This is a genomic window from Wolbachia endosymbiont of Muscidifurax uniraptor, assembly GCF_054149795.1.
The window spans coordinates 288357-403699 of sequence record NZ_CP083727.1 but is presented as its reverse complement, the minus strand read 5'-3'; the positions used below and the strand labels follow the sequence as shown (position 1 = coordinate 403699).

Sequence of the window (115343 nt, the reverse complement as noted above, 5' to 3'; positions counted from 1 at the left end):
GCAATGAGCATTATGCTAAGCGATGGGCTAATCTTAAAGATTAAAGCAAGTGCAACACCAAGCAACGAAGAATGGGACAAACTATCACCAAGATAAGATAACCTTTGCCATATCATAAACGATCCTAAAGCGCCTGTTACTAGGCTAATTACAACTACTGCAACTAGACTGTTGATGAAAAAATCCTGGGTAAACATTTCAAACATGCTATATGGCTATTAGATAACTGACAACAAATCTATCTTCGGATATCAGAATATTATGGGTTCTGCATGCAGAACCTGTTGTCATAAATTCAAAATTTAAACCTTTTTGTTCCATAAGATAGGACTTCACTGAAGAACTTAGTATATTGCGTGTTTTACCAGTACCTATTATCAAAATTTCTATTTCCTCTGTTAAAAAAGATTTAAAATGTTCCTTGCTATTTATATCACTTTCTTTCAATTTAATCACCTTTTCAGGAAAAATTATAATTGAGCCGCAATATTCTCTATTATTCACCAAAAATTTTCCTTCCCTGTAACCATTTATAAGATTTTTATTCTCGGAAATTAAGGGCATAAGTCAAACTATTAATTGAGTGTCACATACCCACCATTCTGGTTGCTTTTTTCCGATATTAACTGCAGCAGCTTTTGCATTTTCCTCACTATCGAATATTCCAAAGCATGATACACCACTGCCTGACATGCGAGAAAGTATAGAACCTTCTTGTGACTCAAGTGTTGATATCACATCCTTAATTTCAGGTACAAAGCTTATTGCTATTTCTTGAAGATCGTTTCTCGTCTCTTTAAGAAGCTTCAACAAATCCTTTTCAGCGTCATCGCTCCATTTAATTGGCTCAGAAAATTTTCCTTCATGTTTGGAAAATACCTCTGGTGTACTCAAAAACCTTTTTTTCGGTTTCACAAGCACCACATTTGTAGATAAAGAGAATTTTTTAATGTGGCATAATTCTTCGCCAATACCTCTAACAAAAACTGGCTTGCTATCTACGCTTGCGGGAACATCAGCACCAACGTTTAAGGCTATTTCATTTAAAATCGTCCTATCAATCTCCCACAGCTTCCCTAGCGTACGTACCACAGCTCCAGCATCTGAGGATCCGCTACCAAGTCCTGCAGCAATTGGTATGTTTTTTACAACCTTTACAGTGACTTTAGTGCGTACAGGAGCATGCCTAAGCAGCAGATTAACCGCTTTCATTACAGTGTTATACTGGTTATTTATTCTAGACTCGGAGTTTATAAATTCAACTGTAGAGTTATCGTATCTAGAATCCTTCTCACCTACTTTTATTTCCAAAAAATTAGAGAGATTAGCAAAGACAAACAAACCCTCAATCAAGTGATATCCTGTTTCCTTCTTATTTACAACATGCAAAAAAAGATTGATTTTTGCAGGCGCCTTTACACAAAAACTTTTCATTATATATCTTCACTAACACTATTTTTACATTATATGTATAATGCTATTTTAGTCAACTTCTATAAGGTTCTCGCACTTCTGATGAGATCAAATGCCATAAATCCTAATTTCTCTGTGTGGGTAAATGCGTCCGCTGGTACAGGCAAAACAAAAATCTTAATAGACAGAGTATTGAGACTTTTATTAGAAAACAAAAGAAATATTCTTTGCTTAACATTCACCAATGCTGCAGCAAACGAAATGGAGAATCGCATTCACAGCATACTCAGTAAGTGGGCAATATGCTCAGAGAGTGAATTAATAATGGATCTGGAACAACTAGACCTCTTGCATTTAAGTGAGGAATCGGTGTCATTCCAGTGCTTGACGCTGGAATCCAGAAAAAATGAAGCACTTGATCGTCACTTAACAAGAGCAAGAAGGCTTTTCTCTGAACTGGAAAATCTTGGTCTAACTATACAAACCATACACGCTTTCTGTTACAAATTAATCTCCAGCTTTCCTATAGAAGCTGGCATTGCTCCAAATTGCACGCTGAGTGAATGTAAAGAATTACATTCCATCATATTCAATAAAGTGCTTCATAACGAAACCGTGCAGGATGATATCAACCTTATTGCAACTGAAATTGATGAAGATAAACTACGCGATTTGCTTTATACTTTATGTGTAAAAAGATCGATGTCAGCAAATGATTCAGAATACATCAAAGAAAAACTCAATGCTCCAGATGGAATTCATGATTTACAGAGTGAAACGACTGAGCACGTGGGAAGACTAGCCGAGATATTAAGTGAAGGCAGTAAAAGAGATCAGAGTTATAGTGAAATACTTTATTCTACTGTCATCCCAGCTGGGATCCAGAAAAAAAGAACCAGTGTCAGCTACTCGGATGACACCGGAATAAAGTGGAATGACACCAAAATAGAAAACCTAGCCAAGGTATTTCTCAAATCAGAATCGCACGAAAAAAAGAGCATATCATCCATTGCAACAAAAAGTATTTTGGAGAAATTCAAAGATGCAGAGCAAATAATAGAGAGCGTTCAGAATGTAGTATTTACCCATATAAGAGACATGAACTCTTATCAAATATTCAAGAGAACCAGTAGCTTACTTGGTGTATTTAAAGTATATGTTGATTTGTATAATAGTGAAAAATCAAAAAATGCACTGCTTGACTACAATGATATAATCAACTTAGCAACAAATCTTCTTAGCAATCCAAACTATAAAGATTGGATATTGTTTAACTTGGATCAAAAAATAGATCACATCCTTGTTGACGAGGCACAAGACAATAGCATCAGCCAGTGGAAAATTATAACAAATCTCTGCGATGAATTTTTTGCCGGTAATGATGAAAAGCGAACCTTATTTGTAGTTGGTGACGTAAAACAATCCATATACAGATTTCAAGGAGCAAATCCCCATCTATTCAACTATATGCAACAATACTTTCATACGAAAACTGGTGGTAGAGATTGGATATCATGCCAACTTGAAAAGTCATTTCGTTCAACTCCAGAAGTTTTGATGCTTGTAGATAGAATATTTAACAACTTCCGCGCAGAAATATCTTTTGTTGATAATGAAATAAAACATGTTCCACATAGAGAAAATGATCAAGGATATATTGAAATTTGGCCAGCGTTACCAAAGTGTAAAGAGGAAGAACAGCAAGCTTTACAAATTCCTCTGATATGTAAGGAAGGTTATACAATAGCAGATCGATTACTTGCTCAGGCAATAGCCCACAAAATTCACAATTGGTTAAACGAAGGGCGGATTTTAGTTGCTAAAGATCGCCATATAGAACCAAGAGACATTATGGTTCTGGTACGACAACGAAACGTATTGGTTGATTACATAATAAGCGAACTTAAAAAAGCAAACGTGCCAGTTGTAGGCCGAGATTATTTTAGAATTATGGACTATATAGCCGTGCAGGACTTAATAGCTTTGGCCGAATTTTTACTCCTCCAGGCAAATGATCTAGCTCTTGCAAATGCTTTAAAATCACCGTTATTCAATTTTACCGAGGATGATTTATTTAACATTGCATATGATCGTAAAGAGCATTCACTATGGGAAAGAATTCAGGATTATTCTGTGGTTATCTACAGTGAATTAAACTATCTCATTAACTTATCTCGCACAGAGTCTCCTCTTGCACTATTTACACATATATTGCGTACAGGTAAGAAGAAATTTGCTGCAAGGCTAGGTCTTGAGTGCTTTGAGGTTCTAGACGAATTTATGAACCTCGTGTTGCAATTTGAAAACCCATCTCTTCAAGCGTTTGTTCAGTGGATCAAGGAGAATAACCCGGAGATTAAGAATGATATGCAATCAGAACGCAATGCTGTGCGAATAATGACAATTCATAAATCAAAAGGTCTGCAAGCTCCCATAGTATTTTTGGTTGATACAAACACAGTGCCAAGAAACAGTGAAAGCATTATCTTTGATGGAACAGAAGTGCCATTTTGGTGTGGAAAAAACAACAACGCTTATTGCGATCAAGTAAAAAGAGAGAAAAAACTAGAGGATTATAATGAATATTTGCGTTTATTATACGTAGCACTCACACGTGCTGAAGATGAGTTATACATCTTAAGTAAAGAGCCAGTGCAAAAGGGCTCTTGGTATGATCTAATCACTAAGTACGGAGAACCATATGAAAAGAAACAAAGGGATTTACGGCCAATATTTAAAGAAAAAGTTGAAGTATTATGCGTGAATGCAAACTACCCTTACATTTATAAAAAACGTGATTACTTTGACGTTCCGGTCATTTCCCTTCCACCAAACCTATCAATGTCATTCCAGTGCTTGACACTGGAATCCAGTAAAAAAGAAGGAGAACCAGCATCAGCTACTCGCTCTCCCCTGTCATCCCAGTGCTTGACACTGGGATCCAGTAAAAAAGAAGGAGAACAAGTGTCAGCTCACTCTTCGGTATCATTTCAGCACTCTCTTTCGTCATTCCAGCGCGTGACGCTGGAACCTGGAGAAAAAAAGGCCTGGATCCCAGTGTCAAGCACTGGGATGACAAATAGGGGTATTAGAATGACAGACAGGGGTATTGGAATGACAGATGAGAGTGCTGGAATGACAACAAGGAGCATTGGGATGACAGATGGTTATGCAAGAGGCCTGATTATTCACAGCATATTGCAGTATATGCCCAAGATAGAAAAAGAAAGGAGAAAAAATTGGGTCAGAAAATACCTTGATAACATCAGCGAAGATAAGGATGAAATTTACAGTAAAATATTAGCCTTTAATGAAAAATATGGCTATTTGTTTGACTTGGAAGGCAAATCAGAGATTACACTGAGTGGAACAATTGATGGCAAGTCAGTATTAGTACGACTAGATAGGCTATGCATAACGCAAGATAAAGCAATCATAATTGACTACAAGTCACACCGTAACGTTTCTGTTTCCTCATTAAATGAAATAAAAAAGCAAATGTTGACCTATAAAACCTTAGTACAAGAAATATATCCAAACAAGCAAGTAGAGTGCGTGGTTATTTGGGTGGAAGATTTAACCATTCAATCTGACTTTTAACGAAACTTGATTGCAAGAAATAGCTACTACGTCATACCACCGCGAACCGTCATCCCGCGATTCATTCCACAACTGTACGAACATTGCGATTTGGGCCTACCAGAAGGGTGTCATGAAAGTAGCTGACACTGGTTCCTTTATGACGGTGTCATCCCAGTGCCCAGACACTGGGATCCAGGAAACTTAATTGCAAGTAATGCATTGGGTTTGGTGATACCAATTCCCATTACAGGGCAAACAGATGGACAATGATGGAAGAAAAGCCATACTGAAGTAAGTAAAATAGCGAGGTTTAAATGGCATTAAGATCAAAATTATTGGATGAAAAAGTAGTAGAATCAGCAAAAGAAATGCTGAAGAAAGTAAGGAATAATGCATATGTTTCAAAAAAACTAAATGCTGTAATTGCAGCAAAAAAGTACAGTATAACGGCTGTAGCAAAAATATATTGCATTTCAAGAAGCGCACTAACTTCGTGGGTAAAACTCTTGAAAATTGGCAGAGAAGAAAAACTGTTTGCTCCTTCACAACGTCGTAGAAAAACTAAATTAAATCAGGCTCAACTACAGCAAATTGAAGAGTGGATAGAAGAAAATCCTAATATCACCATTAAAGAAATGAGAATAAGAATCCAGGAAAAGTTCGGATTAAATATCAGCAAATCTACAGTACACCGCCATATGCAAAAGATGAAATTCTCATATATTACACCAAGACCAGTTCATAATGGACAAGATAAAAGCAAACAAGAGGAATTCAAAAAAAAATCTCAATTGAGCTATTAGCAAGTATCCAGAAAAAGAGCTATTTTTCTTTGATGAATCACGGTTTGGCACACATTCAAAAGTTGGACATGGGTGGTTTAAAAAGGGGATTAGAACACAGGTTAAAACAAAATTAGGTAGGCAAAATTTCTATCTCTATAGTGCAGTTAATCCTAGAAATGGAGAGAGTTCTAGCTTATTTGCACCAAATGTCAACACTGATTGCATGAACATATTTCTTGAGCAAATTTCGCAATATCTAGAAACACGAGAGGCTTTTCTCGTTATGGACTGTGCTAGTTGGCATAGGTCAAAAAATTTAAAGGTACCTAAAAATATCGACATTATATACCTACCTCCATACTCACCTGAGCTAAATCCTGTTGAGAGGCTTTGGTTATATATAAAACAGAACATTTTGCGCAATAAAATATACGATACAATTGCTCTACTTGAGGGTGCTTTGTGCAAATTTATTACTTCTCTTGCCAGCTCCACAATTAAACAACTCTGCAATGTTTCCTATTTGACTGGACAACAATGAGAATTGGTATTAGATTTCAAGTTATTTGGGTGACAGATGTTCTTGACTTACGTGCTTTGTACTGCTAAGATTTTTATTTTCAGCCCTATCTATAATGTCAGTAGCGGTATTAAGTATATTTCAAATAATATTGGTTGTTGTGTTAGTAATTTTAGTGCTCTTGCAGCCACCTGGGAGTAGTTCATTAAGTGGTTTTAGTAATACACAACAGGGGGTCAATTCGATGATTCCGGTGAAATCTTCTGAAAACCCGCTCAGCAGAATAACGGCTATTGTTGCTGGATTGTTTATTATAAACACATTGCTATTGTCAGGATTATATTCAAAAGACGTACATAAAAAATCGATTGCAGAGAAAATTATATTAGAAAAAAAGCAAGAAAGTGAACCTACTTCTGTTCCATTTGAAAATTAATGAAGGAAGCTAAATTTATCTTTGTTACAGGTGGAGTTGTATCGTCGCTTGGTAAAGGCTTAGTTGCTTCAAGCGTTGGTGCGCTTCTTCAAGCTCACGGTTTTAAGATCCGTATCAGAAAACTTGACCCGTATCTCAACATTGATCCTGGGACAATGAACCCAACTCAGCACGGAGAGGTATTTGTTACCGAAGATGGTGCTGAAACTGATTTGGATCTTGGGCATTATGAGCGTTTTACTAAAATTAAAGCAACAAAAGATGACAATATAACAACTGGTAAGATATATCATGAGTTATTGAAGAAAGAGAGGCGTGGTGATTATCTGGGCAAAACTGTGCAAGTCATTCCTCATGTGACAGATTTGATCAAATCGTTCATTTTTAATGGTACGGAAGGTTTAGATTTTGTAATATGTGAAATAGGCGGAACTGTAGGTGACATTGAAAGCCAACCATTTTTGGAGGCTATACGCCAAGTTAACTACACATTAGGAAAACAAAGAGTTATCCTGATTCACTTAACTTTAATACCATATCTTACCGCAGCGCAAGAATTAAAGACAAAACCAACGCAGCATTCAGTTCGAGAGTTAAATTCCGCGGGGTTACAACCAGATATTATATTATGCCGCAGTGAGAAAGAAATTTTCGATAATCAAAGAGAGAAAATAGCTAAGCTTTGCAATGTTTCTTTATCCAATGTAATACCTGCCCCTGATGTGAGTCATATATATGAGTTACCGGTGTTGTATAGCCAATGTGGGCTTGATACGCAAATTTTGGAGCACTTTCATTTAAGTAAGCCAAAACCAAGCTTGACTGAATGGGATCAAATAGTGCATTCCATAAGGCACCCAACACAGGAAGTTACTGTATCTATAGTGGGAAAATACACCGAATTCCCTGATGCATACAAATCACTGATTGAAGCATTAAATCATGGTGCGATTAGTAATAAAGTCAAAGTAAAGATAAATTGGGTTAACTCAAGAGAGAAGGAAGAAAAACCTATAAATGAAAAACTTATAGGAGAGAAATTACAGAATTCTCATGCAATCCTTGTTCCAGGGGGGTTTGGTGATGACGGAGTAGAGGGTAAAATATTAGCAATAAATTATGCCCGTACAAATAATATCCCATTTTTCGGAATTTGCCTTGGTATGCAGCTTGCAATTATTGAATTTGCTCGTAATGTTGTTAAGCTTGAAGATGCACACTCTGAAGAATTTCGTAACTGTAAACATCCAATCGTTAAGTTAGCTGGCGATCAAGATGACGATCTTGGTGGAACCATGAGACTTGGGGCATACAAATGTAATATAAATGCAAACTCTAAAATGATGGATGCATATAGTAACACTACTATTTCAGAAAGACACAGGCATAGATACATAATCAATTCAGATTATAAAGATGATTTGGAAAAAAATGGGCTGCTATGCAGTGGCATATCAGAAGATGGAACGTGCATAGAGGCAGTGGAGTTAGAGAGTCATCCGTGGTTTATTGGTGTGCAGTTTCATCCAGAATTTCAATCAAAGCCGTTTTCTCCTCATTCTCTTTTCGTGTCGTTCGTTAAAGCAGCAATTGATAAGAAATAAGTGCCTAGTGTTTAAGTATCAATATATGGAGCTTGCCATAGAGCAAGCCAAACTCGCTCAAAAAAATGATGAGGTGCCCATAGGTGCTGTAATAGTGAGTGGAGACAATATCATTTCTTCTGCACACAATATATCTAACGATCCAACTGCACATGCAGAGATGTTAGCGATCAGACAAGCATTTTCAACTTCCACGCTTTGTGATGCTGATATGTACGTAACATTAGAACCATGTCCGATGTGTGCTCAAGCTATTTCCTTTGCCAGAATTAAACGATTGTACTTTGGAGCTTATAATCCAAAAGGTGGAGGAATTGAAAATGGTGCTAAGATATTTCAATTTTGCAGCCATATACCTGAAGTTTATGGTGGAATATTAGAAACAGAATGCTCTTTTTTGTTAAAGGATTTTTTTGAGAAACTAAGGAACATTTGATAAATCGTCATGCTACTTGTTTTCCGATACAAAATCGTCATCCCGCTACGTGTTAGCGGGATCTATGCTAGGAGATACCGTGACGGTATGGCGGTTAAGTAATTCGTCATTCCAGCGCGTGACGCACAACTATACAAACATTGTCCACCAGCAGGGTGTCATCCGAGTAGCTGACACTGCCCTCCTTTGTCATCCCAGTGCCTAGACACTTGTATCTTTATGATGTGAGGCATTAGAGCTAAAATACCTCACAGGGAGGGTGAAGCTGATGCGACACTAATGCCATTAAGGCCGAGTCCCAGATTTTGCTTCCCTCCCATAGAGTTAAAGACTGAACAGTATCTTTTGGAATTATATCCCGTATTACAAGGTTAGTCTAAACTCTCAGTTTATTTATAGTCTTGGAGGCAATTTTATGCAAGTAAATGCTATTTTGGGTGTGGATATTTCAAAAAAGAAATTTGATGTTTGTTTGTTAGTGGACAGTAAAAAACGACACAAAGTCTTTCAAAATAATCAAGATGGTTTTGCAAAACTTGTAGTTTGGTGCAATGGCCATGGAGCAAATCTTACTCATTTATGTCTTGAAGCAACTAGTTGGTATGGAGAAGATTTGGCTACTTTTATGCACGATTTAGGACATAATGTCAGTATAGTAAACCCAGCCCAAATCAAAGCTTTTGGCAAAAGTGAGCTGCTCAGAAATAAGACAGATAAATCAGATGCAGCTATGATAGCTAGATTTTGTATCGCCAACAAACCTGCTCTTTGGAAGCCCATTACACCTGAAATGAGGCATTTGAGGGAGCTTTACCGTTGCATGCAATCGCTAAAAGATGATAAGGTGCAACAGACAAATCGCTTGGAAAACAAAAATATGCATTCCAGTTGCAAAGAAGCTATATCTAAAGTAATTTTGGCAATAGAGGAGCAAATTATTGTTCTCGAAAAAGAAATTAATGAGCATATAAATAACTATCCACATCTAAAAAATATGGTGGAAAACCTTAAGACTATAAAAGGTATAGGATATCTTACTGCTGTTGCTGTTGTCGCAGAAATGCCATCAGTTGATAACTTTGACAATGCTAAACAATTTACAGCTTTTGCTGGTCTAAATCCAGGACATTATCAATCGGGATCGTCAGTAAGTAAGAGAAGTTGCATATGCAAAATAGGATCTGAGCGTATTCGAAAAGCTCTTTATATGCCAGCTATAGTAGTCAAAAACCATAATAATCATTTTCAAAAGTTTTGTCAGCGTCTAGCAAGTAAAGGCAAATGTCCAAAAGTCATAGTTCTTGCGTTAATGCGAAAATTAATGCATGTCTTTTTTGGTATTCTTAAAAATAATCAACCATTTAATTGTAATTTTGTTGGATAATTTGTTTGACAGCAGAGACAGTATCTGGGATCTCAACGATTTTCACTCAGACACAGTATCACTCCTTTGCTTAGAGGTTGTCCGGAAACAAGTAAAAGGCTATAATATCTGAAATTTTAGTACGGGGTAAAGATGAGAAAAAAGTATCCAACAGATCTAAGCGAAAGGGAATAGGCAAGAATAGAAAAACACTTCAGAGTATCATACAAGAAAGGAGGAAGGCCGCCAAAGTATAGCAAAAGAGAAATATTAGAAGCAATTTTCTATGTATTGCGTACAGGGTGTCAATGGCGGTATTTACCAAATGATTTTCCGCTATGGAAGACTGTGTATGAGCAGTTCAGGCAATGGAAGAAGCAGGGAATTTTTGAGAAAATGAATTATGAAATTACAAAATATAGTAGAAGAAAAATAGGAAGGAATGAGCAGCCAAGTGCCTGTATAGTAGATACTCAACCACTATCGGCTGAGAGCCGAAAGGTTGGATATAGCGCTGGAAGCGCGATGAGAAGCTAAAGCTACTCCAATCTTATACTAGATATAGAATGAGGCTGATGTGCATCTGTATGTTTATTGATGTACTCATTAATGACTTCATCTGTGATATGTCCGCTGGTAGCACTAAAGTATCCTCTTCCCCAAAAACGCTTTCCCCAGTACATTTTATTTAGCTCTGGAAATTCTTGTTGAACTTTGCGTGAAGACCTGCCTTTGGCTCTTTGAACAAAATCACTCACAGCTATATGAGGAGGTATTACTACGAATAAATGTAAATGATCTGATGATATTACTCCGTTTTCTATCTTAATCCCCATTTCTTCAGATACTTCTGCTATGATTGTTCGTACTCTCTCCTTCATAGCCTTAGTTAATACTCTGTACCGATATTTTGTAATCCAGACTATATGGTACCTATGATAAAATACAGTGTGTTTTCCTTTGTCATATTCCGTCATAACTATACTTTATAAAGTACAGTTATGACATTGACAAACTAAAGTTTCTCCACCTAGAAGGTGGAGGCTTGTACCATCTTATGGAAAGTCAATCTGTAAAGACTACAGAAAAGGGGGGATCAAAGGCTATGATGGAAGTAAAAAAGTAAAGGGTAGAAAAAGGCATATAATTACAGACACTCAGGGTTTTATACTAGGTTGTTACGTAGGCGCTGCTAAGGAAAATGATAGAGATGGTATTAAAATAGCATTAAACAATATGAGAACAAAATATACTAAAGTTAAAAAAATGTGGGCTGACATGGGATACCAAGGAAGAAATTTAAAGAATCACATAAAGGAAGAATATGACATAGATATTGAAATTGTTACAAGGCCTCCATGTAGATTTTGGGTGCACAAAGATACGCCACCTGAGCTACTACCAACAAGAGAACAAGGGTTTAAAGTACAGCCAAGAAGATGGGTTGTAGAAAGGACTTTTGCTTGGGTTAATAGGAATAGAAGGCTATCGAAGGAGTATGATTTACTCACAACATCCACTGAGAATTTCATATACCTAGCTATGAGTAGGGTTATGTTAAAGAGGGAATATGCTTGAATTTACTTGTTTCCGGACAACCTCTCAGATTTGTTCCTAAAACTAAATCCAAATGTCTTTTTTAATCGCGAGAAAAAACCTTCTATATAAGATCTTTTTCCATAACTCATCTCTTTTTTCCACTTCTTTATACCATCTTCATCATATGACTTTATGAGCTTGACTGCAGAATTTCTCTCAGCCATATAGTCTAACTTTGGATGCTCTGCTGCGTTGTTTTTCGGAGGAATTTTCGTTTTTATACCATATTGATTACACAGCTTATAGAGCTTTTCTCTGTCATATGCCCTATCTGCATATAGTACTTTTATGACATACTGAAAATCGACTTCTTTTAGCAAATCACAAGCTCCATAGTGATCAGAGTAGACACCGTTACTGTATTTTACAGCTACGGCTTTTTTGCTGTTTGTATTCAACATTACATGCAATTTTCTTGTCTGTTCATAGCTGCGATACTTTCTATCTTCGCTATTTTCTTTGCTATGACCAGGAGTGTTGTTGTATATACTAATTCCTGTACTGTCTATAGCAATTTCGATATCTTCCATATTATTTTCTGCAATCATTGATCTTAATATTGAGTTTCTTAAACCTTCTTGATGATTGTGAATAGCTGATAACTTGCAAATTTTTCCCAATTTGCTCAAGGTATCCTGCTATAAACCCAACTGTTTGCCTCAGGCCTATTCTAAATAAACAAGTTATTATGTGCACCAAAATTACAACTTTATCGCTATAAATATTGTTGCCACCTGGTATTTTTGGACCATTCTCGTACCACTTTTCTATGGCTTCGTTGATATAATGAAAAATATTTCCTCTTTTTTCTAGAAATTTGTTATATTCGCTATGGTTACTGACCCTCATTTTTTGTGGCATATTTTTTCTTCAACAGTTAAATCGCTATTTATAATGAATTTTGTCAGTAACTGCCAGTTCTTTTCACTTGAGCGATGCAACAAAGCCATTCCAGTGTCAAGCACTGGAATGACATTACAGGGACACTGGGATGACATCATCCTTTTCTCTGGATTTCAGACTGGAATGACAGCAGTCCTACGTCATACCGTCACGGTATCTCTAGATCCCGCTAACAAGCAGCGGGATGACGGTTGTCAGGGTGTCAGCTACTTAGATGAAACCCTTTCCCGGTCTATCAAATCACATAGGAGAAAACTAAGACCAATCAAATTTCTTATCTTGCGGTTTTATTTGCAATATTGCTACCACACTGATCAACAAGCAGAAGACTATATAAAGCCCAGCAGCAAGGTTTGTTTGAGGAAATGTTACAGTCAACCAAATACAAACCATAGGAGTAAATCCTCCATGTAACGCATAAGAGATATTGCGTGATAAGCTCACACCACTAAATCTAACATTGGTAGGAAAGAGTTCAGATGCAACTATTCCTATGGGAACTATACCCCTTTCTATTATAGAGAGAACCATTACGCTCAACGCAATCACAAGATAATTTTTATGGTAATATGCAATAGATAACGCAGGACAACACAGTGCCATTGTAATTGCTATAAATAAGATTGCAGTGCGCTCTTTTCCAACTTTATCAGCCAACATTCCAAACGCTATTGAAGATATCGGCATTAATACACTGGTTATAATCAATACAATTTCGTTGATATATGTTGTTACATAAACATCCACTGATGCTATTTCCTTTGCGAGAGTTCGAAGAAATATGGTAAATCCAACAGCAACATTAACAGGTACAGATATTAAAATAGCAAGTATAAGAGCTCTCTTGTGGCGTTTTATAAGCTCTATTATTGGCAAATCAGATAAATTTCTTTGTTTTCGATTTTTTTCATATGCTGGAGTTTCTCCCAATGTGTATATGCTATACGCGCTAATTAATCCTAAAATAGCTGAGAAAATAAATGGCAATCTCCAACCCCAGGTACAAAAATCAGTAGTTTTTTTGCAGATAATCACTATCACCGCAGAAAGCAAGACGCCAATGGAGCGACCAAAACCCATCATTCCAAAATACATCCCTAAGTTCTCTTTCCTACTGGATAAATGCTCTATAAGATAAACAGAACTTCCTTGTTCACCACCAAGTGCAATTCCTTGTGTTATATGGATTGCAAGAAGCAATATAGTAGAAATTATACCTACTTGATTGTGACTTGGAATAAATGCAATGAGACTTGATGGTATCGATATTAGCAAGATAGTAATTATTAATGCTATCCTCCTTCCATACCTGTCACCAACGTGACCAAATATGAATGCACCAAGTGGCCTTACAATTGCACCTAGCCCTACAATTCCAAATAATTGCAGTATGTTACTGTAGACATCTTTTGCAAAACAAAACTCTCTGCTGATTATGTTAATCAAATCAATAAAAAGCATGTAGTCATACCATATTGCGATTCTGCAGAGTATGGTTGATATCAACACCCTTGTTTGCACTAAATTCAATTCGTAAATGTTTGCTTATTCTATTCTGGCTGCTTTTTGGGATTTTACAACCTAAACATATGGAGTTGACTTTTTTATTATGGTGTGTGATAATTGCAGTGTTATTAAGTTTAGTGGTAAAGTTATAATGAATATAGCTTATTTAGCAGCACTTATAGCAGCAGCTATAATAAAAATAGCAGCAGTAATACTTTGTGCTATAATGTGTATAAGCATTTTCTTTATATTATTTAAGGGAAAAAGAACACTTAGATTCAAAAGGATTTCTATCTCTTCTGAAAACAGTAGGTGTAATTTCTATAATACTATCAATTATATCTCTCCCACTTATTATATTAAGCCTTACTACTCCGTCACCTCTGGTAGTAGGTATAGTAGGTGGTATCGTTGGTGCTATTTCCATAATACCATTAATAGTAGCTTACATTTTGCTTGTGGCTATATCGGATATCTTTATTACCAAGTCTTTATAAATTTGAGCTAATGTTACTGTCTTCATTTCTTCTTGGTTGTAATATTGCTGAAAGTTATCTATTTCCATAGGTATAACATATAATCTGATTTTATAAGATATTCTACCGGGATTAAAATATCGTAAATCTTAGGCGTTATAAACAAAATTTACAGGAAAAATAAGATGATACTACTCAAAAAGGCAAACAAGACGGTATTTTTCTGGCATAAGTTAGCGTTCAGCTTTACCTTTCCTTGCAAGACATTTTAGAGCTATTATGTCTTACTTCTTGAAGATACAAGTTAGCGTTTTTAACCCGAATTCTGGATTGGAGATTAAAAAAAACAAGAATATCAATAGCTTATTGTTTTAGCATTTACGATAAAGCAGTAAGCATTTTAAGACTAGTTACTAATTTAGTAAAATTCAAGACTTTCAATAATTTACCTAAAATCTAATCCAGAATTCGGGTTAATAATAAAATCTTGTTTTTTGAAAATGAATTTGGTAAACTTTAAGGATGTATGTGACAATATGGGGATATATTGTTTTTAGTATTTAATAAGTTAAAGTACGTACTTGATAATTTTTCGGAACGCTCTAATCAAGCTAAAATAGGTAGGCTAGATAAAATTATTCTTAGTTTAAAATTGGTATAAGATATTAAGATGAAAAAAATTGAAATTTCAGAATTACTAAAAAGAATTTCAATCTGTTTACTATGCGTGGCAACTATTATCTCTATCGCTTTTTTGTTTGCCTATATGCATACAACGTTGCTCAGTAAAGGGTATGAGTTAGCTGCACATTATGTTAGTGAAGCTATGCCTTTTGTGTTACTTGTCGTTTTCTTTTTTATTGCTTGGTTTATATATGATCAAATATTCAGCAAACTAAAGGAAGTAGAGCTGCCTATATCGATAGAATTAGCTGATTCAGATGATAAAAGAATAACATTTGCTGATGCTATAATTGATGACTCCTTAAAACAACGGTTGCAGATGATTTGCTGTGACCAAATGACAGAAGAAATGCGCAAGCTGTTTGGAAATAAAAGTATTAATTCACTAAGAGGTTACATATTACATGGCCCTCCTGGAAATGGTAAAACACTTATCGCTCGTGCAATTGCAGGTGAATCAAATATGAATTTCATAAGCATCTCAGGTCCTGAACTTATTGGAGTATATATTGGTCATGGTGCACATGCTGTACGCGAGCTTTTTAAAATAGCAAAAAAATATTCTCCTTGTATAGTCTTTATAGATGAAATAGATGCAGTTGCTCAAAAAAGAAGTACCGCTAATAACTCAGCTTACCATTGTCGAGAGAGTTTAACACAGTTGTTAACTGAAATAGATGGATTTAAGAGCAGAAAAGATATAATAGTAATTGGTGCAACTAACCTTATCGGTGGTATAGATCCAGCACTTATTAGACCTGGACGTTTAGGTCAGAAGGTTTATGTCCCTAATCCAAACATAGAGGTGAGACAAAGGATATTGGAACTTTATATGCGAGGTACAAAAACTGATGAAAAGCTAAACCTCCAAGACATTGCAGACAAGACTGAAGGCTATTCTGGGGCTGAATTAGAGCAATTAGTGAATGAAGCAAACATTAGCGCTGGTGCGCAAAGACGGCTTGTAGTGAGTGAGGAAGATTTCAGTTACGCGCTTCACAGGTTAAGTCCAGAACAAGAAAGAGATAGAATAAGGTTAGTTTCAAACGTGGAGACACAGACAGAAGTATCTTATTCTATTTAGAGTATAAAACTATCATAAATTTTTCTGTTATTTCCAAATAAATTGCTATTAATTTAACAACATACATTACTAAAAGCTTAAATAATCCAGCCATTTCCAGCAACAAAAAACAGCAAGCGTGAGAAGATTTTTTTTTGGAATGAGTTGGTCATGATGTTTGTAAAACTTAATTTGTACACTTTACTTACCCCCAGTAATTCTGATATAGTTACTTTAGTTAAAGTCTATAAAAGTTTATAAATGGCAACCTTAAGTGTAAGAGAAGCTTTATGCACAGCAATTAGAGAAGAAATGCAAAACGACTCTGATGTGCTTATCATGGGTGAAGAAGTTGCAGAGTATGATGGTGCTTATAAAGTAACGAAAGGATTACTGAAAGAGTTTGGAGAAAACAGAGTAGTTGATACGCCTATTACCGAACACGGATTTGCTGGCCTTGCTGTTGGAGCGGCATTTGCTGGATTAAAGCCAATAGTCGAGTTTATGACTTTTAATTTTTCTATGCAAGCTATTGACCAAATTGTGAATTCCGCAGCAAAAACAAATTATATGTCAGGCGGACAACTTGGATGCCCTATAGTATTTCGTGGACCAAATGGCGCTGCAGCAAGAGTTGCTGCACAACATTCTCAATGCTTTGCAGCTTGGTATTCGCATATACCGGGGTTAAAAGTAATAGCACCCTATTTTGCCTCCGATTGCAGAGGTCTGCTTAAAGCTGCAATTCGTGACCCTAATCCGGTAATATTTCTAGAAAACGAAATAGCTTATGGACATGAGCATGAAGTTTCTGACTCTGAGCTATCAAACAAAGATTATCTACTTGAAATAGGCAAAGCTGCTGTTATACGGGAAGGAAAGGATGTAACTATCACTGCTTTTTCATTAAAATTAATGGATGCCTTAAATGCAGCAGATTTACTTTCGAGTGAAGGTATAGAAGCTGAAGTTATTGACCTCAGAACCTTAAGACCACTTGACACTCAAACTGTTATTAACTCTATTCAGAAGACTAATAGGTTAGTTAGTGTAGAAGAAGGATGGCCATTTGCAGGAATAGGAGCAGAGCTGTCAGCCGTTGTTATGGAACAAGGATTTGACTACCTTGATGCTCCAGTTGTACGCGTAACTGGCAAGGACATCCCCTTACCTTACGCTGCAAATCTAGAAAAAAAAGCATTACCACAAGTGGAAGATATAGTTAAAGCCGTACATCAGGTCTGTTTTAGAAAAAAATAGTTCTTTTTTGTGTCTCCTGTTCCACATTGGTCCATCAAAGAAGTATTTCCAGTGCCGCCTATACCACCCATTACTTTTATGACGATAGTTTTAGCACCGAAAAATACAGCACAAAATATACCGAGTGCAAAAAGCGCTGGCCATGGCATTCTACCAAATATCGCAAGCAAAGCTGCACCTATTATCACTACGGTCATAAGCGGTCCGCCTATTCCCCAAACGTAGCCAATAATGTTACATATTACTTGAGCAGTTGTATCAGTATTAGTGTCAGCGGCAGCACTCCCAACATGAGAAAAAGAAATAAATAATACTATAAAAAGAATATTAAAAACTTTCCTAGGGTTCATCTCTATACCTTAAATTTAGATATTGCAATTATACCTAAAATACTATAATTTTTAGTAAAACTAGCATAAAGATTGAATAACAAACAGTGCCACAAAAGTAGTTGATACACAACTGCACAAATATTGTAATATAGACATAGTAAACGATATTATTCCAGTGCTTGACGCTGGAATCCAGACTTTAATTGTTATATTTGTAAATAAGTCTGGAACGTTCATCTCAAATGCAGTATTTTTGTTGAAATAGCTCAACTGGATCCCAGTGGGCTTTGTTGCATCGCTCTTCGGATAGTAGGTAACGTACAATAAATTCATGAAGCTATCTCAAACTTAGCCATGCCTATTTCAGTAAATTTGTTAAGCAAATAACACTTGAGTAGCAGTTCCTTCTCACGATTAATTTCAGATTTGCTCCTAAAACTAAACCCAAATATTCGCTTCAACCTTGAGAAAAATCCTTCAATATACGATCTTTTTCCGTAATTTACTTCTTCTTTCCATCTTTTTATACCATTCTCACCATGTAATTTCATTAACTGAATAGCGGCATTTCTATCAAGCATATAATCCAATTTTGGATGCTCTGCTGCGTTGTTTTTCGGAGAAATTTTCGTTTTTATACCATATTGATTACACAGCTTATAGAGCTTTTCTCTGTCATATGCCCTATCTGCATATAGTACTTTTATGACATACTGAAAATCGACTTCTTTTAGCAAATCACAAGCTCCATAGTGATCAGAGTAGACACCGTTACTGTATTTTACAGCTATGGCTTTTTTGCTGTTTGTATTCAACATTACATGCAATTTTCTTGTCTGTTCATAGCTGCGATACTTTCTATCTTCGCTATTTTCTTTGCTATGACCAGGAGTGTTGTTGTATATACTAATTCCTGTACTGTCTATAGCAATTTCGATATCTTCCATATTATTTTCTGCAATCATTGATCTTAATATTGAGTTTCTTAAACCTTCTTGATGATTGTGAATAGCTGATAACTTGCAGATTTTTCCCAATTTGCTCAAGGTATCCTGCTATAAACCCAACTGTTTGCCTCAGGCCTATTCTAAATAAACAAGTTATTATGTGCACCAAAATTACAACTTTATCGCTATAAATATTGTTGCCACCTGGTATTTTTGGACCATTCTCGTACCACTTTTCTATGGCTTCGTTGATATAATGAAAAATATTTCCTCTTTTTTCTAGAAATTTGTTATATTCGCTATGGTTACTGACCCTCATTTTTTGTGGCATATTTTTTCTTCAACAGTTAAATCGCTATTTATAATGAATTTTGTCAGTAGCCACCAGATTTTTCAGTTGCTATGCAACAAAGCCATCCCAGTGTCAAGCACTGGAATGACAGCAGTCCTACGTCATACCGCCGCGGTATCTCAGCCGCTAACAAGTAGCGGGATGACGGTTGTCGTTTAGCCATAAACATTAAGAAATTTACCAAATGGAAAAAAAAGGCAAAAGAAGCCCCGTGGTTGGCTAATTACTTACATTATACTTTCAAGTATGGCGTTTTTTTATTCTAAATGCTTAATAACCGCGATTCAGTTGCTTTTAAACCGCAACTAATCTAAATTAGAAACATTAAGAAATTTACTAAACAGAAAAAAAGGCAAAAGAAACCCTAGGGTAGCTAGTTATTCACTATCCATTTTTTAAGTTGGCGTTTTTTTATGTTTTAAACGCTTTATAAGCGCGTTTCAGCTTATGTAGGTAGAAGTTTGATAAAGACATAAGGTGCACATAGTGCAAAAAATTAAACATGAGACGCCAGATACGTGAGTTTTTTTGTCATTTAATCTGTACAGAGAAGATAAATAAATAGCTTCAGTTTCATGATAAGGGGGCTGGCGGAGTTTGTCAAGTAAGTTTTTTCGTTTCTAACGGTTGTTGCCAAAAACTATACAAGAAGTCTTTTAAGATCAATCACTTATCTTCAAGGCTTGAATAAAAGCATTCTGTGGAATATTTACGTTCCCTATAGAATGTAACCTTTTTTTACCCTTCTTTTGCTTTTCAAGTAGTTTCATTCTTCGCGTTACATCTCCACCATAGAGTTTAGCTGTTACATCTTTTCTGTATGGGTTAATCGTTTCTCTGGCAATAATTTTTCCGCCCACTGCCGCTTGAATCGCGATTTTGTATTGCTGACGTGGTATTAAATCCTTCAAGCGTGCACATATTTCACGCCCCCTTTTTTCTGCCCTACTTTTGTGAACGATACAAGCCAGTGCATCTACGGGCTCTCCATTAATTAAAAAGCTTAATTTATCTATTTGGCTTACCAGATAGCTGGAAATTTCCCAATCTAAGCTTGCATATCCTTTGGAAATTGATTTTAATCGATCATAAAAGTCAAAAACAACTTCAGACAGTGGTAATTTATATCTTAACAATGCTGTTGTTGTGTTACCAATGTAAGATAAATCCTCCTGTTCTCCCCTCCTTTCTTCACATAGAGATAGAATCTCTCCCAAGTATTGATCAGGAACCATTATGGTTGCGGTAATCCATGGTTCTTCCACAATTTCAATTTTCGTTGGATCTGGCATATCACTTGGGTTATGAATATTCAAAATTTCACCACTTTGTGTTGTAACCCTATATATAACACTTGGCGCAGTTGCTGTTAGGTCTAAATCAAATTCTCTCTCGAGCCTTTCTTGAATAACTTCAAGATGCAACATTCCCAAAAAACCACAACGAAATCCATAGCCTAGTGCATTTGAAGTTTCAGCTTCGAAGGTAAAACTTGCATCATTTAAATGTAACTTCTCTAGAGCTTCCCTTAGATATTTAAAATCATCCGTTTTGTGAGGGAAAATGCTACAAAATACCACAGGATGCACTTCTTTAAATCCAGGAAGTGCTTCACTACAAGGTCTCTTTTCCTCAGTGATAGTGTCCCCTACCTTGCAGTCTGCTACTTCCTTCATTGAAGCAGTTATAAAACCAACTTCACCCGCTGAAAGTTCACCCGTCATCACTTTTTTAGGGGTGAAAATACCGATATTATCTATCTGGTATGTAGCATTATTAGACATCATAACAATTCTCATGCCTTTTTTTAGCACTCCATTTTTAACTCGCACTAAAATTACCACTCCTAAGTAAGTGTCATACCAACTATCAACTAAAATTGCTTGCAGTGGAGCATTTACATCACCTTGAGGAGCTGGAAGTTTTGCCACTATTGCTTCAAGTACATCTTTTATTCCAAGTCCAGTTTTTGCTGATATTAAAACTGACTCACTTGCGTCAATACCGATTATTTCCTCAACCTGGAGTTTTACCCCTTCTGGATCTGCAGCAGGAAGATCAACTTTATTGAGCACAACTATTATTTCATGATTGTTGTCAATAGCTTTATATACATTTGCAAGGGTTTGTGCTTCAACGCCCTGGCTACTATCCACCACTAAAAGTGAACCTTCGCACGCTGCTAAGCTTCGACTTACCTCGTAAGAAAAGTCAACGTGACCTGGGGTGTCCATGAGATTTAGGCAATATTGATTACCGTCGTTTGCCGTATAATTGAGTTTTACCGTCTGTGCCTTAATTGTAATCCCACGTTCGCGTTCTATATCCATTGAATCGAGTATTTGATTGGTCATTTCTCTTGCTTCAAGGCCGTTACATTCCTCTATTAAACGGTCAGCAAGCGTTGACTTACCGTGGTCTATATGCGCTATTATTGCAAAATTTCTTATGTTGTTCATTTATGGCTATTTTACTTAAGTAGAACCATTTTACATTTTAAGTGTTGTGAGGGCAATCCTTTATTAAGAGACTATTTACTCCTTCAACATAGACGACACTTTTTTCGAGCAGGAAATCACTTTATTAACCATATAGTTTTCATGATTATTATCTATTTTAGGCAACTCATATAGATAATTTACCATCATCCCGGCTGACTGACTAATACCCTTTTCAGAAGTATCCGCCATCCAGTTTAATTGTTTTATCGATGCACCATTGCTTAAATGAAAATGCGCCACCGGGTCATAAGCATCGCCACTATTGTTCTTAACTTTTAGTAAATAATATGCACATAGTTTAAGCATGCATTGTTTAGTTTCATTTGTACATTCAACATTAGTTTTTAATTGCTCTGCACTTTCTAAAATTTCTGCACTAGATTGTTTTATATTTAGTTTGCCCAATAAAGTGACATCTTGGTTTAGATTGTTTTTTAGCCATTTCGTAAAGCCAGGTATTGGAGAAAGAGTTGCATATGTTTTTATACTTTTAAACTCCTGTGATAGCTTTTCTACAACCCTTTTGATCAAAAAATTACCAAGGCTGATTCCAGATAACCCTGCTTGAGTGTTTGATATTGAATAGAATATAGCAGTGCTTGCATTACTCGGATCATTTGAAGGTACTGACTCATCTAAAAGGTGTTGAATGCTATCTGCAATCTTATCCACCAATGCAACCTCTACAAAAATTAGAGGTTCGTTTGGTATCTTGTAATGAAAAAAAGCAAAACAGAGACGATCAGAATCTAGTCTGTTTTTTAGGTCGCCCCAAGAGGAAATTTTATGCACAGCTTCATATTTTATAAGTTTTTCTAGCAATGATGCAGGTGAATCCCAAGTGATTTGACGAAGATCGAGTAGATCAACATCAACCCAAGTATAGAGTATATTTTTTAATTCCCTCTCTAGTGGATTCAAGCCTCTATATTGGTTCTTTAGCTTAAGCACATCAGAACGCATATCAACAATAAACTTAAGGCCTTCTGGTAAAGAAATAAATTGCTTCAATATTTTAGAACGTGGTGATTCAAGAATTTTTATTAAATCCTGTTCAAATTTATAGTTTAACTCGGGATCTTGGTTTTTCTTATACTCTCTAATTTTCTCATCTATTTCCGCTTTATTCGGATTAAATTTTTCTGCCAGGGTTTGTAGAAATTTTATTTTACCTTTCTCTGATAAGCTTAAGTACAAGTTACCAAGAGATACAGCGTTTTTACGTGCTGAAACCTCCCCTCCCTTTGGATTTAAGCACTCGTTCATCTTCAAGACTAAACTATCGATATCGCGACTGTTGCTTAAATCAGGACTGATGTTACCAATCCACGATCTTACAGCATCTGCCACTCCACCTAGTATTTTAAAAAAGCTTCTTACCGCTTTTTTGTCTTCAACTTTCACTATATCAGTTTTTACCAATGATTCTTTTGTCATAGATTCCCTTTATTATACATGGCTAATGCAAGTCAGGGTCATACTGCCGCGGTATCCCGCTAACAAGCAGCGGGATGACGAATTTATCGTTTGTCAAATCGTCGGTAAACCCAAGTTATTTTAGCTACATATAGCTTAAGTTAAAGGAAAATTTTAGCTACATAGCAGGCACTATTACTAGATTATTAATAATTCAGTAATACAATAGACTTCTTGCACTACCTCCCAAGCCACAACTGTCATTCAGTAGAAACAAAAAAACTTGCTTGACAAACTCCGCCAGCCCTCTTATCATGGAAGTGAAGCTATTTTATTTAACTTCGCAATCTCTGCAGCAGATTAAAATGACAAGAAAACTTGTATTTGGCGTACTATTGTTTAATTTTTTGCACTATGTGCACCTTATGTCTTTATCAAATTTCTAGGTTTTTACCTACATAAGCTGAAACGCGCTTGTAAAGCGTTCAAGACATCACCCAACGTCAAATTTTAAAATAGAGAGTGTAATAACTAGCTACCACGGGTTTTCTTTGCCTTTTTTTTCTGCCTAGTAAATTCCTTAAACATTTAAACTAAGGTTAGTTGCTTTTAAAAGCAGCTAAATTGCAGTGTTTAAGACTTAAAAAACGCCAATACTGAAAATAGACAATGACTAGGGCTTCTTTTGCCTTTTTTTTATTTGGTAAATTTCTTAAACATTTATGGCTAAACGACAACCGTCATCCCGCTACTTGTTAGCGGCTGAGATACCGCGGCGGTATGACGTAGGACTGCTGTCATTCCAGTGTTTAACACTGGAATGACACGTCATAAAGGAACCAGTGTTAGCTACTTGGATGATACCTTTTTTCTACTTAGTTTGGGTTATGCAAGAAGTCTATTTACTTCTTAACTTGACGCACATGATGTCTTGCAGCATCATCTACTGCTTCTAAATAAACCATCACCAAACATATACCACTGTGTACTTCTATATATGCCTCATTGCTCAGGCTTCGATTAAAGCAAGAATTCTTTCCTGGAAAGGCAAGGTTGCTAAGATGCAGTTCCCATTTTAATCCTTTGGTTGATATTTGAGCTCTCGGTATACCAAGTAAAGATATTTTAGTATTTTTTGGCAAAGAAAAAAAATGGGTAATACCTTTTCGTAAAGTGTAACCTACCATGGGAGGTGAAGGTGTGTAAAAGATACTGCCCGTACTTAGAAAAATGTTAATATTCTGTAGTATGTGATCAATTGCTCCTCCAGTAATACCCGTTACTATTGATGGCAATAACTTTACTGTTTTTAAGTGAGCCATTGCTTTAGAAAAGTCGCAATAATCTTGATCAGGTAGATATATCGTATTCAAATTAGCACGTAAATCCAGATTTACGCTATCCAAATCTCCTACTACAAGATCAGGTTTTACGCCAATTGATAGAAGCTTGTTTGCTCCTCCATCTACAGCAATAATAGGTATATCTCGTTTAAAAAACGATGAGCTCGGTATTTTTCCATTTAGCACTACAATAGAACGATATTGTTGTTGTGTACTGCAGTGCAGCACATGATCATGGTGCAGGTTTTGCATCGTAGTAACATTTTTGAATAATTGATATTATGCTAATCACTAATCCAGCAATATTGCTAAGCACCACAAAAATTGAGCTCTGGTAAAGACCATAGCCAATCCAAGACAATGAACAAATAAGATAGTTTACTAACATTAACATCGATACATCACGAGTAACTTTAGTGATATATGCTTTATATACTTGAGGTGATAATCCAATTAGAGATGCAATTAACGCAATGAAGCCGAAGCATTCTTCAATATTTATATACATACATTTTCCTACGCTTGCTTTAACAATATCAGGTTCAAAGGGTTGTACTTTATGTACTCTCAGCTTTTCTAGAGCACCCCTAATGCGTGTAATTTATAACATCATTTAGTCTATTAATCAAGAAATTAATAGTGACTTGCATTTATGAAACCCAATCGGCTTCTATGCTAATTATTATCTAAACTAATCGTCGGTTGTGCATCTTGCTCAGAGATTAGGGCAACCAACAAATTATTTATCAATTGAACCTTTTGCTTGCCATCTAATTGTAAGCTTTTGTTTTTTTCAAAATGAGCTATTACTTCCTCGACAATTCCTATTGCATTTTGCACTATATGCCTTCTTGCCGAAGTGATAGCATGTGCTTGTTGGCGCCTTAACATTGCTTGTGCAATCTCGGACGAATACGCCAAATGCGATATTCTTGCTTCTGTAATCTCAATTCCTGCAATATCTAATCTTTGTTGTAACATTGACCGCAATTCATCTGAAATTTTATCAGAATTTTTACGTAAAGATTCCTCATCGCTTTCGCTATCATACGGATAATTGCTCGCCAATTCTCTAATTACCGAGTCACTTTGTACAAAAACAAATTCGTGATAGTTGTTAACATTATAATACGCCTTTGCAGGACTGCTCACTCTCCAAACAATTACTGCAGAAATCTCTATTGGACTTCCATTTGCATCATTAACTTTTATTTTTTCTGTGTTAATATTCTGAAATTTTAGGGAAACTACGTATTTGCTTGAAAAGGGAAGCGTTACACATATTCCAGACTTAAAATAAGTTCCAATATAATGACCAAAAAATTCTATCACTCTTGCTTCATTAGGGTCATTAATAAAAAATCCTTGAAGAAAAGTCAAAATTGAAACGGCAGCAACTCCAAGTGCAATTGTGCTGTCATATGCCAAAAAAAGCAGCGATAAAATTAATCCTAGCGCTATTAGTACAGGAAAAAACCGGAGTTGACTTAAATTTCTATCGTTTATCGTATTCTTATCCATATTGTCTTTAAACTTCTTTTTCACTTGAACCCTCTCTGTTGATCGTTTTATTTATCTTATTTACAAATAGTTTAAACTCTCTTAATTCATGATCAGGCAATTTTACTTCAGTTTTATGCGCTATCGTAAGCGGATCGATGTGTTTGCCGTTATATATAACTTCGTAATGTAAATGAGGTCCTGTTGCAACACCAGTGCTACCAACATAAGCGATGATCTGCCCCTGCTTTACTTTAGAGCCTAACTTTATATCGCCACTAAATCTACTTATATGCGCGTAACAGGTTGAATATTCATTTTTGTGTTTTATTTTGATGTAATTTCCATAGCCACCATTCTTTCCTATATATTCTATCACACCCTCTGCAGCAGCGTATATGGGAGTGCCAAGTTTAGCTGCATAATCCACTCCTTTGTGAAAAGCAATTTTACCGCGAACAGGATGCTTTCTATTTCCAAATTTTGAGGATATGCGATAATCTCCATTTAAAGGATTTGCAAAAATTTCGCCATTTTTTAAGCTTATTCCTTCTTTATTAAAATACCTTTCTTTGCCGTCTTGCGATTTATAATGATATAAACTAATAGCTTTCTTGTTTATTGTCAGTGAAGCATATAAAATTTTTTCTTCAGTCTTCTGATTATTAGGCAATCTCTCAAAAAGAACTTCCAATTTACTCTTCGGCACAATGTCTTTTTTAAAATCAACACCGAAATCTTTATATATGTTGATCAATTTCACCACTGTATTTGGCGCCAACCCTTGCTCAATTCCCGTGGCAAAAAAGGAAGATTTTATGGTACTGGATATTAAAAAAGTCTCTTTACTGTTATCTGGAGTCTTAAGGGCGTGTATATTAAATATTGGTAAAATATAAAACAGTATAAATATAAACAGCTTCATCATTTAAACAGCATCAACAAAAGTAAAATTACCTTCCACATACTGTACATCGTCGTTATCTTCTAGTTCTTCAACCAATGCAGATAATTTATCAATTAACTCTTTATCGCTAATTTCAATCAGATCTTTTGGCTGCCGTGAAAGACGAGCAAGTTCTGGTTCTCCGAATTTTGCATAAAAGGCATCGCGTACTTTACCAAAATCTTTTATTTCACAAGTTATAACGTGTAATCCTTCTTTGTCATTTTCCTCAACATTCAATACTTCTAATTCGATTCCATGACTGAATAAATCATCAAAATTCACACCCTCTGCTTTATAGACAATTAAACCTACATGATCAAAAAGGTAACTAACACTTCCTGTTTCTCCCAAGTTTCCACCCTTGCGAGAAAATATATAACGTACCTCAGAAGCAGTACGGTTGCGGTTATTAGTCAAGGCATGGACAATGAGTGCAGTGCCAGAAGGCCCATGACCTTCATATTGTATTTCCTCGTAATTTTCTCCAGCAACGTTACCAGTTGCATTTTTTATTGCTGTTTCTATTTTATCTTTTGGTAGATTTTCCTTGCGTGCAGCAAATATAGCAGAGCGAAGGCGCGGGTTGAGTTCGGGTAGCCCTTGCTTTGCAGCAACTGCTATTTCTCTGATCAGCTTCGTAAATTTTTGAGAGCGCTTTGCATCCTGAGCGCCTTTCCGATGTTTTATATTTGAAAATTGTGAATGACCAGCCATATTCAAATAGTTAAAAACCTAATTATATATCAAAGCATAGAAAAAGCTAAAGCAAATTTTCAAGCCTCTGGCTTGTCATCTTGCAGGTTTTCTGCTAATAACATACTTTCATACTGCTCAACTTCTAAGTCAAGGCCAAGAGCTGAATGGGCTGCTATTAAATAGTTAATAGACTTAGAAAAATATTTAGAATCTTTATAGCTTTCTATATTCTGGAAACGCTTAATTGCTGCTAAATATTCACCACGCTTCAAGTAAAATTTACCGATAGAATACTCTTTTGTTGATATATGTTCTGTGATTAGCTTTGCTTTTTCCTTTATCTCGCCTACATATTCGCTGCCTGGAAAGAGATTAATGTATTCTGTAGCCAGCTCTAAAGTTTTATATGCAGTTTGCTGTCCAAGTTGCACTTTATTAATTTGCATGTAATAAGATAATACTCTTAAGTAGTATACATATGGTAAATCTTCACCATTTGAATAAACATATATATAATCAGCCATATCACTTGCAGCACTGCTATAGTTACCCATATTATAGTGAGAGACCCCAGATAATAATTTTGCTTTCATTGCCCAATAAGAAAAAGGATACAAATCCTCTATCTTATGAAATGCCCTAACAGCTTGTTTATATTTTTTCTGGTCAAAAAGTTCAACTGCTTCTTCATATAGTTCAGTCTCAGTTTTTTCAAGATCATCCGCATACGATTGTGTAAAGGAGCAAATTAGGAAAATAAAGCACGTGATTAAAGTCTTATACATAAGATTTTTTTCGATCAAAATAAAGTATAGACCTAAATATTACTTAAATAAATAAATTTCTTAGGCAATAGCCGGCCCTTCTTCTTTATAACTACGGTCAGAACTACCTGCATTTCTTGATTCACCTCGTCCTTCCACTTTTGGATCTTTCAGCGTCTTACTGTAGGAATGTATAGTTAAGACCTGTACAGCCATAAAAATTGCAATACCTATCAAGCCTAAAGTAGTTCCAACAGCAGGATTTAAGGACGATGCTAATGCTATTAACATTATCCTTCTTATTAAAAATACAGAAGAACCAGCAAGCGCCAATCCGGCTACAGATATATTGCTAGTTTTCTTGCTAGATTTCTCATCAAGATCAGACTTTTCTGTTTCCTTTTTCTTATTTTTTTCATGCTTATCAATATAAGAAACAAGAGTTGCAAGAAAAGCAATTGCATTGGCAAGAAATAAAATTGCATCCTCTGCTGCTTCAAGTGAAGATGTTTCACCCATTATCATACCTACAATAACCAGTGCAGTTGTTATAGCCTCAATATAGATCAAACACTGACCTATATCAGAAATATTGTGCTCTTTTTCCTTTACTTCCTCTCCATTTTCAATAATCTCCAACTCTCGTTCTTTTTGTGCTATCTTCCTATTATTGTAAATTAAATATAGCGTACAAATAAGAGATAAGACTGTAAAAGGTAATATAGTGTGGCTTAGCGCGCCACTTATCACGCCAAGTAATACCTGATCGCTATATGTTTTTTCCAGTTCAATCGCCATCAGCAATGTAAATGGGACCATTGTTGCCAATGATGCACATTTTCTATATAGCTCTCTTTTTTTTAGTGCTAATAGTTCTTGTTCTAGCCTTTCTCTTTTGACTTCTTTATCAACTGTTGGCCAAAAATCCCAAAAAAACTCTTCTAATGGTTCAAAATCTCTTTTTTTCTTATTCTTTCCTGGAACCTTTTTAGTAGAAGAAAATTTGCCACTAGGTATTTTCATAATATTAACCTAATTAGTTGTAAGTTAATACAATTATACACCTTTTTGCTTTCTGAGTCAATATCACTAAGATATTAACTACTCTTGTCTATTAACTATTTCCTAGGAGATTTAACCAATCTGTTTGATGCCGGCTAGGATATAATTATAGCCTGACCACATAGTTATAATAGCTGCAACCCATAAACAAATCGCACCTGTATATTGAATCATATAATAATCGTTCATTATTAGCGCTACTACAGCAACCATCTGCAAAAATGTTTTAATTTTTCCAGCTTTGCTTACAGGTAGACTAACATTTGTAGCTATCAGAAACTCCCGTAAACCCGAGACTAATATCTCCCGACAGATGATGATAATCGATGGTACTATTGTAAAATCATTTATCTTATGCTTATAAACTAGCATAATTATCGTTGAAACCACTATTAATTTGTCAGCAATTGGATCAAATAGCTTGCCAAACTTTGATTGGACTTTCCACGCACGCGCCAGGTAACCATCAAAAAAATCCGTAATGCACGCAAACACAAAGATTGATACTGTTATCAGGCCTGCATATTTATTTTCTATATAAAAACTTAATATTATTGCTGGTATTGCAAGTGCACGAGAAATTGTAAGCAAATTAGGCACGTTTTTTTTAAGCATGTAATATCATCTTACGTAATAGGTAAACTTATACAGAAGTACAACAGAGTTCACAAGTTAATAGTTTACAATTGAACATTTATAAAAACTCCATATACTTAAAAAATACAAGCTTAAAATATAAGGATGTAATGATGAACGATGATTTAGATAGTACCACAAAACAAGAAGCGCTTAAGTATCACAGCAGAGGTGGTAACCCTGGTAAAATTTCAATCATGCCAACAAAACCTTTATCTACCCAGTATGATTTGTCACTTGCTTATTCCCCTGGTGTTGCAGCTCCGTGCCTTGAAATAGCTAAAAATCCTGAGGTTGTTTATGATTATACAGCAAAAAGCAACTGTGTTGCTGTCATTTCAAATGGCACTGCAGTGCTTGGACTTGGTAATATCGGTCCTCTTGCTGCAAAACCTGTCATGGAAGGCAAAGCTGTTTTATTTAAGCGTTTTGCTGATATTGATGCAGTTGATATAGAAGTTGGTACAGAAAATATAGAAGATTTCATCAATGCAGTAAGGTATCTTGGGCCAAGTTGGGGGGGGATAAATTTAGAAGATATAAGATCTCCCGATTGTTTTATAATAGAGAAACGCCTGAATGAACTGATGGATATTCCAGTGTTCCATGATGACCAGCATGGAACTGCGGTGGTTGTTGCAGCTGGCATAGAAAATGCTCTTGATATTGTTGAAAAGAAATTAGAGGACGTTAAGATCATTATGAATGGTGCTGGAGCAGCCGGTATTGCATGTTTAGAAATACTAAAGTCCATGGGCGCTAAAAATATAGTGCTGTGTGATAAGCAAGGAGTAATATACAAAGGTAGAAACGAGGATATGAATGAGTGGAAGGAAAAGTATGCAATTGATACTTCCGAACGTTCTCTACTTGATACAATAAAAGGCGCTGATGTATTCATCGGACTATCTGCAAAAGATGTGTTAAATGAAGAGATGTTAAAGAGTATGGGCAAAGACCCGATTATTTTTGCTCTTGCCAATCCCGATCCAGAAGTAAGGCCTGAGTTTGCAAAATCTGTGAGGCCAGATGCAATAATTGCAACTGGTAGGTCAGATTACAACAACCAAGTCAACAACGTAATGGGTTTTCCTTATATATTTAGAGGGGCACTTGATGTACATGCAACAACAATAAATGATGAAATGAAAATTGCAGCTGCAGATGCAATAGCAAAGCTTGCCCGTGAGCCAGTACCAGGTGAGATATCTGCAGTCTATGGCGGTCGTAAAATGGGCTATGGACGTGAATATATAATACCTACTCCATTTGACCCAAGATTAATTTCTATAGTAGCTCCTGCTGTTGCAAAAGCCGCAGTTGATTCAGGTGTTGCAAGAAAGGCAATACAAGATTGGAGTAAATATGAAAATCAATTAAAATCTCGTCTTTCTAATGTTCTCAGCACGCTGAATTTACTATCTTCACATATGTAATTTATTGGATAAAGTTAAAAGTGATAAACCAACCCAAACTCTAAGCCATATATGCCAAACCTATTGGTAATGGTTGCAGTTGTTGATTCAACACGTGCAGTTTCATCGACTTTACTTCCTCCACCGGCAGGAATATATCCTTCACCAGCTAGTATCTTTATTCCTGGTACAATATCTTTAAATTGGTTATCAAGGATACCAAAATAGCGTAAACCAGCAAATGCTTGAGTTTGTGCTGTAAGTTGGTGATTGATACCAAGTTTTGCTTGGTAAGCCAAGGCATATCTGGTTTTTCCTAGAAATTTAACCCTAGTTACACCTGCACCAATACCAACATATGGGGTGAATGGCATTTTTGCTATATTAAAATCACGATATACATTGACCATTCCAGCTAAGTTATTAAAACCTTCATTTTTCATCTTAAATGCAGCTCTGAACTCTGCTTCAACACTACAATTTTCTTGAATGTGAATATCAACCTTTCCACTTCTCCAAGGTGAATTGCATTCCGCTCCAGTAGACGCATCATTGTGACGAAGAAGTTCAATATATCTTGCTTTTTTCTTATCTGAATAATCTTCATCATATAAGTTAGTCTGAGAATATAAGCCTTCAAACTCAACTCTCATATTTTTGAATAAATACCCTATTGCAGCACTACCGGCAAACCCTGGAACATATTTAGGACTGTATCCAGCTTCAATTCGCTCCTTACTTATTAAAACTAAAAACCCCCTCTGTTATATTGTCACCTGCATCTTCTTTTCCTTCTAGAGAACCTATTGCATTGAAGAATGCTCCAAAATAGTTAGCTTTGATGTAAACATTCTCTAAGTTATTTATTCTATCATCGTAAGATAAGCACCTAAATGAAAAAGTTAGCAAAACCAATAGATATGTGAATTTAAATCTTTCGCCCACCACAAAGCCTCCCTGCATAACTTGTCATTCCATTATTATAGTATGCTTCTATTTTTTATGATAGCAACTTTTTATTGCGCTCAATCGTTTTAGATTTATAATGAAAGTATTGTAATTTAAAGCAAATCAATGACTATTGCAATTCACGAATTAGAGAGAATCATCAAACAATCGTTCCCCGACGCTGATATAAAGATTCATGATCTTGCTGGAGATGATGACCATTATCATTTAAAAATAAACTCCAAGTGTTTTCTTGGAAAGACAAAAATAGAACAGCATAAAATGGTATATAAAGCTCTGGAAGGTCAGTCTATACACGCCTTGCAACTGGAAACTAATACTTAAAAATAAGGTGAATTTATGAGCAATTTTGAACAAATAAAAAAAGATATAACAGAAAATGATGTGGTATTGTATATGAAAGGCACTTCTGATTTTCCTCAATGCGGATTCTCTGGACTCGTCGTGTCAATCCTAAAAAAATTGAACGTGAAGTTTAAGTATATTAACGTGTTGGAGAATGATGAAATACGTGAATCTATAAAAAAGTTTTCTGATTGGCCAACAATTCCACAATTATATATAAAGGAAGAGTTTATTGGTGGTTGCGACATCACTCGCGAGATGTACGAAAAAGGCGAACTGCAAAGTTTATTGAAGGAAAAAAAAATTATTGCGGAATAAGTACCAAGAAACCAGTGCCCAGACGCTGGATAACGTAGTAGTATCCGTTAAGCGGAGTGGCAGAATAAGGTAGACAAGGTGATCTAAAAAGATAATCATAGAGCAAAAGTGAAATAATATGGTAAACCTTTTAGAACTTTGCAAAAATTTACAGCAAAAAATAGAAAGGTTAGAAGCAAAAATAGAAAGATTGGAAAAAGAGAATGAAAGTTTAAAAGCAGAAAATAAGGCTTTAAAGATAGAAAATGCTGAGTTAAGAGAAAGACTCGGTTTAAGCTCAAAAAATTCATCAATACCAAGTTCCAAAGAGTTGTATAAAATAAAAAAGAATAAGCCGAAAAGCGAAAGGAATATTGGCGGTCAGGTTGGTCATAAAGGAAGTTTTCGCGCCAACATGGATGCAGATAAAGTAGTAAAGATAGAGTTGCCTAATACTTGCGAATGCGGAGGAGAAATTGCAATATGTGAAAAACCATATATTCATCAGAAAGTTGATCTTCCAGAAATCAAGCCTTATGTAGTGGAATATCAGTTAGAACATGGCCGTTGTCGGAGATGCGGAAAGAGAAGAAGTAGCAAGTTACCGGAAGGTGTTACGCCAAATACATTTGGTCCAAGGGTTAAGTCAATAATTGCAGCGTTCAGCGGATTCTACAAAAATTCAAAACGCGAAATAGCGAGTGTCGTAAATGATATCTTCAATTTGAACATAAGCGTCGGTAGCATATCAAGTAGTGAACATAGAGTTGCTTCAAAATGCAAAAAAATGTATGAGCAGATCGAACAAGAGATAAGTAGGAGTAAAGTTCTACATATTGATGAAACGAGCCATTATAACAAAGGTAAACTCGCTTGGTGTTGGATGTTTGCAAGCAATACGGCAAGTTTTGTAAAATTTACAGAGTCAAGAGGAATGAAAGTTTTACAAAATAGTAAATTCTGCAATCGCAATAGCTTGGTAATAACTGACAGGTATGCAGCATACAATTATTTTGCCGATAAAAACAGGCAAATCTGTTGGGCACATTTATCAAGAGATTTTGAAAGATTAGCACATAGTTGGAATATTGAAGTTAAAGTTCTGGGTTGTTACTTGAGAAACGTGGCCACTGAATTATTTGCACTAAAAAAAGCTTTACTAAAAAGTGAGATAGATGTTTTGAGGTTTGTCAGACGTGCCAGAAAATTAAGAAAACGTACAAAGTATTACTTGAAGGAGATATCTCGTTTACCTGAAGCAATTGGAGCCTCTCGAGTTGCAAAAAATGTTCTGAGATCTGAAAGAATGATGTGGAAATTTTTAGATGACCCAGAAAATATTCCGCTGACAAATAACCACGCTGAACGGCAAATTCGGCATTATGTCGTTTATCGCAAAAACTCATATTTTACACAATCAAAGCGGGGAAATACATTCCTTGAGCGGATAATTTCATTATACTTAACTTGGAAACAAAGGGGTCTCAATCCTTTCCAAAATCTCCTATCTATTGTTTCTTAAACCACTCTCCTGAACGGATACACGTAGTATAGCTATGAAAAAGGATCTTATGTCTTAAACCGTATCCGTTCAGGGGAGCGGCAAAATAAGGTAGACAAAGCAAGATAATAATGTTGATGTTAACACTATTGTCAAGTTTACTGGCCTTTCTATTAGTAAGATTGAAGAATTAAGTGTGAGCGGTTACAAATAATTTACCATTTCTTCTGGTTTCACTATCCTTTCAAACTCTTCCTCAGTGAGCAGTTGAAGTTTTGCTGCTGCTTCTTTTAGAGTGATATTTTCTTTATAAGCAAGCTTCGCTATTTTTGCTGCATTGTCGTACCCTATATGCGTATTTAATATAGTGACCAACATCAACGACTGATTCAGTAAATCTTTTATCCTCTCTTCATTTGCTTTAATACCAACTACACATTTTTCTGTAAAATTTAAACTTGCGTCAGCTAAAAGTCTTATAGACTGCAAAACATTGTAAATTATCACTGGCTTAAACACATTCAATTCAAAATGACCGTTTGAACCACTAATGGTTACAGCAACATGATTTCCCATAACTTGAGTGCATACCATAGTCACCGCTTCACACTGAGTTGGATTCACTTTACCTGGCATAATTGAAGAACCAGGCTCATTTTCCGGTAACATTATTTCCCCAATTCCGCATCTTGGACCAGAACCAAGCAACCTTATATCATTTGCAATTTTCATTAAACTGACTGCTACTGTATTGAGTGTTCCACTGAGCTCAACTAAAGCATCATTTGCTGCTAGCGCTTCAAATTTATTGCCTGCTGAAGTAAATGGAAGGTTAGTAATTTCTGCAACTTGGCTTGAAAAATCTTCAGCAAAACCCTTTTTAGTATTGAGTCCCGTGCCAACTGCAGTGCCACCTTGTGCAAGCTCATATATATCACTTAAAGTTGATTTTACTCTCTCTATCCCCTTTTTAATCTGGACTGCATAGCCAGAGAACTCCTGTCCTAGTGTTAGGGGCGTTGCATCTTGCAGATGAGTACGTCCTACTTTTATTATATCTTTAAATTCCTGAACCTTATTATCCAGCACCTTACGCAATTTTTCAAGATTTGGAATAAGCAAGCGGTTTATCTGGTCTGCTGCTGCTATATGCATTGCTGTTGGAAAGGTGTCATTTGACGACTGACCATAATTCACATGATCATTTGGATGTATTGGAGATTTACTACCCAAATTACCACCTAAAATCTCTATTGCACGATTGCTGATCACTTCATTCATATTCATATTAGTCTGCGTTCCGGATCCGGTTTGCCAAACAACAAGCGGAAATTCATTATTAAATTTGCCATCTATTACTTCCCTCGCGGCTGTGCAAATTGCGTCCCCTACCCTATCATCTATAACACCATGTTTCATATTAACACGCGCTGCTGCAAGTTTTACTATTGCTAATGCTTTAATCAGAGGCTCTGGCATTTTTTCTGTGCCAATCTTAAAATTTTCTAAAGAACGCTGAGTCTGCGCTCCCCAGTAATGTTCACTTGGTACTTTTACTTCCCCTAAGCTGTCTGATTCTATTCTCGTCTTTCTATCCATATTTTCCTCCTGGTGTTATGCAAACTGGTTCACTACATAATTTTTTCATGCCTACTTCTTGGTTAATTAAATCATACTAGATCCAAGTAGTCAAGTGTACGAACATTGCAATTTTCAGGTAACTTGCATGGTAGATGCAAGTAGCTGACACTGATTCACTTTATGATGGTGTCATTCCAGTCTGGAATCCAGCCTTTTCATAATCATCAAAACGTTGTATTTTAACATAAAACGGCTACTTTTATGCTTACCAACTTAATAAAATTCCTGGATCCCAGTGTCTGGGCACTGGGATGACACCCTTCTGGTGGACTCAAATCACGATGTTTGCACAGCTGTACGCTTAGTTCTGGTTGCACGCTACCATTCTTGTACATCCATAAATAGAAAATTTACGCTTTAAAAGGATCATATACATCGATTTCCTTAGAATTACTCTTTTTCAATTTTTCACTTAATAATCTTAAAATAGGCTGTAAATCACCATTAATTGATAAGCACAGCACTTCTTTATTGAGATAATTAGCTAGGTGATTCTTCTTTTCCAGAATTTCTGCTTCCCTCAATAAGTCGCATTTGTTTAATACTACAATCTCTTCTTTTTCAACAAGATCACTATTGTAAAGTTCCAATTCATTATGGATACAACTATAAGCCGAAACAACGTCATCGTGAGTTACATCGATTAAATGAAGTAAAATTTGACACCTTTCTATGTGCTTTAAAAATTTATGCCCGAGCCCAACTCCAAGGTGAGCATCAGTAATTATTCCAGGAATATCTGCTATTACAACTTCGCTATCATCCACTTTTACCATGCCTAAATGAGGTCTTACGGTGGTAAATGGATAATCGCCTACTTTTGTATCGGAATTTGAGCAGCGAGTCAAAAATTTTGATTTACCTGCGTTTGGCATGCCAATAATTCCAACATCTGATAAAACTTTTAGTTTTAATAATACATGTTTTTCTTCGCCAGGCTGACCGTAAGTAAAATGTCTTGGTGCCTTATTAGTAGAAGATTTAAAATTAGTATTTCCAAGTCCACCTTTTCCACCCTGTGCTACTTGAAATTCCATACCAGGTTTGTCAAGGTCTACTATTATCTCTTCACTTTCTTCATCAATTATTTGTGCACCGACTGGAACTTTAAGTATAACGTCTTTCCCTGCTGTGCCAGATCTATCCCTGCCTGCACCATTTTTTCCACTATCTGCTTTAATGTGTCTTCTATAACGAAAATGAAGCAAAGTGTTGAGATTAGCGTCGCTGATGAAAACTATGTTTCCACCCTTTCCTCCATTACCACCATTTGGACCACCAAATTCAACGAACTTTTCTCGACGAAAACTTGCACAGCCATCACCACCGTCACCAGCTTTTAAACACAATTTTACTTCGTCTATAAAACCCATGCTAACCCACGATAATATTTAGCATCCTTTCCTAATGCGCTTTCTATTCTGATTAGCTCGTTATACTTCGCGAGTCTATCAGAACGCGATAGCGACCCGGTTTTTATTTGCCCGCAATTTGATGCAACTGCTATGTGGGATATTGTTGTGTCTTCTGTTTCACCTGAGCGATGAGAAATAACAGCTTTATAGCCATTTGATTTTGCCATTTCAATAGCAGCAAAAGTTTCTGTTAACGTCCCTATTTGATTTGGCTTGATCAGTACAGCATTTGCCATTTTTTCCTCTATTCCTTTGCATATCAGTTCACAATTTGTAACAAACAAATCATCCCCAACCAATTGAATTTTACTCCCCAATTTTGCAGTAAGTAATTTCCAACCTTCATAGTCGTCTTCACTCATTGCATCTTCTATAGAAATTATTGGATATCTTTCCACAAGATTACAATAATATTCAGTCAACTCTTCTGAAGTAAGATCTCTGTGTTCAAATTTGTAAATTCCATCTTCATAAAAAGTAGATGAAGCAACATCAAGGCCTAGTGCAAAATCACTTTGCGCTGAATAACCTGCTGATTCTATAGCGTATATGATCAAGTCAAGTGCTTCTTCAGTACTTTCAATATTTGGTGCAAAACCACCTTCATCTCCTACGTTTGTGCTATAACCTTTTTTCTTAAGAATGCTACGTAAGTTGTGGAACACCTCCGCAGACATTCTGATTGCTTCACTGAAAGTCTCAGCCCCGACCGGAAGAATCATGAATTCTTGGAAATCGAGCTTATTGTCTGCATGTACTCCACCATTAATTATGTTAATGAGTGGAACCGGCATAACACTCATCTGCTCTCCTCCCAAATATCTGTAGAGCGGCATATTGAAGCTGTTTGCTGCTGCTTTTGCAACCGCAAGAGACACACCCAAAGTTGCATTTGCTCCAAGTTTAGATTTATTTTTTGTTCCATCCAGTTCAATTAATGCTTTATCAATTGCATTTTGGTCCGCTGCATTCATTCCAAAGATTTCATCTGCTATTATCCCATTTACAGCTTGAACAGCTTTCAGCACTCCCTTACCACAATACCTTTTCTCATCTTGGTCCCTGAGTTCCAAGGCTTCTAATTTACCAGTTGAAGCTCCAGAAGGTACAGATGCTCTACCTATTACTCCATCACAGAGTTCAATTTCCACCTCAACAGTAGGGTAACCCCTGCTATCTAAAATTTCTCTTGCAAATACATTGTTGATTATCTTATTCATTACATTAACCCTTTACTAGATTCACAATTGTGTGCACGGAACGTTCTGTCTCGGAAGATGTTATCCCAGCGCTGTAACATTTCAGTGTATGAACATTGCAATATACAGGTAATTTGAGTAGCGGATGGTGTCATGCAAGTAGCTGACACTGGAATCCAGCTTTTACTATACAGCCACCTGGTGTGCTCATTTACGATTAAGTTTTCTGGATCCCAGTGTCTGGGCACTGGGATGACATCATTCTTAGTGGAAGTTACCCCCATATCACAACGTTCGTACAGTTGTGTGCTTCGACACTGGGATCCAGCCTTATTACACAATTTTATCATATAAATCCTCCCAGTCCGGATTCTTTTTCTCAATTAAATTCATTTTCCATATATACAATTGACTAGATTCCAGTTTGCATGACACCAGTACTTGCATTTATTCTATCGTTTAACTAGATGTTTGTATAGTTTCTGCTATGAGCTTTGCAGCTTCCTTTGCCAATTTAGCTATATTACTACCAGCACCAATAAATAATACTATATCACCTGGACTTGTCGAATCACTAATAAAATGTGAAATGAGCAAAGCATCATTCATAATTTTTGTGTTATTAAATCCATTACTGATTAAAGCTTTTTGTATATCATCAATTCCACAACCAGGAATGGGCTTATCTTCTGGAGGATGAACAGGAGTAAGGATGACATAATCAAACATCATGAAAATTCGTATGAATTCATCAAAAAAATTACGAATGCGAGCAAAACGAAGTGGTTCGATAATTCCTATTACTTTTCCTTTAGTAATCGAACGTGCAGCCGTTAAAGTTGCATATATTTCATTTGGATGATGGGCATAATCCTCAATTAACTTAACACCTTTAATATTGGCAATCAAAGAGAATCTTCTTGCTACTCCTTGAAATTCCAAAAGGCCTTTTTTAATATCTGCATCGCTAATCCCGAGTTTTATCGCAACTGATATTGCAGCCAAGGCGTTGCTTACTTTGTGAATACCTATTGCGTTTGATAGTACTATGTTTTTTAAAGGGCTGGATCCCAGTGTCACGCACTGGGATGACAGAGGGTGATGGGATGACACCTGCTTTTTTGTCATGCAAGTAGCTGATGCTGGAATCCAGTTGTTCAACACGTCAAATTCTATGCTGTTAGCATGCTGTTTAATGTTGCTGGCTCTTATGCTACCATTCTCAAACCCAAACGTTATAGAATTACTCGCATCATAATCGATGTCTACAGAATCAGATAAAACTGCAGAACCTGCATTATTCACGAATTGGGAAAATGCATTTTTGATATTATCAAATGTGCCGTAATAATCTATGTGGTCATTGTTGATACTTGTTATGACAGCAATCTTTGCAGGGATTTTTAGCATAGTTCCATCAGACTCATCAGCCTCGATCAGAAAAGTGTCACTCTTTCCAAGTTTTGAATTACTCTGATACGAATTTAGTATTCCTCCTACAATTACAGTTGCATCAATATTAGAATGATCAAAAATGGAAGCAATCATAGCCGTTGTTGTTGTCTTTCCGCTTGAACCTGAAACCGCTATCACATATTTACCTTTCATAATTTCAGCAAGTATGTCTGATCTATGCAAAACGGTTTTATTGTTATTTTTTGCCGCAATTAACTCCACATTATCAGATTCTATTGCAGAAGAATGTACAACTATTTGAGCTTGGCTTATATTATTAGCATTGTGACCGATATAAACCTCTACACCTAGCTTTTGTAACTTATTTATATTGTTGTTTGATTGTGCATCACTGCCTTGAACTTTGTAATTGGAATTGTGAAGAATTTCAGCAATAGCGCTCATTCCGATTCCACCTATACCAATAATATGTATTATTCCTTTTTGAGTTTTGTTAATATTTAGCAGTAGATGTTTACTCATTACTAAATTTATTATAGTATAATTTAAAATCCTCATAGTATCGAACCCTCTTACCGAATACAATGATAAAAAACCTAACCTTTCTATGCCTAATATTTGTTTTGATAAGTAGCTGCAGTGTTAGCAACAGGTTTAACTGCACTGCAGGTCATTATAAAATTGGCAGCAGCTACACAATAAATGGTATAACTTATTATCCAAAAAACTGTAAACACTATGAAGAGATAGGGATAGCATCGTGGTATGGAATAGAAGATCATGGCACACTTACAGCAAATGGTGAAGCGTTTAACCGTCACTTGATCTCTGCAGCGCATAAGACTTTGCCCTTACCCTGCTTTGTTCTTGTCACTAATTTAGAAAATGGAAGAAAGCTTGTTACAAGGGTTAACGATAGAGGGCCTTTTATTGAAGGCAGAATAATAGACTTATCAGAAAAAGCAGCTCAAGTCTTAGGATTTCATAAATCTGGGCTTGCAAAAGTAAAAGTTCAATACCTAAGAAAGATGTCAGAACAATTGATACAAAATACTCCTCATTATAGAAAGCAGTATGAAAAAGAAATACAGAAACGTCACCCAAAACAAGACAATGCAGAAAGTAAGGGATATGTTGCATTTTTTAAAAGTGCTCAGGCTGCTAAGTCAGCTGCATCAAAGCTTCGCAATCAAGGAATAAAAAATGTTAGATTGCTTTTTAAGAACGATCAATATTGCGTGAAAGTGAGTTATAGGTAGTGGTGAGTGCAGAATTTGAAAGATTTGGTTAATGTAAGGAACGCTGGCTAACTATTGTAAGTTAAAAATGTGATATAAAAAAGATATCAACAATTTATAGCTATACCACCGCGATATCTCTTAGCCGCTAACACGTAGCGGAATGACGAGCTTATCGTCACGCCACCGCTAACCGTCATACCGCGATTTATTCGCGGTATCTCAGCCGCTAACAAGTAGCGAAATGACAGCAATCCTACGTCATACCGTCACGGTATCTCTAGATCCCGCTAACAAGTAGCGGGATACTTGACCTTTACAGGGATGACAGTTGTCGTTTAGCTGCAAATGTTAAGAAATTTACCAAATAAAAAAAAAGGCAAAGAAACCCTAGGGTAGCTAGTATTCAAATTCTCCCTTGTCTATTTGACGTCTTTTACTGTCTTAAACACTTTATAAGCGCGTTTCGGCTTGTATAGGTAGAAACCTAAAAGTTTTATAAAGACATGAGGTGCACATAGTGCAAAAAATTAAGCATGATTTACGCCAAATACATTAAGTTTTTTGTCATTAATCCACTGCAGAGATTGCGAAGATAAATAAATAGCTTCAGTTTCATGATAAGAGGGCTGGCGGAGTTTGTCAAGTAAGTTTTTCGTTTCATCCAATGCGCTGCCAAAAGTTTGTTATGCAAGAATGCACTAGCCATTTCTCACAGATTCATTTAAACTTAATCAAGTAGGAGTATTATTAACGCGAAAAGAGTTTAATTAGAGATTTAAGTGATATGGCGCGTGAGGAAGATATAAACCAATTAGTAGAAAATGGATTTGATATTAACTCAAAAGATGCAAGTGGAATCACTCTCTTGCATAAGTTCACAAAAGAAGGCGATTTAGTTGGAGTAAAGTCATTACTAGAGCACGAAGCTGATTTCAATGTCGTAGACAACGAAAATAGAAACCCTCTGCATTACGCCATTATGCATGGACACAAGAAAGTTGCTAAACTTTTTGTTAACCAACTGACAATTAATTCCAAGGATAAAAATGGATTCACTCCACTGCACCTTGCTGCACTACAAGATGACACGGAATTAATAGATTTTTTGATAATAAAAGGCGCAAAAATTAATGAAAAAGATGTCAAAGAGGGCTATACTCCTCTTCATATAGCTTCACTATACGGTTCTAAAAAAAGTGTTCAAATTTTAATTGATAGCGGAGCAAATCTCGAATGTGAAGATAACAATTTTCGTACTCCTTTGTTTTTAACCATTTATCAATGCACCGCACATTATGACAGCAGAGCAGAAATTATAGAATATCTGATAAAGAAAGGTGCAAATATAGAAGCCAAAGATGCAGAAAATAACACTACGCTTTTCCTAGCAGCGTATAACAACAAAATGCAAATAGTAAAGCTTATTGCAAAAAAACAGCAAGCAAGTAACGATAAAATTAAACTTAAAGAGTTTTTTTGCACAAAAAATAACCATGGTTTTGATGCATTAGATTGCGCTATTGAGCATAATAATAGAAAAATGGTAACATTTCTTGTATCAAAAGGAATAGATGCAAATGATCAAGATTTTAATGGCAACGCCAGGCTGCATAAAGCTAGCCATAATGGTAACACTAAAACAGTTAAGCTCTTATTGAGGCTTAAGGTAAACATTAATGCTGTTACTAAATGTAACAGAACTCCCTTGCTACTCGCAGTTAAAAAAGGCCATACACAAATTGTGAAAATGTTATTGGAAGTTAGAGCCAATATGAACATTTGTGAGCAACAAGGTTTTGCACCTCTACATCTTGCTGTTCAAAAGGATTATTTTGATATAGCTCAGTTGTTAACAGAAAAAGGTGCAGACCTTAACATTAAGTGCAATAACGGTCATACCGCAATAGATATGTTCATTAGCAAGGCTCATAGCAAAAAAAACATCGAAGAAAATTACAAAAAATTTTGTAGATTTTTGATGCTTTACCTGAAAGAGCTACATAGTAAACACAAAGCCTGTTGTATACTTTCAACCCTAGCTCTAAGCTTAACAATTATAGGCTTACCATTTATTTTCAAGCCTATTATTAAATACAGAGAAAGAAGTAAAATATATAAAAAAATTAGGGCTATGCTGGTCTACATTTAAGTACAAGAAGAGTATACAAAAAATAAATAGCCAAAGCTAATACACGACAATTATCTGCTCGATGAAAATGAGATTAAATACATTTTTAATATTTTTATAGAAATCTATTAGTATAGATTTTGTATGCTGTTCTAATGGCTATTTTTAAATGCTTAATACTCCTCTTCATTATTTCTTGCACACATCTACCTACCAAGCAATATCCTATTAACATAGACAATTATAAGCACGATTATCCGTTGCAACAATATAACACCTCTTTGGAGATTAATGAACCGGCAATACCAGAAATTATGCCTTTACCAATAGAGTTTCCCGATCTCACAATCAGTAATCAGCTTATTTCTATTAATGTTAGTGAAGAAGTATCAGTAAAGGATTTGCTGATTGAGATAGGAAAACTTTCTGACGTTAACTTGGATATGGACCCAAAAATATCAGGTAATATTATTTTAAAGCTAAAAGATAAGGATATAAACGAAGTAATTCAGAGTATAGCAAATAGCGCCAAACTGCGTTACTCAACAAGTAATGGTGTAATTAGAATTGAGCAGGACTTGCCATACGCACAAAATTATTACGTAGACTTCATCAATATTCAACATTCTGCTCAAAGCAGTTTCGTTATTAATAACAATATTACTAACAGTGATGGAAGTAACGTTGATAGGGACTATAACAATGTTATGAAGTCTCAATACAGTAGTGATTTATGGAATTCATTAGAAAAAGGCTTGAATGCAATAATGGATGTTAACGGGGTGGATGATGGCGAATTCCTTTCATCCAACAGAGAAGCTGGTGTTATTATTTTGAATGCTAGAAAAGATGTCCACAAAGCTGTTGAAGAATATATTAATAAGGTTAAGAAGTTAGCGTCTTCTCAAGTAATGATAGAGGCAAAAATAGTTGAAGTTGTGCTAGATGACAAATACCTTTCTGGTATGAACTTAAATGACTTACAAGATGGAACTAAGTCTATAATAAATCAAGATAACTCCATTATTAACCTAGCAATGAACTTTGGTGCAAATGATCTAGGAGATTTAGTAAAAAATTTAGACAAATTTGGCACTTCAACTGTAATTTCAAGCCCCAGAGTACATGCTATAAATAATCAGCAAGCGATGATTTCATTTACTAAAAACCATATTTATTTTACCTCCGATATACAAAAAGATACTAGAAACTCTAATCAGACCTTAATTACCAAGATGAATAGCGTCCCAATAGGTGTTGTGCTAATAATCCACCCAAGCATTAACATTGATACTAGTGAAATATTCATGGATATACATCCAACTTTATCAAGAATTAACGGCTACACTAAAGATCCAGATATAGAGTACGTCGCACAGCAGAGTAAAATGAAATTAAATAGCGACATTCCAATTGTTGAAATCAGAGAAATGAACTCTATGTTAAAAATTAAGAGCGGTGAAGTTATGGTAATCGGCGGGCTTATAGAACATAGAGAAGATAAGCAAAGCTTATTGCATCAGAAATCAAAAAGGCTAGCGAATAATATTAGAACAGTAGAAACTGTCATTTTTTTAAAAGCAACAATCGTACCAACATTTGGTTTGTTAGATAGAAAAGATAAGAATTTATATATATATTAAATTATCACTAAAAATTAAATATCAAACCAACTTCAATATTGTGAGTAGATATGTCATCTGCAACAGGTATCGGAACGCTAAAGTAACGATAGCCGAGAAAGGTTTTGATTTCTGGGATTATTGAATAATCAACACCAAGTTTTATTTGATAAGCAAACCAAGGAACATTCAGTGGCATTGAATTTTGGGGTGACCCATTAATCCTTTTTAATCTAAAAACTGTTGGTCCTATACCAAGACCGATGTACGGAGCAAATTGTGTATCCTGAACGCTGGGATTATAATAGAAGTTTAACAAAAACGCAAATATACTTGCTGATTTATCAAATACCGGAGGAGAATTACTATCTTCAATATTGGCTATAGAATACGCGGCTTCAAAATCAATTTTACCATTTTCTCCAGCATAGTAACCTAAAGACATGCTGCTAAACCACTGGAAATCAATTTTACCATCAAATTGCTGTATACTTTTAATTTCATCTGCCACTATATTTTTTATTATAAAACCATAATGACTTTCAACTAAAGTTAGGACTCTCTCCCCTATTGCCTTTATACCCTTTACAAATGTTTCTGAATTATCATGGTATACCTTACCACCGTTAGCGCTAACATAAAAATCAAGTTTTTTTGATTTTTCTTTTGTAGGCTCAGCTTGATCTGCAATACGTGACCACATATTTTTCTGATCAGCTACTTGGAGAATAGAAGGTTGTTCAATAGGACTATTTTCAGGTTCTTGATATTTTAAATCCTCTGTTAGTACTTCTTTTTCAGTAACCTCTTTAGAATGCATTACATCTTCATTATTGTCCGTTTCTAGTTTTAAGAGTTGTGTTCCAATAACTTGTTCAACGTGTACATAATTACCGATATAAGTAATAAAAAAATAGACACATGAAATTAAAATCAAAAATAAAGTAATAGATCTTTTAGTTATCACAAATGAACACATAATTACCATTTATAGTATAACCATCATATCATATATTTCTTTAATGTACAAAAATTAAGAAAGAGTATTTCCAATTAAATAATTATTCTCTACGCCTGTAACATTAACTTTCACAATACTTTTAGCTTGCGCTCTTGATTCAAGCTTTATTAATGCAAAATTTTCTGCTCTACCGACATTATTTTGCTCAACCAGAACACTTTGCTTAGTGTTGATCAAGGATTGACAAAAACTGCTCATAATTTCTTTATTTACTTCTCTTAAATTTTTTACTCGTTCTTTACGCACATTCTCTGGTACTTGTGGCATTCGTGCAGCAGGTGTACTTTTCCGCTCTGAATATGGAAAAGCATGTAGGTAAACTATATTTGTTTTTTTCAGTAAATCAACTGTATCCTGAAACATTTCATCAGTTTCTGTTGGAAATCCAGCAATAATATCAGCGCCAAATGCTATATTAGGCCTCAAGCTCTTCATTTTATGACAAAATTCTATCACTTGTTCTCTGTTGTGACGACGCTTCATTCTCTTTAGTATTAAATTATTACCAGATTGTAAACTCAAATGTAAATGAGGCATAAGTCTTGACTCATTAGCTATTAAATCCATTAATTCGTCGTCAACTTCAGCAACATCGATAGAGGAAAGTCTTAGCCTCTTCAACTCTGGTATATCCTTTAAAACTCTCCTAATCATTGAACCAAGTGATGGCTTACCCAACAAATCTGTACCAAAGTCAGTAATATCAACCCCTGTAAACACTACTTCTTGATATCCATTTTCTACAAAGATCCTGATTTGCTCTATAGTACTGTTTATTGGCACAGATCGATTATTCCCTCTTGCCTCAGTAATTGAACAAAATGTGCAGCTATGATTACAACCATTTTGAATTTCAATAAATGCCCTTGACTTATCTTCAAATCCATTAATTAGAACAGGTTCTACTTGGTTATCACTGACCAAGATTTTATCGTCATTTAGTAAGTAATTTTCAGCTTTTAGCTTATCTTGATTACCGAGCACTTTACTTACACCAGGAATGCTACTGTAAACTTCTGGATCCAACTGAACAGCACAACCAACTACGATAATTTCTTTATTTGGATCATTTTTGTAAATCTTACGTATCTTTTGCTTTACCTGACGTTCTGCTTCGTTTGTCACTGCACAGCTATGCACCACAACAACATTTTCTCTCTTTGCTTTTTTTAATGCTTCTTTGATTAACTCGCTCTCGTAAAAATTTAGACGACAACCAAATGTTATCACTTCATTCATGTTAGTATTTTTTGCTTTAATAGACCTAAATTATATCAAATATCCAAGCAAAGTCTCTTGCATGACTATTTTTTTGTAAATAAATGCTATGCAAGCAGCAGACACTTGTATCTTTATGATGTGAGGCATTAGAGCTAAAATACCTCACAGGGAGGGTGAAGCTGATGCGACACTAATGCCATTAAGGCCGAGTCCCAGATTTTGCTTCCCTCCCATAGAGTTAAAGACTGAACAGTATCTTTTGGAATTATATCCCGTATTACAAGGTTAGTCTAAACTCTCAGTTTATTTATAGTCTTGGAGGCAATTTTATGCAAGTAAATGCTATTTTGGGTGTGGATATTTCAAAAAAGAAATTTGATGTTTGTTTGTTAGTGGACAGTAAAAAACGACACAAAGTCTTTCAAAATAATCAAGATGGTTTTGCAAAACTTGTAGTTTGGTGCAATGGCCATGGAGCAAATCTTACTCATTTATGTCTTGAAGCAACTAGTTGGTATGGAGAAGATTTGGCTACTTTTATGCACGATTTAGGACATAATGTCAGTATAGTAAACCCAGCCCAAATCAAAGCTTTTGGCAAAAGTGAGCTGCTCAGAAATAAGACAGATAAATCAGATGCAGCTATGATAGCTAGATTTTGTATCGCCAACAAACCTGCTCTTTGGAAGCCCATTACACCTGAAATGAGGCATTTGAGGGAGCTTTACCGTTGCATGCAATCGCTAAAAGATGATAAGGTGCAACAGACAAATCGCTTGGAAAACAAAAATATGCATTCCAGTTGCAAAGAAGCTATATCTAAAGTAATTTTGGCAATAGAGGAGCAAATTATTGTTCTCGAAAAAGAAATTAATGAGCATATAAATAACTATCCACATCTAAAAAATATGGTGGAAAACCTTAAGACTATAAAAGGTATAGGATATCTTACTGCTGTTGCTGTTGTCGCAGAAATGCCATCAGTTGATAACTTTGACAATGCTAAACAATTTACAGCTTTTGCTGGTCTAAATCCAGGACATTATCAATCGGGATCGTCAGTAAGTAAGAGAAGTTGCATATGCAAAATAGGATCTGAGCGTATTCGAAAAGCTCTTTATATGCCAGCTATAGTAGTCAAAAACCATAATAATCATTTTCAAAAGTTTTGTCAGCGTCTAGCAAGTAAAGGCAAATGTCCAAAAGTCATAGTTCTTGCGTTAATGCGAAAATTAATGCATGTCTTTTTTGGTATTCTTAAAAATAATCAACCATTTAATTGTAATTTTGTTGGATAATTTGTTTGACAGCAGAGACAGTATCTGGGATCTCAACGATTTTCACTCAGACACAGTATCACTCCTTTGCTTAGAGGTTGTCCGGAAACAAGTAAAAGGCTATAATATCTGAAATTTTAGTACGGGGTAAAGATGAGAAAAAAGTATCCAACAGATCTAAGCGAAAGGGAATAGGCAAGAATAGAAAAACACTTCAGAGTATCATACAAGAAAGGAGGAAGGCCGCCAAAGTATAGCAAAAGAGAAATATTAGAAGCAATTTTCTATGTATTGCGTACAGGGTGTCAATGGCGGTATTTACCAAATGATTTTCCGCTATGGAAGACTGTGTATGAGCAGTTCAGGCAATGGAAGAAGCAGGGAATTTTTGAGAAAATGAATTATGAAATTACAAAATATAGTAGAAGAAAAATAGGAAGGAATGAGCAGCCAAGTGCCTGTATAGTAGATAGTCAATCTGTAAAGACTACAGAAAAGGGGGGATCAAAGGCTATGATGGAAGTAAAAAAGTAAAGGGTAGAAAAAGGCATATAATTACAGACACTCAGGGTTTTATACTAGGTTGTTACGTAGGCGCTGCTAACGAAAATGATAGAGATGGTATTAAAATAGCATTAAACAATATGAGAACAAAATATACTAAAGTTAAAAAAATGTGGGCTGACATGGGATACCAAGGAAGAAATTTAAAGAATCACATAAAGGAAGAATATGACATAGATATTGAAATTGTTACAAGGCCTCCATGTAGATTTTGGGTGCACAAAGATACGCCACCTGAGCTACTACCAACAAGAGAACAAGGGTTTAAAGTACAGCCAAGAAGATGGGTTGTAGAAAGGACTTTTGCTTGGGTTAATAGGAATAGAAGGCTATCGAAGGAGTATGATTTACTCACAACATCCACTGAGAATTTCATATACCTAGCTATGAGTAGGGTTATGTTAAAGAGGGAATATGCTTGAATTTACTTGTTTCCGGACAACCTCTTAAGATACAATCCGGATTGGATACTGAGTTGGTGAGTATAAAAGTATAGCTTCTACGTCATACCGCTGCGGTATCTCTTAGCCGCTAACAAGTAGCGGGATGACGATTGTCGGTGAATCTAAGTTACCTTAGCTACATTTCTAGCTGTAACTATAAATGTATGGATTTTTTATCGTGCCATGTTATAATTAACGTCTTGCTAAAAATTAAATATTGATGAATGAACTAAGAAAGTTAAGTATTACACAAATGCATGACGGGCTCAAAAAAAAGAGTTTTTCTGCCGTTGAACTCGTAGAGGCGCACATCAGTGCGGTTGAAAATGAGAAATTAAATGCATTTATAACAAAAACCCCAGAGATAGCAATGAAAGCTGCTAAAGCTGCAGATGAACATTTCTCTAGGCAAAAGGATGATTTAATCTCGCTGCTCATGGGTGTACCAGTTGGCATCAAAGATCTATTCTGTACAAAAGGAATAAAAACAACAGCATGCTCAAAAATGCTGGAAAATTTCGTTCCGACTTACGAATCTACGGTGTCTGACTTGCTTTTAAAAAGTGGAGCAGCCATGCTCGGTAAGCTTAATATGGATGAATTTGCTATGGGTTCTGCGAACACAAATAGCTATTTTGGCCCTGTTGAAAATGTGTGGATTAGAAAAAGCGATGGGGAAAAAGTTGTTCCTGGTGGATCATCTGGTGGATCTGCAGCATCGGTTGCTGGATTTTTATGCGCTGGAGCGTTAGGGAGCGACACCGGTGGATCTGTACGCCAACCAGCAGCTTATTGTGGAGTAGTTGGAATAAAGCCAACTTATGGAAGATGCTCGCGTTTTGGTATGATTGCATTTGCGAGTTCTCTGGATCAAGCAGGAGTCATTACTCGTTCTGTCTCTGATTCAGCATTAATGCTGGAAGCAATTTGTGGCTATGATACAAAAGATTCAATATCGAGCGAAAAGCCAGTGCCTAAATTTTCTAGCTTTATAAATGGTGATGTCAAGGGTAAGTGTATTGGTATACCAAAAGAGTATAGGATGGATGGAATTTCAGAGGAAATAGTTCATAATTGGGAAAGAGTTGCTTCCTATTTAAAAGAAAATGGCGCTGAAGTTGTTGACATTACTCTGCCACATACTAAATATGCAATACCAGTCTATTATTTAATCTGTTCTGCTGAAACTTCATCCAATCTTGCTCGTTACGATGGTGTGCGTTATGGATTAAGGGTTGATGCTGATACCCTTGAAGAAATGTATTCACTAACAAGAGCAGAAGGTTTTGGTAAAGAGGTGAAAAGAAGAATTTTAATTGGCGCTTATGCGCTTTCTTCAGGTCATTATAATGAATATTACGAAAAAGCGCAGTGCATTAGGGCATTAATCAGAAATGATTTTATAAAAGCGTTTGAAAAAATAGATTACATACTTGTGCCATCTGCTCCAACAGAAGCTTTTGGCTTAAATGAAAAGCCAGATCCGCTAATTATGTGCATCAATGATGTGTTTACTGTGCCGGCAAGTCTGGCAGGATTGCCTGCTATTTCTGTTCCTGTTGGGCTCTCCAATGAGGGTTTACCACTTGCCTTGCAAGTGATTGGAAATTATTATGATGAAGCTGGAATATTAAATGTGGCAAGTGTGATAGAGCAAAATTGCGGCAGAATAATTAGACCTCTTGCATAATCTATTTTTTGATAGTAATTTTTGCATTAAAATTTGCTTACGCTCCTCAACGTACTCTATGGTTCCATTTTTAGATGAATAGCAAAAACAGGGTATGTTAATCTGTTTACAAAATTTTCGTGTAACAGTTCACACTTAATTAAACAGACTGAATTCTGTAATTTTGGGATGTTGAAAAATTTACCTCACGTTGTCATTCCAGCGCATAACGCTGAAATCCAGATTTATAGAAACGAAAAAACTTGCTTGACACATTTTGCCAACCCCCTTATTACGATGTGTAGTACAATGATACAAATTAAGAATTCCCCCATCCTGTGCTGGTTCTTCGATCTGAAATCCTACTTCTACCTGATCACAACCAATGTTAATTTGTCCTATTAATGCTTTAATAATGCCGCGCTTAGTTTGCCAATCTAGCTGTTCCAGGTTCGATTTTACACTAGAATAAAAATTCTTTATGCTATTTATAATAAGACTTATTCCTTTTTCTACTGCCTTCTGATCAACTACCTTTTTTTTCTCTTCTTCTATCCCTTGTAAGCGTTCTTTCATTTTTCTCATTGTCTGTTTAAATTCTTCCTCGCTTATATATCCTTTCTCTCCTGCATTTTCTTGACTATAATAATCTTCCATTAATTTTTCGATACCTTCTTTTATTTGATTTTCTCTTCTTGCAAACTTTTTCTCTGATGATTCATCATTTTTATTTTCTAATACTCTACGTTGGTATTCCTTTTTTATCATCTCTGGGTTTTTTAGTACATCTTTCACCTTTTCCCATACTGACCTTACCCAGAAAAAGTGGAGAGAAAGAAAGGAGTTTTTTCGAGTAAAATAAAATTTTGGAGGATTAGAAATGGCAAGAGAATATACGGCAGAATTCAAATTGGAAGCTGTTAAGCTGGCAAATGAACAAAGAAAGGTAGGTCAACCAGTTGCAAAAGTAGCAAGAGATCTAGGAATAAGGGATAGTGTATTAGGAAAATGGATGAAGAAATATAACGAAAAAAAGTCAGCGGCAAATGCATTTCCAGATGTAGCACCTTATGACAAAGAGAGATTTGATTTACAGAAAGAGTTAGCAAAAGTAACAAGAGAAAGAGACATTTTAAAAAAAGCCCTGGCCAGTCAAAAAGAGTAAAATATTTTTTCATAAAAGAGCATAGTAAACACTATAAAGTGCAGGAATTATGTAGGGTTTTCTGCTAGTGGCTACTATAAGTGGACTACAAGGAAAATAAGCAGTAGAGAATCAGCAAATAAAGAGTTATTAGCAGATTTCAAAAAATATATCAAGCTTCTAAATGTAGATATGGAGCTCCTAAAATTCATGCTGAATTAAAGGCTTTGGGTAAAAGTTGCAACTTAAAAACAGTGCAAAGTATTATGCAGAAAAATGGTATTCAGGCTATATTGAGAAGAAAATTTAAAATTAAGAAACAACAAACGGACAGTAGCTCCCAATATATTAGACCAAAACTTTATTGTCGATCAACCAAATAAAGTATGGGATTATTTATATAAAAACCAAAGAAGGATGGCTATATTTGGCAACAATAATCGATCTATATTCACGCATGGTAGTTAATGAGCAGTTCAATAAATAAACAATAGGTTATGGACCCTTTATTAATGGCCGTTAACAAGCGTAAACCTGCCAAAAATCTACTATTACATAGTGATCAAGGTTCACAATATACTTTGCAAGGTTATCAATATCTCTTATCCATAAAAAACATAGATGAGTCATAAAGGTTGTTGTTACGACAATTCTGTTGTGGAAAGCTTCTTCAGTTCTCTAAAAAGGGAGTTACCAATAGACACCTCTCGGCACTCTAAACAGCATATCAAAACTGCTATATTTGAATATATAGAAATTTTTTATAACAAACAACGTCACTATTAACTATTGCATTCCTGAGCATTTTGATTCATCATTCTCTTTGTGAAAAACATTCCAAACTTTCTCTCCACTTTTTCTGGGTAAGGTCACATGTCAATGGCTCCATAAGTTCACATTCTATTCCCAAACTTTTTTTAACTAACTTTAAAATCATAGAAAATACTGTCGAAAAAGGAAGTTTTCTTGTTCGTGTAAAACTCAACACAATGGATTTTCTGAAAAGTTTTCGAGTATGTTGCATTTTTAATTTGTAAGATAAGATCTTTTCCTTTTTGCATGCCTCACCTAAAAAAGACACATTTTAAACTTTTTTGTTGCAATAAAATAGAAACAAAAGTGCTGTCCCTTGCACTCTTTGGATAATTTAATGATAAAAAATTTGGAGAGAAATTTTATACACTATCGCTGATATTTTTCCTTAAGTTGACGCCATTGCCTGAACGGATACATGACAAATCTATCGTTTATCAAATCGTCGGTAAGCCTAAAGCTATAGCCATTAAGCACGATAAAGAAAATCATTCATAATCGCTATAGCAACTAGTGTAGACACTTGACGTTCCTTGTGATTTGATAAATAGAGGTTTTTATCTGACTTCACAACAAGGGCTTCTGGATGACTTTGAAAGTGAACATTACCATGCTTATCTTCAATAGCCTCTATTACCCCCTCACTGGAAAATGCTGCAACTTTATATCCAAGTGACTCCAATTTTCTTCTATTTTCTGGTGTATTACTTACTGCTCCTGAATGAGCATCTGGAAAATATGTTGAAAACCAGCCATTTTCATTAGGTATTAGGAATTTGGCTACTACTTCTGCTAAACGACTATTTGGAACGATCTTTATCTGCTGGAGAGGTACATCCTCTTTCTGTGGATTAGGTGCTGATTTTAAATGAGATCTTCGTTTCTCTTCATCACTCACAACACTCACTACTTCAATTCCCTTTGCATTCATTATGCCTTCACATATGCCAAGCAAATGAATTACAGGGTTATCATCCACTATTTTTACAATTGCTTCAGTAACAAGCTGGCGACAAGGAGTGGGTGCTGAGTGTAAATTATCCGGAATAAATATTCTATTTATTTTGTGCTCTTTAACAAACTTTGCAACTTCAACTTTTATTCGGTCTAATGTTAGCTTCTTTGCCAATGTTTCATCTTGTTTTGCAAAGATAAGCGACTTTTCTTGGATTTCTTTTAAGTTAATTATTTTATTGTAATCAATGAGTACGGTTTTAACTCCAAAGTTATTAAACATCTCGTAGATATTTTGAGATAGCCCAAGCTCATGTGCTTCTTCCGTTTTCAACAAACCAACAACTATGTCATTATTTACTGTATTTTCTGCCGTCAAGACAGTTGACGCTGGTTCTTCTTTTCTGGTTACATGTTGAGATGCCGGTTTTTCACTAACGCCAGCATAAGTAATATTGCTTAATAATAGAACTATAATTAATAAGATATTAAATAGTTTATTATAATATTTATATACCATGACTTGCCTCCCTAATATTTATATTACGATATAGAGTATTTTATGACAAAAAGGCAAGTTCGCCAAGAAAGAGAAGGTGGCCTGAGCAGGAATCGAACCAGCGACACAAGGATTTTCAGTCCTTTGCTCTACCAACTGAGCTATCAGGCCAACTGTATACTTTTATTTTTAGATAAAAAATGTTATTATGTCTATCAAAAGTTTTTAAAGTAGTTTATAAAAATAAAGGATGAACATTAATGACAAAATAGGAATCTACCCTGGCACATTTGACCCTATAACTTTTGGGCATCTTGACATAATCAAAAGAGCGTGTAAACTGGTCGATAAATTAATAATAGGGGTTGCAGAAAACGTTAATAAGCATACTGCCTTTGACACAAAGCTACGCACAAGCATGGCTGAAAATGAAATTAAAGGACTAGGAATTGATGCAGATGTTATATCTTTTAATGGGTTGCTAGTGAAGTTTGCCAAAGAGCAGAATGCTTCTGTTATTATTAGGGGATTAAGAGCAGTATCGGATTTTGATTACGAGTTTCAAATGAGCTGGGTAAATTATAAACTTCTTCCTGAAATCGAAACCATATTTCTTCCTGCTTCTGAAGATACTCAATTTATCTCATCAAGCTTTGTAAAGGAAATAGCAAGATTAGGAGAAGATGTTAGCAAATTTGTATCAAAAGGTGTTCAAAACGAATTGATTAATCTGAATAGGATAAAAAATGGAGAATAGTGCTTGTTGTTTTTTATTTCTGAATGGGTATATTCAATATATAAAATGTTATAAGCTAAAGGAGCAGCATGTCAAAAGTGAGGGTTAATAATAGAAAAGTTTGTTGTCATGGTGATGAGAATGATGAGGGTTCCGGCCATCCATTAATATATTTAGATATGGGAGAAGAAGAGGAAATAGCCTGCCCTTATTGTGAAAAGACGTTTGTCCATGACTGCACTGTAGAAGCGGTTGGGGAGCTGACTAGGGATGAGCTCTAATGGCACTTCTGCAGACTTAGCTTATGTAAATAGCAATAAGAGGGGCAGTAAAAATGAAACTGTCCATACGGTCGAGCACTCCCCCATGGCCAGGTATCATATTTCCACTATCTTTAACACCGTAAGCTCTTTTAACAAGCGACTCAGTGAAATCGCCAAGTTGCGCTAGAATAGCAATTGCAAGGCCAATGATTGGAGAATAAAAAATTGAAAATAGACCAAAAAATATTGATCCAAAAATTGTGCACACTACTCCAGCTAAAATCGCACCAAGAAGTCCTGCCCAAGTTTTTCCAGGGCTAAGAATTGGGCAAATTTTAGCTCCACCAAAATTCTTACCAAATAGGTAGGCAGTAACGTCAATTCCCCAAATGGTTAAGACGAACCATACTAATGCGTATTTTCCTTGTGGTAGATTATATAAATATATTAATGAGGCGCTTGGTAGTGCAATCAATAATAATGCAAAAACGTATAAAATTTTATTTCCTTGGGTTAGATTATACCATTCAAAAGAAGATAAAACTGCTATTGAAAAAATCAATAGGTAAAACGATAAATCACTGAAATATGTAGCAAAGGAAAATATGAATAATATTACTATTGAGGACAACATTCTAATTATAAAATTATTATCTACCATATTTTTTCTCTCTTTTTGTATAATCTTCTAATGCTTTACTCAAATCTTGACAAGAAAAATCAGGCCATAAAGTATCACAAAAATACAATTCAGCATAAGCTGCTTGCCATAATAAAAAGTTGCTTAACCTTTTTTCGCCACCAGTGCGAATTAATAAATCCAATTTTGGCAAATCTTTAGTATATAGAAATTTTTCAAATTCCTCTTCTGATACATAAGCAATATTTTCTTTTATAATATTGCTTATAGCTTGTGTAATTTCTTGCTTTGCTCCGTAACTGACTGCCACAGTGAGTAATAAACCATCGTTCTTATGTGTCATTTCTTCTGCTTTTTTAATTTGATCCAATATTTTACTGGGTAACAGACTTAAATTGCCAATAAAATTCAACTTAATGTTACAATTGTAAATGAAATTGACTTTATCTTCATTAGTTAAAACGGAGTAAAATAAATCAAATAGACAGTCAGTTTCGTTTTTAGGTCTAAGCCAATTCTCCATAGAGAATGCATACAAAGTTAAGTAGGGTATAGTTAAGTCCGTACAATACTTGGCAATATCGTATGCAACTTCACTGCCCTTTTTATAACCATCAATTTTTACTCTTCCTTGATTGTTTGCCCATCTACCATTACCATCCATAATAATTGCTAAATGTTTCGGTAAAGATTCTTGATTCAACATTTAAATTTAACCTAATTTTGACTTGAGTGAAATTTTTTGGATTTCAATGGACACCTGGAAGGTGTCAGCTACTTGCATGACAGGAAGAGAGTTACTGTAGTGACACCAATAGTTGGTACTTGAATGCAAAATTGGTGTCATCCCAGTGCTCCGACACTGGGATCCAGGAAATTTGATTTCAAACAAGTGCATCAGATAGTTGTATAGTAAAGGCTGGATTCCAGTGTCAAACACTGGAACGACATCATTTGCTATGTAAGCTTTCTCCATATCATTTAGTGATTCAGTATATCCTTTTCTTTGATGGACAATTCACCATCAATCTTTTTTATATTATCATCAGTAATATTTTGTATTTCCTTCTTAGCACCATGAAAATCATCTTCTGAGATTTCTTTATTTTCCTTCATTTTTTCTGTTTCTTCCATAATATCTCTACGTATATTTCTAATGGCAATCCGTGCATTTTCAGCAAACTGATGCAATAATTTCACTAATTTTTCACGGGTTTCTTGTGTCAAGTCCGGAAGAGCTATACGTATGGTATTGCCCTCAACAACAGGATTTAAATTCAAGTTGGCATTTAATATAGCATTTTTCACTTCACCGACAACATTAATATCCCAAATTTTAATTGATAGAGTTTTGTTATCTATAACCGAAACACCTGCAACCTGATTTAACTTTTGATGTCCACCATAGATATTTACAACTATACCATCAAGCAACGATGCGCTAGCTCTACCAGTGCGTACGCCTTTAATATCATCATGAAAGGACTGAATAGTTTTTAGCATTCTTTCTTTTGTTTTAGCTTTTATTTCATTTAACATAAATTACCTAATGTTTACAATCTGAAACTATAGTATAAGTACCTTGACCATTAATAATATTGACTATTTTTTCTCCCTTCAAAGAAAAAACTATAATTGGAATAGAATTCTCACGAGCAAGTGAAATTGCTGATGCATCCATAACTTTTAAATCACGAGTCAATAAATCCGTGTAAGAAAGCCTATCATACATTACAGCATCCTCATTTTTTTTCGGATCAGCGGAGTATACACCATTTACTTGCGTACCCTTTAGAATAACATCACAATTCATTTCAACAGCACGTAAGGCTGCAGCTGTATCTGTAGTAAAAAATGGGTTGCCTGTGCCTGCTGCAAAAATTACCACTCTACCTTTTTCTAAATGACGAATAGCTTTCCTTCTGATGTAAGGTTCGCATACAGTGGCCATGGGTATTGCAGATAATACCCTAGAAGCTACTAAATTTTTTTCTAAAAAGTTTTGTAAAATTAAAGCATTGATTATAGTTGCAAGCATTCCAATATAATCACTGCTTGCTCTTTCACAACCACTTAAAGACGCAGATGTGCCACGAAAGATATTACCACCACCAACAACAATACATACCTGAACTCCAAGATTACAAACTTCAACTATGCCTTTAGATAACTCACCTATAGTCTCCATATCGTGACCAAATTGCTTTGATCCCATCAAAGCCTCACCAGAGATTTTAAATAACACCCTGGAATATTTTATTTCGCTTTTTTCATTTGTTGAAATAAACATTTTTTGCTATTTAATCTGCATCACCCAAAACAAGTAACTTGTAATTAGAGAGTTTAACAGCACTCAACTCGCTTGATTTTATAAAATCAGAAATCTTCATCTTATCATCCTTTATAAATTTTTGCTCCAGTAAAACAACTTCTTCATAGTACTTAGCCATTCGTCCATCTACTATTTTTTTTGCTACTTCTTCAGGTTTATTTAAGCTCCTCACTTGCTCTTCAATTATAGAACGTTCGTTGTTCAACTTCATTTGATCTAAATCATCTATAGACAAGGCTTCAGGCTTCATAGCAACTACATGCATAGCTATTTGTTTCCCAATCTCTTGTAGCTTCGCCTTATCACCAGATGATTGCAATGCAATTAAAGCACCAATCTTACCTAAGCCATGCGCATCACCATGTACGTAGCCAGCAATAACTCCATCCTTAGCTTCTAAGTAACAAAGCTTGCTTAACTCTAGCTTCTCACCAAGAACTGACGTACCATTCATAATAGCTTCCTGCACTGTGCCAATGCTTTCATACTTGGCATTTTTTAACTCATCAACGCTAGTACAGCGTTCTTGATGAGCAATTGATGCTAAATTTAAAACTAACTCTATAAATTTCTCATTCCTTGCGACAAAATCGGTTTCGCAATTGAGTTCAATCAATACACCACAATTTTCAGTCAAACACATAGCAACGAGCCCATCTGAAGCTACTCTATCAGATTTTTTGTCAGCTTTAGCAAGACCTATTGTACGTAACTTATCAACGGCTTTCTTAATGTCACCATCACATTCTTCTAATGCTTTTTTACAGTCACTTAAGCCAAGCCCTGTTCTATCACGTAATTCTCTTATATCATCTGGATTCATCTTCATTTGTTACTACCTCCCTTTCTTCTTCTTTGTAAACTTTACTACGTCTCCTTTTAGTTTGCACAATACCATCTTCTTTTTCTTGAATAAACTCATCACCCCTTATATCATCAATCTTAACTCCAGATTTTGCTAGACTAGACTCTATTCCAGCTAATATAGAGTCGGTAGCTAATTTACAATAGAGCTCTATTGATTTTCTTGAGTCATCATTTCCAGGTATTAGATAAGTAATACCATCTGGATCAGAATTAGTATCAAGTATTGCAACTATTGGAATTCCTAACTTCTTAGCCTCCTTAACCGCTATATGCTCTTTATTAGTATCAATGATGAATAAGATATCAGGAATTGCTCCCATTTCTCTAATACCGCCAAGCGCCTTATCAAGCTTTTGCTTTTTCTTTTCAATGTTTCCCAATTCTTTCTTTGTTAAAATGCTATCCTCGTCATTTAATATTTTCTCATATTGCATCAAGGTTTTTATCGAAGAAGAAACAGTGCCCCAATTAGTAAGCATACCACCAAGCCAACGATGATTCACATAATATTGACCACAACGAATCGCTTCACTTGCAATAATATCAAAAGCTTGAAACTTTGTACCAACAAATAGAATGCGACCACCTTGAAATACAACGTCATATAAAGCCTTCATGGCCACCTGTAGCAATGGTAGTGTTTTTCGCAAATCAATTATATGTATACGATTTTCTTGATGCACTCCATATATGTATGGAGCCATTTTTGCGTTCCAGCGACTAATTTTGTGACCAAAATGTACACCAGATTCAGCTAAATCACGCACAGTGACTTTAGGCAAATTTGTCATATATCATTCCTCCAAATAGTTTATCTTCCACGGCATAACCCTAATGGGACTACTTGTACAAGCCATGTGTGAAATTAAATTATCTACATAGTAATAGAAAAGACAGCAAAGCGCAAACAAAAAATATTGACAAAGGGCAACATGTTTATTAGCTTTAAAGTTGAAGCCCGAAAACGCTAAAAAGAAATTAGGGGGGTGTAGCTCAGTTGGTTAGAGCGCATGCCTGTCACGCATGAGGTCGTGAGTTCAAGTCTCATCACTCCCGCCATATTAGTTTTAGCATAACTTAGAATTCGCAGTATTATTGCCGGTATTGAGAAACGCCTTCACCAAACTTGACATGGCATGGTATTGTAATTAATACTTAAATAGGTTTGTTTTTATCATTAACAATTAGGATTAAATATGCTCATTTCTGAAGTTTTTGCAGCAGATGCAACTAGCAATACATCAAGTATCGGCGCATCTTTTGCTAGTTTTACTCCATTGATTTTAATATTTGTGGTATTTTATTTTCTCATTATTCGCCCGCAACAAAAAAAACTAAGAGAACATAGAAAGATGATAGATCAAATAAAACGTGGTGATACAGTCATTACTTCTGGTGGAATAATAGGTGAAGTTAATAAAGTTGATGAGGCAAATGCACAATTTATAATAGAAATAGCACCAAAAGTTGAGATAAAAGTTCTAAAGTCCGCTATATCTGAGGTTTTAAGCAAAGAAACTCAAAAAGTAGCAGCTAAACCAATTAAAAAGGTAAAATCGAAAGAATGATAAAAAGAATATAAATCAACCAGTAATAAAGGCAAAAATGCTTAACATGTTTAGAAAAAAGTTTGTTTGGTGATCCATTTGTGTGCGGAATATTTGGTGTAGTAAGTAGCAGTGATTCAGTAATACCAACCTTACTAACTGGGTTACAAAAATTGGAATATAGGGGATATGATTCCTCAGGTATAGCAATCATAAATAACGAAGGTAAGATAGAAGTCAAAAAATCAGAAGGTAAAGTCGAAAGGTTATGCGAAGTTGTTGATGACAGCAAGATGTCTCACAGTACAGTTGGTATAGCACATACTCGCTGGGCTACACATGGAGTCCCAGGCCTTAAAAATGCTCACCCCATTCGTACAAATAACGTTGTTGTTGCTCATAACGGCATAATTGAGAATTACAATCTGCTAAAAAAGGGCCTAGAAGAAAGGGGCATGTCATTCCATACTGACACTGACACAGAGATCATACCAAACATGCTAACCTTATATCTCGATGAAGGATTGTCGCCAGTTGATTCTCTATTTAAGTGTTTAAACAACCTACACGGCTCATTTGCCTTGGTCTTATTATTTGCAGAATATCCAGACGCCTTATTTGTTGCGAAGAGAAATTTGCCTTTAGCAATAGGCTATAACTGTAACACAGTGTTTGCTGCATCTGACTCTAATGCTTTAAGTGCATTTGTGGAAAAAATATCGCATTTGGAAGATGATGACATTGCAGTGATAAAATCTAGTGGAGTTAGTATATACAACAATGGTACACAAGTTAAACGCAGTATAGAAAATAGTAGTCCAAGTGATTTTCTAATTAGCAAAAATGGTTACCCTAGCTTCATGTTAAAAGAGATTTTTGAGCAACCGCGTGCATTAAACAAAACAATAAATCAATTTTACAAGCAATATAAAGAGGTAATATTTGCTAACAAAAAATTGTTTTCTGAGCTGAGTTACATTACTATAGTTGGATGCGGGTCATCTTATTTTGCTGGGCTAATAGCAAAGTATTGGCTGGAAAATGTCGCTCAAGTTCGAGTATATCTAGAAATCTCATCAGAATTTAGGTATAGCAACGTCAAGCTGGAAGAAGGCAGCATTGGGTTATTTATCTCTCAATCTGGCGAAACTGCAGATACCATAGAAGCGCTGCGTTATGCGAAATCACAGAAGCAAACAATCATAAGTATAACTAATACATTTAGCAGCAGCATTGAAAAGATCTCAGATATTGTGTTACATACTCTTGCTGGGCAAGAAATTGGTGTTGCTTCAACAAAAACCTTTTCTGCGCAACTTGCAACTTTAGCATGCTTTGCCGCGGAGCTTGGAAAAATAAAAGGTATACTGGGTGGAGAGAGAATAAAACAGCTAAGCAACGCTATTAACTCTATTCCCAAGTATGTTGAGCATGTTTTAAATGTGATGAAAATACAACATATATCAGGCAGCATATTAGAACACAATAACGTTATTTTAATTGGCAGAGGAAGTTCATACGGAGTTGCAATGGAAGGCGCATTGAAAATAAAAGAGCTTTCATACATCAATACCATTGGTATTGCAGCGGGAGAAATGAAGCATGGTTCTATTGCTTTAATAGACTCTACTGTGCTTGTTATAGCAATTATCCCTTATGATGATTTATTCTTTAAAACGCTATCTAATATACAAGAGATTATTGCAAGAAAAGGCAAAGTAATTGCCTTCAGTGATAAACAAGGAGCGCCATTCCTAAGGGGAGTTTGCGCAGATGTGGTGCAACTTCCAGACACTGATAACTTTATCTCTCCAATCATCTACAGTGTTGCTATGCAATTCCTTGCTTACTTTACTGCAGCAAAAAAAGGGTTAGATGCAGATTGTCCAAGAAATTTAGCTAAGTCTGTCACGGTTGAGTAGTTCATTTAAAGTTAAAGCTAAACCTCTAATTAAGGTAACCAGACTGCATTCTGTGATTTTTAGCAAAACACGATACACAATCGTCATTCCGCTACTAGTTAGCGGAATCTATGCCGAGATACCGCGAATGAATCGCGGTATGACGGTTCGCGGTGGTATGACGGTTAAGTAATTCGTCATCCCGCTGCTTGTTAGCGGGATCCAGAGATACCGCGGCGGTATGACGGTTCGCGGCGGCATAGCTATCTTCAAAAATATGGTTGAATAATTGTTAATAATAGTGTATAATTATTAATATTTTTAAGCACTTTGGCTATGGCTTTATCTAAGTTTCTCGACCCTAAGCTGGATTTGACCTTCAAAAAAATATTTGGCACTGAAAAAAATAAGAATATTCTCATACATTTTTTGAATGATATTTTAGGGTTTACTGAGATAAATACTATACAAGAAGTGGAATTCCTCAGTACTATAATGGATCCTGAAATTGCATCTGATAAACAAAGTATAGTTGATGTTCTTTGCAGGGATTCTAGTGGGGCCAGGTATGTGATTGAAATGCAGCTTACTCGCGATAAAGGCTTCGAAAAACGAGCTCAATTATATGCTGCTAAGGCTTACTCAAGGCAAGCTGATAAATCTGGTAAGTACATTGATTTAAAGAAGGTTTTCTTTATTGCTATCTCTAATTGTAATTTATTTCCTGATAAGCTTGATTATATATCCAGCCACACTATAAGAGATGAGAAAACCAATGAGCATGACTTAAAAGATTTTCAATTTGTATTTATTGAACTACCTAAATTTCCTAAGAATAAGGAAGAACAGCTAGAAAGCATAGTGGATCGTTGGTTATTTTTCTTCAAATATGCAGATGAAACTACGGAAGAAGACTTAAGGAAAATAGCAGAAAAAGCACCGATAATAAAGTTAGCCTACGATGAATTAGACAGGTTTAGCTGGAATGAAAAAGATTTAGTAGCTTATGAAGAAAGAATAATGGATCTACGCAAAGAAGAAGCCATTCTTGAATACAGACTTGATCTTGCTACTGAAAAAGGAATCCAAATTGGCGAAGAAAGAGGCATCAAAATCGGTAAAGAGGAAGGGAAAATTGAAGGGAAAATTGAAGTCGCAAAAGCAATGCTGGCTAATAATGTTGATGTTAACACTATTGTCAAATTTACTGGCCTTTCTATTAGTGAGATTGAAGAATTAAGTGTGAACAATTACTAATTAAGAACTTTAATTATCAATCATAAGTCACTGAATTTCGTTAGTAAATTTGTTGCCATTATCCATATTGCACAATTGTATATAAGATATAGTATAACAATAGTGTCCGTTCAGCTAAGAGGTTGTCCGGAAACAAGTAAAAGGCTATAATATCTGAAATTTTAGTACGGGGTAAAGATGAGAAAAAAGTATCCAACAGATCTAAGCGAAAGGGAATAGGCAAGAATAGAAAAACACTTCAGAGTATCATACAAGAAAGGAGGAAGGCCGCCAAAGTATAGCAAAAGAGAAATATTAGAAGCAATTTTCTATGTATTGCGTACAGGGTGTCAATGGCGGTATTTACCAAATGATTTTCCGCTATGGAAGACTGTGTATGAGCAGTTCAGGCAATGGAAGAAGCAGGGAATTTTTGAGAAAATGAATTATGAAATTACAAAATATAGTAGAAGAAAAATAGGAAGGAATGAGCAGCCGAGTGCCTGTATAGTAGATACTCAACCACTATCGGCTGAGAGCCGAAAGGTTGGATATAGCGCTGGAAGCGCGATGAGAAGCTAAAGCTACTCCAATCTTATACTAGATATAGAATGAGGCTGATGTGCATCTGTATGTTTATTGATGTACTCATTAATGACTTCATCTGTGATATGTCCGCTGGTAGCACTAAAGTATCCTCTTCCCCAAAAACGCTTTCCCCAGTACATTTTATTTAGCTCTGGAAATTCTTGTTGAACTTTGCGTGAAGACCTGCCTTTGGCTCTTTGAACAAAATCACTCACAGCTATATGAGGAGGTATTACTACGAATAAATGTAAATGATCTGATGATATTACTCCGTTTTCTATCTTAATCCCCATTTCTTCAGATACTTCTGCTATGATTGTTCGTATTCTCTCCTTCATAGCCTTAGTTAATACTCTGTACCGATATTTTGTAATCCAGACTATATGGTACCTATGATAAAATACAGTGTGTTTTCCTTTGTCATATTCCGTCATAACTATACTTTATAAAGTACAGTTATGACATTGACAAACTAAAGTTTCTCCACCTAGAAGGTGGAGGCTTGTACCATCTTATGGAAAGTCAATCTGTAAAGACTACAGAAAAGGGGGGATCAAAGGCTATGATGGAAGTAAAAAAGTAAAGGGTAGAAAAAGGCATATAATTACAGACACTCAGGGTTTTATACTAGGTTGTTACGTAGGCGCTGCTAACGAAAATGATAGAGATGGTATTAAAATAGCATTAAACAATATGAGAACAAAATATACTAAAGTTAAAAAAATGTGGGCTGACATGGGATACCAAGGAAGAAATTTAAAGAATCACATAAAGGAAGAATATGACATAGATATTGAAATTGTTACAAGGCCTCCATGTAGATTTTGGGTGCACAAAGATACGCCACCTGAGCTACTACCAACAAGAGAACAAGGGTTTAAAGTACAGCCAAGAAGATGGGTTGTAGAAAGGACTTTTGCTTGGGTTAATAGGAATAGAAGGCTATCGAAGGAGTATGATTTACTCACAACATCCACTGAGAATTTCATATACCTAGCTATGAGTAGGGTTATGTTAAAGAGGGAATATGCTTGAATTTACTTGTTTCCGGACAACCTCTAATACCAATTCCCACTGCACAACAAACGGATAGGCAACAATGGAAAAAAAGCCATACTATTGCCTTTCTTTCTCACTCCACAATTAAATAACTCTGCAATATCGCTTATTTGATTCACTAATAATGAGAATTGGTATAACTTTGCTATTTTTCTCTCTAGATTCTTGCAAAGTTCTACAAGATTAACCACATTACCTCACGTTTTCTCTATGATTATTTTTTTAGATTACTTGTCTACCTTATTTGCCGTTCTCCTGAACGAATATACATAAGCTATAAAAACTATCTAATAGCTACCCAAAACCCTTATTTCCCACTCAAGTTCAACATTAAATTTATCCTTTACTGCATCTTTTACTTTGTTGCCAAGGTTTTCCAAGTCAGATGCAGTTGCATTATCGTAATTGAGCAAGAAGTTACAATGTTTCTTAGAGATTCTAGCTCCACCAATATTTAACCCTAGGCAGCCAGATTTATCAATTAACTCCCATGCTCGGTAGTTTTTTGGATTTTTGAATATGCACCCAGCAGTTTTTCCTCTTATTGGCTGGCTTTTATTTTTCCTCTCAATAACTTCCTTTAACCTTTGCAGTATAAGCTCATACTCTGAGTTTACTCCTTTAAACTCAGCTTCAACAAAAATCCAATTTCCTTTTAGGCTATGTCCACGGTAAAAATACCCCATTTCTTCGCTGGAGAACTCATATAGGTTTCCATCCTCTAGATTCACTGCTTTTATGGATTGTACAACGCTTGCGATGTCACTACCATACGCACCTGCATTCATTTCTATTCCGCCACCAACTGTTCCTGGAATTCCAACTAGAAACTCAAGTCCACCAATTTGTTGCTCTCCTGCAAAGTAAGCAAGGTTCCTGAGCAGCGCAGCACCACCTGCAACAATGGAGTTGTTACCTTTACTTTTTATATATGAAAATTCCTTACCCAATTTTACTATTATTCCTCGAATGCCACTATCCCGCACTATTATGTTGGATGTTGCACCGATAACGTTGATTGGCAACTCAGTGTTTTTAATCAAGCATGTTAAATCTTCAATATCACGTGGTTTAAATAATATATCAGCTCGTCCACCGACATTTAACCACGTTGCTTTAGACATTAAGATGTCATAACGATAGACTCCACGTACTTTAGGTAAGCTTATAAGCATTTTGATTTCAACTCTAACCCTGCATCCATACCCATTTTCTCCGCATCTTCTATAAATGAAGTGCGCTCAGTGAAGTATATATTTTTTTCATCTGCCAACATACAACGAAGATGTAGCATATTTTCGCTCACATATTCAGCCAAAGCTGCAAGTGGTGTAAAACATGAAGCATTCACTGTCTTCATAAAACTGCGCTCTGATTTCACTCTTATAAAAGACATATTATTATTAATTTTCTCTAAAAGATCGATAATTTTTACATCATTCCTTCTACATTGAATACAAATCGCTCCCTGTCCCACTGCACTTAACATAACTTTTGGTGGCAATACCTCTGTAATTAAGTGATGTTTTTCTAATCTTATGAGCCCTGCTTCAGCTAAAATTATTCCATCAAAACTTTGATTTTGCAATCTAGTTGTTACATTTCCACGTAACGGTACTATATTTAAATCTGGTCTAAAATTTAGTAACTGAACTTTTCTTCTTATTGCAGAAGTGGCAATAATAGCCTGTTGTGGCAAAGACTCAAGGCTATTGTGTTTATGAGAAATAAACGCATCGCATGGACTTAGCCTTTCTAAAACACAAGGAATTGTTAAGCCCCCTGAGAAAAACGCAGGCACATCCTTTAACGAATGAACTGCCATATCTATATTATTTTCGAGCAATTCAGCCTCAATTTCTTTAATGAATAATCCTTTACCTCCTATTTCAGCAAGATTTGCGTTTGCATACTTATCTCCAGAAGTTTTTATCTTAACAATTTCAATAGATAAGTTAGGAAAAGAGTCCAGCAACTTTTGTTTTGCTTCCAAAGCCTGGGCAACTGCAAGCTTGCTTCCTCTGGTACCTATTTTGACTAGCATATGTACGACTGTTTGAATACCAAACCTTAACCTAATTAATTATTTAAACACTTTGGTAACGTGTATCGCATGAACTTCGGTTACCCTCTCTCTGACGTCATCCGAGTAGCTGACTACTTGGATCCAGTTTATATGAGCCTTTGCATTTATTGTACTCTAACTTAAAACCAAAAGCAACTTTGCCTTTACAAAATAATAACCTTTTATATGCATAAACAAGCTTACTGGATTCTAGTGTCAAGCTACTTGCATGACAAGGTATAAACCTTATCGTCATACCACCGCGAACCGTCATACCGTCACGGTATCTCTAGATCCCGCTAACACGTAGCGGGATGACGGTTGTCGTTTAGCTATAAATATTAAAAAATTTACCAAGCGAAAAAAAAGGCAAAAGAAGCCCCGTGGTGGTTGGCTATTTACTATGTACTAAAATATCGGCGTTTTTTTTATTCTAAAACGCTTGATTAAGAGCGATTTAGCTGCTTTTAACTTGCAACTAACCTACACCGCAAGTGTTTAAGAAATTTACTAAGCAGGAAAAAAGGCAAAGAAACCCCGTAGTAGCTAGCATTCAAATTCTCCCTTGTCAATTTGACGTTTTTTGCTGTCTTAAACGCTTTGTAAGCGCGTTTCGGCTTATATAGGTAAAAACCTAAAAATTTTTAAAGACATGCGATGCACGCAGTGCGAAAAATTAAACATGAGACGCCAAATACCCTAAGTTTTTTGTCATTAACCTGCACAGATTGCGAAGATAAATAAATAGCTTCAGTACCATGATAGGGGGGCTGACAAAGCTTGTCAAGGAATTTTTATGGCCTAGCGTCACGTGCTGGAATGACATTTGGGAATATGTTATCCGTTTGTCACTTCTAAATGATAAGAGCCTCAATGAATTTATTAGTTTATTACATGTCTCTTTTCATGTATAAATCTATAGAAAGTTTTATACGGAAGTTGTTTTATGAGCAAAATTATAGAAATCAGAGCACCAAAAACTCTTGGTGGTGAATCAGTTACAGAAGGTATAGTAAAAATAAAGAAGGGTATTGGAGAAGCAGTAAAAGTAGATGACTTGATCTTTGAAATTGAAACTGACAAAACAGCACTCGAATTAACTGCAGAAGCTTCAGGGCAAATAACTGAATTTCTTGTAAAAGAAGATGATGTAATAAGTCCTGATCAATTGTTAGCAAAGCTTTCCATGGGAGAAGTAAAAGAGGAAGCGAGAAAAGAAGATAAAAGCGAAAGTGCTGCTAAAAAAGATGCTCCATCAGCTCGTAAAATTATGGAAGAAAATGCAATCAGTGCAGAAAGCGTCAAAGGAACTGGCATGGGAGGCAGAATAACAAAAGCAGATGTGATAGGCCATATGAACAAAGCTGAACAACCTGCAATAAAACAATATGAATTGCCAAAAAGTGTAGTAAATGGAGAGCAAAGAGAGGAACGAGTAAAAATGAGCAAAATAAGGCAAGTAATTGCCGCTCGTTTGAAAGCATCGCAAAATACTGCTGCAATACTGACCACGTTCAATGAAATTGACATGAAAAATGTCATGGATCTAAGAGCAAAATATAAGGACGCCTTTGAAAAAAAATATGGAATAAAACTTGGTTTTATGTCGTTTTTTATAAAGGCAACGGTGCAAGCATTGAAAGAAATTGCTGAAATTAACGCTGAAATCTCAGGCGATGAAATCATATATAAACATTACTATGACGTAGGTGTTGCTGTTGGCACCGATAAAGGTCTTGTTGTACCAGTTATTCGGGGTGCCGATCAGATGTCATTTGCAGAAATTGAGTTGGCTTTGGTTGCTCTTGGCAAAAAAGCTCGCGAAGGTAAATTACAAGTATCAGAAATGGAAGGTGCAACATTCACTATCTCAAACGGCGGAGTATACGGTTCGCTTCTTTCTACTCCGATAATAAACCCTCCGCAATCTGGAATACTTGGAATGCATTCAATACAAAACAGGCCAGTTGCTGTTGGTAATGCAGTAGAAATCAGACCTATGATGTACATTGCTCTCTCTTACGATCACAGAATAGTTGACGGCAAAGGAGCAGTAACTTTCCTCGTTAAAATAAAAAATTATATAGAAGATCCAAATAGATTAGTTTTGGAAGTGTAGCTCAAATGAATTGTTGTTAATCCAGTATTGCTAAAAACCTAAATGTCATCTAGTTCTGCCAGCAGTTTAGCAACTTCCGGATGATCAGGGCCATAATGTTTCTCAAAAATAGGCAAGGCCTGTTCAAGCAATTTCTCTTGTTTCTTGTGATCGCCCAAAGCGCCATAGGCAATACCAAGATTTGCCAGTAGTTTGGCAACTTGAACATGACCAGAGCCATAATGTTTCTCAAAAGTAGGTAAAGCTCGTTCAAACAACTCTTTTGCTTTCTGATGATCGCCAAAAGTGCCATAAACGATACCGAGGGTTGCCAGTAATTTAACAACTTCAAAATGGTCGAGGCCGTAATGTTTCTTTCGAATTGCTAGAGCCTGTTCAAGCAACTCTTTTGCCTTCTGGGGATTACCTAAAACCCTATAAGAATTACCGAGGTTTGCCAGTGTTCTAGCAACTTCAAAATGGTCAGGCCTGTAATGTTTCTTTTTGATTGCTAAAGCCCGTTCAAGTAACTCCTTTTGTTTTTTATAGTCACCTAAATCCACATGAGAGATACCAAGGTTTGTCAGAGTAATAGCGACTTCAAAATAATCGGGGCCATAATGTTTCTCTTGAATTACTAAGGCTCGTTCAAGCAACTCTTTTGCCTTCTGAGGATCACTTAAATTCCTGTAAGCATTACCTAGATTCACTAGTGTCCTAGCAACCTCAAAATGATTAGGTTTATAATATTTCTCTTGAATTACTAAAGCTCGTTCAAGCAACTCTTTTGCTTTTTGAGGAGTACCTAAAGCCCTATAAGAGTTACCAAGGTTTGCCAGTGTCCTAGCAACTTCGAAATGGTCAGGGCCATAATGTTTCTCTTTAATTGTTAAAGTCCGTTCAAGAAGCTCCTTTTGTTTATCATGATTGCCTAAAGTCCCGTAGGAACTACTTAGGTTTGTCAGTATGGCAGCAACTTCGAAATGGTCAGGGCCATAATGTTTCTCAGAAATAGGTAAAGCCCGTTCAAGCAACGTCTTTTTTTTCTTGTGATCACCTAAATCCCCGCAAGCGATACCGAGGTTTGTCAGTGCCGTGGCGACTATAAAATGATCAGATCCATAATGTTTTCTAAAGATAGGTAAAACCCGTTCAAGCGACTCCTTTTGTCTTCTAGGATTACCCAAGTAATAATATCCATCACTCATTCGTATTAACAAATCCACAAGATAATCCTTCTCTATTGTTTGCTTTTCTAAAGGATTTTTTCCTAGCCAATCATCTATATGTGATAAGAACGTTTCTAAATGTGGTAACAACTGTCGTTTCTTAGCATAATCTTCTAATTTGTCACTGTCGTCAGGGAAGCTTTCTTTTAATAATTGAAAAACGGTTTTTATATCTTTTTTAATTTTTCCACTTTCCTTTGACTTTAGCCTAATTACATCTTGTACTAAACAGTGAATAGAAACACTACTACTCTGCTCATTGGACACTAGCATCGAATATCTCAATAATATACCTAATACTTCTTCAAAAGGTTTTTCTTCAGAATTGTTCTCTACAATCTCAGGAAATATTCTTAACAAATCTTTAGGAATATCATTGTCTAAATATGCACAAGCTACTAACAACTTGCTTGCTAGTTTAGACTCATTACGAATTGCGTCCATTGTAATATCCCAAGTAATAAACACAGGCTCATGGTTAGAATCCTTAGGTAGTGTTTTATGAGATAATAAATAAAGCTTCCTTTCTGCATAAATTTCTAAGTAACGTGAGATAGTCATTTTGTTTTCTTTGATGTAAGCGCAAGCCTGAGCTAATGCCAAAGGTAATCTACCTAACTTTTCTGCCAATATACCTATATTTGGCCTATCGCTTTCTGAAACCTGGCCTAGAATTTTCTTAACATATAATTCTGATTCTGGAGGAGTAAAAACGTCTACACCTATACTCCCTTGTGGCCATTCAGTATTACGAGACGTAACTATTATTTTGCCGCCTTTTGTAGGTCTGAGCTTAGAAATGACTTCATAATTTGATACATTATCATAAATCAACAACCAGCCTTCACGTTTAGAATCTTCTAGCCAGTTTTTCACATAATAAGCTCGCTGTGCAATAGAAATGTTGTCTTCATCGTGAATAATATTTAATTTTCTTCCTAAATTAACATATTCACTGAGTAGTTGATCTTCATCTTTTGCATTAAACCAACATATTGCCTTGTATTCTTTCCCATGTTTTTGAATAAAATCTAGCACTGACTGTGTTTTACCTACTCCACCTAACCCGTACAAAGCAGTTAATATAACTGGCTCATTTTTTGTCTTTAGATGATTTACTATTTCTTCATTGCGATATTCTCGTTCAATGAAATTTCCACTAGCTATTTTAGGTGGAATGTTCCACCGTTCAAATAGATCTTCTCTAGGTTTGAGACTATAAAGATGTTCTATAGCTTCCCTAAAATAATCGTCTTTTCTTGTTAGATAAGAAACTTTGCTACCCTTTTGTGCCCACCATTTCTCTACCTTGTCAAATACACGGACAAAAACCGTATCAATATCTTCTTCCCCTGATATTTTGTATATATTCCCTATTTCTTTCTTAATAATATCATCTAATTTTGAATGATTAGGTTGATCAACTACAAACCTTATTCTAAGTAAAAAATCTTCTATTTCATCGTCACTACCACAACTGAAGTATTTTTTCAGTTCAGTATGATTTTTTATTTTGTAGCACGTTCCTTTTTGACCTTCATAAATATTTAAAGTGTTATCATTTGTTAACTTTGACTCTTCCAGATACTTCTCTAATGTTTCTACGCTTCCTTGCTTCTCTGTACCTTTTTTTAGGTTCACATTGACATTAGTATGAATGACAAGCGTAATATCACTGTTCTTACACTCAGGGTTTTGCTTAATCTCAGGATGAGATTCAAAATATTTGTTTAACCCGAAATCTTCTTTCTGTTGCTTTCTATCATTTCCATCAATAAACAAATCTTCAAAAGTAATATTCTTCGGAGAGCGATGTGTATTGCAGTGCTTAGCTTGAACCAAGATAATTCTCGATTTGTTCTTCTGATCTTTATACTCAAAAAAAATATCATCAAAGGCTCCAAAACCTTCTATGTTTGATGCTAACCAAAAGTCAATTTTACTACTTAACCCATGAAGTAGATACAGCATTAATAATTTTACTTCATACTTGCGACCATGATCACCTGTTGATGTGCCATCTCTCTTCTTAAATGCACGATTACTAAGTACTTCAGACTGTTTGTTTTCTACATTCATACCCTACTAAACCTACGAATAACTTCTTTCTATAAAAAATTAAAGTCACCAAGTGCCTAAGATAATGCAACAGATTCTTTAACATTGTAATAACAGTGCCAAACAGGGTCAATTTTGTTTGCTGTCTTAAGCATAAAGATTCCCCGAATCTAATATGTCATTGCTGTAGGCTGCATTTAGTAATATAATCTCATATTAAATAAGACTTTACTTAAGTTTATGCTAGATTCTCCGCTAATTTTGACAGCCATTCTTATATTTTTTATTTTTACGTTGTCATTCTTTTTTATAAGAAAGATATTTGGATCAACAAACAAGAAGATAATAAAATCCTTTAGGAAAATTGTTCAGCAAATAAATGCATTAGAAACAGAAATGCAGAGCTTATCTGATGAGGAGCTTGCTGGTAAAACTGAAGAATTCAATCGAGAATTGAAAAATGGGAAAACGTTAAATGATCTTCTCGTACCTGCATTTGCAGTTGTGCGTGAAGCCTCTCGAAGGTTTCTTAACATGAGGCACTTTGATGTTCAACTGATTGGTGGAATGGTGCTCCACAATGGCATGATATCAGAAATGAAAACAGGAGAGGGAAAGACACTCGTTGCAACTTTAGCAGCATATCTAAATTCCTTAGAAGGGAAAGGCGTACATGTCGTAACTGTTAACGACTATCTTGCAAAACGAGACACAGAGTGGATGAGCAAATTATATAATTCTCTTGGGGTTTCTGTTGCGTTTATTACGAATAACTTGACAGACGAAGAGAGGAAAGAGGCTTACAGTGCAGATATCGTGTATTCCACAAATAACGAGCTTGCCTTTGATTACCTGCGAGACAATATGAAATTTTCTCAAGAAGACATGGTTCAGAGAGGCTTTCACTACGGAATAGTTGATGAAGTGGACTCAATACTCATTGATGAAGCTCGCACTCCGCTTATTATTTCTGGCCCGGTTGAGGAAAACAATCAGATATATAAGCATATCAATAAAATAGTAACCAAATTAGTTGACTCCGATTATGAAGTAGATGAAAAAGGTAGAACGGTATTCTTGACTGAAGATGGTATTTCACGAGTGGAGGAACTACTAAGGTCATACAATCTCATTCCTGAAAATTCCTCGCTCTATGATACTGACAGCATGATAATGACTCATTATATAGACCAAGCATTACGTGCATATAAGCTGTTTACTGCTGATAAAGATTATATAGTAAAGGATGGCAAGGTAGTGATTATTGATGAATTTACTGGGCGTATGATGGAGGGCAGGAGATATTCCGATGGTCTTCATCAGGCACTTGAAGCGAAGGAGAATCTTGAAATTCAGCATGAAAACCAAACTTTAGCATCGGTCACATTTCAGAATTACTTTCGTATGTACAATAAACTTTCCGGAATGACGGGAACAGCAGCAACAGAGGCAGAAGAGTTTCGTGATATATACAGATTAAATGTAGTAAAAATTCCAACCAATGTACCTGTAAAAAGAGTTGATATTGATGATGAAATTTACGGTACAGAAAAGGAAAAATTTAATGCTGTGTTGAAGTTTATAGAAGAATGCTACAAACGCCTTCAACCGGTCCTTGTTGGCACGGTGAGCATCGAAAACTCTGAGAAGCTTTCTGCGCTTTTGCAAAGCCATTCTCTTAAGCATTCAGTATTAAATGCTCGTTATCATGAACAAGAGGCGTACATAATAGCGCAAGCTGGAGTGCCAGGTAGTATCACTATAGCAACTAACATGGCAGGACGTGGAACTGATATTCAGCTTGGTGGAAATGCTGAAATGATTGCAAAGGTGGAGCTAAAGAAGATAAAAAATGCTGATGAAAGAGAAAAAAAATACCAAGAAATAGTTGAAAGAGTAAAAAAAGATAAGGAAATTGCTATAAAAGCTGGTGGTTTATGTGTGGTTGGAACCGAAAGACATGAAAGCAGGAGAATAGATGATCAATTACGCGGCCGTTCTGGTCGTCAGGGGGATCCTGGACTTTCTAAGTTCTTTTTATCGCTCGAAGATGACCTAATGAGAATATTTGGCTCTGATAGAATGAGAAGTTTTTTACAAAAAGTAGGGCTAAAGAATAACGAAGCTATTCATCATCCATGGATCAATAAGGCACTCGAGAAAGCACAAAAGAAAGTTGAAGCTAGAAACTATGACGTGCGGAAATCTCTACTTAAGTTTGATGACGTAATCAACAACCAACGTAAAGTTATTTTTAAGCAGAGAAACAATATCTTAGGCAACGAAATTAATGATTTACTTGAAGTATATAGCGAAGTAAATGAGAGCGTAATAGAAGGTATAGTCCAAAGTGGCTATTATGAGGATTATATTGAAGATATAGTCAAAGAATTCCATACAAGGTATGGAATAACGCTTGATAAAGAAGATTTAGCAAAGTTTTTAAACAAACAAGAAGCTTTGGATTATATAAATGATAAGATACAAGAATTTTTTACTGAGAAAGAAAAATATTTCAACAGTCAGCACACTACAGATTTGTGGAATACGATCGTGAAGCAAATGATGATAATGACACTTGATCATTTATGGAGGGAACACCTTTCAGTTCTAGAGAGCCTAAGACAAAGCATAAGCCTACGTGCCATGGGGCAGAAAGATCCACTGAATGAATTTAAACGCGAAGCTTTCTTGATGTTTGAGTCAATGCTTGAAAAATGGAAGGAACTCACCATTCACCGCCTAGCGCACTTTAAGTTGGCAGATAACCAAGAGATAGGCAATAGGTTACATTCTGCTAGAAATAGCAGACTTCCCAAAGTCTCAAGAAACGACAAGTGCCCTTGTAATTCTGGAAAGAAGTACAAACACTGCCACGGCGCGGTTACTGTGGTGAATTAATAATTATGGTTGTACAGTTTGTTTATTTCCATCAACATTACTGCAGCTAACCTCACTTAGCTTACTGTTTAATGAATGCTCTGATGACTTATATGCAACCCCATAGGAAATTCCACCAACGATCAGTGCAGATGCCACAGTAATTCCAACTATTGCTAGTGCAGGTAATGCAGTAGCATAAATGAGTGCTAATGGAGCAACAATGGCAGCTAATATACCTACAGTAATTCCTGCTGTTATAGCTTCAGGTCTATGAATAAATGATGGATCTGCACCATAATTTAGCAGAAGTTTCGCTACTTTTGGATGTTGATAATTTAGTCTTGGATGTTCACCATGAGTGTAATAAACAGCATAATATAAAGGAGTTCTTCCGTCTTTATCTTGTGCATTAACGTCTGCTCCCTCTTCTAGCAAAACTTCTACTACTTGTGTGTATCCATTCTCAGCAGCATAATGTAAAGGACTTCTTCCATATCTGTCCACTACATTAACATCTGCCTCTTTTTTTATAAGATGTTTTACTACTTCTATATGACCACTATAAGCAGCATAATGCAAAGGAGTCCCTTTATCTTCATTTTGTGCATTAACGTCTGCTCCTTCTTCTAGCAAAACTTCTACTACTTGTGCATGCCCATGCTGAGCAGAATAATGTAAGGAGGTTTTTTCCCATTCATCTTGTACATTAACATTAGCTCCGTTTTTTGTTAAGTATCTTACTACTTTTTCATAGCCATTTTCAGCTGCTATAAGTAATAAATTGCACTTGAGCACTATAAACGTGTAATTTATATCAAATTCGTTTTTTTTCCACTCATCATATGTAAGTTGATTTTCCTGCTGCAGCTTATCTTTAATTCTATCAATTAAATTTTCCTTACTCAGATCTGGACTACTGTTGACTTCTTGTAGTGTTAACCTTAATGTCATTTCCTTCTCCAAGATATAAAATTTTATTATGGCATATGGAGTGGATTATGTCAATGAAAAACTAAGAAACTGGTTCTTCTTTTTTTCTATAGCTTTAGGTTTACCTACAATTTGAAAAACAACAAATTCGTCATTCCGCTACTCGTTAGCGCCTCGGCGGTATGATGTAGGGAAACCTTTCTTGGGTTAGCTATAAAGTTAAAATTCGACCAGGGCAGCCGCAATAAGGTAGCAAACGCCATCATGTCTTTAGGAGAGTTTGCTAATGAAGGCTCTTAAGTTGACGCCATTGCCTGAACGGATACGCCAATTTTTATGTTCATTTGTAACCGTTTATTATTTTACACCCCAGTCTTTTTCAAATATTGCTAGTCCTTGGTCAGTAAGTGGGTGATTAATTAATTGTCTAAGTACTTTTGCTGGCACAGTAATTGAATCAGCACCAAGCCTTGCAGCTTCTATTACATGCGCTGGGCTTCTCACTGATGCAACAAGAACTTTAGTATCAAAACCGTAATTAGAATATATAGTACATATATCTTCTATTAGCGATAAGCCATCATAGCTTATATCATCAAGGCGACCAATAAAGGGGGAAATAAAACAAGCACCGACCTTAGCGGCAAGCAGTGCTTGTCCAGGAGAAAAACATAACGTGATGTTAACAGGTATTTTATGCTCTGTCCATAACTTTTTACAAGAAATTAATCCTTCATGTGTAAGAGGTAATTTGATCACAACATTATCAGCAATTTTTGCTAAATTCAGACCTTCTGTGATCATCTCTTCATGGCTATCTGCAACAACTTCAACACTAACAGGCCCTTTTATAATAGAGCATATTTCACGCACTAAATCCTCGTATTTATCTTTACGCCCGGACTTTGCTATTAAAGAAGGATTAGTTGTTATGCCGTCAATGAACTCCTTTAGTTCTTTAATTTCATTTAAATCAACGCTATCAAGAAAAATTTCCATATTAATCTCCTATAAAAAAAATACCCTTGCAAAATCTTGTCATCCTACCGCTTGACTTACAACCGTATGAACTTCCTGCGTTGTAAACATCAAACGGCCGATAACACAACTGTACAAATATTGAGACATAAGAGTAATTTGTACCAAGAAAAAAGATGTCATCCCAGTGCCCAGACCCCTTAGACAATGTACCATCTTTTGATTTTGTCCATTCTGGGCGGGGTTTTCAAGTTCTTTGATCTTAAATACTACATCTACTTTATCAAGATCAATGTTGACTTCTTTTACTAATGTCCTAATAAGACTACGTCTGGCTTGCCAATCTAGGTCCGATTTAACACTAGAATAAAAGCCCTTTATGCTATTTGTAATAAGATTCATTTTCTGCCGTATTCCCTTTTACCTTTTTCTTCTCTCCTTTAATCTCTTTTAAACGTTCCTTCATTTTTTTTATTGCCTGCTTAAAGTCTTCCTTACTTATAGTTAGTGCATACTTTGTTGCCGTAAAAACTTCTGGTACCCAGACAATTGTAATAAGTATACACAATCTTTGTCAACTATTTTCGGCACTGGTATATTGACCTTACCCAGAAAAAGTGGAGAGAAAGAAAAGAGTTTTTTTGGGTAAAATAAAATTTTGGAGGATTAGAAATGGTAAGAGAATATACGGCAGAATTCAAATTGGAAGCTGTTAAGCTGGCAAATGAACAAAGAAAGGTAGGTCAAACAATTACAAAAACAGCAAAGGATTTAGGAATAAAGGGTGGTTTATTAGGAAAATGGATAAAGAAACACAACGAAAAAAAGTCGGCAGCAGATGCATTTCCAGGTAGAGGTAACATGGCTCCTTACGACAAAGAGAGATTTGATTTACAGAAAGAGTTAGCAAAAGTAACAAGGGAAAGAGACATTTAAAAAAAAGCCCTGGCCAGTCAAAAAGAGTAAAATATTTTTTTATAAAAGAGCATAGTAACTGCTATAAAGTACAGGAATTATGTAGGATTTTCTGCTAGTTGCTACTATAAGTGGACCACAAGAAAAATAAGCAGTAGAGAATCAGCAAATAAAGAGCTACTCGAAGCTATTCAAAAAATATATCAAGTTTCTAAATGTAGATATGGAGCTCCTAAAATTCATGCTGAATTGAAGGCTTTGGGTAAAAGTTGCAATTTGAAAACGGTGCAAAGTATTATGCAGAAAAATGACATCAGGGCTATACTGAGAAGAAAGTTTAAAATTAAAAAACAACAAACAGATAATAGAGCTGTAGCTCCCAATATACTAGATCAAAACTTTATTGTTGATCAACCAAATAAAGTATGGGATTACTTACATCAAAACCAAGGAGGGATGGCTATATTTGGCAGCAATAATTCTCACGTATGGTAGTTAATGAGTAGTGCAACAAATAAACAATTGGTTATGAACTCTTTATTAATGGCCATTAATAGGCGTAAACCTGTTAAAAATCTACTGCTGCACAGTGACCAAGGTTCACAATATACTGCGCAAGGGTATCAATATCTCTTACTGTAAAGAATATAGATGAGTAATAAAGGCTGTTGTTACGACAATTCTGTTGCAGAAAGCTTCTTTAGCTCATTGAAAAGAGAAATACTTATTGATACTTCACAACACTCTGCTCAACAAACTAGAACTGCAATATTTGAATACATAGAAATTTTTTATAACAAACAACGTCACTATTAACTATTGCATTCCAGAACAATTTGATGCATCATTCTTTCTGTAAAAAACATTCCACACTTTCTCTCCACTTTTTCTGGGTAAGGTCAGATACTATAAACTATAAAAAAATTTCTCCGATAGTTCATATAGCAAGTAAATTCACAAAATGAAGACTATTATTTTTATTACAGGTGTATCTACGGTTGGAAAATCAAGTTTGGCTCATATATTAGGTTCAAAGCTTTTTATGCCTAGAAACTTTGCAATTCCACTAACTATAGCTAACCCAAGAAAGGTTTCCCTACGTCATACCGCCGCGGTATCTCAGCATAGATTCCGCTAACGAGTAGCGGAATGACGAATTTGTTGTTTTTCAAATTGTAGGTAAACCTAAGCCACTTTAGCTATACTTGTAAAGAAAAAAGAATAGATGATGATCCTAAATATCTAATAAATTTGACTACTGAGGAATTTCAAAAATCTCAATTTTTTATTAATTGTGATATGGTACATTCTATCTTCATATAGCTTTCCTCTTCATACCTCAACTAATGAAATCAGAAGCATCAACTCCCTTTTGCAAGCAAGCAGCAATAACAGTGTTCATCATTAGAAATGCAATGGTCATTGGGCCAACGCCCCCGGGTACTGGGGTCATAGCTTTGGCTTTCCCTTTTATTCCTTCAAAGTCAACATCACCTACAAGCTTTCCTACGTTAACGCTATTTATGCCAACATCGATCACTATTGCACCTTTCTTTATCCAGTCTGCTTGAACAAAATTTGGCTTTCCGACTGCTGCAACTACTATATCCGCTTTAGAGCAATATTCAGCTAAATCCTTGCTTTGTGAATGCAAGATGGTGACAGTGCAGTTTTCTTGCAATAGCAGGTAAAACATTGGCTTGCCCACGATATTTGACCTACCAATTACCACTGCGTTTTTACCGGAAAGGTTCTCTTCAATTGACTTAATTAAATGCAAAGAACCTTTAGGAGTGCAAGGTATAAGGCAGTTTTTTTCACCTTTAACTAATTTGCCAACGTTTTCATCATGAAAGCCATCTACATCTTTTTCAACACTTACTGTGTTAATTACTCTGCTTGCACTAATATGATTTGGTAAAGGCAATTGCACTAAAATGCCATGCACAGATGGATCTTCATTTAATTCATTGATTTTTTCAATTAATTCATCTTCTGAAATATTATCAGGCAAAACAATGGTCTCAGAACTTATGCCTATTGATTCTGCTTTTCTCTGTTTGTTGCGAACATAAACCTGACTTGCTGGATTGCTGCCCACGAGAATTACTTTCAGGCAAGGAAAAATGTTATACTCTCTCTTTAAAATATCAATTTTTTGTGATAGCCTCTCACATAGGTCGTTTGCTATTTTTTTACCATCAATAATAATTGTCACTTCCTTGCCACTCCTTAAAGTCGGGTAATTTGATATCAAATAAATCCAATACTTTGCCAACAGAATGATTAATAATATCATCCAACGATTTCGGTTTAATATAAAAAGCAGGCACTGGTGGAGCAATAATTGCTCCCATCTCCGTTAATTTTAACATATTTTGTAAATGCCCAAGATGCAGTGGTGACTCTCGCACCATAAGAACTAACTTTCTTCTTTCTTTTAGCGTTACATCTGCAGCCCTTGTCAATAGATTGGAAGTAACACCTGATGCGATTTCAGACATTGTCTTCATAGAGCATGGTGCTACAATCATCCCTGAGGTTTTAAATGAGCCGCTTGCTATTTTTTCTCCAATCTTTTCTTCAGAATAGTAAAAATCTGCAAGTGATGTAATATCTTCAAGTTTTTCTTTAATCTCGTGAGCTAAAGTTATTTTCCCAGCACGACTTATCACTAAATGAGTTTCATAATCGACGTCTTTCAACGCTTCTAAAATACGCACACCGTAAATAGAACCAGATGCTCCACTTATTCCAATTACAATTCTGCTATTCACTTAACTCTTCTTCGTAGCTCATTCCCAATGCACGTTTATAGGTATCAAGCAATATTTCTTGCTCCTCTCTGTCATCATCATCCATCTTCCTCAGCCTAATAATTTGTTTCATCACTTTTATATCCCAACCTTCATCTGCGGCTTTTGCATATACATCACGAATGTGACCTTGCACATCCCTCTTTTCTTGTTCAAGTTTTTCGATTCTCTCTATGTAACCCTTTAACTCTTCAGCCGTTATTTTTACTGTATCTTCCATGAAACTCCACTAATTAATTGCTGCTACTAGTATTACCAGTTTTTACTTGCACTTCAACAACAGTAATAATATTTTTATCTTTTTTTAAAATCTTAAAGCGAAACCCATACATGGAAAACTCCTCGCCTTCGTCAGGAATGCGCTCTATTTCATTTACAATCATACCTGCTAGAGTTGTAGCTTCTTCATCAGGGAGATTCCAGTATAACTGCCTGTTAATGTCCCTAATAGTAGATTTTCCTTCTATGTGATACATATTATCAGATATTTTCTTTATAAAATTCTCCGTAATCAAATCATGTTCATCCGAAATTTCTCCAACTATTTCTTCCAGTATATCCTCAAGAGTTACAATTCCCTGCAGTGCTCCATACTCATCAATAACAAATGCAAGGTGTTTCCTGTTCTTACGGAAGTTGTGAAGTTGCACGCTGAGCGGTGTACTTTCTGGTATGAACCAAGGCCTTGACATAACTTGGGTAATGTCAACTTCTTCCGCTTTATTATTCTTTTCACGCAAAGCATTTATTAGAGCTTTCACGTGAATTACACCTACAATGTTATCTGGTTCCTTCTGCCATAAAGGTACTCTACTGTGACTGCTGGTTAAAATCTCTCTTATTAACTCTTCTTTATTCCGATCTATATCAAGAGAAAATAGGTTTCTTCTATGGGTCATAATCTGTGATATCTCTGTCTCAGCCAAATCAAGTATGCTGCTTAGCATATCTAAATCCTGTTGCAACATAGTTCCTTCACTGCGGTGAAGAGTAATCATATTACGCATTGCATCCGCTGCAGATATCACTTCCTTATCTTTATGCAGCCCACATAATTTTAGGATGAGGTTAACAATAAATTGAATACCTAGTGTCAATGGAGAAAAAATCTTTACAAAAAACAATACAAAATAAGCAGAAAATGATGCAAATTTTTCAGGATTTTGAATAGCATAAGTTTTTGGTAGAACTTCGCAGAACAATAAAATACAAAATGTCATTATAATTGTTGATAGGAGAATGCCCTCATTTCCAAAAAGATTGATAAATATTGCTGTAAATAAAGCAGAGCAAGTAATATTAATAATTGTATTGCCGAGCAATACCGTTCCTATTGTCAATTCTTTCCTATTTAATAAGCGATCTATTACCCTGGCTTTTTTGTTACCGTCTAGCTTTAGCTTATTAACTCGAGAACGGCTAATTGAGGTTAAGCCTATTTCTGCTCCTGAGAACAAAAACGATAAAACTAACAAAACAAAAATTGCTGATGATACTAAGACCAATAACCAATCCATTAAAGTACGATGTTATTGTGATAAAAAATAAAATTAATTTTACATGTTATGAGAGGCATTTGCAAGCCTGAATTTATATTGCCGAATTTTATATACCTTTAATCTTAAAAAACAAATCATAAAGCATATTACACGCTGCGTTCACATGCTCATCCTCAATGATAAGTGGTGGGGTTACCCTTACTACTTTGTTGTTTAAAACCCTAGTTATTATTAAACCTTTATCAAGAGATCGACTAATAATTTTATCAGCTACAGGAGTTGCTAGTTCTATTCCCATTAGTAACCCTTCTCCACGAACTTCTAAAATCATCTCAGGAAATTCTTTAGCTAAAAGCAACAGCTTTTCTTTTAAATCTTTACTAATTTTTTTAACATGATCAAAAAAGCCTTCTTTTAGCATTATATCGAGCACTGCATTACCAACAGTCATGGCAAGTGGATTGCCACCATAGGTTGATCCATGAGTTCCTGGAGTGATTGCTTCTGCTATATAATCTTTCACTAAACATGCAGCTAAAGGAAAACCGTTACCCATAGCTTTTGCACAGGTTAGCATATCAGGTTCAATGCCGACATTTTGATAATGAAATAAAGAACCGATGCGTCCATATCCGCACTGCACTTCATCAAAGCACAAAATTATTCCTTGAGCTTTTGTTATTTCCCTTACTTTTTGAAGATATTCTACGTCTAGTGGATATACTCCACCTTCGCTTTGTATGGGCTCTAAAAATACAGCAGCTATTTCATTGTTGATTTTTTCTTCTAATGCTTTAATGTCATTTCTTGGCACTTTATCAAAACCAGAAAGGAGCGGAGCAAAACCTTCGCGTGATTTTTCATTGCCTCCAGCAGAAATTGCAGCAATACTGCGGCCATGAAAGCCTCCTTCAATTGTAATAATACGATTACGTTTTGCTTGCCCTTTTGAATAAAAGTAACGACGAATAAACTTAATTGCAGCTTCTGTTGCTTCAAGCCCACTTGAGCAGAAAAAAACTTTATCTGCAAAAGTAAGGGTTGTTAAACGCTCGGCAAGCCTTTCTTGCTCGGGAATAGTGAAAATGTTAGAGCAGTGCCATAATGAGCTCGATTGCTCTTTCAGCTTATCTGTAATGTATGGATGACAATGCCCTAAAGAAGTTGTAGAAATACCTGCAGCAAAATCTAAATATTTTTTACCATCTTCATCAAAAAGATATGCCCCTTCTCCCCTGACTATAGGAGTGTCAAGTCTATTATACGCATTAACAACATGATCCATTTTATAAGTATTGTGGTATTATCTATACTATACCTGAAATGAATCCATTAACACAAAGCTTTTCCTTTAACCTCTTATGCTACTTCAACTAAAAATTTGGCTAATGCAAACCTTTTTTGTCATTCTATAGCTAAAGTGACTTGGTTTTACCAACACTTATTAGCCATTGTAAAAGTTTTTGTTTCTATTGAATGATAGTTGTAGCCTATGCAAGAAGTTTATTGACTTTGAGCGCACTTTAGCCTATACAATTTTAATATCTTAAACTACTGGACATGCCCGATCTAAAGACAATGATGTTAAATTTTGGACCTCAGCACCCAGCTGCACATGGAGTGTTGCGTCTTGTTTTAGAGATGGATGGTGAAGTGATCGAGAGGGCAGATCCCCATATTGGGCTTTTGCACCGCGGTACTGAAAAATTAATAGAACATAAAACGTATCTTCAAGCTTTGCCTTATTTTGATCGCCTTGATTACGTATCACCAATGTCACAAGAGCATGCATATTCACTTTGTGTGGAGAAATTGTTGCAATGTGAAGTGCCAATTAGGGCAAAGTATTTACGTGTCTTGTTTTGTGAACTGACGAGAATACTAAATCATTTACTGAACGTTTCTTCTCAAGCACTTGATGTTGGAGCAATGACCCCTCTTTTATGGCTCTTTGAAGAAAGAGAAAAAATACTGGAATTTTACGAAAGAGCTTCAGGTGCAAGGTTTCACGCAGCTTACATCAGGCCAGGTGGAATTGCAGCAGATGTTCCAGAAGATTTGATTGAGGATATTGCAAAGTTTATAGAGCAATTTCCAAAATATATAGACGATGTTGATGAACTTTTAACAGAAAATAGGATATGGAAGCAACGCACTGTAGGAATTAGTGCAATATCAATTAAACAGGCACTTGATTGGGGCTTTAGTGGCCCAATGTTGCGCGCTGCTGGGCTTGCTTGGGATTTGCGAAAAAGCCAGCCATATGAGATATATGATCAACTAGATTTTGATATACCGATCGGCCAAAATGGCGACTGTTATGACCGTTATCTAGTTAGAATGGCAGAGATTAGGCAATCTATCAGTTTGGTGAAGCAGTGCATAGAGAAAATGCCTGAAGGGCAAATAAAAACTGAAGATAGAAAAATTTCTCCACCGTCAAGAGCAGAGATGAAAAAATCTATGGAAGCTCTGATTCACCATTTTAAGCTCTATTCAGAAGGATATCACGTACCAGAAGGTGAGGCTTACGCAGTTGTTGAGGCACCAAAAGGTGAGTTTGGAGTGTATATAGTTTCAGATGGTACCAATAGACCTTATAGGTGCCGAATAAGAGCACCTGGCTTTGCGCATTTACAAGCCTTAGACTTTATGGCAAAAGGACACATGCTTGCTGACGTTGCAGCAATTATTGGCTCACTCGATATAGTTTTTGGTGAGATTGATAGGTAATCATTGGTACCCGTTCAGGCAATGGCGTCATGCAAGTAGCTGACACATAACTGTACGAACATTTGTTTGCAAAGGCAGTATGTTAAGTGTTATAGCCGATTTTGCCTCAAACACAAAGGCAGTGCCTTGACTTTCCATAAGATGGTACAAGCCTCCACCTTCTAGGTGGAGAAACTTTAGTTTGTCAATGTCATAACTGTACTTTATAAAGTATAGTTATGACGGAATATGACAAAGGAAAACACACTGTATTTTATCATAGGTACCATATAGTCTGGATTACAAAATATCGGTACAGAGTATTAACTAAGGCTATGAAGGAGAGAGTACGAACAATCATAGCAGAAGTATCTGAAGAAATGGGGATTAAGATAGAAAACGGAGTAATATCATCAGATCATTTACATTTATTCGTAGTAATACCTCCTCATATAGCTGTGAGTGATTTTGTTCAAAGAGCCAAAGGCAGGTCTTCACGCAAAGTTCAACAAGAATTTCCAGAGCTAAATAAAATGTACTGGGGAAAGCGTTTTTGGGGAAGAGGATACTTTAGTGCTACCAGCGGACATATCATAGATGAAGTCATTAATGAGTACATCAATAAACATACAGATGCACATCAGCCTCATTCTATATCTAGTATAAGATTGGAGTAGCTTTAGCTTCTCATCGCGCTTCCAGCGCTATATCCAACCTTTCGGCTCTCAGCCGATAGTGGTTGAGTACTTGGATCCAGAAAAATTGATTGTGTACTATACAACATTTTTGATCAAAAGCGTAACCGTTCACTGTTAGACTGCATTCTGTGATTTTTAGCAAAACATGATCTTTCATTTGAGCTTCCTTCAATTTAAAATAAATACAGAAAATTGCTGCCTATAGCTAAACTGACTTAGATTTACCAACAATCGTCATCCCGCTACTTGTTAGCGGCTAAGAGATACCGCGGCGGCATAGCTATCTTCAAAAATATGGTTGAATAATTGTGTGTATAATTATTAATATTTTTAAGCACTTTGGCTATGGCTTTATCTAAGTTTCTCGACCCTAAGCTGGATTTAACCTTCAAAAAAATATGTAGGGTCAAGAACTGGCGCGCCTACTTTAGGGTTTGGTGGCTGATCCATTGTTTTCACAATAGGCCTCAATCCAAATTCCCATGTTAACGTTTCCAGCTCCCGCCTCGTCAAACGCAGCATCCGCACTACGCTTTCCTAGCAGATTCTTTACCAAAGTTTATAACATATTGTGCTGGTGATGCTTTCGGTTTGTAATACCTTATTCTGTAGTCTGAATATAGACCCAGCGTTTTGTATATCCATTCGCTACTCCACTTCTTCCAACCAAACCCTCTCTTCACTTTCAGCTAATAAGTGATTTTCTATTTCACCTTCCAAACTTGCCTCCAGCAGCTTTTTTATAAATGGTGTAAATGCTCCATCCCTTCCTGTTAATGGTCTGCCTTCCCTTATTGATGACAGTATATTTGCTTCCAGTTCTTTGTAATCTACCAAACCGGTAGTTCTGTTTACTACTTTCTGACTCATTGTCAAACCTCCATTTTTTTTATATCAATTTATTACTTTTTTTTTGGTTTGACACACTTTTTTGAACATTCCCTGTTAAGATGCCTAATCTACTTTCAGCTCCTCAGTATGTAAACTGCGTGGTAAAGACTCTAATTCCTTTGCAGCACTTAAACTTTTATTTTTTGCATGTATACCAAGCTTATTGAATTCTCGAGCAGCAGGAAACACCCTTGCTTCAAGAGAGCCAGCAGTTTTATTATAATGATCAACAGCACTTTTTAAGCTCCTGCGCAAATTATCAAAGTTTTCACCCATTGTGCAAATGCGCTCATATAAAATATGACCTAGTTCACTGATTTTCTTTGCGTTTTCAGCTATCATCTCTTGCTTCCATCCATACGCTATTGCTCTCAGCAACGCAATTAGAGTGATCGGTGTTGCAATGATCACTTTTTTTTCCACTCCAATCTCTATCAAAGCAGGCTCATATTCCAGTGCTGCGCTAAAAACCCCCTCCCCTGTTAAGAAAAGCACCACAAGTTCTGGCGTATTTTCAAATTGATTCCAATACTCTTTTTTACCCAAGTCATTTATGTGTTTTTTTATTGCCAGGGAATGGTTCTTTAATTTCTCCTTTTGTATTTGCAAATCATTTTGTGATATAGCATCCATGTAAGAATCAAGCGGCACTTTAGCATCTATTATTATTTGCTTTCCAGATGGCATTTTGATTATTAAATCAGGACGCAATAAATTATCCTCGTTTTTATCAATCACTGACGGCTGAGTAAAAAAATCGCAATACTCAATCATTCCTGCCATTTCTACCACTCTTTTGAGTTGCATTTCACCCCATTTGCCCCTAATGTGAGGTTTCCTCAGGGCATTAGCAAGGTTGGAAGTTTGGTTCATCAGCGCTCCAATTTGCTCCTTTAAACCTTCATAGGCCCCTACCCTCTCCTTTTCTAGCTCACGTATTTCATTATCGAATTTTTCTAATTTTTCTTTTATTGGAGTTACAACTTCGTTGATCGTTGCTTGTCTTTTTTTGAAATCGCTTTCCGTTTCTTTTAATTTACTATCGATTACTTCCTTTGCTAAGTTCAGAAAATTATTGTTATTTGTTTGCAAAGCATCAAGAGAGAGCGCTTTAAAAGTGTTTGTTAATCTCTCCTCTGCTTTTGTTAGTAATTCTATTTCCTTTTTCTTTTCCTCACGTTCTTTTTGCAGAGTTACTTCAAGTTCTGCTCTTTTGACCCTTAAATCAACTATTTCTTCATTCTTCGTAAGCAAAGTTTGCTTTGTTTCTTGAAGTTCTTGCTCTAATTTACATAAATTACCCTCAAGGTTTGCTTTCTTTTCGCTCAGTTTTTTTACGATAATGTAGAAAAATAGTAATAGAGAGACAACCAGAGCTATAGAATTGAAAAGCATCAGAATAAAAAAGCTGTATTTACAATTCTATATGATTTTTGTGTGTATAAGAAAGAAAAAAGGAGCACCTAAAGAGGTGACCTTACCCAGAAAAAGCAGAGAGAAAGTTAAGACGTTTTTATCATGAGAATAAATTGTGCAGGAATGCAATAGTTAATAGTAGAATGTCTACGTTATTTGTTATAAAAGATTTCTATGTATTCAAATATGGCAGTTCTGGTTTGTTGAGCGAGAAGTATCAATAAGCAGCTCCCTTTTAAGTGAACTTTTCTGCAACAGAGTTATCGTAACAACAGCCCTTATGGCTCATGCTGGAAATGATGTTTTTTGTATTCAATAGAAATTGGTAATTTTGAGAGGTATACTGTGACCCTTGATCGCTATGTAACAGCAGATTTTTATCGGGTTTGCGTTTATCAACGGCCATCAATAAAGAATCTATAACTAATTATCATGTTACTCATTAACCACCATGCGTGAATATAGGTCAATTATTGCCGCCAACAACCTTCTTTAGTTTTTATGTAGGTAATCCCAAACTTTATTTGGCTGATCAGTAGTAAAATTTTGATCCAATGTGTTCGGAGCCACAACTCGGTTGCTTATTTGCTGTTTTTTATTTTTGAACCTTCGTCTAAGCTTGGTTTTAATGCCATTTTCTTGCATAACACTTTGTACTGTTTTAATTTTTGCCTAAAGCTTTTAATTCAGCGTGAATTTTAGGGGCTCCATATCTGCATTTAGAATGCTTGATGTATTTTTTGAATATCTGCTAGAAGCCCTTCTTTTGCTAATTCTTTACTGCTTTTTTCCTTAGCAACCCATACCACCAGTACAAAACCCTACATAGTTCCTGTGTTTTATAGCAATTTCTATATAAAAGAATACTTTACTCTTTTTCTTTGCCCAGGGCTTTTTTTAAGATGTCTCTTTCTCTTATTAGCTCTTTTTTTAGATCAAATCTTTCTTTGTCATAAGGAGCCTTTGCCTGGAAATGCGTATGCTCCAGACATTTTTCCATCATATTTTCTTACTTAACATACTGCCATCTATACCTAGATCTTTTGCTATTTTTGTACTTGCTTGACCTGTTTCTTTAACCAGCTTAACAGCTTCTAATTTGAATTCTGCTGTATATTCTCTTCTATTTGTCATATTTTGAAAAAACGTTTTATTTTACTCCAAAAACGTCTTAACTTTCTCTCTACTTTTTCTGGGTAAGGTCAATTTACCGCCGCGGCGTTAACTAGTAGCGGGATGACGGGTTACCAAATTGTAGAAGTTGCTTTAGCTATAAATTCAAGTTTTATCAATGTCTTGTGTTGTTACCCAAATAATGGTTGTGCAAGCGCTTAATTTTTTGATCAAAAAGGAACAAGTTTAGTAAAAAATAATGATATTATTAGTGGAACATAAAACAGTCCCACTGCAGTACTGATTAGAAGCAATAGAGTAGCTTTATCTGGTTGATAATTCAAAATATTAGCAAGTATTATACTGGACCCAGAAACTGGAATAATAGCTAGCAACATCAGTGCTTTATATATGCTCTCATCGTATATACCTATAACATGCTTGTCTAAAAGGACAATTCCTAAAACAAACAGTGGCCAGAATACGTACTTTGCTGTAATAGTGATCAAAGCAAGCTTCCAATCTATTTTAAAGCTTGCAATATTCGCAATGCTCACTCCAAGTAGCACCATTCCTAATGTGACAAATGTACTTCTAATATTCATCATAACATCTGTTAAAAAAGTAGGTATTTGTATATCGTATATACTTAAAAAGAAGCCCAGAACCATCGCATAAAGCGAAGGAAGTTTGAACAACTTTAATATGCATTCTTTTGCGGTATAAATACCATTTGCAGCTATGTAAAATCCTAAGCTGTTTTCAAATAGCGCCATTCCTATATAACAAACAACATATACAGATACTGAATCTTCATCAAATAAAGCCATGGCAATCGGCAGGCCAAAATAACCCATACTTGTGCTGCCCGAGCTAAATGCTAATATGTTTCTTGTGTTATCCTTAAATAAAAAAGAAGAAAGATAATACACTGATAAGGACATAGTGCTACCTATAAACCATATCAAAATCGGCAGAGAAATTACTTTTAAGTTAACTTCTGTATGAGAGACTCCATATAAAATCACTATTGGATTAGCTATATAAAAAAGTATTTGAGATATAGTGTTTCTATCAATTTTAAGATATTTTCCTGCTAAGTAACCAATAAATATTGTAATATAAATAGGTAATATTTTGAGAAAAAGAGTAAGGAACATACTAGCCTATTGTAATATTTTTGATTGATAAAGTGACATTAGATCTTAAGGTGTTGTAAAAGTAAACAAAATTTATTTTCCAATTTATCCAGCTCATAGTTAATTAAATTAGTGCCAAAATTTGTTTTTACATAGGACTTAAGAATGACATTTGTATGATAAAATTATGTTAAGTTTCTGTAAAGCTTCTTGCATATTTTTGAATAATGACATATTCACTAAAAATTAAACTGCTTGTAGTAATTTAGACGGACTGTTGAAAAAGTAAGAGGAAATAAGTAAAGTTAGGACAGAGAGTAAGAGCTTTAACATAGTTGTCGTATTTTTCTTTAATTAACCCTAGTGTCCAATTTATCCACCATTCCTTCACATGAGGTGTTTCTAACCATTTTAATAACAGTAAAAAATGTTTTCTTTCAACGCTTTAAATGTGATATTTTTATTCATTAATTAAAAATCTCAAATGTTACTACCATTTCTGTTAATCCTGTCTCTCATTGCCAAGTTCATTGAAATTGACATTTCCGTACCTAGTTTTTCTTATATGGTGCACTATTTTAACGTACCGGAAGGCATAATTCAATTAACTATTGCTTATAATTTCCTAGGCTTTTGCATAGGAGGGTTGTTTTTTGGTCCATTGTCTGAATGCTATGGCAGAAGGAGAATTATGATCATAGGTAACACTTTGTTATTAATCGGCGCTGTTGGTTGTGTTTTTGCACCGTCGATTTTTTGGCTTTTAATCTCTCGCTTTGTTCAGGGCATTGGTGTTAGCACATCTGTAGTTGTGTTTGCAATCGTTGCAGACAGCTACAAAGGCGACGAAGCGGTGAAATTTATTGGAATCATGAATTCTGTTCTTACAGTTGTCATGGCAATTGCGCCAGTGTTAGGCAGTTTCATCAATGAAATTGTAGGATGGCGTGGTAATTATGCAACTGTTGCAATACTTTGTTTAATCTCTTGGGTTTTGCTGCTTTTAGCGTTACCAGAAACAAAAAAGGACCGCGATATTTTCAGTTTGAAAAAAATGATGAAAGATTACAGAAAACTACTATCTAGTCCGAGGTTTGTTACGTTGTCTTTGATGTCAAGCCTCTTTTCTGCTGCGTATATGTCATTCATTACTTGTGGACCTTTTCTGTATATGAAGACTTTTGGTTTATCTAGCACTATTTATGCACTACATCAAGGTGCAATAGTTGGGTGCTTCTCACTCATCAGTCTATTTGCTGGCAAAATCTTGCAGAAACTTGGAGCAATAAAGTGTGTAATTTCTGGTACGAGCGTGGGTGCTATTGGGTCTCTATTGCTTGTAATATTCAGTATAATTGTACCTCACTCTTTCTACTTAGAGGTTGTCCGGAAACAAGTAAAAGGCTATAATATCTGAAATTTTAGTACGGGGTAAAGATGAGAAAAAAGTATCCAACAGATCTAAGCGAAAGGGAATAGGCAAGAATAGAAAAACACTTCAGAGTATCATACAAGAAAGGAGGAAGGCCGCCAAAGTATAGCAAAAGAGAAATATTAGAAGCAATTTTCTATGTATTGCGTACAGGGTGTCAATGGCGGTATTTACCAAATGATTTTCCGCTATGGAAGACTGTGTATGAGCAGTTCAGGCAATGGAAGAAGCAGGGAATTTTTGAGAAAATGAATTATGAAATTACAAAATATAGTAGAAGAAAAATAGGAAGGAATGAGCAGCCAAGTGCCTGTATAGTAGATAGTCAATCTGTAAAGACTACAGAAAAGGGGGGATCAAAGGCTATGATGGAAGTAAAAAAGTAAAGGGTAGAAAAAGGCATATAATTACAGACACTCAGGGTTTTATACTAGGTTGTTACGTAGGCGCTGCTAACGAAAATGATAGAGATGGTATTAAAATAGCATTAAACAATATGAGAACAAAATATACTAAAGTTAAAAAAATGTGGGCTGACATGGGATACCAAGGAAGAAATTTAAAGAATCACATAAAGGAAGAATATGACATAGATATTGAAATTGTTACAAGGCCTCCATGTAGATTTTGGGTGCACAAAGATACGCCACCTGAGCTACTACCAACAAGAGAACAAGGGTTTAAAGTACAGCCAAGAAGATGGGTTGTAGAAAGGACTTTTGCTTGGGTTAATAGGAATAGAAGGCTATCGAAGGAGTATGATTTACTCACAACATCCACTGAGAATTTCATATACCTAGCTATGAGTAGGGTTATGTTAAAGAGGGAATATGCTTGAATTTACTTGTTTCCGGACAACCTCTAATACCAATTCCCATTACAGGGCAAACAGATGGACAATGATGGAAGAAAAGCCATACTGAAGTAAGTAAAATAGCGAGGTTTAAATGGCATTAAGATCAAAATTATTGGATGAAAAAGTAGTAGAATCAGCAAAAGAAATGCTGAAGAAAGTAAGGAATAATGCATATGTTTCAAAAAAACTAAATGCTGTAATTGCAGCAAAAAAGTACAGTATAACGGCTGTAGCAAAAATATATTGCATTTCAAGAAGCGCACTAACTTCGTGGGTAAAACTCTTGAAAATTGGCAGAGAAGAAAAACTGTTTGCTCCTTCACAACGTCGTAGAAAAACTAAATTAAATCAGGCTCAACTACAGCAAATTGAAGAGTGGATAGAAGAAAATCCTAATATCACCATTAAAGAAATGAGAATAAGAATCCAGGAAAAGTTCGGATTAAATATCAGCAAATCTACAGTACACCGCCATATGCAAAAGATGAAATTCTCATATATTACACCAAGACCAGTTCATAATGGACAAGATAAAAGCAAACAAGAGGAATTCAAAAAAAAATCTCAATTGAGCTATTAGCAAGTATCCAGAAAAAGAGCTATTTTTCTTTGATGAATCACGGTTTGGCACACATTCAAAAGTTGGACATGGGTGGTTTAAAAAGGGGATTAGAACACAGGTTAAAACAAAATTAGGTAGGCAAAATTTCTATCTCTATAGTGCAGTTAATCCTAGAAATGGAGAGAGTTCTAGCTTATTTGCACCAAATGTCAACACTGATTGCATGAACATATTTCTTGAGCAAATTTCGCAATATCTAGAAACACGAGAGGCTTTTCTCGTTATGGACTGTGCTAGTTGGCATAGGTCAAAAAATTTAAAGGTACCTAAAAATATCGACATTATATACCTACCTCCATACTCACCTGAGCTAAATCCTGTTGAGAGGCTTTGGTTATATATAAAACAGAACATTTTGCGCAATAAAATATACGATACAATTGCTCTACTTGAGGGTGCTTTGTGCAAATTTATTACTTCTCTTGCCAGCTCCACAATTAAACAACTCTGCAATGTTTCCTATTTGACTGGACAACAATGAGAATTGGTATTACTAAAAGTCTCGGCAATCTTTTCCACCAGCCAACTCTCAACATCGACAAACGCATCATCGAGTAACTTTTGTGATATTTGTGGTTGAGCATATAACTCGTAAGTTGTGACGGAAATCTTTTGGATTTTGGGCGTGTCCGTATCTTTTGCAAAATCATACTTAGACTTATTGCCACCGTCCTCATCATCTACTGTTTCACTGCTCCAACCTGCACCGGCGCGGTCAAAATCTTCTATAATGTAATCCAATGTTTCAGTAGAGATTCTTTGACTGGAGCATATTTGTCGCATTGGGAACGAATCAGTTACGCGCTTGTTTATGCGTTTTACAATATGCGGAGTAACTAGATATCCCCCGATATCACTGTCATCTCCACTGAGGGTTTTGTGTGATAAACCGCTTTCCATTCCCTTGCGGATATAATCAGAAAAATATTTATCGCTTGTGCTAAAATCTGTATTTACTTCTGGGCGTTGAGCTGCAGTTTCGATCAAGTCTAAACGCTCTTTGCAACTATCAACGGCATTATTTACCTTGCATAGCTGCTCAATTGTTGCAGAATCAGCACGCCCTTTGCTTTCAATTTCTTTTAGTTTGCGATCATTTATTAATTTAAATTGCTCCCATGATGAAGCGAGTTCGTTGATACGGTGAGCGATATCGGTAAGTGACATAATAGCCTCCTTTGAAAATGAAATAAAAATGGAAATAAGGTAATAGGAATGGCATCCATAGATGTTTCCCACAGTTGTACGAATATTGCAATATGGTACATAGTAAACGATGTCATTCCAGTGCTCCCTTTCTTGTCATCCCAGTGCGTGACACTGGGATGGCTTTGTTGCATCGCTAGCTATGATGGATTAAAGATAAAAAAGATAGGGAATATCAGTAGCTTATTATTCTGGTATTTATAACAAGAACGGTCAGTGAATACCTAAATTTGAGTAAAAGAAATTTCACTACCACTCACTAATCTGGCTAAAATTCAAGAATTTCAATGCTTTAGCTATTTTCAATAGAATTAAATTTATTAATATAAATAACAAATTACTATTCTTAAATTTGATCAGATTGATTGCAAAAAAACAAGATTTTCAATAGGTTGCTTATAATCCTAACTATAGTTAGCCTTTCATAAGTAGCGATGCAACAAAGCCCACTGGGATCCAGCTTCTATGCAACTTAATTAAAAACGTTTGTTTTAGCGTAAGACAACTACCTTTAGCTCATCAGCTCAGTTATAAGCAAAATTTCTGGATTCCAGTTTCAAGCACTGGAATGACATCATCTGTTGTGCAATTTACCTTTAAAAATGAATGTTCGTACAGTTATGTGCTTGGCACTGAAATGGCATCATTTTTTATCTGTTGAAAATGTAAACCGAAAAATAGCGTGGCACTTTGTGCCACGCTTAGTACTGTAAGCTTAATCCAGTAATTGAATTAAGCGAGGTAAAACAAAGGATAATGACACTATATAATGTTCGTTCTTTTATGTCAAGCACTTTTTTGAATTTTTTTGGTGATAATTTTTATCCAGTTATTTTATTATTGTAGTATAATTTCAATGCCAGATACTATCATTATGATCACTATCTAAATTTAAATCGTAATTATCATCAAATTTATATATCCCCTCCATCTCTTCTCTATGCAATTCATGTGAATCACCTAAAGCTTTTTGATTAGAAACGTCAACACAATACTGTAACAGTGCTCTTAATGCTCCAGCACTATCTTGATCTAAATTAAAATTGCTAAAATCAAATTTCTGCATATTCTCCACACGTCCTTCTCTACATAACCTACATATCTTAGCAAAAGCCCTTTCACTTTCTCGACTCCAAGCATTAAGAAAGTAAGGATCTACTACTTTGCTAAATTGTTTCTCTATCTCTTCAAGAGAGCTCTCTGGATTAAGTTCTAATATTACTTTGAAAATCCCACTGCCATGGAATCTATAAAATTTACTAGATAAGCTATCTTTTACAAAATTAACTGCATCATCTATTGTAACACCAGAGCGAGATTCAAATATCATCTCAAATGCTCCATAACAACTATCAAGACCAAAATTAATTATTTTTTCCATAAAATCAATTACCTCTTCTAAGGAAATTTGTGGCTTATTCCTCAAGATAACTTCTAAACTCTTGACAAAATTATGCCCATGCTGATCCATAGCATGGGTTTTCCCATTTATTGTATAATGATATAGCTTCTTATTTTCTATTATATGCTTATTGCACTGGTAGATATGTAGCTTATTCAATTTGCCAGAATATTCCTCTATTTTCTTATCTGGTAATTTTGAGCGGAATTCCTTGATTACTTCGCGTATTATTCTATTGATATTACTCATGCTTATTCCTAATTAATATGTTAGTATTTTTATAAATTAAGTTATTATATTAAAATTCTTTCATGGATTTCAATATTAGCTCCGCACTACTTGTAGTTTTTGTAATGGGTCTGCCAATGACGATATAATCAGCTCCTGAATTTATTGCTTCTTTTGGCGTTGCTGTTCTTTTTTGGTCGTCATGACCTGGATCTATACGAATTCCTGGAGTAATAATTTTAAAGTCTTCACCGCACTCTCGGCGCACTTCTTGAGCTTCTAGTGCAGAACAGACTATTCCATGGAGTCCAATCTTTTTTGCAAGCTTTGCAAGCAAAATTACCTGTGATTTTGCCTCTCTTGCTACTCCAAGCTCGTTTAAATCCTCATTGCTCATACTAGTTAGCACTGTCACTCCAATCAGCTTTATTTTTGTGCCTTGCACTACACTTAGCGCTTCTTCAAGCATTTTTGTCCCACCGCTGATGTGCAGAGTTAACATTTCAACGTTCAGAACTTTTATTACTTCAACTGTTTTGGCCACAGTGTTTGGAATGTCATGCAATTTCAGATCTAAAAAAATTGGTACATTGCATTTTGCAACTTCTTGCACTCCAGAAAGACCTTGAGCAGCAAAAAATTCTAATCCCAGCTTTACCATGCCAACTTTACCACGCAGAGCATTAGCTAGAGAAATAGCCTTATTTAAGTCTTGTGTATCCAGTGCGCATATTATTGGGTTCATTATCTTGCATGATTTATCTTATAATAAGACTCATTGTTGTGTTTTGCAAATACTTTCACTCTGATTGAACTGACTGCGTTCATAAGATTCTGTCAATAGTGAATTTGGCAACTTGGTCGGGGTGGATGAGCGACTGACAAATAATGATTCATATCCAAGATCTTCCAGCGAAGAAGAAGGCGTTTCGTCTGGCAAAAGCCGTGCAATTTCTCCTTGTAACGCAGACTTTAATATTTGAATCGTATCTAATATTGCTTTTCCATCATTATTTCTTATTGGTTCTTCTATATTGTCTGTTACGCATCTTATCAACAGTTGCGCAAAATTCACTTGTTTTTCTTTCTCTTTCAAAAAATCTTCTATTTGACTGTCTCGTTCTAAAAGTGAATTTCTTAAACTTTTTACTTCATTATTACAATCTTTTCTTATCCCATCTAACTCAAAAGATTGATTTTTAATTAAACCATTTGCTTCATCTAACTCTTCAAATTTCTCTTTTAATTCTTTAGATAAATTTTTCTTTGTTGACCTCTTTAATTTTACATTGTAGCTTATCTAAGTTTGCATGCAGCCTTTCTTGTTCTTCACGTAATTCCTCTACTTCTTTAGAAAGTTTATTTTTTTCCTTATTCAATGCCTCTACTTTTTCACTAAGTTCATGTTTTTTCTCACGTAGTGCCTTTTGTACTTCACGTAACGTTTCTATTCTATCATTCAACCCCTTATTCTCTAGCTCTAAATGTTTATTATCATCCACTTCCATCTTCAGCTTTGCAATAAATCTACTTCTTTCTTCCAACTGTTTCTTCAAACATGAGATTTCAAGTTTTAATTTCTCTTCCTGCTCATTAAGCTTACCTATTTCCTTTCTTGTTTTGTCCAATTCATTGTCTATTTCAAACGTACGATTCTTTGCTGTTTCTAATTTTTTCTCTAAAGATTTTTTTTCTTCAAGAAGAGATTTTCTCTCAGCTTCTGACTCATTTACTTTCTGATCCAATCTTTTTGCTCTCTTGTCTAAATTTTGCTTCTCTCTAGTTAATTCATGTAATTGATTCTTCACTTCTTTGTTTGCAGCTTCTTCAGCTTCTTTTTCCAGAGTTATTTTATTTTCTAACTCTTGCTCTTTCTGAGCGAATTTATTTCTCTCAACCTCTATTTTTTTATTATTACTAATTATTTTATACGAAAGTGCAAGCACCAAAATGGATAATGTAGCTAAAGCAAGAATTAGAGGAAGAGGCACATTAGAAGTTACAATAAGCGCTAAAGATGTAAGTAACGTAAGAGTAGCTAAGGAACTAGCTACAAAATAAAATGCATTAGCCTCACTAAGCAAATTGCTCATTACTCCCCTCCCACCACGGACAAAACTCCAGCAGTCTTGTATATATTTATTAAAATTCTCTTATCTGTGGAGGAATTATAGTGCTGCACCTACAACAAACTTTCCTTTTTCAGCCTGCTAGCTAAAAAATGACTTAGACCTTGTGTATCGAGTGTACCATTGTACTTATAATGTCTAGTTAGCTATTGATCGGGGTAGAACGTATACTGGTATATCCAGAATCACATGAAGCATCATTCAGCTTTTTACATGGCGATCTTATTGGAGTGGATATATAAGGTGGTTTTGGTTTCGGGAACTGTTTATTAACAGACTCATTTTTACCTATTCCTTCAAGTTCTGATAAATGTTCACTGCTCATATCTGAAGAAATGGAATGACTTTGCTCGTCTTCCTGCTCAATTACTGCTTGCAGACGTTTAACTTTTCTTTCCAAATCAGAATTACGTATTCTTAATTTACTGCATTCGTCATCCAAATCTTTTCCGCTACTTTTCAACTGACTGTTATTATCGTGCAACTTTTCATTAAGTTTTTTTAACTCTCTGATCTTATCAAGATTTTTAGTTTTTTCCTCTTCTAATTCCTTGCATAGTTTTTCTTTTTGTTCTAAATCTTTAGCTAGCTGGATCGTTTCTTGCACTTTTTTACTTAACTTTTCTTTCAATCGTATTTCTCTTTTTACTACTTCCCCTAATTCAGATTTTAAACAAGAAGTTTTGTCTTTTTCTAACTGCACTGCTAATTCTCCTACTTTTTTCCTTCTCTTTTCTAAACGTGTTTCCAATTCTGTTATTCTTTCTTTTAATAAAAGAGCTAAAATTCCTTCATATTTTAATTCATCTAACTGCCTTTTTAAGGAATCTATTTCTTTTTGAGGTTGAGATAATTCCTCCATTAAAGAATCCACTCTTTCATTCAATCTTACATTTTCATCATGTAACTCTTGGTATTCAAGAGAAAGCATCTCCTCCTTATGTTTTAACTGACCTTTTACTTTTGCACTCAATTCTGTATTTTCATCGTGTAAATCTTTGTTCTTATTATTAAGGGCACCTATCTTACCCTCTAATTCTCGGATTTGATTACCTTTATTATTTAACTCTTTTGTAGCATCATCTAATTTTTGCTGTGCATCATCTTGTTGTTTCTTTAACTGCTCTATTTCCTTATTTAACCCTGCAATTTCGCTTTCCAAATCTTGCTTTTCTCGAGTTAATTGATCTTTTAATTCCTTCACTTCTTTATTTACAGCTTCTTTAGCTTTTTCTCCCAGAGCTATTTTACTTTCTAACTCTTGTACCCTACTCTCTGATTGTTGTTTTACGCTTTCTAACTCTTGCTCTTTTTCAGCAAATTTATTTTTCTCAACCTCTATTTTCTTATTATTACTAATTATTTTACATGAAAGTACAAGCACCAGAACAGAAAGTATAGACAAACTCAAAGCAACAGGAAGAGCTACATTAAAGGCTGCAACTGAAGACAAGAACTCAACATAAGGGGCAACAGCAAGTGTCCTAGACGCAAGCAATACCAAAGCAGCAAGAGCACCAGCTATAAGATAAGGCGCATTGGCTTTATTATATAAATCCCCTATTATTATTCCCTCATACTAATAATGATTACAATAGCATGGATATTAAAGGAAGTAAAGCTATAAAAATCAGTATAAGTCTATATTCACTATGTATTTTCCGTCTTCAGTTTCAAGCTCAGACTGCATCCACTCTATCGTTTCCGCATTGCAAACTGCCTGCAAATCATCCTGTGCAGATTGATTCAATTTATCCTCTCGTAGATCTGCTTTTATCATCAACTTTTTTATCAGATGCTTAACTGATACATTATTATCTGCCTTTATCTTTCTGATAATGTTTAATATCTGAATAACATTATCTCCCATTTCCTCTGAATATTTATCGTAGATAAGTTCTTCTTTGCTCGGCCAATTACTTTGATTGTGTACAGAATTATAACTATACAACTGGTGGTATATCTCTTCTGTAATGTAAGGCAAGAAAGGTGCAAATAACCGCAAAATAATATTCAGTACATATGCCAAACTTTGCTTTGCACTTAAGTTTGTTTCGCTGTCTACTTTATCTCCATATGCGCGCTTTTTTGCTAGTTCCAAGTAGTTATCACAAAAATCCTTCCAAAAAAATTCTTCTACTGCACTCAAAGCTTCGCAGTATTCAAACCGTAATAGGTTGTTCGTTGCTCTTTCTATAACTTTGTATAACTTAGACAATATCCACTTATCCATTGTCTCGTGAGCAGAATTTATGCTCATCACTTGATGCTTTTCCATGAACATGGAAACGAACTTGCTAGCGTTCCAAAGTTTTGTAACGAGGCGCTTGCCAATTTTGAATGTATTTTCAGAGTAGACTGTATCAACTCCAAGCCTTGAGTTCGCTGCCCAATAGCGCACTACATCAGCTCCATAAGTTTCAAGTATTACATGAGGAGTGATGATGTTACCCTTTGATTTACTCATCTTTTTCTTATCATCGGTTAAACACCAACCGCTGATCATAATGTTTTTCCAAGGTAAAGAATTTGCATGATAATGTGCCTTTAAAATAGTATAAAAAGCCCAAGTTCTGATTATCTCATGGCTCTGGCTGCGCAGATCTGCAGGAAATATCGTATCATAGCGATGATTTGGTAAACTAAACTCACTGTTTACTGCCAGTGCACTCAGTTGAGGAGTAATTGAACTTGTGGCCCAAGTATCCATTACATCTTGATCTGGGATAATCTCTTCTTTGCTATACCCTTTTGGCAAATCTTTGAGTGGATCAATAGGTAGGGCCTTTACTTCAGCTAGAATAATTTTACCTTCTTCTCCCTTACGTTTAGAATACCACGCTGGAAATGGCACACCAAAATAGCGCTGCCTTGAGATGCACCAGTCCCAATTTAGCCCTTCTATCCACACTTCCATACGTTTACGCATAGTAGCTGGATGCCAATTGCATTCTTTTACTTTATCTAATACTTGAGCTTTTTGCTCTAAGGTCTTGATAAACCATTGATAAGTAGGTAATATCTCAAGTGGTGCACCAGATCTTTCTGCGCACTTAACAGAATGAGAAATGTTAGTGCTTTCTATCAAAAGTCCTTTTCCACTCGAGATTTCAATCATCCTCTTTCTTGCTGCTGTAACTTTCAATCCATTTATTTCATCGTAGATTCCAGTGTCAGCTACTTTCATGACGCCGGGGTGTGGTGGAATGACATCATCTAGGTTCATCCTCCCATCCTGATCGATGATAATTTTCATCGGCAGGTTATGCTTTTGCTGCCAATATATGTCGAGTTCATCACCGAATGTACAACACATAACAAGCCCGGTGCCTTTATCTATTTTAACCTTATCATCTGCTATTATTGGAACTTTCTCCTCTGTTATTGGCACTACCGCTGTTTTTCCGATCAGATGAGTGTAGCGCGTATCCTCTGGATGACAAAAAACTGCAACGCATGCTGGAAGTAGTTCAGGTCGCGTAGTTGCAATATTGATCTGCTCATTTTCTTGAGTAGAGAAAACTATCGTGTTTAAGGATGACTCAAAAACTTTATCTTCTATTTCTGCTTGCGCAATTGCTGTTTTATCAACCGGGTCCCAAAGGATAGGCTGCATTTTTCTATATGCATATCCCTTGTTATATAGATCAATAAACGACATCTGTGAAAGCGTCACAGTTTCCTTGCTGATCGTGTGATATTCCAAATCCCAGTCATAACTAATGCCGACCGATTTAAGTAGTTCCTTGAATTCTTGCTTTGATTTTTCAATAACCTCATGGCACATCTCTATAAATTTTTCTCTGCCAACTTCTTTTGCACGGGTTTTATAGGTTTGTTCAACCAATCTTTCAGTGGGAAGCCCATTATCATCAAACCCAATTGGATAAAACACATCTTTTCCCAGCATGCGCTGAAACCTTGCAATAAAGTCTGTATGGCAATAGCTGAATATATGGCCAATATGGAGTTTTCCCGATATTGTCGGTGGAGGCGTGTCTATAGTGAAAGTGTTATCCTTTTCACCATTCCATTTATAAACTTTACTGCCTTCCCATAATATGTTGCATTTGTCTTCAATTTCTTTAAAGCCGTATTTTTCTTTTAACATAAATATTTCTCAATTTTAAACCTTAAGCTAGCAACGTCATACCGCGATTCATTCGCGGTATAGATCCCGCTAACAAGCAGCGGGATGACGATGGTCGGTAAACCTAAATTACTTTAGCTATAGCACAATTAAGCAAATACGGCAATTTTACGCCAAAATTTTTTGTTTACGAACATAAATTTTCTATGCTATGATAAAAATATTACTTGACCTTAGGTTCTAAGGGTATTATGTAATGTTAATTATGTATATTGAGGTTTAATATGTTGAACTCGAATGAAAATCAAAGTTCTTCACCTGGAGCAACTTCACCAACTGATATAACATCTGATCAAGAAGGAACTATAAATAAAAACTCTATTGAATCAGGAACAGAGCAGTCGTTACAAGGTTCTTCAGTTGGTAATCAAGATTCTTTAAATGATTATGTTGATGCGAGTAGCACGCCTGTGTCTGAAGGGATTAATGATACAATGCAGGTTGCCGATGATAATGAGGTTACGTCGGGCAATAAAGGTAATCGAAGTGTTCTTTCTAGTGATAGGACGCCGTTAAGTGAAGGTTCTGTTAATGAGCAAGAGGATGTTACTGAGTCAAAAAAAAGAAGAAGATCAGCAAGTAGAAGACCACAACAGAGTAAAGGGCTTGTTAACATCTTAGAGCAACAGTTAAAAGCTAAAGACGATGAAATGAAAGATTTACAAGAACAGCTAAACAACCAACCAAATGCTACTCTGTTAAAAGCTAAAGACGATGAAATAAAAGATTTACAAGAACAGCTAAACAACCGACCAAGTGCTGCTCAGTTACAAGCTAGAGATGAGGAAATAACACAATTAAAAGCTCAAGTTCAGCAGTTGCAAGCTAAAAATGCTGAAGTTGTGGAGTTAAATAAACAATTAGAAGAGAGTAAAAGTCTTGTTGATAAATTACAGAAGGAAAAACAAACATTGGAAGATAAAAGCAAAACAACTGAGCAACCAAAACAAGGCAATGGAGCGAAGTACACCGCTGCTGTTGGTGTTGGTCTTGCTGCTGGACTGATAGCATTTACTGCACTTGAACATACAGTTAGGTTAGAGATGTTAGTAATAATTGGTATAGCAGTAACATCTGCACTCGTAGCTGGTGGTATTACATATGCAGTATTACCTAGTACTCAAGTAGATGGGGCAAAAGAACAAGAAGTAAATGAGATGGGAAAAAGAAGTAACAAGGGTTAAGCCGAAATGTACGTGTCAAGTAAAACACTTGACGCGAACTTCAGTTTTTGTATTCCTTCATTAGCATAATATAATTTTGTGCTGATTGTGTAATATGTCTAATTTCTTCATTCGGCATTTTTTTGAAGAATTTTGCTGGCCTGCCAGCCCATATTTCCCCACTTTTTATCACTTTTCCGTGTGTTACCAGTGAGCCAGCAGCTACCATAGCTTCAGGCTCCACAACTGCATGGTCCATCACGGTAGAGCCCATACCAATAAACGCCTTATCATGCACCGTGCATGCGTGCAACACACAAAAATGTCCCACTGTTACCATGCTGCCAATAATTGTGTCACCACCTGGGTTTCTATCCACATGAATTACCGTTCCATCTTGAATATTTGTTCCATCACCTATTTTTATTGATCCAACGTCCCCTCTGATTACACAATTAAACCAGATGCTTGCATCTCTTCCTATTTCAACCTTGCCTATGATACGCGAACCACCTGCGATGAAAGCACTTTCGTCTATTTTTGGTTCATAATCTTTATATTTTAAAATGTGATACATATTAAGCCCAAAGTCTTATGCATATGTTAATCAAAATAAGGTAAGCAGTAAATACATACTTAGAGGTTGTCCGGAAACAAGTAAAAGGCTATAATATCTGAAATTTTAGTACGGGGTAAAGATGAGAAAAAAGTATCCAACAGATCTAAGCGAAAGGGAATAGGCAAGAATAGAAAAACACTTCAGAGTATCATACAAGAAAGGAGGAAGGCCGCCAAAGTATAGCAAAAGAGAAATATTAGAAGCAATTTTCTATGTATTGCGTACAGGGTGTCAATGGCGGTATTTACCAAATGATTTTCCGCTATGGAAGACTGTGTATGAGCAGTTCAGGCAATGGAAGAAGCAGGGAATTTTTGAGAAAATGAATTATGAAATTACAAAATATAGTAGAAGAAAAATAGGAAGGAATGAGCAGCCAAGTGCCTGTATAGTAGATAGTCAATCTGTAAAGACTACAGAAAAGGGGGGATCAAAGGCTATGATGGAAGTAAAAAAGTAAAGGGTAGAAAAAGGCATATAATTACAGACACTCAGGGTTTTATACTAGGTTGTTACGTAGGCGCTGCTAACGAAAATGATAGAGATGGTATTAAAATAGCATTAAACAATATGAGAACAAAATATACTAAAGTTAAAAAAATGTGGGCTGACATGGGATACCAAGGAAGAAATTTAAAGAATCACATAAAGGAAGAATATGACATAGATATTGAAATTGTTACAAGGCCTCCATGTAGATTTTGGGTGCACAAAGATACGCCACCTGAGCTACTACCAACAAGAGAACAAGGGTTTAAAGTACAGCCAAGAAGATGGGTTGTAGAAAGGACTTTTGCTTGGGTTAATAGGAATAGAAGGCTATCGAAGGAGTATGATTTACTCACAACATCCACTGAGAATTTCATATACCTAGCTATGAGTAGGGTTATGTTAAAGAGGGAATATGCTTGAATTTACTTGTTTCCGGACAACCTCTAATACCAATTCCCATTACAGGGCAAACAGATGGACAATGATGGAAGAAAAGCCATACTGAAGTAAGTAAAATAGCGAGGTTTAAATGGCATTAAGATCAAAGTTATTGGATGAAAAAGTAGTAGAATCAGCAAAAGAAATGCTGAAGAAAGTAAGGAATAATGCATATGTTTCAAAAAAACTAAATGCTGTAATTGCAGCAAAAAAGTACAGTATAACGGCTGTAGCAAAAATATATTGCATTTCAAGAAGCGCACTAACTTCGTGGGTAAAACTCTTGAAAATTGGCAGAGAAGAAAAACTGTTTGCTCCTTCACAACGTCGTAGAAAAACTAAATTAAATCAGGCTCAACTACAGCAAATTGAAGAGTGGATAGAAGAAAATCCTAATATCACCATTAAAGAAATGAGAATAAGAATCCAGGAAAAGTTCGGATTAAATATCAGCAAATCTACAGTACACCGCCATATGCAAAAGATGAAATTCTCATATATTACACCAAGACCAGTTCATAATGGACAAGATAAAAGCAAACAAGAGGAATTCAAAAAAAAATCTCAATTGAGCTATTAGCAAGTATCCAGAAAAAGAGCTATTTTTCTTTGATGAATCACGGTTTGGCACACATTCAAAAGTTGGACATGGGTGGTTTAAAAAGGGGATTAGAACACAGGTTAAAACAAAATTAGGTAGGCAAAATTTCTATCTCTATAGTGCAGTTAATCCTAGAAATGGAGAGAGTTCTAGCTTATTTGCACCAAATGTCAACACTGATTGCATGAACATATTTCTTGAGCAAATTTCGCAATATCTAGAAACACGAGAGGCTTTTCTCGTTATGGACTGTGCTAGTTGGCATAGGTCAAAAAATTTAAAGGTACCTAAAAATATCGACATTATATACCTACCTCCATACTCACCTGAGCTAAATCCTGTTGAGAGGCTTTGGTTATATATAAAACAGAACATTTTGCGCAATAAAATATACGATACAATTGCTCTACTTGAGGGTGCTTTGTGCAAATTTATTACTTCTCTTGCCAGCTCCACAATTAAACAACTCTGCAATGTTTCCTATTTGACTGGACAACAATGAGAATTGGTATTACAACCACCCCCTACCCTTTTTAGTTGTTCAGCAAATATAGAGAGGTTAAAGGGAGTGGTATTACTTAAACAACTAAATAAAAAACCAGGTAGATCATTCTGAAATTCTTGCATTTTTGTCCATAATTTTGTTAAATAACTTCCCTTTTGGTCATATCGAACCAAATTTCTTTTTCACACCACCTTTTAAGCCACTTTCGTTAGTTTTTGTCATAATGCGATCAAACACTCCCAATAACCTCTTTAATAGGTTTGGAGTTAGCGAAGAGATAAGATCAACAGATACGTTATTGTTTTTGTCATCACCACTTGCTTTATAGTCTATTGAAACGATTCCCCTATTTTTCCCACCAGTAAGAAGTTTTCCAATTATAGGAATTTTTAACAAAGATTTATTAATTGAATATGCTGGTATTACTTGTCCTGCAACCTGGAATTTATAATCTTTAATATCGAGCTTACCACCAGTGCTAATACCTAACTCCGCCCCTTCAAGCCAAGATTCTTCAATTTCAATAGTGCCATCTTTGTATGAGAAAGGTGCATTACATTTATAAAAGTATACACCTTCGTTCTTTATGGCATTTACGATACCAGGCAATGAAGACATCGACAATAAAGTAGTAAGTGGTGGAGCATCTTTGATGTAGAAATTGCTAATGGATAACGTACCATAATGTTCTCCACTTTCTCTCTGAGGAGAGATATAAAAAGACAATTTGCCGTTTTTAATTGATTTACTAATGCCTAAGGAACGCGAAAGTATACCTGCATTATCCGCATATATTTCGAGCCCTATTCCACTGTATTCCGCTAGTATGTTGCTGCTATCTTCTAGAAACTGTCCTGTAAATTGACTTCCATCGCAATTACCTTTAGTACAGGTTACATTCAGCTTAGCATTTTTGATAACGATGCCTTCTTTCATGATTACATTGTCAACATTCATACTAATCTCTATATCTTTGTTTAATCCATTACTGTTTTTGCCAAGCAAGCCTAAAATATCACTTAAGTTAATTTCCTCACCATAAATAGTTATGGCATTTTTTTCCTTACCTGATTCAATTTCTATACTAAAATCATTATCAGGCAATTTAAAACTACTAGAATTTAAATATAAATTTCCATTTTCTACTCTTCCGCTGAATTTTATATCTAGGTCATTTCCTACAACATCTAATTTGTCTATTAACAATTCACCTGCTCCTTTTAACCTTGTAGAAAACAAAATTTTATTGTGATCTTCAAAACGATTTTTCCATCCTAAATAACTTGAACGTGATTCAAGCTCTGATAAATCCATATTACCATTAACATGCCCCGTCTTATCTTGATTTATCACCGATTCTATATTTGTATTGACATAGCCACCTATATTTTCATCAAAATTAAGTATTTGAGCGGGTAAATCTCCGGTCAAATTCCAGGCGAAACTTTCATTCCTATTGCTACTTTTCAGGTCAAATAATAGCTGTGTGTTATTCACCATACCACTACCATTTAAATCTATAAAGTCACTGCCAAAACTAAGCTTAATATCATATTTACCAAGACTTGCATTATAGACGGCCAAATTGTCAATTTCAGAATGAAAATTTGCTGAGAAGTCTACTTTTTTGTCATCAGTATTTAGATTAAAAATGCGAAAATTAAATACGGATTTTGCCATTCCACTTACTTTATCCCTTTCAACCTTCACCACATCATCCAGCTTAAATCTTATAGGCTCATATAAACCATACGCATCACTTACAGCTTTGCCATTAATGGTTAGAACTGAATCTTCCTTATTTAGAGATTTCATTTCAATATCACCACCATTAACAGTGAAATTCTGAAACTTAGCGCTATTTACAGTAATTTCAAGATCGTTATTCTTGATGATCAAATCACCCTTTAATTCCTTTACTTGCTCAAAATCTTCATCAAATTTTACGCTACCGTTTTCTATATCAGCAACAATTACAATGTCTGACAGATCGTCATCAACCAAATTGTTAATTTTGCCATTGAAACTTACAATGGTATTTAAAACATCCCCTTCGATATTATCACAATACCAGCTTTTAAATTTACTATTTACTACACTATCTGGTATATAAGTACATAAATCCTTTGCAGCAAACTTACTAATATTAATTCTAAGCAAAGCATGACTTGTACTAAAGTTCATTTTGCCTATTAAAGAGAGATACGTGTCATTTAACTTAAAATGGAAGTTTTTTACACTAATAATTCCATTACTATATGTTAAATTTATATTTACATTAGTTAAGGCCAAATTTTTGTTCAAATAATTTTCTGTATTTAATACGTATATATTTCCATCTACAATTTCATCCTTTTTATTAATTTTCACTGAGAAGCTTCCTTTGAATCCTATATTTTTGTCCAAATTGTAGCTTTTAACTAATGTAGAAAACTTGCTCAATAGTCCCAATTTTAGATCATAAAATGTCCCGTACACATTTAGCAAATTGTTGCGATTTTTTATCGTAATTGATAAATCATCCAAAAATCCCTTTCCATCTTTTGTATTCACATGAATATCTAAAACATTAAAATCTTCCCCCTTCCCTATATATAATTTATCAATAAAAAATTCATCTTCTGTGCTTTTATCAATAGCGATGTTAGTAAATTCAATTTTTGAATCCGCATTTAAGTCAAAAAAAAATTCCCTTATTGTTTTTAATAGATTTTTTGCACTGCTTTCTGTCATCTTGAAATTCTTCCCTGTCATCCCAGTATCTTTTTTTCCTGTCATCCCAATATCTTTTTTTCCTGTCATCCCAGTGCTTGACACTGGGATCCAGGTTTCTTTTTTTCTAGATTCCAGCGTCACGCGCTGGAATGACACCGAAGGAAGGCGGTTATTACTTAAATAATGATTATCCAAAAGGTCTAATGAGTTTTGCGGATTAACATTAGTTTCTTCTCTCTTGATATATACATGCACATTATCAGCTGAAACCTGAGAGAGATTTGTGCTAGCTTTAAATAAGGAACTTAACTTAAAATGTACAAAAAGCTCAGGAACTTTTATAGTAAAATTAGGATTTGCTATTGCCAAATCTGTAATGACTAAATACGGATCTTTACTACCTTTCTGCCAAACAACTGAGGTATTCTCCATATTAACGCTTGAGCCAACAAATATCTTTGATATTTTATGTTTAACATAAAAATTAATATAATTAATATTGATTTCTAAAGGACTCTCACCCTTAAAAAAGACAAATAAGCAGAATACAAACAATAGAACTATGGAAAGTGATATAGTGATTTTTTTAAGCATCGATTATTGCTTTTCTTGCTAAACTATCAGCCTCCTCATTATACTTATCGCCGCTGTGTGCTTTAACCCACTTCCAATCAATTTCGTGTTGTGAAGCAACGTTGTCTAGCTCTTTCCACAATTCCATATTTTTTACTGATTTTTTATTACTTGTTTTCCAGCCATTCATTTTCCACTTATTTATCCACTCTGTTATGCCATGTTTAACATAAAGACTATCCATATATAAATTAATATTACAAGAAAATTTCAATACTTTCAGCCCATTGATCACCGCTGTTAACTCCATTTTATTGTTTGTGGTATTTTCTTCTCTACCATAAATGTCTTTTCTGTAATCTTGAAATAATATGATAGCTGCCCATCCTCCCGCTCCAGGATTACCAGAACACGCCCCATCCGTATATATTGTCACTTCTTTTTTACTCATCTTTGTTTATATCGGTTAACAAAGTATATAGTTGCTTTTATGAAAGCACAATTTCTAAAGGTAGTTTAAGCTGCACCTTTAAATTTTATTATAGAAACAAAAAAAAGTGTGACAACGAGCATTACCAAAAGGAAAAGGAAAAAATAGTTTTTATGTTTCTGCCGTTCTTTCATAACTAAAATAAATCAATAGAACAAAAAATAATACTGGCAAATAGGGAAAATAGATAAGAAATTGAGTAAGAAAACATTTGTTTCTGTGAGTTGTGGTTCTTGAATCTTAGAATTGATATAGCGTACCAAATAAAGATGCAACCTGCAAAAATTGCCATGCTTAGATAAAGTAAAGCCTTTTTCAAGAATAGAGCTGGAAGCAAGCTAGTTAGCACCAGCAAGACACTATAAATTAATATATATTTTCTTGTTTTTTCCGGACCATAAACAATATTGAACATTGGAATCGATGCCTTTGCATAGTCTTCAGACTTATTTAAAGATAGGGCCCAAAAGTGTGGCGGAGTCCACATAAAAATTACTAAAAATAAAATGAAACTTTCCCAACTGACAGAATTAGTTACAGCTGCCCAGCCAATCATTGGAGGAAAAGCACCTGCTGCACCACCGATAACGATATTCTGCGGAGTACGCCTTTTTAGCCAAATTGTATATACGAAAACGTAAAATAATATGCTAAATGCAAGCAAAGCAGCAGAAATATAATTTACTGCTATTGCCATGATAAATACTGACAATATTCCAAGAGTTATACCAAATTCAAGCGCGCTTTCTGCAGAAACTCTACCTGAAGGTATAGGGCGGTTTTTTGTCCTTTCCATGAGCAGATCTATGTCTCTGTCATACCACATATTTATAGCACCTGCAGATCCTGAGCCAAGAGCAACACATATAAGAGATATTAGTACTAGAAAAGGGTGCATACTACCTGGTGCAGTAACCATACCAGCAACTGCAGTAAATACCACAAGATACATTATCCTTGGCTTCAGCAAACGCCAAAAATCCAGTATTGTTGATTCAACATTTAGCAAAACACTTGTGTACATTCTATTTTACCACTGGTGGTTTTTCGAAAGTATGAAAAGGCGGTGGTGAAGATACCGTCCATTCCAAGGTGTCACCTCCCCAAGGATTATCTCCAGCTTTCTTGCCCCATTTAAAAAGATGTATAACTATAAACACAAAAAACATAACTGAAACAAAGGACATATACGAACCAATTGAGGATATATAATTCCAAGGGATAAACGCATCAGGATAATCAGGTATACGCCTTGGCATACCAGCAAATCCTAAGAAATGTTGAGGTAAAAAAGTGATATTGGTGCTAATAAAAGTAAGCCAAAAGTGGATTTGACCTAAGCGCTCATTATATTGTTTACCCGACATTTTACCAATCCAATAATAAAAGCCAGCAAAAGCTCCAAATAATGCAGCAAGTGACATGACATAATGGAAGTGAGCAACAACATAATAGGTGTCGTGCAGGAGCTTATCTATTCCACCATGAGAAAGAATTATTCCCGTTATGCCACCGCCAACAAACATAAAAATAAAACCTAGTGCAAATAGCATAGGGGTCTTAAACTCAATTGCTCCGCCCCACATAGTTGCAATCCAACTAAAGACTTTTACACCAGTTATAACACCGATAAAAATTGTGGTGGTGCTAAAAAATGCAGCAGCGTCAGCACTAAGCCCAACAGTGAACATATGGTGAGCCCAAACCATAAAGCCAAATACTGCTATACCTATCATTGCATAAACCATCCCTATGTAACCAAATACAGGTCTGTGAGAAAAAGTTGATACAACCTGACTTATGATGCCAAATGCAGGAAAAATAATTACGTAAACTTCTGGATGACCAAAAAACCAAAATAAATGTTGAAATAACACAGGGTCACCACCACCTGCAGGATCAAAAAAGGAAGTACCAATATTGCGATCAGTAAGAAGCATAGTTATAGCACCGGCAAGCACTGGTAAGGCAACAATCAACATAAATGCTGTTAGCAAGACAGACCAAACAAACAGTGGCATCTTAGTTAATGACATTCCTTTTGTGCGCATGTTAAATATAGTAACTATAAAGTTGATCGCCCCAACAATTGACGACATACCAGCAACATGAAGTGCAAGTATAGCAATGTCAACTCCTGCACTTGGATGGGACATTACCTGTGATAAAGGTGGATATAAAGTCCAACCTGTACCTGGACCTTCACCAATAAACACTGAGAGAATGAGCAAAATAAAAGATGACACTAATAACCAGAAACTCAAATTATTCATACGAGGAAACGCCATATCTGGTGCGCCAATCATGAGAGGTACAAACCAGTTACCAAATCCTCCCATGAGGGCTGGCATTATCATAAAAAACACCATTATCAACGCATGCCCTGTAACCATTACGTTATACAATTGATAGTTATTGTTAAGTATATTAATGTGCATTAGCTGAGTGCGAATAATCACCGATAATAATCCACCAATAATTCCAGCTAATATGGAAAAAATAATGTACAGTGTCCCTATATCTTTATGATTGGTGGAAAACAACCAACGCTTTATGCCCTTTGGTACGTCACTCATATCTATACTCCAAATTTAACTCACTAATTTTCTATTTTCAATCCACTTATTAAAATCTTCTTTGCTTACTGCTTCAACAACAATTGGCATAAATCCATGGCCTTGACCACACAATTCGTAGCACTGCCCATAATAAACACCAGGCTTTTTGATATTAAACCACGCCTCATTCAGCCTGCCTGGTATCGCATCAATTTTTACACCAAAAGCCGGTACTCCCCAACTGTGTATCACATCTCCTGCTGTAACTTGTAAACGAACGTTAGTATTAACGGGTAAAATGATGTTGTTATCAACAGAGAATAGCTTTAAATCTCCTTCGATAAAGTCTTCTTTTCCCTTAATATAACTATCAAATGACACACCTTGATATTCTGGATATTGGTAGCTCCAATACCATTGATGGCCAATAACTTTTAGTGTTATGTCAGCTTTCGGTATTTCTTCCTGTAGCTTCAGTAATTTAGCGTTTTCAAAGGCTAATATTCCAACAATGATAGTTGGTACAACAAACCAAATAATTTCTAAAGGAACACTATGGGTAGTTTTACTTATGTTTGTTACTTTGCTTTTACGAAAGCGAAACGCTATATAAGCAAGCAGCGCCCACACAAAAAGCATTATTGTAACCATCACAAGCATCACAAACGAATGTGACCTAACTACAGCCTCCATTACTTCAGTTGCAGGAGCAGGAAATCCAAATTGCCAGGAAGTAGGAGCAGAGGCAACAGATATATTTGAGTAAAATATTATCAATAGTGCAAATAACTTCACCATATCTTTTGTTTGTTTGCTATAAAACTAAGTGATATACTGTATAATAGTACATATAAACTTACTATGCAAATAGAGATTAGTGATGGTTAATAATTTTTTAGCATTCAACAAGTATAATAGTACAATACTAATTTGAGGAGAAAAGCATTTACATAAATCTATTGTAAGTAAAAATATTATAATATTTTAAATTAAGTATTTACTTTAAGTAAATTCTATAATAAGTTTAATAGTGTCTGTTACTGCTAATAACCCTCTAGCCTCACACCTAAAAGCAGTAACAGACACTATTAAACTTTATGATAAGTTTATGATTTGCAAGATCAAAATCTTGCAAGTGTCTTTATTTCATTATACATTGCAGTTTGTTAATTAACTTTTAATGCCTATGGTAGCATTTACTGAACCAAAGGTTTGCGTATTATAGAAAATAATTACAAAAAAAACACACTATTTATATACCATACAAACTTTTTTCATTCTGCATAGCTGAGTTACTAGATTCTGTAAACGAAATCTTTAGAGAAGCCAAATGGGCAAAGTTTCATGAAGGTCTTTGGCATCTCTTAGCATAGATCCCTTACTTAACCGTCATACCGCGATTCATTCGCAGTATCTCAAAGCATAGATCCCGCTAACAAGTAGCGGGATGACGGTTGTCAGGGCAGTGTCCCTATGATGTCATTCAAGTAGCTGACACTGGTTCCTTTATGATGGCAGTGCCCCTATGGTGTCATTCCAGTGCTTGACACTGGAATCCAGCCTTTCCATAATCATCAAAACATTGTATTTTAACGTAAAACAGCTATTTTTATGCTCACCAACTTAATAAAAT

At 35.5% G+C, this 115343-nt stretch carries 98 protein-coding genes, 2 tRNA genes, 15 pseudogenes and 1 riboswitch (1 of these 116 only partly in view); of the genes and pseudogenes, 41 read left to right on the top strand and 74 right to left on the bottom strand.

Annotated features, from left to right (window positions below; genetic code table 11):
* The 3 genes in view from LA754_RS02095 to LA754_RS02085 are tightly spaced (at most 3 nt apart) and all read right to left on the bottom strand, a layout consistent with a single transcriptional unit that may run on beyond the window.
* Positions 1 to 206, bottom strand: partial view of a metal ABC transporter permease gene (locus LA754_RS02095; protein ID WP_049973644.1) — the 5' end (the start) only. The gene continues 604 nt to the left of window position 1, outside the view; only the first 206 of its 810 coding nucleotides appear in the window; its start codon is at positions 204 to 206; its stop codon lies beyond the left edge, outside the window.
* 1 nt (position 207) lies between these two features.
* On the bottom strand, positions 208 to 564 hold the full coding sequence (locus tag LA754_RS02090) for an Mth938-like domain-containing protein (protein ID WP_006279996.1): 357 nt from the start codon (positions 562 to 564) through the stop codon (positions 208 to 210).
* 3 nt (positions 565 to 567) lie between these two features.
* A complete protein-coding gene (locus LA754_RS02085; protein ID WP_077188591.1) occupies positions 568 to 1434 on the bottom strand; it encodes a 4-(cytidine 5'-diphospho)-2-C-methyl-D-erythritol kinase in 867 nt (288 codons plus the stop codon).
* A gap of 81 nt (positions 1435 to 1515) precedes the next feature.
* Here LA754_RS02085 and LA754_RS02080 point away from each other — a divergent pair, with 81 nt between their 5' ends.
* The 7 genes and pseudogenes from LA754_RS02080 to LA754_RS02050 form a co-directional block, all read left to right on the top strand.
* Positions 1516 to 5013, top strand: coding sequence for a UvrD-helicase domain-containing protein (locus tag LA754_RS02080; RefSeq protein ID WP_457923731.1), 3498 nt, complete (start codon positions 1516 to 1518; stop codon positions 5011 to 5013).
* A gap of 296 nt (positions 5014 to 5309) precedes the next feature.
* Positions 5310 to 6321, top strand: a protein-coding gene (locus LA754_RS02075) for an IS630 family transposase (protein ID WP_410530061.1) whose coding sequence is annotated in 2 segments (ribosomal slippage) — positions 5310 to 5789 and positions 5791 to 6321 — 1011 coding nt in all. Because the reading frame shifts where the segments join, the coding sequence is not laid out codon by codon here.
* A 94-nt stretch (positions 6322 to 6415) separates the two neighbouring features.
* The gene (gene secG / locus LA754_RS02070) at positions 6416 to 6736 is read left to right on the top strand and encodes a preprotein translocase subunit SecG (RefSeq protein WP_010962615.1); all 321 of its coding nucleotides are present in this window, start codon (positions 6416 to 6418) and stop codon (positions 6734 to 6736) included.
* Positions 6736 to 8340: a CTP synthase gene (locus LA754_RS02065; RefSeq protein WP_077190130.1), complete on the top strand. Its 1605-nt coding sequence runs from the start codon at positions 6736 to 6738 to the stop codon at positions 8338 to 8340. The genes secG and LA754_RS02065 overlap by 1 nt, the downstream gene beginning before the upstream one ends.
* 25 nt (positions 8341 to 8365) lie before the next feature.
* The gene (locus LA754_RS02060; protein ID WP_077188051.1) at positions 8366 to 8776 is read left to right on the top strand and encodes a nucleoside deaminase; all 411 of its coding nucleotides are present in this window, start codon (positions 8366 to 8368) and stop codon (positions 8774 to 8776) included.
* 415 nt (positions 8777 to 9191) lie between these two features.
* Entirely contained in the window at positions 9192 to 10160 is a 969-nt protein-coding gene (locus LA754_RS02055; protein WP_077190114.1) for an IS110 family RNA-guided transposase, read from the top strand.
* 180 nt (positions 10161 to 10340) lie between these two features.
* Positions 10341 to 10637, top strand: a pseudogene (locus tag LA754_RS02050) (transposase); the annotation flags it as partial.
* 41 nt (positions 10638 to 10678) lie between these two features.
* Here LA754_RS02050 and tnpA (LA754_RS02045) read toward each other — a convergent pair.
* Positions 10679 to 11116: an IS200/IS605 family transposase gene (tnpA, locus tag LA754_RS02045; RefSeq protein WP_006279602.1), complete on the bottom strand. Its 438-nt coding sequence runs from the start codon at positions 11114 to 11116 to the stop codon at positions 10679 to 10681.
* Positions 11117 to 11193: 77 nt separating this feature from the next.
* Here tnpA (LA754_RS02045) and LA754_RS02040 point away from each other — a divergent pair.
* Positions 11194 to 11717, top strand: a pseudogene (locus tag LA754_RS02040) (IS5 family transposase); the annotation flags it as partial.
* 23 nt (positions 11718 to 11740) lie between these two features.
* Here the strand turns inward: LA754_RS02040 and LA754_RS02035 are convergent.
* The 4 genes and pseudogenes from LA754_RS02035 to LA754_RS02020 form a co-directional block, all read right to left on the bottom strand.
* A pseudogene (locus tag LA754_RS02035) lies at positions 11741 to 12599 on the bottom strand (IS5 family transposase); the annotation flags it as partial.
* Positions 12584 to 12736 carry a hypothetical protein gene (locus LA754_RS02030; protein ID WP_353285604.1) on the bottom strand — a complete coding sequence of 51 codons (153 nt, stop codon included), beginning with the start codon at positions 12734 to 12736 and terminating at the stop codon, positions 12584 to 12586. The pseudogene LA754_RS02035 and the gene LA754_RS02030, both read right to left, overlap by 16 nt.
* A gap of 160 nt (positions 12737 to 12896) precedes the next feature.
* Positions 12897 to 14162 (bottom strand): MFS transporter, encoded by a 1266-nt coding sequence (locus LA754_RS02025; RefSeq protein WP_077188085.1) that lies wholly within the window; start codon positions 14160 to 14162, stop codon positions 12897 to 12899.
* A 235-nt stretch (positions 14163 to 14397) separates the two neighbouring features.
* Positions 14398 to 14574 (bottom strand): hypothetical protein, encoded by a 177-nt coding sequence (locus LA754_RS02020; protein ID WP_174930852.1) that lies wholly within the window; start codon positions 14572 to 14574, stop codon positions 14398 to 14400.
* A gap of 719 nt (positions 14575 to 15293) precedes the next feature.
* Here LA754_RS02020 and LA754_RS02015 point away from each other — a divergent pair.
* Both LA754_RS02015 and LA754_RS02010 read left to right on the top strand, forming a co-directional pair.
* On the top strand, positions 15294 to 16391 hold the full coding sequence (locus LA754_RS02015; protein ID WP_006279662.1) for an ATP-binding protein: 1098 nt from the start codon (positions 15294 to 15296) through the stop codon (positions 16389 to 16391).
* 240 nt (positions 16392 to 16631) lie between these two features.
* Positions 16632 to 17630 carry a pyruvate dehydrogenase complex E1 component subunit beta gene (locus tag LA754_RS02010; RefSeq protein ID WP_006279663.1) on the top strand — a complete coding sequence of 333 codons (999 nt, stop codon included), beginning with the start codon at positions 16632 to 16634 and terminating at the stop codon, positions 17628 to 17630.
* On the opposite strand, the gene LA754_RS02005 is transcribed toward LA754_RS02010, so the two are convergent.
* From LA754_RS02005 to pgsA, 13 genes and pseudogenes are all read right to left on the bottom strand, one after another.
* Positions 17606 to 17980 carry a TrbC/VirB2 family protein gene (locus LA754_RS02005; protein ID WP_006279664.1) on the bottom strand — a complete coding sequence of 125 codons (375 nt, stop codon included), beginning with the start codon at positions 17978 to 17980 and terminating at the stop codon, positions 17606 to 17608. The genes LA754_RS02010 and LA754_RS02005 overlap by 25 nt on opposite strands.
* Before the next feature lie 60 nt (positions 17981 to 18040).
* Positions 18041 to 18295, bottom strand: coding sequence for a hypothetical protein (locus tag LA754_RS02000; RefSeq protein ID WP_049973607.1), 255 nt, complete (start codon positions 18293 to 18295; stop codon positions 18041 to 18043).
* A pseudogene (locus LA754_RS01995) lies at positions 18292 to 19240 on the bottom strand (IS5 family transposase). Before LA754_RS01995 ends, LA754_RS02000 begins: the two are co-directional and overlap by 4 nt.
* Positions 19241 to 19923: 683 nt before the next feature.
* Entirely contained in the window at positions 19924 to 21720 is a 1797-nt protein-coding gene (gene lepA / locus LA754_RS01990) for a translation elongation factor 4 (RefSeq protein WP_006279999.1), read from the bottom strand.
* A 75-nt stretch (positions 21721 to 21795) separates the two neighbouring features.
* On the bottom strand, positions 21796 to 23199 hold the full coding sequence (locus LA754_RS01985) for a malonyl-CoA decarboxylase (protein ID WP_006280000.1): 1404 nt from the start codon (positions 23197 to 23199) through the stop codon (positions 21796 to 21798).
* Between the two features lie 881 nt (positions 23200 to 24080).
* Positions 24081 to 24773, bottom strand: a complete 693-nt coding sequence (locus LA754_RS01980) for a thiamine diphosphokinase (RefSeq protein ID WP_006280001.1) — start codon at positions 24771 to 24773, stop codon at positions 24081 to 24083.
* The gene (locus LA754_RS01975; RefSeq protein WP_006280002.1) at positions 24754 to 25029 is read right to left on the bottom strand and encodes a SemiSWEET family sugar transporter; all 276 of its coding nucleotides are present in this window, start codon (positions 25027 to 25029) and stop codon (positions 24754 to 24756) included. Before LA754_RS01975 ends, LA754_RS01980 begins: the two co-directional genes overlap by 20 nt.
* A riboswitch (TPP riboswitch) is annotated at positions 25018 to 25120 on the bottom strand. Its footprint overlaps the gene before it by 12 nt.
* Before the next feature lie 76 nt (positions 25121 to 25196).
* A complete protein-coding gene (locus LA754_RS01970) occupies positions 25197 to 26042 on the bottom strand; it encodes an SPFH domain-containing protein (RefSeq protein WP_006280003.1) in 846 nt (281 codons plus the stop codon).
* A gap of 7 nt (positions 26043 to 26049) precedes the next feature.
* Positions 26050 to 26946 carry a M23 family metallopeptidase gene (locus tag LA754_RS01965; RefSeq protein WP_006280004.1) on the bottom strand — a complete coding sequence of 299 codons (897 nt, stop codon included), beginning with the start codon at positions 26944 to 26946 and terminating at the stop codon, positions 26050 to 26052.
* A gap of 3 nt (positions 26947 to 26949) precedes the next feature.
* Positions 26950 to 27684 (bottom strand): YebC/PmpR family DNA-binding transcriptional regulator, encoded by a 735-nt coding sequence (locus LA754_RS01960; protein WP_006280005.1) that lies wholly within the window; start codon positions 27682 to 27684, stop codon positions 26950 to 26952.
* A 59-nt stretch (positions 27685 to 27743) separates the two neighbouring features.
* Positions 27744 to 28451, bottom strand: coding sequence for an outer membrane protein assembly factor BamD (locus LA754_RS01955; protein ID WP_006280006.1), 708 nt, complete (start codon positions 28449 to 28451; stop codon positions 27744 to 27746).
* Positions 28452 to 28511: 60 nt separating this feature from the next.
* Positions 28512 to 29453 carry a hypothetical protein gene (locus LA754_RS01950; RefSeq protein WP_077188088.1) on the bottom strand — a complete coding sequence of 314 codons (942 nt, stop codon included), beginning with the start codon at positions 29451 to 29453 and terminating at the stop codon, positions 28512 to 28514.
* Positions 29454 to 29564: 111 nt separating this feature from the next.
* The gene (gene pgsA / locus LA754_RS01945) at positions 29565 to 30107 is read right to left on the bottom strand and encodes a CDP-diacylglycerol--glycerol-3-phosphate 3-phosphatidyltransferase (protein ID WP_006280009.1); all 543 of its coding nucleotides are present in this window, start codon (positions 30105 to 30107) and stop codon (positions 29565 to 29567) included.
* 134 nt (positions 30108 to 30241) lie between these two features.
* On the opposite strand from pgsA, the gene LA754_RS01940 reads away from it, so the two are divergent.
* Entirely contained in the window at positions 30242 to 31564 is a 1323-nt protein-coding gene (locus LA754_RS01940; protein ID WP_077188090.1) for a malic enzyme-like NAD(P)-binding protein, read from the top strand.
* A gap of 14 nt (positions 31565 to 31578) precedes the next feature.
* On the opposite strand, the gene LA754_RS01935 is transcribed toward LA754_RS01940, so the two are convergent.
* Positions 31579 to 32217 (bottom strand): P44/Msp2 family outer membrane protein, encoded by a 639-nt coding sequence (locus LA754_RS01935; RefSeq protein WP_236718374.1) that lies wholly within the window; start codon positions 32215 to 32217, stop codon positions 31579 to 31581.
* Between the two features lie 61 nt (positions 32218 to 32278).
* On the bottom strand, positions 32279 to 32488 hold the full coding sequence (locus LA754_RS01930) for a hypothetical protein (RefSeq protein WP_236718362.1): 210 nt from the start codon (positions 32486 to 32488) through the stop codon (positions 32279 to 32281).
* A 129-nt stretch (positions 32489 to 32617) separates the two neighbouring features.
* Here LA754_RS01930 and LA754_RS01925 point away from each other — a divergent pair, with 129 nt between their 5' ends.
* The 3 genes from LA754_RS01925 (at position 32618) to LA754_RS01915 (ending at position 34676) form a co-directional block, all read left to right on the top strand.
* A complete protein-coding gene (locus LA754_RS01925; RefSeq protein ID WP_006280012.1) occupies positions 32618 to 32836 on the top strand; it encodes a BolA/IbaG family iron-sulfur metabolism protein in 219 nt (72 codons plus the stop codon).
* A gap of 15 nt (positions 32837 to 32851) precedes the next feature.
* Positions 32852 to 33175, top strand: a complete 324-nt coding sequence (grxD, locus tag LA754_RS01920; protein WP_006280013.1) for a Grx4 family monothiol glutaredoxin — start codon at positions 32852 to 32854, stop codon at positions 33173 to 33175.
* A gap of 118 nt (positions 33176 to 33293) precedes the next feature.
* Positions 33294 to 34676, top strand: coding sequence for an IS66-like element ISWen3 family transposase (locus LA754_RS01915; protein ID WP_006280014.1), 1383 nt, complete (start codon positions 33294 to 33296; stop codon positions 34674 to 34676).
* 183 nt (positions 34677 to 34859) lie between these two features.
* On the opposite strand, the gene fumC is transcribed toward LA754_RS01915, so the two are convergent.
* From fumC to murC, 5 genes and pseudogenes are all read right to left on the bottom strand, one after another.
* Complete coding sequence (gene fumC, locus LA754_RS01910; RefSeq protein WP_006280015.1) at positions 34860 to 36254, bottom strand: class II fumarate hydratase; 1395 nt, start codon at positions 36252 to 36254, stop codon at positions 34860 to 34862.
* A 392-nt stretch (positions 36255 to 36646) separates the two neighbouring features.
* Positions 36647 to 37669: an Obg family GTPase CgtA gene (cgtA, locus tag LA754_RS01905; RefSeq protein WP_006280016.1), complete on the bottom strand. Its 1023-nt coding sequence runs from the start codon at positions 37667 to 37669 to the stop codon at positions 36647 to 36649.
* Positions 37657 to 38931, bottom strand: a complete 1275-nt coding sequence (eno, locus tag LA754_RS01900) for a phosphopyruvate hydratase (RefSeq protein WP_006280017.1) — start codon at positions 38929 to 38931, stop codon at positions 37657 to 37659. The genes cgtA and eno overlap by 13 nt, the downstream gene beginning before the upstream one ends.
* Positions 38932 to 39011: 80 nt before the next feature.
* Positions 39012 to 39161: pseudogene (locus LA754_RS01895) on the bottom strand (WPE palindromic element domain-containing protein); the annotation flags it as partial.
* 208 nt (positions 39162 to 39369) lie between these two features.
* On the bottom strand, positions 39370 to 40884 hold the full coding sequence (gene murC / locus LA754_RS01890) for a UDP-N-acetylmuramate--L-alanine ligase (protein WP_006280019.1): 1515 nt from the start codon (positions 40882 to 40884) through the stop codon (positions 39370 to 39372).
* Between the two features lie 26 nt (positions 40885 to 40910).
* Here murC and LA754_RS01885 point away from each other — a divergent pair, with 26 nt between their 5' ends.
* The 3 genes from LA754_RS01885 (at position 40911) to LA754_RS01875 (ending at position 45338) form a co-directional block, all read left to right on the top strand.
* The gene (locus LA754_RS01885) at positions 40911 to 41585 is read left to right on the top strand and encodes a septal ring lytic transglycosylase RlpA family protein (protein WP_006280020.1); all 675 of its coding nucleotides are present in this window, start codon (positions 40911 to 40913) and stop codon (positions 41583 to 41585) included.
* Positions 41586 to 42351: 766 nt separating this feature from the next.
* Complete coding sequence (locus LA754_RS01880; RefSeq protein ID WP_006280021.1) at positions 42352 to 43716, top strand: ankyrin repeat domain-containing protein; 1365 nt, start codon at positions 42352 to 42354, stop codon at positions 43714 to 43716.
* Positions 43717 to 43835: 119 nt separating this feature from the next.
* Positions 43836 to 45338 carry a type II secretion system protein GspD gene (locus LA754_RS01875; RefSeq protein ID WP_006280022.1) on the top strand — a complete coding sequence of 501 codons (1503 nt, stop codon included), beginning with the start codon at positions 43836 to 43838 and terminating at the stop codon, positions 45336 to 45338.
* A gap of 7 nt (positions 45339 to 45345) precedes the next feature.
* Here LA754_RS01875 and LA754_RS01870 read toward each other — a convergent pair whose 3' ends face one another.
* Entirely contained in the window at positions 45346 to 46284 is a 939-nt protein-coding gene (locus LA754_RS01870) for a P44/Msp2 family outer membrane protein (protein ID WP_049973647.1), read from the bottom strand.
* Positions 46285 to 46350: 66 nt separating this feature from the next.
* Positions 46351 to 47577: a tRNA (N(6)-L-threonylcarbamoyladenosine(37)-C(2))-methylthiotransferase MtaB gene (gene mtaB, locus LA754_RS01865; RefSeq protein ID WP_457923676.1), complete on the bottom strand. Its 1227-nt coding sequence runs from the start codon at positions 47575 to 47577 to the stop codon at positions 46351 to 46353.
* 311 nt (positions 47578 to 47888) lie between these two features.
* On the opposite strand from mtaB, the gene LA754_RS01860 reads away from it, so the two are divergent.
* The 3 genes from LA754_RS01860 to gatA all read left to right on the top strand — a co-directional run bounded on the left by LA754_RS01860 (position 47889) and on the right by gatA (position 51533).
* Positions 47889 to 48857 carry an IS110 family RNA-guided transposase gene (locus LA754_RS01860; protein WP_077190114.1) on the top strand — a complete coding sequence of 323 codons (969 nt, stop codon included), beginning with the start codon at positions 47889 to 47891 and terminating at the stop codon, positions 48855 to 48857.
* A gap of 180 nt (positions 48858 to 49037) precedes the next feature.
* A protein-coding gene (locus LA754_RS01855; RefSeq protein WP_238513981.1) for an IS5 family transposase occupies positions 49038 to 49822 on the top strand; the annotation gives its coding sequence in 2 pieces (ribosomal slippage) (positions 49038 to 49359 and positions 49359 to 49822; 786 coding nt in all).
* 241 nt (positions 49823 to 50063) lie between these two features.
* Entirely contained in the window at positions 50064 to 51533 is a 1470-nt protein-coding gene (gene gatA, locus LA754_RS01850) for an Asp-tRNA(Asn)/Glu-tRNA(Gln) amidotransferase subunit GatA (RefSeq protein ID WP_457923675.1), read from the top strand.
* Positions 51534 to 51713: 180 nt separating this feature from the next.
* Here the strand turns inward: gatA and LA754_RS01845 are convergent, their stop codons facing one another.
* Complete coding sequence (locus LA754_RS01845) at positions 51714 to 52307, bottom strand: hypothetical protein (protein WP_231115873.1); 594 nt, start codon at positions 52305 to 52307, stop codon at positions 51714 to 51716.
* A gap of 85 nt (positions 52308 to 52392) precedes the next feature.
* On the opposite strand from LA754_RS01845, the pseudogene LA754_RS01840 reads away from it, so the two are divergent.
* Positions 52393 to 53485, top strand: a pseudogene (locus LA754_RS01840) (IS3 family transposase).
* A 24-nt stretch (positions 53486 to 53509) separates the two neighbouring features.
* On the opposite strand, the pseudogene LA754_RS01835 reads toward LA754_RS01840, so the two are convergent.
* The 3 genes and pseudogenes from LA754_RS01835 to LA754_RS01825 form a co-directional block, all read right to left on the bottom strand.
* Positions 53510 to 53717 (bottom strand): annotated as a pseudogene (locus tag LA754_RS01835) (IS4-like element ISWosp8 family transposase); the annotation flags it as partial.
* 221 nt (positions 53718 to 53938) lie between these two features.
* Positions 53939 to 54802 carry a gamma-glutamyl-gamma-aminobutyrate hydrolase family protein gene (locus tag LA754_RS01830; RefSeq protein ID WP_082246099.1) on the bottom strand — a complete coding sequence of 288 codons (864 nt, stop codon included), beginning with the start codon at positions 54800 to 54802 and terminating at the stop codon, positions 53939 to 53941.
* A 218-nt stretch (positions 54803 to 55020) separates the two neighbouring features.
* A tRNA-Phe gene (locus tag LA754_RS01825) sits at positions 55021 to 55093 on the bottom strand.
* Between the two features lie 79 nt (positions 55094 to 55172).
* On the opposite strand from LA754_RS01825, the gene coaD reads away from it, so the two are divergent.
* Both coaD and LA754_RS01815 read left to right on the top strand, forming a co-directional pair.
* Positions 55173 to 55679, top strand: a complete 507-nt coding sequence (gene coaD, locus LA754_RS01820; protein WP_006279325.1) for a pantetheine-phosphate adenylyltransferase — start codon at positions 55173 to 55175, stop codon at positions 55677 to 55679.
* A gap of 68 nt (positions 55680 to 55747) precedes the next feature.
* Positions 55748 to 55939 carry a zinc-finger domain-containing protein gene (locus LA754_RS01815; protein ID WP_006279326.1) on the top strand — a complete coding sequence of 64 codons (192 nt, stop codon included), beginning with the start codon at positions 55748 to 55750 and terminating at the stop codon, positions 55937 to 55939.
* 16 nt (positions 55940 to 55955) lie between these two features.
* Here LA754_RS01815 and LA754_RS01810 read toward each other — a convergent pair whose 3' ends face one another.
* Genes LA754_RS01810 through rpsB form a run of 7 tightly spaced genes read right to left on the bottom strand, consistent with a single transcriptional unit; the run spans position 55956 to position 60551 of the window.
* Entirely contained in the window at positions 55956 to 56582 is a 627-nt protein-coding gene (locus LA754_RS01810; RefSeq protein ID WP_077188153.1) for a phosphatidate cytidylyltransferase, read from the bottom strand.
* Positions 56572 to 57267, bottom strand: a complete 696-nt coding sequence (uppS, locus tag LA754_RS01805) for a polyprenyl diphosphate synthase (RefSeq protein WP_006279327.1) — start codon at positions 57265 to 57267, stop codon at positions 56572 to 56574. Before uppS ends, LA754_RS01810 begins: the two co-directional genes overlap by 11 nt.
* Before the next feature lie 6 nt (positions 57268 to 57273).
* Positions 57274 to 57537, bottom strand: coding sequence for a hypothetical protein (locus LA754_RS01800; protein WP_410530062.1), 264 nt, complete (start codon positions 57535 to 57537; stop codon positions 57274 to 57276).
* Positions 57538 to 57542: 5 nt separating this feature from the next.
* Entirely contained in the window at positions 57543 to 58100 is a 558-nt protein-coding gene (gene frr, locus LA754_RS01795; protein WP_006279983.1) for a ribosome recycling factor, read from the bottom strand.
* A 7-nt stretch (positions 58101 to 58107) separates the two neighbouring features.
* Positions 58108 to 58845 (bottom strand): UMP kinase, encoded by a 738-nt coding sequence (pyrH, locus tag LA754_RS01790; protein WP_410543186.1) that lies wholly within the window; start codon positions 58843 to 58845, stop codon positions 58108 to 58110.
* A 16-nt stretch (positions 58846 to 58861) separates the two neighbouring features.
* Positions 58862 to 59722 carry a translation elongation factor Ts gene (tsf, locus tag LA754_RS01785; protein ID WP_006279981.1) on the bottom strand — a complete coding sequence of 287 codons (861 nt, stop codon included), beginning with the start codon at positions 59720 to 59722 and terminating at the stop codon, positions 58862 to 58864.
* Positions 59703 to 60551 carry a 30S ribosomal protein S2 gene (rpsB, locus tag LA754_RS01780; RefSeq protein WP_006279980.1) on the bottom strand — a complete coding sequence of 283 codons (849 nt, stop codon included), beginning with the start codon at positions 60549 to 60551 and terminating at the stop codon, positions 59703 to 59705. The genes tsf and rpsB overlap by 20 nt, the downstream gene beginning before the upstream one ends.
* A 191-nt stretch (positions 60552 to 60742) precedes the next feature.
* Here rpsB and LA754_RS01775 point away from each other — a divergent pair.
* The 5 genes and pseudogenes from LA754_RS01775 to LA754_RS01755 form a co-directional block, all read left to right on the top strand.
* Positions 60743 to 60819: transfer RNA gene (locus LA754_RS01775), tRNA-Asp, on the top strand.
* Between the two features lie 137 nt (positions 60820 to 60956).
* Positions 60957 to 61328, top strand: a complete 372-nt coding sequence (yajC, locus tag LA754_RS01770) for a preprotein translocase subunit YajC (RefSeq protein WP_006279978.1) — start codon at positions 60957 to 60959, stop codon at positions 61326 to 61328.
* A gap of 80 nt (positions 61329 to 61408) precedes the next feature.
* Positions 61409 to 63229, top strand: coding sequence for a glutamine--fructose-6-phosphate transaminase (isomerizing) (gene glmS, locus LA754_RS01765; RefSeq protein ID WP_006279977.1), 1821 nt, complete (start codon positions 61409 to 61411; stop codon positions 63227 to 63229).
* A gap of 315 nt (positions 63230 to 63544) precedes the next feature.
* Positions 63545 to 64465, top strand: a complete 921-nt coding sequence (locus LA754_RS01760) for an Rpn family recombination-promoting nuclease/putative transposase (protein ID WP_006279975.1) — start codon at positions 63545 to 63547, stop codon at positions 64463 to 64465.
* A gap of 225 nt (positions 64466 to 64690) precedes the next feature.
* A pseudogene (locus LA754_RS01755) lies at positions 64691 to 64987 on the top strand (transposase); the annotation flags it as partial.
* 41 nt (positions 64988 to 65028) lie between these two features.
* Here the strand turns inward: LA754_RS01755 and tnpA (LA754_RS01750) are convergent.
* A complete protein-coding gene (tnpA, locus tag LA754_RS01750; protein ID WP_006279552.1) occupies positions 65029 to 65466 on the bottom strand; it encodes an IS200/IS605 family transposase in 438 nt (145 codons plus the stop codon).
* A gap of 77 nt (positions 65467 to 65543) precedes the next feature.
* Between tnpA (LA754_RS01750) and LA754_RS01745 the strand changes: the two are divergent.
* A pseudogene (locus LA754_RS01745) lies at positions 65544 to 66067 on the top strand (IS5 family transposase); the annotation flags it as partial.
* Positions 66068 to 66090: 23 nt separating this feature from the next.
* Here the strand turns inward: LA754_RS01745 and LA754_RS01740 are convergent.
* The 4 genes from LA754_RS01740 to LA754_RS01725 form a co-directional block, all read right to left on the bottom strand.
* Positions 66091 to 66282 (bottom strand): hypothetical protein, encoded by a 192-nt coding sequence (locus LA754_RS01740; protein WP_006279936.1) that lies wholly within the window; start codon positions 66280 to 66282, stop codon positions 66091 to 66093.
* 96 nt (positions 66283 to 66378) lie between these two features.
* A complete protein-coding gene (murB, locus tag LA754_RS01735; RefSeq protein WP_006279935.1) occupies positions 66379 to 67266 on the bottom strand; it encodes a UDP-N-acetylmuramate dehydrogenase in 888 nt (295 codons plus the stop codon).
* Positions 67257 to 68135: a hydroxymethylbilane synthase gene (hemC, locus tag LA754_RS01730; RefSeq protein ID WP_006279934.1), complete on the bottom strand. Its 879-nt coding sequence runs from the start codon at positions 68133 to 68135 to the stop codon at positions 67257 to 67259. The genes murB and hemC overlap by 10 nt, the downstream gene beginning before the upstream one ends.
* A gap of 97 nt (positions 68136 to 68232) precedes the next feature.
* Positions 68233 to 68412, bottom strand: coding sequence for a hypothetical protein (locus LA754_RS01725; protein WP_077190172.1), 180 nt, complete (start codon positions 68410 to 68412; stop codon positions 68233 to 68235).
* A gap of 690 nt (positions 68413 to 69102) precedes the next feature.
* Here LA754_RS01725 and odhB point away from each other — a divergent pair.
* Positions 69103 to 70275 (top strand): 2-oxoglutarate dehydrogenase complex dihydrolipoyllysine-residue succinyltransferase, encoded by a 1173-nt coding sequence (gene odhB, locus LA754_RS01720; RefSeq protein ID WP_006280035.1) that lies wholly within the window; start codon positions 69103 to 69105, stop codon positions 70273 to 70275.
* Positions 70276 to 70313: 38 nt separating this feature from the next.
* On the opposite strand, the gene LA754_RS01715 is transcribed toward odhB, so the two are convergent.
* Positions 70314 to 73562 carry a tetratricopeptide repeat protein gene (locus LA754_RS01715; RefSeq protein ID WP_006280034.1) on the bottom strand — a complete coding sequence of 1083 codons (3249 nt, stop codon included), beginning with the start codon at positions 73560 to 73562 and terminating at the stop codon, positions 70314 to 70316.
* A 219-nt stretch (positions 73563 to 73781) separates the two neighbouring features.
* On the opposite strand from LA754_RS01715, the gene secA reads away from it, so the two are divergent.
* Entirely contained in the window at positions 73782 to 76442 is a 2661-nt protein-coding gene (gene secA / locus LA754_RS01710) for a preprotein translocase subunit SecA (protein ID WP_006280033.1), read from the top strand.
* Positions 76443 to 76445: 3 nt separating this feature from the next.
* Here secA and LA754_RS01705 read toward each other — a convergent pair whose 3' ends face one another.
* The 4 genes from LA754_RS01705 to LA754_RS01690 all read right to left on the bottom strand — a co-directional run bounded on the left by LA754_RS01705 (position 76446) and on the right by LA754_RS01690 (position 78900).
* Positions 76446 to 77375: an ankyrin repeat domain-containing protein gene (locus LA754_RS01705; RefSeq protein WP_006280032.1), complete on the bottom strand. Its 930-nt coding sequence runs from the start codon at positions 77373 to 77375 to the stop codon at positions 76446 to 76448.
* A gap of 336 nt (positions 77376 to 77711) precedes the next feature.
* A complete protein-coding gene (gene fsa, locus LA754_RS01700) occupies positions 77712 to 78353 on the bottom strand; it encodes a fructose-6-phosphate aldolase (protein ID WP_236515101.1) in 642 nt (213 codons plus the stop codon).
* A gap of 39 nt (positions 78354 to 78392) precedes the next feature.
* Positions 78393 to 78734, bottom strand: coding sequence for a hypothetical protein (locus tag LA754_RS01695; RefSeq protein WP_006280030.1), 342 nt, complete (start codon positions 78732 to 78734; stop codon positions 78393 to 78395).
* Complete coding sequence (locus LA754_RS01690) at positions 78715 to 78900, bottom strand: hypothetical protein (RefSeq protein ID WP_006280029.1); 186 nt, start codon at positions 78898 to 78900, stop codon at positions 78715 to 78717. Before LA754_RS01690 ends, LA754_RS01695 begins: the two co-directional genes overlap by 20 nt.
* 104 nt (positions 78901 to 79004) lie before the next feature.
* Between LA754_RS01690 and LA754_RS01685 the strand changes: the two are divergent.
* Positions 79005 to 80106, top strand: a pseudogene (locus LA754_RS01685) (IS3 family transposase).
* Between the two features lie 480 nt (positions 80107 to 80586).
* Here the strand turns inward: LA754_RS01685 and folD are convergent.
* The 5 genes from folD to LA754_RS01660 all read right to left on the bottom strand — a co-directional run bounded on the left by folD (position 80587) and on the right by LA754_RS01660 (position 84847).
* Positions 80587 to 81465, bottom strand: a complete 879-nt coding sequence (folD, locus tag LA754_RS01680) for a bifunctional methylenetetrahydrofolate dehydrogenase/methenyltetrahydrofolate cyclohydrolase FolD (protein WP_006280028.1) — start codon at positions 81463 to 81465, stop codon at positions 80587 to 80589.
* Positions 81449 to 82024 (bottom strand): UbiX family flavin prenyltransferase, encoded by a 576-nt coding sequence (locus LA754_RS01675; RefSeq protein WP_006280027.1) that lies wholly within the window; start codon positions 82022 to 82024, stop codon positions 81449 to 81451. Before LA754_RS01675 ends, folD begins: the two co-directional genes overlap by 17 nt.
* The gene (locus LA754_RS01670) at positions 82017 to 82283 is read right to left on the bottom strand and encodes a DUF2312 domain-containing protein (protein WP_006280026.1); all 267 of its coding nucleotides are present in this window, start codon (positions 82281 to 82283) and stop codon (positions 82017 to 82019) included. Before LA754_RS01670 ends, LA754_RS01675 begins: the two co-directional genes overlap by 8 nt.
* A gap of 13 nt (positions 82284 to 82296) precedes the next feature.
* Complete coding sequence (locus tag LA754_RS01665; RefSeq protein WP_265030226.1) at positions 82297 to 83580, bottom strand: HlyC/CorC family transporter; 1284 nt, start codon at positions 83578 to 83580, stop codon at positions 82297 to 82299.
* An 88-nt stretch (positions 83581 to 83668) separates the two neighbouring features.
* Positions 83669 to 84847 carry an aspartate aminotransferase family protein gene (locus LA754_RS01660; protein ID WP_006280024.1) on the bottom strand — a complete coding sequence of 393 codons (1179 nt, stop codon included), beginning with the start codon at positions 84845 to 84847 and terminating at the stop codon, positions 83669 to 83671.
* A 275-nt stretch (positions 84848 to 85122) separates the two neighbouring features.
* On the opposite strand from LA754_RS01660, the gene LA754_RS01655 reads away from it, so the two are divergent.
* Both LA754_RS01655 and tnpA (LA754_RS01650) read left to right on the top strand, forming a co-directional pair.
* On the top strand, positions 85123 to 86295 hold the full coding sequence (locus LA754_RS01655) for an NADH-quinone oxidoreductase subunit D (protein WP_077188163.1): 1173 nt from the start codon (positions 85123 to 85125) through the stop codon (positions 86293 to 86295).
* A gap of 218 nt (positions 86296 to 86513) precedes the next feature.
* Complete coding sequence (gene tnpA / locus LA754_RS01650) at positions 86514 to 86951, top strand: IS200/IS605 family transposase (protein WP_457923672.1); 438 nt, start codon at positions 86514 to 86516, stop codon at positions 86949 to 86951.
* Positions 86952 to 87647: 696 nt separating this feature from the next.
* Here tnpA (LA754_RS01650) and LA754_RS01645 read toward each other — a convergent pair.
* The 5 genes and pseudogenes from LA754_RS01645 to LA754_RS01625 form a co-directional block, all read right to left on the bottom strand.
* Positions 87648 to 87842, bottom strand: a pseudogene (locus LA754_RS01645) (IS256 family transposase); the annotation flags it as partial.
* An 84-nt stretch (positions 87843 to 87926) separates the two neighbouring features.
* Positions 87927 to 89258 (bottom strand): DNA recombination protein RmuC, encoded by a 1332-nt coding sequence (gene rmuC, locus LA754_RS01640; protein WP_077188164.1) that lies wholly within the window; start codon positions 89256 to 89258, stop codon positions 87927 to 87929.
* A gap of 173 nt (positions 89259 to 89431) precedes the next feature.
* Positions 89432 to 90413 (bottom strand): annotated as a pseudogene (locus tag LA754_RS01635) (IS3 family transposase).
* Positions 90414 to 90622: 209 nt separating this feature from the next.
* Positions 90623 to 91552 carry an AEC family transporter gene (locus tag LA754_RS01630; RefSeq protein ID WP_006279391.1) on the bottom strand — a complete coding sequence of 310 codons (930 nt, stop codon included), beginning with the start codon at positions 91550 to 91552 and terminating at the stop codon, positions 90623 to 90625.
* Between the two features lie 304 nt (positions 91553 to 91856).
* Positions 91857 to 91999, bottom strand: a pseudogene (locus tag LA754_RS01625) (N-acetyltransferase); the annotation flags it as partial.
* A gap of 16 nt (positions 92000 to 92015) precedes the next feature.
* Here LA754_RS01625 and LA754_RS01620 point away from each other — a divergent pair.
* The 3 genes and pseudogenes from LA754_RS01620 to LA754_RS01610 form a co-directional block, all read left to right on the top strand.
* Positions 92016 to 92909 (top strand): annotated as a pseudogene (locus LA754_RS01620) (MFS transporter); the annotation flags it as partial.
* Between the two features lie 107 nt (positions 92910 to 93016).
* Positions 93017 to 93801, top strand: a protein-coding gene (locus tag LA754_RS01615) for an IS5 family transposase (protein WP_238513981.1) whose coding sequence is annotated in 2 segments (ribosomal slippage) — positions 93017 to 93338 and positions 93338 to 93801 — 786 coding nt in all. Because the reading frame shifts where the segments join, the coding sequence is not laid out codon by codon here.
* A gap of 109 nt (positions 93802 to 93910) precedes the next feature.
* Positions 93911 to 94922, top strand: a protein-coding gene (locus LA754_RS01610) for an IS630 family transposase (protein ID WP_410530061.1) whose coding sequence is annotated in 2 segments (ribosomal slippage) — positions 93911 to 94390 and positions 94392 to 94922 — 1011 coding nt in all. Because the reading frame shifts where the segments join, the coding sequence is not laid out codon by codon here.
* A gap of 11 nt (positions 94923 to 94933) precedes the next feature.
* Here LA754_RS01610 and LA754_RS01605 read toward each other — a convergent pair.
* Positions 94934 to 95608, bottom strand: a pseudogene (locus LA754_RS01605) (phage major capsid protein); the annotation flags it as partial.
* Between the two features lie 48 nt (positions 95609 to 95656).
* On the opposite strand from LA754_RS01605, the gene LA754_RS01600 reads away from it, so the two are divergent.
* Positions 95657 to 95851, top strand: coding sequence for a hypothetical protein (locus tag LA754_RS01600; RefSeq protein ID WP_457923671.1), 195 nt, complete (start codon positions 95657 to 95659; stop codon positions 95849 to 95851).
* Between the two features lie 649 nt (positions 95852 to 96500).
* Here the strand turns inward: LA754_RS01600 and LA754_RS01595 are convergent.
* The 6 genes from LA754_RS01595 to LA754_RS01570 all read right to left on the bottom strand — a co-directional run bounded on the left by LA754_RS01595 (position 96501) and on the right by LA754_RS01570 (position 103517).
* Positions 96501 to 97298, bottom strand: a complete 798-nt coding sequence (locus LA754_RS01595; protein WP_457923670.1) for a hypothetical protein — start codon at positions 97296 to 97298, stop codon at positions 96501 to 96503.
* Positions 97299 to 97347: 49 nt separating this feature from the next.
* The gene (gene pyrF, locus LA754_RS01590) at positions 97348 to 98022 is read right to left on the bottom strand and encodes an orotidine-5'-phosphate decarboxylase (protein WP_006279404.1); all 675 of its coding nucleotides are present in this window, start codon (positions 98020 to 98022) and stop codon (positions 97348 to 97350) included.
* 30 nt (positions 98023 to 98052) lie between these two features.
* Complete coding sequence (locus LA754_RS01585) at positions 98053 to 98373, bottom strand: hypothetical protein (protein ID WP_010082621.1); 321 nt, start codon at positions 98371 to 98373, stop codon at positions 98053 to 98055.
* Between the two features lie 154 nt (positions 98374 to 98527).
* On the bottom strand, positions 98528 to 99370 hold the full coding sequence (locus LA754_RS01580; RefSeq protein WP_457923669.1) for a hypothetical protein: 843 nt from the start codon (positions 99368 to 99370) through the stop codon (positions 98528 to 98530).
* A gap of 178 nt (positions 99371 to 99548) precedes the next feature.
* A complete protein-coding gene (locus tag LA754_RS01575) occupies positions 99549 to 100904 on the bottom strand; it encodes a hypothetical protein (protein WP_457923668.1) in 1356 nt (451 codons plus the stop codon).
* A 132-nt stretch (positions 100905 to 101036) separates the two neighbouring features.
* Positions 101037 to 103517, bottom strand: coding sequence for a valine--tRNA ligase (locus tag LA754_RS01570; protein ID WP_457923667.1), 2481 nt, complete (start codon positions 103515 to 103517; stop codon positions 101037 to 101039).
* 263 nt (positions 103518 to 103780) lie between these two features.
* On the opposite strand from LA754_RS01570, the gene LA754_RS01565 reads away from it, so the two are divergent.
* Positions 103781 to 104740, top strand: a complete 960-nt coding sequence (locus tag LA754_RS01565) for a hypothetical protein (RefSeq protein ID WP_457923666.1) — start codon at positions 103781 to 103783, stop codon at positions 104738 to 104740.
* 40 nt (positions 104741 to 104780) lie between these two features.
* On the opposite strand, the gene LA754_RS01560 is transcribed toward LA754_RS01565, so the two are convergent.
* Positions 104781 to 105296, bottom strand: coding sequence for a gamma carbonic anhydrase family protein (locus LA754_RS01560; RefSeq protein ID WP_457923665.1), 516 nt, complete (start codon positions 105294 to 105296; stop codon positions 104781 to 104783).
* A gap of 169 nt (positions 105297 to 105465) precedes the next feature.
* Between LA754_RS01560 and LA754_RS01555 the strand changes: the two genes are divergently transcribed.
* A protein-coding gene (locus LA754_RS01555) for an IS5 family transposase (protein WP_238513981.1) occupies positions 105466 to 106250 on the top strand; the annotation gives its coding sequence in 2 pieces (ribosomal slippage) (positions 105466 to 105787 and positions 105787 to 106250; 786 coding nt in all).
* Positions 106251 to 106359: 109 nt separating this feature from the next.
* Positions 106360 to 107371 (top strand): IS630 family transposase gene (locus LA754_RS01550; protein ID WP_410530061.1). Its coding sequence is split into 2 segments (ribosomal slippage): positions 106360 to 106839 and positions 106841 to 107371, totalling 1011 coding nucleotides; the frame shifts between segments, so codons are not numbered across the junction.
* Positions 107372 to 107533: 162 nt separating this feature from the next.
* On the opposite strand, the gene LA754_RS01545 is transcribed toward LA754_RS01550, so the two are convergent.
* The 5 genes from LA754_RS01545 to coxB form a co-directional block, all read right to left on the bottom strand.
* Positions 107534 to 110683, bottom strand: a complete 3150-nt coding sequence (locus tag LA754_RS01545; protein ID WP_457923664.1) for a YhdP family protein — start codon at positions 110681 to 110683, stop codon at positions 107534 to 107536.
* Positions 110676 to 111113, bottom strand: a complete 438-nt coding sequence (gene rnhA / locus LA754_RS01540) for a ribonuclease HI (RefSeq protein WP_077188167.1) — start codon at positions 111111 to 111113, stop codon at positions 110676 to 110678. The genes LA754_RS01545 and rnhA overlap by 8 nt, the downstream gene beginning before the upstream one ends.
* A 175-nt stretch (positions 111114 to 111288) precedes the next feature.
* Complete coding sequence (locus LA754_RS01535) at positions 111289 to 112176, bottom strand: heme o synthase (RefSeq protein ID WP_006279512.1); 888 nt, start codon at positions 112174 to 112176, stop codon at positions 111289 to 111291.
* Between the two features lies 1 nt (position 112177).
* Entirely contained in the window at positions 112178 to 113728 is a 1551-nt protein-coding gene (gene ctaD / locus LA754_RS01530) for a cytochrome c oxidase subunit I (protein WP_077188169.1), read from the bottom strand.
* Between the two features lie 15 nt (positions 113729 to 113743).
* Complete coding sequence (coxB, locus tag LA754_RS01525; protein WP_457923663.1) at positions 113744 to 114508, bottom strand: cytochrome c oxidase subunit II; 765 nt, start codon at positions 114506 to 114508, stop codon at positions 113744 to 113746.
* Positions 114509 to 115343 lie beyond the last annotated feature (835 nt).

Excerpts from the sequence above, each read along its gene's own strand:
- LA754_RS02090 (WP_006279996.1), bottom strand. The coding sequence starts at position 564 with ATGCCCTTAATTTCCGAGAATAAAAATCTTATAAATGGTTACAGGGAA.
- LA754_RS02085 (WP_077188591.1), bottom strand. The coding sequence starts at position 1,434 with ATGAAAAGTTTTTGTGTAAAGGCGCCTGCAAAAATCAATCTTTTTTTG.
- LA754_RS02080 (WP_457923731.1), top strand. The coding sequence starts at position 1,516 with ATGAGATCAAATGCCATAAATCCTAATTTCTCTGTGTGGGTAAATGCG.
- secG (WP_010962615.1), top strand. The coding sequence starts at position 6,416 with ATGTCAGTAGCGGTATTAAGTATATTTCAAATAATATTGGTTGTTGTG.
- LA754_RS02065 (WP_077190130.1), top strand. The coding sequence starts at position 6,736 with ATGAAGGAAGCTAAATTTATCTTTGTTACAGGTGGAGTTGTATCGTCG.
- LA754_RS02060 (WP_077188051.1), top strand. The coding sequence starts at position 8,366 with ATGGAGCTTGCCATAGAGCAAGCCAAACTCGCTCAAAAAAATGATGAG.
- LA754_RS02055 (WP_077190114.1), top strand. The coding sequence starts at position 9,192 with ATGCAAGTAAATGCTATTTTGGGTGTGGATATTTCAAAAAAGAAATTT.
- tnpA (WP_006279602.1), bottom strand. The coding sequence starts at position 11,116 with ATGACGGAATATGACAAAGGAAAACACACTGTATTTTATCATAGGTAC.
- LA754_RS02030 (WP_353285604.1), bottom strand. The coding sequence starts at position 12,736 with ATGTCATCCCAGTGTCCCTGTAATGTCATTCCAGTGCTTGACACTGGA.
- LA754_RS02020 (WP_174930852.1), bottom strand. The coding sequence starts at position 14,574 with ATGGAAATAGCACCAACGATACCACCTACTATACCTACTACCAGAGGT.
- LA754_RS02015 (WP_006279662.1), top strand. The coding sequence starts at position 15,294 with ATGAAAAAAATTGAAATTTCAGAATTACTAAAAAGAATTTCAATCTGT.
- LA754_RS02010 (WP_006279663.1), top strand. The coding sequence starts at position 16,632 with ATGGCAACCTTAAGTGTAAGAGAAGCTTTATGCACAGCAATTAGAGAA.
- LA754_RS02005 (WP_006279664.1), bottom strand. The coding sequence starts at position 17,980 with ATGAACCCTAGGAAAGTTTTTAATATTCTTTTTATAGTATTATTTATT.
- LA754_RS02000 (WP_049973607.1), bottom strand. The coding sequence starts at position 18,295 with ATGAATTTATTGTACGTTACCTACTATCCGAAGAGCGATGCAACAAAG.
- lepA (WP_006279999.1), bottom strand. The coding sequence starts at position 21,720 with ATGAACAACATAAGAAATTTTGCAATAATAGCGCATATAGACCACGGT.
- LA754_RS01985 (WP_006280000.1), bottom strand. The coding sequence starts at position 23,199 with ATGACAAAAGAATCATTGGTAAAAACTGATATAGTGAAAGTTGAAGAC.
- LA754_RS01980 (WP_006280001.1), bottom strand. The coding sequence starts at position 24,773 with ATGCAAAACCTGCACCATGATCATGTGCTGCACTGCAGTACACAACAA.
- LA754_RS01975 (WP_006280002.1), bottom strand. The coding sequence starts at position 25,029 with ATGTATATAAATATTGAAGAATGCTTCGGCTTCATTGCGTTAATTGCA.
- LA754_RS01970 (WP_006280003.1), bottom strand. The coding sequence starts at position 26,042 with ATGGATAAGAATACGATAAACGATAGAAATTTAAGTCAACTCCGGTTT.
- LA754_RS01965 (WP_006280004.1), bottom strand. The coding sequence starts at position 26,946 with ATGAAGCTGTTTATATTTATACTGTTTTATATTTTACCAATATTTAAT.
- LA754_RS01960 (WP_006280005.1), bottom strand. The coding sequence starts at position 27,684 with ATGGCTGGTCATTCACAATTTTCAAATATAAAACATCGGAAAGGCGCT.
- LA754_RS01955 (WP_006280006.1), bottom strand. The coding sequence starts at position 28,451 with ATGTATAAGACTTTAATCACGTGCTTTATTTTCCTAATTTGCTCCTTT.
- LA754_RS01950 (WP_077188088.1), bottom strand. The coding sequence starts at position 29,453 with ATGAAAATACCTAGTGGCAAATTTTCTTCTACTAAAAAGGTTCCAGGA.
- pgsA (WP_006280009.1), bottom strand. The coding sequence starts at position 30,107 with ATGCTTAAAAAAAACGTGCCTAATTTGCTTACAATTTCTCGTGCACTT.
- LA754_RS01940 (WP_077188090.1), top strand. The coding sequence starts at position 30,242 with ATGAACGATGATTTAGATAGTACCACAAAACAAGAAGCGCTTAAGTAT.
- LA754_RS01925 (WP_006280012.1), top strand. The coding sequence starts at position 32,618 with ATGACTATTGCAATTCACGAATTAGAGAGAATCATCAAACAATCGTTC.
- grxD (WP_006280013.1), top strand. The coding sequence starts at position 32,852 with ATGAGCAATTTTGAACAAATAAAAAAAGATATAACAGAAAATGATGTG.
- LA754_RS01915 (WP_006280014.1), top strand. The coding sequence starts at position 33,294 with ATGGTAAACCTTTTAGAACTTTGCAAAAATTTACAGCAAAAAATAGAA.
- fumC (WP_006280015.1), bottom strand. The coding sequence starts at position 36,254 with ATGGATAGAAAGACGAGAATAGAATCAGACAGCTTAGGGGAAGTAAAA.
- cgtA (WP_006280016.1), bottom strand. The coding sequence starts at position 37,669 with ATGGGTTTTATAGACGAAGTAAAATTGTGTTTAAAAGCTGGTGACGGT.
- eno (WP_006280017.1), bottom strand. The coding sequence starts at position 38,931 with ATGAATAAGATAATCAACAATGTATTTGCAAGAGAAATTTTAGATAGC.
- murC (WP_006280019.1), bottom strand. The coding sequence starts at position 40,884 with ATGAGGATTTTAAATTATACTATAATAAATTTAGTAATGAGTAAACAT.
- LA754_RS01885 (WP_006280020.1), top strand. The coding sequence starts at position 40,911 with ATGATAAAAAACCTAACCTTTCTATGCCTAATATTTGTTTTGATAAGT.
- LA754_RS01880 (WP_006280021.1), top strand. The coding sequence starts at position 42,352 with ATGGCGCGTGAGGAAGATATAAACCAATTAGTAGAAAATGGATTTGAT.
- mtaB (WP_457923676.1), bottom strand. The coding sequence starts at position 47,577 with ATGAATGAAGTGATAACATTTGGTTGTCGTCTAAATTTTTACGAGAGC.
- LA754_RS01860 (WP_077190114.1), top strand. The coding sequence starts at position 47,889 with ATGCAAGTAAATGCTATTTTGGGTGTGGATATTTCAAAAAAGAAATTT.
- gatA (WP_457923675.1), top strand. The coding sequence starts at position 50,064 with ATGAATGAACTAAGAAAGTTAAGTATTACACAAATGCATGACGGGCTC.
- coaD (WP_006279325.1), top strand. The coding sequence starts at position 55,173 with ATGAACATTAATGACAAAATAGGAATCTACCCTGGCACATTTGACCCT.
- LA754_RS01815 (WP_006279326.1), top strand. The coding sequence starts at position 55,748 with ATGTCAAAAGTGAGGGTTAATAATAGAAAAGTTTGTTGTCATGGTGAT.
- LA754_RS01810 (WP_077188153.1), bottom strand. The coding sequence starts at position 56,582 with ATGGTAGATAATAATTTTATAATTAGAATGTTGTCCTCAATAGTAATA.
- uppS (WP_006279327.1), bottom strand. The coding sequence starts at position 57,267 with ATGTTGAATCAAGAATCTTTACCGAAACATTTAGCAATTATTATGGAT.
- LA754_RS01800 (WP_410530062.1), bottom strand. The coding sequence starts at position 57,537 with ATGGAGAAAGCTTACATAGCAAATGATGTCGTTCCAGTGTTTGACACT.
- frr (WP_006279983.1), bottom strand. The coding sequence starts at position 58,100 with ATGTTAAATGAAATAAAAGCTAAAACAAAAGAAAGAATGCTAAAAACT.
- tsf (WP_006279981.1), bottom strand. The coding sequence starts at position 59,722 with ATGAAGATGAATCCAGATGATATAAGAGAATTACGTGATAGAACAGGG.
- rpsB (WP_006279980.1), bottom strand. The coding sequence starts at position 60,551 with ATGACAAATTTGCCTAAAGTCACTGTGCGTGATTTAGCTGAATCTGGT.
- yajC (WP_006279978.1), top strand. The coding sequence starts at position 60,957 with ATGCTCATTTCTGAAGTTTTTGCAGCAGATGCAACTAGCAATACATCA.
- LA754_RS01760 (WP_006279975.1), top strand. The coding sequence starts at position 63,545 with ATGGCTTTATCTAAGTTTCTCGACCCTAAGCTGGATTTGACCTTCAAA.
- tnpA (WP_006279552.1), bottom strand. The coding sequence starts at position 65,466 with ATGACGGAATATGACAAAGGAAAACACACTGTATTTTATCATAGGTAC.
- murB (WP_006279935.1), bottom strand. The coding sequence starts at position 67,266 with ATGCTTATAAGCTTACCTAAAGTACGTGGAGTCTATCGTTATGACATC.
- hemC (WP_006279934.1), bottom strand. The coding sequence starts at position 68,135 with ATGCTAGTCAAAATAGGTACCAGAGGAAGCAAGCTTGCAGTTGCCCAG.
- LA754_RS01725 (WP_077190172.1), bottom strand. The coding sequence starts at position 68,412 with ATGACGATAAGGTTTATACCTTGTCATGCAAGTAGCTTGACACTAGAA.
- odhB (WP_006280035.1), top strand. The coding sequence starts at position 69,103 with ATGAGCAAAATTATAGAAATCAGAGCACCAAAAACTCTTGGTGGTGAA.
- LA754_RS01715 (WP_006280034.1), bottom strand. The coding sequence starts at position 73,562 with ATGAATGTAGAAAACAAACAGTCTGAAGTACTTAGTAATCGTGCATTT.
- secA (WP_006280033.1), top strand. The coding sequence starts at position 73,782 with ATGCTAGATTCTCCGCTAATTTTGACAGCCATTCTTATATTTTTTATT.
- LA754_RS01705 (WP_006280032.1), bottom strand. The coding sequence starts at position 77,375 with ATGACATTAAGGTTAACACTACAAGAAGTCAACAGTAGTCCAGATCTG.
- fsa (WP_236515101.1), bottom strand. The coding sequence starts at position 78,353 with ATGGAAATTTTTCTTGATAGCGTTGATTTAAATGAAATTAAAGAACTA.
- LA754_RS01695 (WP_006280030.1), bottom strand. The coding sequence starts at position 78,734 with ATGAATCTTATTACAAATAGCATAAAGGGCTTTTATTCTAGTGTTAAA.
- LA754_RS01670 (WP_006280026.1), bottom strand. The coding sequence starts at position 82,283 with ATGGAAGATACAGTAAAAATAACGGCTGAAGAGTTAAAGGGTTACATA.
- LA754_RS01665 (WP_265030226.1), bottom strand. The coding sequence starts at position 83,580 with ATGGATTGGTTATTGGTCTTAGTATCATCAGCAATTTTTGTTTTGTTA.
- LA754_RS01660 (WP_006280024.1), bottom strand. The coding sequence starts at position 84,847 with ATGGATCATGTTGTTAATGCGTATAATAGACTTGACACTCCTATAGTC.
- LA754_RS01655 (WP_077188163.1), top strand. The coding sequence starts at position 85,123 with ATGCCCGATCTAAAGACAATGATGTTAAATTTTGGACCTCAGCACCCA.
- tnpA (WP_457923672.1), top strand. The coding sequence starts at position 86,514 with ATGACGGAATATGACAAAGGAAAACACACTGTATTTTATCATAGGTAC.
- rmuC (WP_077188164.1), bottom strand. The coding sequence starts at position 89,258 with ATGCTTTTCAATTCTATAGCTCTGGTTGTCTCTCTATTACTATTTTTC.
- LA754_RS01630 (WP_006279391.1), bottom strand. The coding sequence starts at position 91,552 with ATGTTCCTTACTCTTTTTCTCAAAATATTACCTATTTATATTACAATA.
- LA754_RS01600 (WP_457923671.1), top strand. The coding sequence starts at position 95,657 with ATGGCATCCATAGATGTTTCCCACAGTTGTACGAATATTGCAATATGG.
- LA754_RS01595 (WP_457923670.1), bottom strand. The coding sequence starts at position 97,298 with ATGAGTAATATCAATAGAATAATACGCGAAGTAATCAAGGAATTCCGC.
- pyrF (WP_006279404.1), bottom strand. The coding sequence starts at position 98,022 with ATGAACCCAATAATATGCGCACTGGATACACAAGACTTAAATAAGGCT.
- LA754_RS01580 (WP_457923669.1), bottom strand. The coding sequence starts at position 99,370 with ATGAGCAATTTGCTTAGTGAGGCTAATGCATTTTATTTTGTAGCTAGT.
- LA754_RS01570 (WP_457923667.1), bottom strand. The coding sequence starts at position 103,517 with ATGTTAAAAGAAAAATACGGCTTTAAAGAAATTGAAGACAAATGCAAC.
- LA754_RS01565 (WP_457923666.1), top strand. The coding sequence starts at position 103,781 with ATGTTGAACTCGAATGAAAATCAAAGTTCTTCACCTGGAGCAACTTCA.
- LA754_RS01560 (WP_457923665.1), bottom strand. The coding sequence starts at position 105,296 with ATGTATCACATTTTAAAATATAAAGATTATGAACCAAAAATAGACGAA.
- LA754_RS01545 (WP_457923664.1), bottom strand. The coding sequence starts at position 110,683 with ATGCTTAAAAAAATCACTATATCACTTTCCATAGTTCTATTGTTTGTA.
- rnhA (WP_077188167.1), bottom strand. The coding sequence starts at position 111,113 with ATGAGTAAAAAAGAAGTGACAATATATACGGATGGGGCGTGTTCTGGT.
- LA754_RS01535 (WP_006279512.1), bottom strand. The coding sequence starts at position 112,176 with ATGTACACAAGTGTTTTGCTAAATGTTGAATCAACAATACTGGATTTT.
- ctaD (WP_077188169.1), bottom strand. The coding sequence starts at position 113,728 with ATGAGTGACGTACCAAAGGGCATAAAGCGTTGGTTGTTTTCCACCAAT.
- coxB (WP_457923663.1), bottom strand. The coding sequence starts at position 114,508 with ATGGTGAAGTTATTTGCACTATTGATAATATTTTACTCAAATATATCT.